Consider the following 114528-nt stretch of genomic DNA (forward strand, 5'->3'; position numbering starts at 1 on the left):
AACAACTGCTGCAATTATTTTCCAATCCAGTAAAAATGACGGCATGGGCTGCAACGGAAGCGGACAAAGCCATTACCGCCTCGTAATTGTTGACCTGCTTAGAACACCTAAATACCGCGTTGAAAGAATGGCGGTATTTAGGTGAATGAAAACCAAGCAATAGGGCAAAACAATTTTATCAATCAATCGGCTTGGGAGTGTTCGTGATGCACATCGAAGGGAATGTGATTAAAGGAGAATTTGATAAGAACCGGAATGAATTTTCACTGCAGCATGTCAAACAATTTGTTACAGTATCGACCATTAATGCAAACCAGTTCAGATCCTTATATGATTATTTGAAGAAGCACCGGGATGACCATGAAGGCCAAATCTTGACCTTATATGATCAAATGCCGGTTCATTTATCCGCTGAAGATATTCATCTGTTCATTGAAGATCTTGAAAAACTGCAACCATTGTACCACCCGGAAGGAATGTAATGCCTCTTTCTGTAAAAGCATGGATCAATTGGCCGACTATATGATCTCTTTTTACTCATTTTCATGCTTGTGCGGGTGTGGCATTGTGGATGTCTGGAAGGGAGGGATATCTGCAGCCGCGGTTCATTGTAAACAGGTGCCTGTATGTCCAAAAAAACATCTCCTGCTGGCATTTTCGGAGATGTTTTTTGCTGCGCATTTGTTATGCGGACGCATCATTTCTATTCTGTGACCGTCAATTTCACCGTACCAATTCCTTCAAATTTTCCGCTATATGTTCCAGCTTCCAGCGGCTTTGGCAGGATAAATGTGCCGGATGAGACAAACATGCCCGGTTCAAGCGCTGCCTGATGTTCGCCTAGTTTTTTCAGCAGCCATTTTACGGCATGAACTGGATGCCCCATGACAGCTGAAGATTTGCCTTCATCGAGCACCTTGCCGTTAAGGAGCAATTGGCCATGGATATTATTAATATCGCCATATGTATAATCTTTGGCTTCCCCAAAAGCTACTTTTCCGCCGACAGCCCCGTCTGCGCAAACTTGTTCTTTTGGCATTTTAGGGAACCAGTCCTTAAATCGGGAATCAGGAATTTCCAATCCCGGCGCAACTTGTGTCTTTTGGATGATTTCTGCTTCAGACGCGTCTGCCGTAAGCCGTTCTTTTACAAGAAAAACCAATTCCAATTCGATCAATGGATTAAGCGTATCTTTGCTGAGGGATATATGGTTTGTCACCTGCTGATCGGTCAACTCGCCGTACAATGGTTCACGCGCATCAAATAATGCCTGCGTTTCGGGGCTTGTCATGCTGATCTTATACCCATTTAACGTTTCATGGTTTTCTTTTTTTGCCGCAGTAAAAGCATGCTGCATCCGGTAAGCCTCATCTAAATCAATGCCTGCCGGAAAAATGTCCTTATTCAGCGCTTTTCTATTTTTGTAAGCATCATATAAGGTATGTAAAAAAGCTTCCTTTAACATTGCCAAACCACCTTCTCCAAAATTTTTATATTTATATAATTTATCTATCATTTTAACACTTTTCAGGAAGGTTGGAAAAAAATTTTTTGGAAAAGACGGCCTTTCTTCACGTAGAGGTCGTCTATGTTAAGGAAGCATGGAAAAACGACGGTCTTTCTTCACGTAGAGGTCGTCTACGTTAAGGAAGAGCGAAAAAACGAGTCTCTTCCTTAACATAGGGCGCGTTTCAAGTGCAAGCTTTTTCCTGCATTTTTATAACATACTTGCATTCAATTTTTATCAAAGCTGTCAGCATCCTTGCCAAACCTTTTGCTTATTCAGCAAACCCTAATTAGTCGAATAAATGATTTGTTTAAAATAAATTTAATTTAAAAAATGATGAGTAAATAGCCTTCCTTATTGATATCAAATTTTGTATACTCACTTAAATCATAAAATAGAATTGCACTGAATGTTCAAGTACAGATTTATTTCCATATGTGACTTTTTTAATGTCTATGTTTATTTTGTTCACCTTATTTTTTCTTTACTTCTATCACTATTTTTATCGGAAATGACGCTGCACCACTTAGTTTTATTTTACAAGCAGCTGCCTATAGGATAAGGGATCTTTTACTAAATCTTCCAGTGTATATTTGTCGAGCACGCGGAGATAAGCGATGAGGGCTTCGTTTAAAACATGCTTTAATCCGCAAACGGGGGAGATGATACAGGCGGAAGCCCCATCTTCCATACATTCGACTAATTTAAAATCATCTTCTGTTATGCGAATCAGTTTTCCGACATTAATTTCGCGGGGATGCTTGTTCAGGCATATGCCGCCTCTCCTTCCGCGCACTGTTTTGATCAGCCCGAGTTTGCTTAACTCGTATGTGATTTTCATTAAATGATTTTTTGAGATGTTGTAGGCATCCGCAATTTCTTTGATGCTGGCTAATTTTCCTTCTTCCATTGAAGCAAGATAGATTAATTCACGCAAAGCATAATCAGAGTAATGGGTTAAACGCATTTGTATCACCTGCCAACCCCATTATACCCGTTCCCATCGAAAATGGCGCTCATTTTTTCCTTTTCGGAAAATGTGACAACTTTATTAAAGATGTATTTAAAATATTGCTTTAAAAACAAAGGAGCACTATCTTAAAGATATATTTTAAATATTACTATTTGGAGAGTGGAAATCATGTTATCGCAGAAAACCATTGAGATCGTAAAATCAACTGTGCCCGTATTAAAAACACAAGGGACGGACATTACTACATACTTTTATAAAACCATGTTTGCAGCACATCCCGAGCTGCTGAATATTTTTAATCAAACGAATCAATCACGAGGAAGGCAGCAAACAGCACTCGCCAATGCCGTACTTGCGGCGGCTTCTTATATTGACCATTTGGAAACCATCTTGCCGGTTGTGGAACAAATTTCACAAAAACACCGTGGCCTGGGCGTTAAACCGGAGCATTATCCGATTGTCGGGGAATTTTTACTAAAAGCCATTAAAGAAGTATTAGGAGATGTGGCCACGGAAGAGGTTTTACAGGCTTGGGCTGAAGCATACGGGGCCATTGCTGATGTTTTCATTCAAGTCGAGAAAAAAATGTATCAAGAAGCTGAAACCCAAAGAGGGGGATGGGACGGTTTTAAACCGTTTAGAGTTGTAAAAAAGGTAAAAGAGAGCAATGTTATTACTTCCTTTTATTTAAAACCTACGGACGGGGGCCCGGTGCCATCCTATCTTCCGGGGCAGTACCTTACACTAAGAGTGAAAATTCCAGGCGAAACATATCTGTTTAACCGCCAGTACAGCCTTTCATGCGGGCCGGGGCATGAGTATTTCCGGATTTCGGTGAAACGGGAAGCAGATCATGAACCGAACGGGAAGGTGTCAACATATTTACATGATCAAGTAAAAGTGGGAGACGAGCTGGAGATCAGCGTACCGGCCGGCGTCTTCACACTTGACGATGAGGCTGCACCGATTGCCCTAATTAGTGGCGGGGTTGGCTTGACACCAATGATGAGTATGCTGGAAGCTTTAGCGGATGCCAGCTCTAAACGTGAAGTCCATTTTATTCATGCTGCCCGCAATGAAGAATTCCATGCTTTTAAAGAGGAAGCAAAGCACCATATTGAAAAGCTTGAAAACGGGCATTATTATTTTGGGTACGGGCATCCCCTTCACGAAAACAGCGGCTGCGATTTCACAGGCCATCTTTCCACAGCATTTTTGGAAAAGATTGTAACCACGCAAACGGTTTGTTATATTTGCGGACCGGTTCCGTTTTTGAAAAGTGCGGTGCAAATTTTAACGGAACTTGGCGTTGCCAAAGAAAATATCCGCTATGAATTTTTTGGGCCGGCAATGGAACTGGCGCCGGCTGCAGCCGTTTAACCGAGCGGGGGAAAGAAAACTCCGTGATGAAACGCTCATTTTTTCATGCCGGCACATCGTTTGCGGCCTGAACCAGTCCCTTTTTCCCGTGATTTTAAAGCGGGAAGGGGCAGTCCCATTTTGGCTCATGCAATGAAGATCGCGAAATGCTTTTGGAAATAGTGACTTCACGATCAACCAACTGTATCGTCCTTACAAAAATAAGGGGCTCCCATCAGCCGTCTAACGACTTTTGGGACAGCCCCTTTTTCATAAAATCAGCAGCAAGCTTGCGACAATTGGAACGGCAATCATCGAAGACTTTAGCAGCGAGACGGGGGCGCGGTTTGTAAATTTGGCACCGATGTATGCGCCGGACATTGTGCCGATGACGACTTCCACAAGGAGCCCAAGATCGAGTGTCCCTTGCTGGAAGCTGGCGAGTCCGCCGCCTATTGCAATTGGGATAATGACCATCATGGTTGTGCCGGCAGCCTGGCGGACGGATAAGCCGAGAAGGATCATTAAGCCAAGCTGGATAAATGGTGTCGAGCCGATCCCGAACATCCCTGAGAGCGCGCCGGTTACGATGCCGAGCAACAGCGAGCGGGTCACAAAACGGGGCCCGAACGGAAGGGTTTTTGCCTGGATGGATTGCTTTTGCAGCAAAAACATTCTGAGCCAGAGCAGAAAGGCTGAAAACATGAGCATGCCGGCTGTGAGCCATTTTAGTTCGCTACTCGCAATATGCGCGGAGACATGGGATCCGGCCCAGGCTCCGGCAGCGCCTATGATGCCGGTTGTAATGCCTGCTTTAATGGAGACATTGCCTTCCCGGTAATGGCTTACCGCCCCGGAAAATGAAGAAAAGATCATGGCTGTTAAAGCAGTCGCAAGCGCGGTATGGATCGAAACCCCGAATAAAATCGTCAGCAGGGAAATGATAAAGCCCGCGCCGCCTGCCCCGATAAAGCCTAAAATAAGTCCTGTTAAAAACATCGTAATCAAGATGGAAACATGCATGATGGAAAATCCTTCTTTCGCATTGTACTTCTTCCATTTTATCCGGAACCGCAGGCCTTGTCACGCTGCCGGTATTTGTGGCTCCATCTTAAAGAGGTGTGCCTGAGTTTCGCCCGCTGAATGCTTCTGATATGCAGCGTGAGAAGCGGCATGTGCGATGTAAAATGGCATGGTACGCGGTATGGAATGTCCTTTTGGGGGGGCAAAAGGAAAAAAGAGGCGACAACCATTTTGAAAATGTCTAATTAGGGTTTGCTAAATAAGCAAAATTCCTGGATTTGGCAAGGATGCTGACAGCTTTGGCATAAATGTAATGCAAGGGTTTTATAAAAAATGCAGGGAAAAGCTTGCACTTGAAACGCGCTCTATGTGAAGGAAGGTCATCGTTTTTGCTTGCTTTCTTAACGTAGACGAGTCAAGTCCAGGTTATTGTGTAAATTTATGGGCAAATGTTTTCAACCACCCTTTCATTTTTTCGGCTTAACTTCCATGGATTTTTTTCTTCATCTCCGGGAAGGGATGTCAAATGCCTTTCAATTTGACATCCCTTCCCGGAGATGAAATCATCCATGATGGAAGTTAAGCTGAAAATGCTGCTAACTATTCTTTCCCATAAGTGACTTCCTCTTCGAGTATTCTGTATCTTGATACTGCATTAAAACGGCACCAACCAAACGAAAAGCAGATTGGGTATTAGGAAAAATGCGAATGACCCTTTCCCTTCTACGAACCTCTTGGTTAAGCCGCTCGAGGGAATTAGTACTCCGTATGTGCATACGGATATTCTCAGGAAAGTTCATGTATTGGATAGTATCTTCAAAACCTTCATCTAAAATGGCCAGGGCTTTTTCAAATCTTGCTTCTGTACCAAATTTGTTTATTAATTCATCTTTAAACTTGCGTATGTCCTCAATCGTAACGGCCTCAAACACGCGCTTAATCATCACCCGGATTTCTGCAGTATCTTTTTTGGGCAGTTTTTCAATGATATTGCGTTTAAAATGAACATTGCACCTTTGCCAAGCAGTGCCAATGAATTCCCGTTGTATTGCTTTCTGAAGGCCCATGTGAGCATCGGAAATAACGAGTTTTGGTGATTGGAGTCCACGTGATTTAAGTTGTTTAAAAAATGAACTCCAACTCTCCAAACTTTCTGCATGGTCAACGCTTAAACCCAGTATTTCACGTGTATTCTTCTCTGTAATGGCAGTCGCAATATAAACAGCCTTTGATATGACCTTATGGTGCTCCCGTACTTTTATATACATGGCGTCCACAAACACATAAGGGTAGTAGGTTGTATTCAACGGTCTCTCGGCCCAAGCATTCACAATGGGATCCAGTTTTTGCGTAAGGGAAGAGACAAACGACTTGGATACATTCTTACCGCAAAGCTGTTCTACGACATTTGTGACCTTACGGGTAGAGACGCCATTGATGACCATCTCCAACATAGAAAGGACGAAAGCTTGGTCACATCTGGCATACTTTTCAAATAAGGTAGTTGAGAATTCGCCATTACGTGTCCGGGGAACTTTTAATGTAACATTGCCGATGCTCATCAACAGCTCGCGTTCATAGTAACCGTTCCGGTAATCCCGGCGTTCAACAGCGCGTTCATAAGGGCTCGTTTTTAAATAGTCATCCCTTTCCTTTTCCATAAACTCGTTTAACACGAGGACAACCGCTGATTTAATTACCGCGTCAAGATCGGAAGTCATGAGTATGTGTAAAATTTTACTCGAAGGGGCAAATGAGTGGAAAAAAATGGGAAGACGCTCTATCATCTAATTGTACACTTCAAGATGAACATCTAGAGAGAGAGGTCTTCCCATGGATATTATATCAATAATTGCTGGATTATTAAAGGATACAAAGAGTCTTATCGAATTTGAAGAACAGCTTAAACTTCTGATGCAGAAGGCTTTTACACAATGGGTTGGGGATGTATTTGAGGAGTTAGATAAAACAATTAAACAAAAGAAGTTGGAGGAAGGCTGGGAGTACTGCCGTAGTGATAACAGAAGCGTTCAGTTTCTATTTGGAAGTGTGACTTTTAAACGTTCATTAATGCGTGATAAGAGAGGGAACTCACATTATCCCTTGGATGAATGCTTGGGGCTGGTACCCCACCGGAGATATAGCCCGTTAGTGGAATTAAAGGTGGCAGAGTTGGCAAGTGAGAACACCTATCGGGAGGTGGCGAATATTTTAAAAGAATGGACAGCCGTGAGTCTTAGTCATACAACTGTAGGGGAAATGGTGAAACGCGTAGGAAAAACGCAGGTGGAAGCCGACAAGGCCCTTGTAGAAGAGATGGAAATAGCTGCTTCACTGCCTGATGGGAAGAAGGTAGACTACCTGTTTTCCGAAGCAGATGGCGTATTCATCCGGGGACTGGAAAAGAAACAGGGTATGGAAGTCCGCCATGCCATTCTCTATGAAGGTTGGGAAACCAATGGAAAAAGGGTCTCCCTGCGTCAGCCCACAGTCATCATGACGACGGAAGACATTCAGACATTTTGGGATGAAGTCCAAGCCACAGCTGCCAACACCTATTCCCTCGAAAAAGCGCAAGTCATTACAAACAGTGATGGAGGTGCTGGGTACACAGCTGAACGGTTTCAAACAGCATTCTCACAGTCGGAATTTCCGGTGCTCAACCAGCTGGATACCTACCACGTTGCACAAGCCATCATAAGGACATTTGGGGGCGGAAAGAGCGAGATCAAGGAGCAAATTAGAAAAGCGATTAGAACGCATGACCTGGACCAATTCACGTTATATTTGGATACGCACGAAAGCACCTTGACGGATAAAAAGGCTCTCAAGAAAATCAAGGAATTCCGTTCGTATATCTTGAAAAACTGGGACCGCATTTTTGACTGGAGGGACAGGGTGAAAAACGTGCCGGAAGGTGCGAGAGGCCTAGGAGCGATGGAATCGAATCAAAGGCATATCTCCTTCAGGATGAAAAAAAGGGGCATGCATTGGAGTGAACTTGGCGCAGAAGCCATGGTGAAAATCAAACAAGGCATACTCAATGGGACATTGAGAGAAGCCTATCTGAAACACCGTTCAAGAAGCGAGAGAAAGCAACGGAACTTGAAACAATCCATCAGGATGTCTCAACTACTCAAGCAGCCTGTACGCCCGTCAGTGGGCGTAAAGCACGGATCAGTTGCCCTGCATTCAAGCAGTTCATCGGCAATGGGACATTTAAGCAAAATATTAGAGCTTTCGTTTTAAGCCTGGCTCAGTGGGGACTGATCGTTGAGGCGCGCGAAATTTACGAGACTCCTGCGGGAAAAGCGAGCCAGGAGAGACCCCGCAGCGAGGTACGAGCGAGGAGGCTCGCCGGCCGCCCGCGGAAAGCGAGTGAATTTCGCGCGCCTCAACATCCCCGTTATCCATCTTTATACGGAAATATTACATCTTTTCCGAAAATTACACCGAGCAAGTAAAGCACGGTAGCCGAAAGTGTACAAAAAGAGTGTCTTGGAATACCCGATATTTAAACCTTGTCGAGAAAAACTTGACACATACAAGTCATGATGGCTTCTTTTAAAACATCCAAATTTAAGTTAAACTGTAAGTGAGTCATTTTATCTCCTCTTTTCATTAGTTTATCGTCGTTGAAAACAGTGTTGCCAAGAGTTGATAAAATGACTCCTTCTTTTTACACAATTATACGGACTTAATCCGTAGACGGGCTCTATGTGAAGAAAGGCCATCGTTTTTCCGCGCTTTCTTAACGTAGACGTACTCTATGTGAAGGAAGGCCGTCAATTTTCCGCGCTTTCTTAACGTAGACGGGCTCTATGTGAAGGAAGGCCGTCAATTTTCCAGGCTTCCTTCACATAGGGCTTGCTAAAATAACCAAAATTCCTAGATTTGGCAAGGATTATGAAAGGATTATTCAGTTGGTTTTTGCACTTTCTTAATCTTGGTTTTATTTAAAGGTTGAGCCGGGGTCAAATCGGACTGTTGATGAATCAAGACGTAAAAAAGCGGCGCCTGTTTTGCAGCATGAAAAAAACGGCTCCATTCTTTTAGAACGGGGCCGTTTTGGCAGTTTATTGCGTAACCGGTACAGCGAGTAGCGCGCTCAGCATCCAGATGGTTTTTTCAACGCTTTCCACAAGCGTTGTTGCCATGTCAGCCGTGCCATAATCATGATTGTCTTCAGCAAGTGCGATCAATTTTTTCAGTTCGCCGGCGATTTGTTTGTAGTCTTTTACAAGGGATTCCACCATTTGTTCAGCGGTTAAGCCGGATTTTGCTTCTTCAATGGTTGCAATTTCGAGGTATTCTTTGAAAGAAGCAGCCGGTTTTCCGCCGATCGCAAGGATGCGTTCTGCAAAATCATCGACCACCGTGGCAGCTTCGTTGTACAGTTCTTCAAATTTTACGTGCAGCGTGAAGAACAGCGGGCCTTTTACATACCAGTGGTAGTGGTGCAATTTTGTGTATAGGACGCTCCAGTTTGCAACTTGTACGTTTAACGCTGTTTCAATATACATTTTCATTCCTCCCCGGGTTTTGGTCTTGCTATATTTTTATTATAATATATATCACTTAAAAGTCAATATTAAATTATAATAATTATAAACAAGGTGGGAATGTTGATAATTTGTCCGTCTCTATCTGGTTTAATAACAATACGCCCCAAATCATCATCCCCCAGCCGTCCCGGTTTTCTCTGGTATTAAACGCAAAGGCAGGGGACAAGCGAATGCGTTTATTGCACAATATGCTCCAATTAGCACTCCCCCGGCCGCTTCACCTTTCGCTGGTTTTAAAACGCAAAGGTAGGGCAAAGAAGCTCCGCTTGCCCTCGCTTTCTACACGGTACGCTTCTGAATAGGCATCCCCCGGCCGTCCCGGTTTTCTCTGGTATTAAACGCAAAGGCAGGGGACAAGGAAATCCCGCTTGCCCCCGTTTTCAAATGCAGGGACAAGGGATTCCCTTATTGCCCTTGCCATCCGTTTTCAAATTTCCCCCGGCCTGTTGCCCGGTTTTTGCGCTTAAACTGCACGGTACGATCCGGAATCAGATTTTCTCCTGGAACGGTTTTTAGTTTCTGTCGGTTTTAAAGACAATCCCGTTTTGTTTCCGCGATTTTTCAATAACCGAAAGGACTTCATAACTGGACTGGCGCAAGGTTTCATACGTTTTCCTGTCATTTTGCGCGATGATATCGGCGAAATCATTGATTTCATACATCATATTTTGCGCTTCCTGCTCCCGCGAGAAGAGGACCGGCTCCTTTGTCCGCACATCGGCAAATTTCATCTTTTCCAATTCTGAGATGCCTTCAATGATAATGCTGCCTTTTTCGCCGTGGATTTCGCTCGGAATATAAGAATGGGAAATTTTTGAGCAGATCACGGTAATATTGAACCCTTCGTATTGCAGGACAAGGGTGCCAGCCCCGTCAATGCCGTTCCGCAAAAGGACCGGGAAGTACCGGCTGTCTTTCGGTGCGCCGAATAACCAGACCGCAAGCGAAAGCGGATAGACGCCAAGATCCATTAATGCCCCACCGGAGAAGTTCCGCGAGAATACGTTTGGCTCTTCGCCGGCAAGGAATTTATCGTAGCGGGAAGAGTATTGCACATATTGGAAAATTCCGGTTCTGATCTGGCCAACATCCTTTAATTTTTCTTTTAAAAGGGCAGTATTCGGATAATGGATATTCCGGATTGCCTCAAATAAAAATACACCGTTCTGATCGGCAACACGAAAAGCTTCCTTAAATTCTTCCGTATTCGAAAAAATCGGTTTTTCGCAAATGACGTGTTTTTTGTTTTTCAGAAAAACGAGCACTTGTTCAAAATGGAGCGCATTTGGCGACGCGATATAAACAGCATCAATGTTCTCGTTTTTTGCCATTTCTTCAAGATCCGTAAACATATTCGGTGCGCCATGTTTTTCCGCCATTTGTTCAGCGCTTTCTTTTTTGCGCGAGTAAACGGCTTCAAGGGTTAATTTTCCGGATAATTTTGCTGCTTCAATAAAAGCAGAGGTAATCCAGCTTGTTCCAACGGTTGCAAAACGCATAGCATCGCTTCCTTTTCTCATTTTATCTTGATACGTTCATTGTATCACATGTCGAAACGGTTGATAAACAGTGAGGATTCGACATAAAATTTTATAAATAAATGGATATTTTTGTTGAAAAAGATATATAGTTGAAATATATATACATAATCACAGGAATGCCCGGTCTTCATCAGACATATATTGAGCATGAAAGTTCATTTCAAAAAAGCTTGAAATACGGATTGATAGAAAGATAGGCAGGTGCAAAAATATGGGTGTCGGAAAAATACATTATGAATTTATGGATCTCCCGCTCCGCTTTCATCTTTTTTCTGCTGTTGTCGGAATGGACGGTATTTTAAAAAGCATTTCCTCTGATATGCAGACGGTAACGGGTTTTGATGCCGGCGACTGGGTAGGAAGGCCTTTTTCTGCTTTGATGCACCACGATGACCACAACAAATGGGCAGGCATTCTAAATGGAGAGAAAGAAGAAATGGGCCTTTTCATGTACAGGATGAAATCGAAAAACGGTGATTACAAATGGGTGGAGTCCACTTATGCGGTCTTTAAAGATCTAAAATATGGCGAAAAGCCCCATATCCATTTGCTGACGAAGGATATGACGGTGGTCAAGGAATTATACGATTATCTTGTATCATCTGAACAGCTGTCCATGGTCGGGCAGCTTGCCGCGGGCATTGCGCATGAAATCCGGAATCCGCTCACCTCGATTAAAGGTTTTTTGCAGCTGATGCAGGCGGGCGTGATTGATACTGGCCATTACCTTGATATTATGCAAAATGAAATTGAACGGATTGAAATGATTTCAAGCGAGCTGCTTTTTCTCGGCAGGCCGAAAGCATCGGATATGAAAGTTTGCTGCCTGCAAACATTGCTTGATGAAGTGCTTGTTTTAATGGAGACGCAATCGTACGGAAAAAACATCCAAATTGAGACGGTTTTTCCGTCGCAGCCCATTTTTATTTCTTGTGACGATTCAAAAATGAAGCAGGTATTTGTGAATTTAATCAAAAACGGCCTGGAGGCGATGGAAGAGGGGGGAACGCTGACCGTTGAACTTTCGGTGGCCGGGGAACGTGCAGCCGTTGCGATCCGGGATGAGGGAATCGGGATCCCACCGGAAAAATTGGAAAAAATCGGCCAGCCTTTTTATACGACAAAAGAGCGCGGCAACGGGCTTGGTTTAATGGTTTGTTACCAGATTGTAAGAGAGCATAACGGAGACATTTCCATTGATAGCAAACCCGGGGAAGGCACTGTTTTCACCGTGGTACTGCCTTGGGCGGGGCCGGACGGGGAGCAGAATGCATCCGGCAGTTTTTGATGCGCGCCTGAAGGCATCCGGCAATCCATGAAGGCAAGAAGAACCCGGCCGTTTCCGGCAGATTTCTTCCATTGAGAATAAGGAAAAACTGTTGTATGCTTATGTACAGTCTCCAATGGCCGGATGATTTGTGCATTGTTTAACTGTTCATTAGAAAGGTGAGGGCCGATGTAAAAAAACGATGCAAAAATAAACCTACTCTACAATGATTGAAAGGAACTGACATATGGCAGGATTTAAAGATGAAGTGTTATCAAGAAGGACTTTTGCGATTATTTCCCACCCGGACGCCGGGAAAACAACATTGACAGAGAAGCTGCTTCTGTTTGGCGGGGCCATCCGCGCTGCCGGGACGGTCAAAGGTAAAAAAACCGGGAAATTTGCGACTTCCGACTGGATGGAAATCGAGAAGCAGCGGGGCATTTCCGTTACTTCTTCCGTTATGCAGTTTGAATATGCGGGAAAACGGATCAATATTTTGGATACGCCTGGCCACCAGGATTTCAGTGAAGACACATACCGGACACTGATGGCCGTCGACAGCGCCGTTATGATCATTGATGCTGCAAAAGGGATTGAGGCACAGACGATTAAACTGTTTAAAGTGTGCCGGATGCGGGGGATTCCGATTTTTACGTTTATCAATAAATTGGATCGCCAAGGGAGACCGCCGCTTGAGCTGTTGGCTGAACTGGAGGAAATCCTCGGCATTGAATCGTATCCGATGAACTGGCCGATCGGCATGGGGAAAGAATTTCTCGGCATTTATGACCGTTATCACCGCCGCATCGAGCAGTTCCGCGTGGAAGAAGGGGACCGGTTTCTCGCGTTAAATGAAGCGGGTGAAGTGGAAGGGGATGCCCCGATCAAAGAAAACGCGCTGTATGGCCAGGCGTTGGAAGAAATCATGCTGCTCGATGAAGCGGGCAATGAATTTTCGGAGAAGCGGATTGCAAACGGCACGCTGACGCCGGTCTTTTTCGGCAGTGCCCTGACAAATTTCGGCGTGCAGACATTTCTGGAAACGTATCTTCAATTTGCGCCGCCCCCTCAAGGAAGAAAGACGGACGAAGGGGTGGTGGATCCGTTAAGCGAACAATTTTCGGGTTTTGTGTTCAAAATCCAGGCGAATATGAATCCCGCCCACCGCGATCGGATTGCGTTTATCCGTATTTGTTCTGGAAAATTTGAACGCGGCATGTCCGTCACGCTTGCAAGAACCGGAAAACAAATGAAACTGTCCCAGTCAACCCAGTTTCTTGCGGATGACAGGAGCACGGTTGAAGAAGCGGTTAGCGGCGATATTCTCGGCCTGTATGATACCGGCACATACCAGATTGGCGACACAATCTTCTCCGGGAAACAGCCGGTCCAATTTGAAAAGCTGCCGCAATTTACACCGGAACTGTTTGTAAAAGTATCGGCGAAAAACGTGATGAAACAAAAAAGTTTCCATAAAGGGATCAACCAGCTCGTTCAGGAAGGCGCGATCCAGCTGTACCGCACATGGCATACGGAAGATTATATTTTAGGGGCGGTCGGGCAGCTGCAGTTTGAAGTGTTCGAACATCGCATGAAAAATGAGTATAACTCCGATGTCGTAATGGAATCGATCGGTTCCAAAATTCCGCGCTGGGTTGAGGGGGATACGGTGGACGAATCCCTTTCCAGTTCGCGCAGTCTGCTTGTGAAAGACCGTTTCGGAAAACCGTTGTTTTTATTTGAAAATGATTTTGCATTGCGCTGGTTCACGGACAAGCATCCCGACATTAAACTGTATAATCCGATGAATTAAAAAACACTGTGCGGCTTTGCCGTACAGTGTTTTTTGCATTTTTCCGGGGCATGATAAGAACACGTAAAAACGGGAGGATTATGACTAGCCAACTTCAGCTTTAAAGGGGCATGTGCATGAAAAAATTAGCACCGCTTGAGGCGATTGTTTGGAACATTGCCTTGCCAGGGTTTGCCCAGCTTTTGGCGGGCCGTTATGTGAAGGGCATCATGTTTCTTTTTATGGAGTTTCTGATTAATGTGAACAGCCGTTTTAATGAAGCGATCATGCTCAGTTTTCTCGGAAGAACAAGGGAAGCCGGCAACATTGTCGATTACGGATGGCTGATGTTTTATCCTTGTCTATACTTTTTTGCCATGTGGGATGCATATAAAATGGCCCGCGGCAATCTTCAGCCGTATAGTTATCTGCCTTTTGTGTTTGCTGCTTACTTTGTAACGCTCGGATTAATGCTCTCCCCTGCGGTTATCGTCCGGCAAAAGATGCCCGGGCCTGTTTTTTTCCCGATGCTTTGCACCATCCCTGGACTTTTGGCCGGCGGGCTGCTCCGCATAATTTTAACGCGAAAATCGCATAAAAATAGTTGACGGAAATGGATGGATCCCATATAATCAAAATAACAGAATACTTTTGACAATTGTCAAAGGGGAGTAGCGTTAAGTGTGCATGGCACACTTAAAACAAAGTCGTCATTACATGATCCGTTTCGGCGGTCATCGGCTTTGTTGGCACCATTTGGATGTCTAGCAAGACCTTTGCCTGTACTGGCAAAGGTCTTGCTTTTTGTCTTTACAGGAAATTGTCAAAAGTGGCACTTCACTGATCACGCCGGTACGCGTCTTGGACCGGAATGCCGCTTTTGATCTGTAAGGGCAATGGTTCCGGGTGCCGGCAAAGGAGGACTTTGTGGAATGGATTTATCAATGCTATTCGAATATGCATGGGTGTTATGCGTATTGGTCGGACTGGAAGGAATTTTAGCTGCGGATAATGCGGTCGTGATGGCGGTGATGGTCAAACATCTGCCGCACGCGCAGCAAAAAAAAGCGCTCTTTTACGGGCTTCTGGGCGCATTTGTATTCCGGTTCACCGCCCTGTTTCTCATTTCGTTTCTTGCAAACATATGGCAGATTCAGGCTGTCGGGGCCGCTTACTTGTTTTTTATTATGATCCACCATTTTGTAAAAAAGCACCGGGAAAATGGCCCAAAACTTGCCGAAGCCGCATCGAAGCCGGTTTCTTTCTGGATGACCGTTTTTAAAGTGGAACTCGCCGACATTGCGTTTGCCATTGATTCTATGCTTGCAGCTGTGGCCATGGCTGTGACGCTGTCCCCGGCCGGCTCGTTTCAAATTGGGGGAATTAACGGCGGACAGTTCAGCGTTATGTTTTTAGGCGGGGTGATCGGACTGGTGCTAATCCGCTTTGCTGCCAACCGGTTTGTCCGCCTGCTGGAAAAATATCCGGGCCTTGAAGATGCCGCTTTTCTGATTGTCGGCTGGGTCGGGGTGAAATTGCTCGTTTTTACGCTTTCACACCCGGGCGTCGGGCTGATTGATGAACATTTCCCGGAGTCTGCTTTGTGGAAACTGATTTTCTGGGCGGTGATGCTTGCGATCGCAGCGGGCGGCTATTTTTTCTCCGTCCGCAAAAAAAATCGCAATAAAGAGGCGCAATCCGCCGGGAAATCGGGTAAAAAGCAGCAACAGATGTAAAAAAACCGGCAAAGCAGGCGAATCCCGCTTTGCCGGTTTTTCTTTTATTCCGGATTTTGCCCCAAAAGGCGGGACTGGGCCTCGCGCACGAGCCGTTTTGTCATTTCTCCGCCTACCGATCCGTTTGCCCGAGATACGGTATCCGATCCGAGCTGCACGCCAAATTCTTGCGCTATTTCATACTTTACTTGGTCCATGTATGCCTCAATCCCCGGTACCAACAATTTATTGCTGTTTCTCGCCATCATCATTCTCCTTTTTTTAAAAAATTGGCTCCTCTTTCTGCCGCCCGTATTGCGGCTTCAGCCTTTATGAATAGTATCGGCTTGCAGGAAAGAATTATGTTTGGAAACAGTTGTATTTGCATGCACCCTGAGCCGGTTTTGACAGATATTGCAGCCATAAGGGCGGTGGTGCGCGGGCATGCTAATGATGCAGGCAACCTGAAATGGAGGGGACGGCATGGCGAAACGAAAAGCGGAATTTGATGCAGCCGCGAAAAATAACAAAACCCCGAAAGAGAATCTGGCTGAAACAGCTTTCTCCACGGAATTTGCCCGCGGGGAAGAAGCGGTGAAAGGGGCAAACCGGAATTCAAAAAAAGGCAGGAAAGGGCGTTCATGAACCGCAGGAAACAAAATGTCCGGGAAGAAGCGGGGCTGGAATTCGGGGACATCAATGCCGTGAAGATATATGAAATCATGGCTGAAAGCGGAACCGGCAAAAAAAGAAAAAATGCAAAAAAAAATAAAAAATGAGGATGGCAGCCGCCATCCTTTTTTGCGGAAATGGCAGCAGGAATTCCCCCGTTGGACCACGAATTATCACCATATCATCCATCTTGCCAATTTCATTTGACATATCTTCTCAAAAAGAATATGTTCTTAAATAGCAGCTGGAAACCCTTATGCAGCAGACTTTTCCAGACATTTGTTGTGAACAGAAATATCATAAATTCAGGGGCATGCTTCTTATGAAGAAGGGGAGAACAAATTTGGGAACAGATCAGTTTATGAGCCAAAAGAAAAGGGGACTTGTATTAAGAGATCATGAGCAGCTTTACCGAACCCTTTTTTTGGAAGCAATGGATGCAATTGTATTTTGGGATCAAAACGGCCAGATCCTGTTGGCGAACGAAGCCGCTTTAAAAATTTTCGAGTGTACAATGGAAGAGTTTGTCGGGAAAAAGCTGAGCGATTTTGTTTATGTCGAAAACGGTGGGAATTGCCGGAAGTTCGACAGGCTAAACCAAATCCCGGCGGCCCGCGAAGAACTGCTGTTTAAAATGCCGAACGGGCAGCTGAAGCATCTCGAGTTTACATCCCGGTATATTAGCGCGGAAAATTACCATATGACCATTTTTCGCAACGTGAGCAGCCGTTACAAGATGGAACAGACGCTGCGGGACAGCGAGGAACGGTTCCGGAAAGTGTTCGAAGGATCGATCGACGGGATGGTCTTATGGAACTGGGATTTGAAAATTGTCGATATCAACCCTGCAGCTGCAAACTATTTCGACTGCAGCCGGGAAGATGCGATCGGGAAGAGAATCCAGAATTTATTGCTTACCAATGACGAAAAAATGCAAAAAGATTTTCTCCGCCATCTTTTTCAGTTAAAAGAGAACGGGACGGCAGATTATTTGTTTACTGCTTCAAAAGCCAATGAAACGAAATATTATGAGATTACGTCAAAAGGGAACCTGACGTCAAATATGAATTTAACGGTCATCCGGGATATTACTGAAAGAAGGGCGATGCAGGAGCAGCTTCGCAAATCGGATACCCTGAATATTGTCGGGGAGCTCGCGGCCGGCATTGCCCACGAAATCCGCAATCCGATGACGGCTTTAAAAGGTTTTATCCAATTGCTGCAAAACAGCATGAAAGAGGAAGAGCATTCATTATATTTTAATGTGATTACATCAGAACTGGCGCGGATTGAAGCGATTATTACCGACTTTCTGGTGCTGGCAAAGCCGCAGGCCATCCAGTTCCAAAATCACGATGTCCGAAAAATCATGCGCGATACAATTGGTTTGCTGAACGCCCAGGCGCTGATGCACAATATCCAGATTTCCTGCCACTTTGACGAGGGACTTCCGGATGTTTATTGCGAAGGCAACCAGATCAAGCAGGTCTTTATCAATATTATTAAGAATGCAATAGAAGTCATGCCGGATGGGGGAAAAATAGATATCGCGATTTGTTACGAAAAGGAAAAAGGGCTTGTCCATACGAGCATCCGCGATGAAGGGGAAGGTATCCCGGACGATAAAATAGAAAAGCTGGGCGAGCCGTTCTATACGACAAAAGAAAGAGGAACCGGACTTGGTTTGATGATCAGTTATAAAATTATAAAGGAGCATAAAGGCTTCATTCAAGTTCAAAGCAAAGTGCGGGAAGGCACAACTTTTCATATCTTTCTTCCCGTGCACCAGGAAGCAGGTGATGAAAATGGCTTTTATTTGGCTGGAAAGCCCAATCGGACCTTTAACAGTAAGGGCGAATGAAAGAGGCATTACGGCCGTTTCTTTCGGCAAAACAGATGAAGAGGGCATGCCGGAACCCCGCCACCCGCTGCTTCTGCACGCAGCCAGTGAACTGGAAGCGTATTTTGCAAAGAAAAGAACCCATTTTGATGTGCCGGTTTTTGTCTCCGGCACTCCCTTTCAAATGGCGGTTTGGAAAGCGCTGAAACAAATTCCGTATGGAGAAACGTGCTCGTATCAAGACATCGCCGAGGCGGTCGGGAACCCGAAAGCCGTGCGGGCCGTCGGGCAGGCGAACCGGAAAAATCCTGTTCCGATCCTGATCCCCTGCCACCGCGTGATCGGAAAAGACAAGTCGTTAACAGGCTATGCCGGGAGCCGCATCGATCAAAAAGCATTCCTGCTCCGTCTTGAAGGGGCGATTGTCTAAAAGGGGTATCGTTTTTCAAAGTCCCGCGCGGCCTTAAAGTTCAACTTTTCTCTCTTTTGTTTTTCCATTGCAAAAATTTTTCCAAATCCGGGGTCACTTGCGTCAGAAGAAAAGCGAGCACGGCGGTATCGTCAACAAGGCCCGCACCGGCAAGAAAATCAGGGATGATGTCAATGGGAGATACGAAATAAATAAGGCCGATTACAATCATGAGAATCGTCCGGTACGGAACAGTGCGGTATTCGCCTTTTGCCCATGCCCTGATCAGCTGGAAAAGGATGCGGATTTTACTCCACATATTGGCGAGCGTGATTTTGTTGGAGAGCGCTTTTTTCTCCGCACGGTTAACCAGATCGCCGGTTTTTCCCCGGTCATTTAAATACTGTTTTGCTTTTGAACGAAATAACCACCCGGCTGCTTTTGCCAGCAGAAAATTTTTAGCCATCTGCTTCACTTCTTTCATGTCTTTTTCTCTTTTATTTTTCCACTGCATGACCAAAAAAAACATAGAGCTGTAAAAAACGGGTGGTTTTTTCGGGAGATGTGAAAATTTTTGGTGAAAATTTTGTCTAATATTGCGATTGTATTTACATTTCCGTCAAGACCTGCGATACTACTTTAGTAATGGTAAAATAAGCAGGATGGGGGCAGGGCTTTTGCGCCTTTCCGGCTTGCAGCGCAACTTTTGTCACGATGCCATCAAGCGGAAAACCGGCAGTATCATCCGCCATTTTCCATGTGTAACACCTCACATTTTTGAAGCATAATCGGGGGATAACAATCATTCAATAGAAAAAGAGAACTAAAGGAGAATTTTGAAGTGGACACGCACATGTTAGAGGAGAACAAGTATCTGTACAGGATTCAGAAAAAACGCCAGGAAATGATGGAACTTGGGAAAAAACTGGGCCTGACGCATGAGAAAACGGTTCAGTGCAGTCAGCAGCTGGATTCGCTCATGAATGAGTATGAAGCCTATCGGAAGCAGTACAATACCCGGTCATCCGAAATGGTGATTATTCGGGAAATGTCATTCATATTGTATGAAAAAGTGCAGCGGCTCAATTTGGCTGAAGCGAGAAAAACGTATAAAGCCATGCAGATTGTTTAACGAACAGGGGAACTGCTTCCAACCTTTTGCATCTTGATTTTGCTCCTTTGAGTGCGGATGAATCCCTGATCAATATTCCGGATGAATATGTTTCCCGCCTTTTTGTTTGGACTGGTTTTGTGCCGGGGAATAGAACCCGACCTTCTTCCGATTGATTACAACAATCAGGTTTGGACTGCGTTCGATCTATTTACAGGCATAAAAAAATCCGGCAGACGGCCCGTGTTGTCCATCTGCCGGAATGCATAAAACCGGCATGGGCTGTGTCCGCATGCCGGTTTTTGCTTTATTTTTCCGCGATGACAATGTCGCCTTCGCGAACTTCCGCTTTTAAGTTTTTGCTTTCCGGATGGTCGAGGATAAAGTCGGCGATCCGGTCTTCGATTTTTTCCTGGATGACGCGGCGGATCGGGCGTGCCCCAAATGCCGGGTCATAACCGAGTTCGGCGATTTTTTCTTTCGCTTCTGCTGTCACGTCAAGTGTAATCGCTTGTTCGTTCAGCGTTTCATCCAGTTCACCGAGCATCAGGTCAACAATTTTAACCAAATGTTCTTTTTCAAGTGGTTTAAATTCGACAATATTATCGAAACGGTTCAGAAACTCCGGTTTGAAGAAGTCGCCGAGCGAATCGAGAATATTCGATTCTTTGATCGCTTCGCTTTTAGCAAATCCGACTGTTTTATGCTTAAATTGGGTGCCGGCGTTGCTCGTCATAATGATGACGGTATCTTTGAAGCTGACCGTCCGCCCTTGGGCATCGGTTAAGCGCCCGTCATCGAGAATTTGCAGGAACATGTTCAAAACATCCGGGTGCGCTTTTTCAATTTCGTCGAGCAAAATAATGCTGTACGGGTTGTGGCGCACTTTTTCCGTCAGTTGTCCGGCATCTTCATAACCGACATAGCCGGCAGGTGCCCCGATCAGTTTCGAGACGCTGTGTTTTTCCATATATTCGCTCATGTCAAGCCGGATCATTGCATCTTTCGTGCCAAACAGTTCTTCTGCGAGCCGTTTCGTCAGTTCCGTTTTTCCGACACCGGTCGGGCCGACGAACAGGAACGAACCGATCGGGCGACTTTGCGCTTTCAGGCCGGCACGCGAACGGCGGATTGCTTTCGCTACTTTCCGGACGGCTTCTTCCTGGCCGATCACCTTTTTAGCAAGGTTTTCTTCCAGATGCTGCAGTTTTTTCGCTTCATCCGCTTCGAGTTTGCCGACCGGAATACCCGTTTTCTTTTCGACAATTTCCTGAATTTGCGTGACATCGACAACCGGTTTGGCTTCAACTTGGCCGGAAGTAGCCAACTCGTTCAGTTTTTGTTCTTCTTTTTTCAATTCGGCTGCTTTTTCATAGTTTTCTGTTGCAAGCGCAGTTTGTTTTTCCTGTGCAATTTCAGCAAGCCGTTTTTGGATATCTTCTTTGCTCGGAACCGCAATCGTCAGGTTCAATTTCGAACCGGCTTCATCCATCAGGTCGATTGCTTTATCCGGCAGGAAGCGGTCCTGGATGTAGCGGTGCGACAATTTCGCACAAGCTTCAAGCGCTTCATCGGTATAGGCAACGTGATGGTAGTTTTCATACCGGTCTTTTAAGCCGCGCAAAATCATGACGGTTTCTTCAAGGGTCGGTTCATTGACTTGTACCGGTTGAAAACGCCGTTCAAGTGCGGCATCTTTTTCAATTTGCCGGTATTCTTTCAAAGTTGTCGCGCCGATCACCTGGATTTCGCCGCGGGCAAGCGCCGGTTTCAAAATGTTGCCAGCGTCCATCGAACCTTCTGCAGAACCTGCGCCGACAAGCAGGTGAATTTCGTCAATAAACAGAAGTACGTTTTTCCGTTGTTCGAGTTCGGCAATCAATTTTTTCATCCGTTCTTCAAATTGACCACGGATGCCCGTGTTTGCAACAAGTGAAGCCACATCGAGCAAGTAAACTTCTTTATGCCGCAGTTTTGCCGGAACTTGTTTTTCGGTAATTTTTAAAGCGAGCCCTTCCGCAATGGCGGTTTTCCCGACGCCAGGTTCGCCGATTAACACCGGGTTGTTTTTATTGCGCCGGTTTAAAATTTCAATGACGCGGGCGATTTCTTCATCACGGCCTATGACAGGGTCGATTTGCCCGGCCCGTGCAGCGGCGGTCAGGTTGCGGCCGAACTGGTCAAGTAGTCCGTTGCCACCGCCTTGTGTTTGCGTTTGTACGGTTTGTTTCGCGCCGTTCGGCTGGAACCCGTTGGCATTCATTTGGTTAAAGAGGTCGTTGAATCCTCCGAATCCGAAGTTTCCAAATCCGTTATTCATAAACATGCCTCCCCAGTTGTTTTCGAATTTTGCCCGTTCTTTTTGGTAGCAGGACTGGCATAGGTTCAATGTTTTTTGGTTTCCGTTCACATTTATATGCATTCCGATCGTCGCTTCGTTTTGATGGCATTTGTCACATAACATCAAACATTCCTCCTTTGATCGGTTTGATTTTGACTATCTTTGACTAATGAGATTGAAAAACAATCAAAGCGTTTTGATTTGCTTTGACCTTGATTGGGAATGAGTATAGCTCAAAATTTCACAAGATGCAAATCTTTTGCATGCACCTCTTTGATGCATTTTGGCCTTTCCAGCACAATGGCAAATTTGTCTTATGCTGAAAACAACTAAATGGATCTGCGTATCACCTTTTGACTATCTTTGACCTTTCTAATATCAGTATACAACAGCGCGGTCCGAAAATCAAAAGATTTGCATTTGCCATTAACGCTTATCAGCCAATGGTGTCATCTTTTCTTTGACCAACTTTGATCTTTGCCTATAGTATAGGACAACTTTTTTTGCTTGTAAAGGGGTTTTTGACTTTTTTTGACCAATTTTTTACCGGCGGAAATGAACCGGCCGGGCTATTTTAAGAAAGCGGGACATAGGATAGTAACGGATGACAGGTTGTCTTATTTTTTCTTAAAGGGGTGCAGGCGTTGAATAAGTGGGGCGGTGCTGTCCAAATCGCAGCCGTTTATATTGGAACGGTCATCGGAGCGGGGTTTGCAACAGGGAAAGAAATTACCGTTTTTTTTACACAGTTTGGGCTGTATGGATTGCTTACCATCTGCCTTTCAGGGTTTTTGTTTATTTTCTTTGGTACGAAAATGATGGAAAAAGCGATCGATTTGCATGCGGATTCCTATGAAACTTTAAACCGGTATTTATTTGGCAAAAAAGCGGCCGGTTTCGTGAATGTGATGATGATGGCCATGCTTTTCGGGGTTTGCGGCGTTATGCTGTCCGGTGCGGGTGCTGTTTTCGAGGAGCAGCTTCATATTGGCAGGGAAATAGGGATTTTATTGACGGTGCTTCTTGCTTTTCTTGTCATGTGTTTTGGCATCAAGGGGCTGCTTGGCGTCAACACGTTTGTTGTGCCTTTGATGCTTTTCTTTAATTTTCTCCTTTTGTCGCAGTCCGTCCAGTCACCCGGATTTTTTCAAGCGCTTATGGCCCGGCCGGAAAGTGTTGATATGCCCCGTGCCCTTCTCCGCGCCCTTTCCTATGCGGCTTTGAATTTGGCGCTCGCGCAGGCGGTGCTTGTCCCGGTTGCGGCGGAAGTGAAAGATAAGGAAGTCGTCCGTGCCGGCGGGATACTGGGCGGGCTGTTTTTAACGCTCATCCTGATTTCCAGCCATTTGTCACTGGTCACGCTGCCGGACGTTGCCCAAGTGGAGATTCCGATGGCGCATATTGTGAAAGCGAGTTTTCCGGGCATTTATTTTATTTATGTTCTGCTGATTTTCGGGGAAATTTTCACTTCTATTATCGGGGATGCCTACGGGCTTGAGCGGCAAATGCAAAAATATATCCCGATGAAAAGCGGTTTGCTGTACGGGTTGATTTTTTCCGCCATTCTGCTGATCAGCAGCTTGCATTACGGCCCGCTATTATCGGTTTTATATCCCCTGTTCGGCTATTTCAGCCTTGTTTTTATGATGGCACTCGGAATAAAGACGATCCGGGGGTGACCGGTAAGGCATTCAAAACAGCTTTGCGCGGTTGTTATGCATTTGTGGCGGGCAAATGCCGAAAAAAAGCCGTCCCCATGCTTAAAAAATCGGCAGGAAGACGACAAGCAGCAAATCAAAGGTAAGATGCGACAAAATTTGTGCAGACAGGCTCCGTTTTTTTGCATACAGCAGCCCCCAGAAAATCGAACCGGCAAAAGCGGCAATGACCATGATTTTTAATCCGCAGTAAAAATAAACGGATGCGTTCAATACGGCGGAAATCAAAATCGCATATTTCGCTTCCATCATTTTCATGAGTCGGGCCTGGACAAATGAACGCCAAAAAATTTCTTCTCCGGGGATGAGAATCAGGACAAGCGCTAAGTAATGCCAGAAAGATTCGGGTGAAAAACGCCTGTATGCGCGGGCGACTTCATTGTCAAGCCCGCCCGGCAAAAAACCGAGTACTGTATTGCCAATTCTGAAAATAATATAGAGGAGAAAACCCGAAAAGATGCCATACAACAGCAATTGAAGGTACGGAAGCTTTTCGTGTTTTTCTGATTTTCCAAGAAAAACCGTGTAACTGATCAAAAACAGCATTGCGCCGGAATATAAATACCAAAAAACGGAGGTATCCCGAAACGTAATATATAGCAGAAGGTGGGCGATTAAGATACTTCCGAGAAGCTTTGTATCCACCATGTTTTTTGCCACCGCCAATGCGCTCCTTTCTTAAGTTCGCAAACCGCCGGCAAAAAAACCGGGAAGGGCCAAAAAAAGAGATCCGGCCCCGCAGTCCGGCCTTCGCGGCATTGGGTCAAACAAAAATACATTGAATATTTTAGCAGAGAAATAGGGAAAAAGGTATCCGGGAAAATAATGTTAAAAAATTCACAATCATAGAAACGGCAGTAAAAAACCGGCATGTGCCGGTTTTTTACTGCGCGGTAAGCGTTTGAATTAATGTAAAGCCGAATGGATAACCTGATAGTTTTTATGATTGACCACTGTTTTTTCATCAAGCTCCAGTTCCTGATAGTTTTCCATATAGGTTAAATCCACGATGACCGAGTTCTCGTTCACCTTTTCGACAATTCCTTGAAGCCCGTCTTTAAATTCAATAATGTCACCAATTTGTGCTTTTTTCATTGCGGTCCTCCCGTAAGAAAGTATTGTAACCAGTTTGCACTATTTTTCTGAAAAATTCAAGGCGAAAGGAACAGAAAAATACAAATCGGGCCGGTTTTAAAAAATCGCGAAAGCAAACAAGTAGGCGGCAGGAAGAATGTGGTACAATACCGGGTGGGGTGGTCGTATGTCGGAAGAAGAAATCAGACAGGAAATCAACCGGCTTCGCAACAGGGAAATCGAAGAATTATTCGTCAGCCGTGAAGATTTTATGGACTTCCGGAAAGTGCTTATTGCCGAGGAAGACTTTAAACATTTTAAGGGCATTGCCTTGCGCGGCGGGAATGTCCGCTATATTTATTTGGACGAGCCGGAAATCTGACCGGGGCATGCATAATTTTGTGCATTTTTAAGCAAAATGAAGTCAACTCTGATGATTGTTTTATTTGGAAAGGCATGTTATTCTATTACGGGGATTTTGTTTTTCCCGCACTGTGCAATATTTGTCATTTTTTTGATCCGGCCGGGGACATGCGTGTTCCCGGTTTCGGGCGAGGCGTGTTTTTGGCACGGATGGGCCGCGCGGACTTTGAGGGAGCAGCCTGCTGAATAACCGGGGATGAACGGTGTTTGCAGGTACCCGGCATCGCTGCGGTTTTTTTCAACCCCCGTTTGCAAAATTTGTCATTTGTATGAAGATGGTTGATAAATATTGACGAAAAATGTACAGTGCATTATTTTTAGAACTATATTATAGAAAAGGAGTCGTTCTACCCATGGCTGAAAAACAATTTAAAGTAACAGCAGATACAGGAATCCACGCACGTCCTGCTACATTGCTCGTACAAACGGCAAGCAAATTCGATTCAGATATCCAATTGCAGTATAAGGATAAGAAAGTGAACCTGAAATCGATCATGGGGGTTATGTCCCTTGGAATCGGCAAAGGCGCCGACATTACCATTTCTGCAGAAGGCAACGATGCACAAGATGCATTGAACGCTTTGGCTGAATTAATGAAAAAAGAGGGTCTGGGCGAATAATGTCAACCATTTTAAAAGGTATAGCAGCATCCAACGGGATTGCCATCGCAAAAGCATATCGTCTGGTAGAACCGGATTTGTCTTTTGAAAAAAGGCCTGTCCAGAATGTTTCAGATGAAATGAAACGCTTTAATGCTGCTGTGTCTGAATCCAAGTCTGAACTGCAGGCGATCAGGGAGCATGCAATGAAGGCGCTGGGGGCGGACAAAGCAGCGATCTTTGATGCCCATTTGCTCGTTTTGGAAGATCCGGAACTGTTGATGCCGGTCCAGGATAAAATCAGGGATGACCAGGTCAATGCGGAATACGCATTGAAAGAAGTTGCTGATATGTTCGTGACCATGTTCGAACAAATGGATAACGAATATATGCGCGAACGTGCGGCGGATATCCGCGACGTGACAAAACGGATTCTGGCCCATCTGCTGAAGGTGGAAATTCCGAATCCGAGCATGATCTCGGAAGAAGTCATTGTCATTGCTGAAGACTTGACCCCTTCTGATACGGCGCAGTTGAACCGCCAGTATGTAAAAGGGTTTGCAACAAATGTCGGTGGGCGTACGTCCCACTCTGCGATTATGGCGCGTTCTTTGGAAATTCCGGCAGTCGTCGGGACGAAAACGGCGATCCAGGATATCCAAAATGGCGACCTTGTCATCGTGGACGGCAACAGCGGCGATGTCTATGTCAATCCGACACCTGAAATTGTCGATGAATACAAACAAAAGCAGGAACAGTTTGAACGGCAAAAAGCCGAATGGGCGAAGCTGGTCAATGAAAAATCCGTTTCGAAAGACGGCCATACGGTTGAACTGGTTGCCAATATCGGCACCCCGAACGATCTCGACGGCGTGATCCGGAACGGCGGGGAAGGCGTCGGCCTGTACCGTACAGAGTTCCTCTATATGGGCAGGGACGAGCTTCCGTCAGAAGAAGTGCAGTTTGAAGCCTATAAAGCGGTGCTTGAAGGCTTAAAAGGCAAGCCGGTTGTGGTCCGTACGCTTGATATCGGCGGCGACAAAAAACTGCCGTACTTGCCGCTTCCGGAAGAAATGAACCCGTTCCTCGGCTTCCGTGCGATCCGCTTGTGCCTGGACAGACAGGATATTTTCCGCACCCAGCTGCGTGCGTTGCTCCGCGCGAGCGCATACGGCAACCTGAAAATTATGTTCCCGATGATTTCCAATCTGGATGAATTCCGAAAAGCAAAAGCGATTCTTTTGGAAGAAAAAGAAAAGCTTATCCAGGAAGGCGTGCAGGTTGCAGATCATATCGAAGTCGGCATTATGGTTGAAATTCCTTCCACTGCCGTAATGGCTGATTTGTTTGCAAAAGAAGTCGATTTCTTCAGTGTCGGCACAAACGATCTGATCCAGTACACGATGGCTGCAGACCGTATGAACGAACATATTTCGTATTTGTACCAGCCGTATAACCCGGCCATATTGCGCCTTGTGAAACGCGTCATTGATGCGGCGCACAAAGAAGGCAAATGGGCCGGCATGTGCGGCGAAATGGCCGGAGACGAAATCGCCATTCCGATTCTGCTCGGCCTCGGCCTTGATGAATTTTCAATGAGCGCTTCTTCAATTTTAAGGGCCCGTTCCCAAATCAGGAACCTGAATAAGGCGGATATGGAAAAACTGGCAGAAGACGTTTTGAACTTCACAACGAATGAAGAAGTAAAGGAACACGTGAAAAAAGTTCTTTCAAAAGCATAAAAAATTTTTTCAAAAACAGGTTTAGGTGTGAAGGAAGCGGGTATATATAAACCAGCCCAAGCATTAAGGGTAGTATTGGTATCCAGTATTGTCACAATACCGGATGTATATCGTTTCTTTCTCATTTTTCCCCCTATTTTTGCCGAGTGGCTTTTGCCATTCGGCTTTTTTTGAATTGGGCTTTGGCGGACCGCACATCAAAACGCCGGATGTTCTTTTTTGCGGGAAAATGAAGGGGAACCCGGTTTGAAGCTTTATCGTGCATGGACGGGGAAAAATCGTTTATAATGAAGACAGGCTTTTGTGAACATAAAGATACAGGGAGGGATTTTGAATGGATTTAGGGTTGAAAGGCAAAGCCGCCCTTGTTGTCGCTTCCAGCCAGGGGCTCGGGAAAGCGGTGGCCAAACAACTTGTAATGGAAGGCGCAGATGTCCTCATTACAAGCCGGAATGAAGAAAAACTGCAGGCGGCAAAAGAAGAATTATCCGCTTGCGGCACCGGGAAAGTGGCGTATATCCGGGCAGATATTACCCATCCGGAAGATATCCGCGCCATGGTGCAAAAAGCACGGGATACATTCGGCAGGCTGGATATACTGGTCAACAATGCAGGGGGACCGCCGGCCGGAAGTTTTGAAGATATGGCGGATGAAGACTGGCAAAAATCATTCGAACTGAATCTGCTTTCGTACATACGCATCATCAGGGAAGCATTGCCGCTTTTAAAGAAAAACGGCGGCCGGATTATCAACATTGCCTCTTCATCCATTAAGGAGCCGATCCCGGGGCTGATTTTGTCGAATACGTTCCGGACGGGCATTGTGGGACTTTCGAAAACGCTGGCGGAAGAATTTGCCCCGTACCAAATCCTTGTGAATACGGTCGGCCCGGGCAGAATTGCAACGGACCGGATCGTCCATCTTGACAAAGTGACAGCGGAGAAAACCGGAAAATCGATGGAAGAAGTCCAGGCAAAGGAACTGGAGTCGATTCCGCTCGGCAGATACGGCGAACCGGACGAATTCGGGAAGTTTGTTGCGTTTCTGGCTTCTGAAGCCAATTCCTATGTTACCGGAAGCAGCTTCCTGATCGACGGCGGAAAAGTCAAATCGATTTAATTTGCCAGGTTTAAAGCAGGCTGTGCGGGGTATAAAATAGAGGAAAGATTGTTTTCTTCCTTGTACCCCCATGTTTGCTTTTGGCCTGCTGTGATGCAGGCTTTTTTGTTTATTTGCGAAAAGGGGGACCCATGATGAAAAAGATCGGATTTATCGGGTTAGGCGTAATGGGCCGGAGCATGGCGCAAAATTTGCGAAACGCAGGATATCCGCTTTTTGTCTATAACCGGACAAAAGAAAAAGCGGAGCCGCTTCTCAAAGCAGGAGCCGAATGGTGCAGCACGCCGGCAGAAACGGCTGCAAAATCAGATATCGTCATTACGATGGTCGGCTATCCGCACGATGTGGAAGAAGTGTATTTCGGGGAAAACGGGCTGCTTGGCGCGGCGAAAGAAGGAACGATCCTGATCGATATGACCACTTCCACGCCGACCCTTGCCAAAAAGATTGATGAAGCGGCTAAAGCGAAACAGGTGAAGGCGCTTGATGCACCGGTTTCCGGTGGCGATATCGGGGCGCAAAAAGGCAATTTGACGATTATGGTAGGCGGCGACGAATCGGTATTTGAAGAAGTAAAACCGGTTTTTTCCGTACTCGGGGAAAATATCGTGCTGCAGGGCGGCCCGGGATCCGGCCAGCATACCAAAATGTGCAACCAGATCGCCATTGCCTCCAATATGATCGGCGTGACAGAGTCGGTTGTGTATGCGAAAAAAGCAGGACTCGATCCGGAAAAAGTGCTCAAATCTATCAGCGCCGGGGCAGCCGGGAGCTGGTCAATGTCCAATCTTGTTCCGCGCATGCTTGCGGGCGATTATTCCCCGGGCTTTTTTATCAAGCATTTTATTAAAGACATGAAAATCGCCCTTGATGAAGCGGAAAAAATGGGGCTCAACCTGCCGGGGCTTGCGCTCAGCAAAAAATTATATGAAGAACTGGCCGCAAAAGGTGAAGAAAATAGCGGCACACAAGCATTGATTAAATATTGGTCCAAGTAAAGTTTGCCCGCCGGCATATGCCGGCGGGCTTATTTTTTATGCTGGCGGGATCATCCTGGCCGGGTCATATGCCCATGTTCCAGCAAATTTTGTTAACACGGGAAGCCGTTATGGTTTAACGCAGGCTTCTCTCTTTATGGCGAACGCGGCGCCAGCAAGCCAGCAAGGAATGAAAATATATTTCATTTTCAGCATAACACCCATTGCCCATGGAATGCGGTACCGGCGGAAAAATGAAAATCAGCCGGCGCATATTTCAGGATAGATTTGCAACAAACTTTTCCATGCGCGCAAGCCCTTTTTCAAGTTGATCCATGCTGCATGCGTAAGACATCCGGAACCAGCCTTCGCCGTACTTCGAAAAAGCGCTGCCCGGGACAACCGCGACTTTTTGCTGTTTTGCCAGATCGAGCGCAAAATCGAAAGAGGACCGCTTCAACGCTTCCGGCACCTTTGCGAATACGTAAAAAGCCCCGTCCGGTTTCACATACCCGATGCCGATCTCATCCAGCCTCCTGCATACATAGTCTCTCCGCTTTTCATATTCCTTTTTCATGGCGTGCGCGTCATCGATGCCGGCTGTCAGCGCTTCAAGCGCCGCCATCTGGGAAATAGAAGGCGCGCACGACACATTATATTGGTGGACTTTTAAAATATGCTTTGTGAGCCATTCTGGCGCAAACACGAAGCCGATCCGCCAGCCGGTCATCGAGTGGGACTTTGAGACGCCGTTAATGACGATGGTCTGCTCCGGCAAAAACGAAGCAATCGAGACGTGCTGCAGATTGTACGTTAGCTCGCTGTAAATTTCATCGGCCAGAATGAAAATATCACGGCCGCGGAGCAGGTCTGCAATTTCCTGCAATTCCGCCTTTTCGAGCGTAACCCCTGTCGGATTGGAAGGGTACGGCAAAATGATGCATTTCGTTTTTGCTGTGATAGCCTGGCGGATGAGATCCGCGGTTAGCTTAAACCGGTTTGCCCTTGTGTCCACGTGCACCGGAACGGCTCCCAACAGGCGGATGGCCGGTTCATACCCCGGGTAAACGGGCCCGGGCAGGATGACTTCGGAACCGGGTGTCAATACGGTTCTGAGCGTAATATCGATCGCCTCGCTGGCGCCGATCGTGACAATGACTTCCGTTTCCGGTTTATAAGACAGATTGTATTTCGTTTTTACAAATTGTGCTGCAGCCTTGCGTAAAGCAAGGTCGCCGGCATTGTGGGTATACGTTGTCTTATTTTCTTCAATGGCGCGGATCCCTGCTTGTTTGACATGTTCCGGCGTTTTAAAATCGGGCTGGCCGATTGTAAATGAGACCATGTCTTCGATTCCGGCAACCATGTTTGAAAACTTGCGGATGCCGGATATTTCAATCTCCCGCACATGCGGGTTCAGTAAATGTTCCAAAACCGGTTTCCTCCTCTTTCACGAATTGCTTTTCATTAAATATGTATGTCCTGTTCTTCTTCATCTTACCACGCTTGCACATTTGTGAAAAAGCAATCTTTTCCGTTTGCCCTTTTAGAGGTGAAACATTCTGGTCCATCTGCCGATATAATTCATGTGGGCAAATATTGAGAATCGGGCAGTCTACAAAATGCTCCGCGCCGGATTTTCATACGTTTTAGAACGAGGGGGTGAGAAAGATGAGTCTAGAGCACGAGATTTTACTGGAAAGTGGCACAAACGAAGTAGAGATTGTAGAATTTTCTGTTGCACAAAATCATTATGGCATCAATGTCATTAAAGTAAAGGAAATTATCATGCCGGCTGCGGTCACCACCATTCCGCACGCCCATCCAAATGTTGAAGGCATTATCCAGCTGCGCGGGGAAATACTGCCGGTTGTTAATTTGCGCAAAGTGCTCGGTTATCCGCCTGAAACGGGCGAGGATGACAAATTTATCGTGACGGAGTTCAACCAGCAAAAAATTGTCTTTCATGTGGACAATGTTTCAAAAATCCACCGGTTCTCCTGGGATCAAATTGAAAAACCGTCTGGGATGTATGCGGGCACCGATACACAGGTGATCGGCGTGATCAAGAAAGAAGACATGATGATTTTGCTGCTTGATTTTGAAAAAATGATTGCGGAAATCAACCCGGAAGCCACGATCCGGGTGGAAGAAGTCAAAAAGCTTGGAAAGCGGGAGCGGAACAATAAACGGATTGTGATCGCGGAAGATTCCGGCCTGCTCAGGGAATTGCTCCGCGATACGCTGCTTGAAGCCGGGTATGAACAAATTGCGTTTTTTGAAAACGGGAAAGAAGCATTCGAATATTTATCCGGGATTGCAGAAAGCGGAAAAGAGATTAAAGATGAAGTCCAGCTTGTGATTACGGACATTGAAATGCCGCAAATGGATGGACACCATTTAACGAAAAAAATAAAAGAAGATCCTGCATTAAAAGTGCTGCCGGTTATCATCTTTTCGTCGCTGATCACGGACGCATTGAGGCATAAAGGGGAAATGGTCGGCGCCGATGCCCAAATCAGTAAACCTGAAATCAACCAGCTTATCCTTGCGATGGACGAAAAAGTGCTGTAAACGCAGAAAAGCCCCCGGCTAATCGCGGAGGGCTTTCCTGTATGGTTGCGTATCGTGATTCATCTGGAAGGGGTCTTTTACCCGGTTTTGCAAACGGATTTTCCCGTTATTTGGTTTGCGCTTATTGCGGCTTAGAAAAAGGAGTCACCCAATTTTTTAAAAACCGGTTTGCAATTTTTTCTGCCGGTGCGGGGCTGCCCCGGATGCTGTTGTTTTTCCGTGAGCCCAGTATACTGCTCGAGCAACTGCTTAGCCTGGCTTAAAGGCATGCGGCATTTCGGGTTCCTTGTTTTATGGTCCAGGTATCCGAGATGGGGGAGGTTTTTAAAATCGTCTTTTGACGGCGGAATATGGAATGTATAATCACCGCACTTTACAAGCACATCAGACTGCTGCTGGCTGTACTTTGGATGCTCGGAAAAGTGTAGCCCGACTTTCAGTGCTTTCCCTTCCCGGATCATTTTTTCAAGCGCTTTTTTCTTTAAAAGGTAAAGAAATTTTGGATTGGTTGCGGTTTTCGCATGGCGATTGACCGTGAATACAGCATAAGAGAGGTTTTCGATTGTAGGTTGTAATGGAGCAGGTTTATGCGAATTCAAATAGAGAACTCCTTTCATTTTTAATCATATTATTTTTTAGTCAATTATACTACTTTTCGTTTATTTTGGAAAGAAAGCAACATGAAAATGTCCATTTTTTTACATACTTCTGCGGCCGTTTGTTTTATAATGGTTCAAGAGTGACGTGATCACAAGCTTGGGAGGAAACCAGTTCATGAAGCGATTGGTGCAGTTGAAATGGATTGTTGTTTTAGTATGGGCATTGATCAGCATTTTATTGGCATGGAAAGCGCCGGCAATGGAACCATTAGTCAGGGAAAAAGGCCAGATTAAGGTTCCGGAAGGTTATGCCTCGCAACGGGCGGCTGAAATCAAAAGCCGGCACCAGCAGACAGAAAACCACGGTACAAGCGTCATCATCGTGTTCCATGACCGGGTAAAAATATCCGGCCATGAGATGGGGCATATCCGGAGCACACTTGAACGGCTGGAAAAAAATAAAAAGCAATATGCGATTACGGGCTTAACAACCCATTTTCGCGAGCCGGCCCTTAAAAGTGAGCTTGTCTCCAAAGACGGAAAAACGGTGATGGCCATTGCCAGCGTGGATCCGGGCAAGAAGTCTTTTAAAACAGTGCGCGCGGCTTTGCAGAAAGCGGTAAAAACGCCGGGCGTCGAGGTGATGATGACCGGCAACAGGCTGATCAATGAAGATGTCACGGACAGATCACAGGCGGGCTTGAAAAAAACAGAAGCGATTACGATTGTTTTCATCCTGGCCGTCCTTGTGCTCGTGTACCGTTCAATCGTCGCGCCGCTCATCCCGCTATTAACGGTCGGGCTTTCTTATCTTGTCAGCCAGTTTATCGTTGCGATACTCGTCGACAAGCTTGATTTTCCGGTTTCAAATTTTACGCAAATTTTTCTCGTTGCTGTTTTGTTCGGGATTGGTACGGATTATTGTATTTTGCTGCTCAGCCGCTTTAAGGAAGAACTGGCGGATGGCAAAGAAACATTGCCGGCCATTCTTGCGACTTACCGTTCGGCCGGGAAAACGGTGCTGTTCAGCGGCATTGCCGTCCTGATCGGTTTTGCCTCGATCGGGCTTGCCAGTTTTAAGCTGTACCAATCCGCTTCTGCCGTTGCGGTCGGGGTAGCCGTTTTGCTGTTTGCCCTGTTTTCGATTGTGCCGTTTTTTATGGCTGTGTTAAAGAAAGGGCTGTTCTGGCCTGTGCGCGGGGACATTTCCCACCATGAAAGCAAAATTTGGGAACGGGCCGGCCTTTTTGCGCTGGCAAGGCCGTTTCTTTCCCTTGCGATTGTGGCGGTGATCATGGTTCCGCTATTGATCAGCTATAACGGAAAGCTGTCTTTCAATTCTCTCGATGAACTCGGGGACAACTACGATTCCGTAAAAGCGTTCAACATCATTGCCGAAAGTTTCGGCGCCGGGAAAGCAATGCCGGCCGAAGTCGTCCTCGAGAATGATGAGCCTGTTAAATCAAAAGACTATCTCGCTTTAATCGAGAAAATCAGCGCTGATCTGGATAAAGTCCCGCATGTTGCACAAATTCAAAGCGCGACAAGGCCGGACGGTTCGGTAATGAAAGAAATTTATGTCAAAAACCAGGCCAAAACATTGGGTGAGGGGCTGGAAAAAAGCCATAACGGCATTCAGAAAATCAAATCAGGATTAACGGGGGCATCCGGTTCCCTGGAAAACGCCAAATCAAAGTTTAAAGAAGCAACCGACGGGATCGGAGAGCTGGAGGCCGGTTCAGAGAAAATCTCAGCCGGCATGGGGAATCTGTCAAACTCGCTCAGCCGGATTGAAGAAGGCATCCAGAGCGGTTCGGCGGGCGCGGACGAACTGAAAAGCGGGGTAAAAAATGCCCAGCAGCAGGCAAAGGAACTGCAGTCCGGTTTTAACCAGCTGTATGGAAAATACCAGCTCGTCCAGTCTGGCATCCGCCAGTTTATCAGCCAAACGGACCAGTTGCCGGCTGATATTCCGAAGCAGGTCAGCTCCCTGCAAGCGGCTTACCAGGCGTTTTTAAAAGATAATCCGGAAGCAGCGAATGACCCGCAATTCCAAAAAGTGCAGCAGGCGATGAATGAGCTTGGGCTCGGCACCGGTAATGACAATGATACCATTGTCAGCCTGTACCGCCAGATTGATGCCGTCACAGCAACATTGGAAAGCGTGGACGCAAAACTTTCAGCGATTTCCGCCGGGCTTGGCCGCTTTGCCGATGGGTTTACGCCGATCATCAACGGGCTTGATCAGCTTGAAAACGGTTTGAACCAGACCGCAGCAGGCCAAAACGAAGTGATCCGGAAAATCCCGGCGCTGCAAAAAGGGCTTCAGGGGATCGCGGACGGCCAGGCACAGCTGAAAACCGGCCTCACGACGTTTGGAACCCATATGAATCAGCTTTCCGATGGTCTTGATAAAAGCGCAGCAGGACTCGGGAAAATCGAATCCGGGTTGTACGATGCCGGTTCTTATCTGAATGATTTGGCGGATGAAACAAGTATGGAACAGTCCGGCATTTATATTCCGGATGCCCTGCTTTCAAATGCGGATTATCAGAAAGCGCTTGGCCATTATATTTCGAAAGACGGAAAAATGGTGACTTTTCATCTGATATTAAATGAAAACCCGTATTCCAACAGGGCAATGGCTGATATTAGTCATATCAACCGGGCATTAAAAGACGCCGTAAAGGGGACAAAATTGGAAAATGCCCACATCGGGATCGGCGGCGTGTCAAGCATCAACCGCGATTTGGATAAGATGTCGAAAGCGGATTACACGCGTACCGTTACTTTTATGCTGATCGGGGTGGCCGCCGCACTTTTGATTTTCTTGCGGTCGATCGTCATGCCGCTCTATTTGCTGGCGTCCCTTCTTATCACTTATTTTGCATCTGCCGGTTTAACGGAAATCATTTTTGTCCATCTGCTCGGCTATCCGGGTATCAGCTGGGCGGTGCCGTTCTTCGGTTTTGTCATTTTAATCGCGCTCGGTACCGACTATTCCATCTTTTTAATGGAACGGTTCAATGAATACCAGCATTTGCCTGCAAAAGAGGCGATTTTGCTTGCCATGAAAAAGATGGGGACCGTTATTCTTTCTGCAGCCATCATTCTTTCCGGCACTTTTGCGGCTATGATGCCGTCCGGCGTTTTATCATTGCTGCAAATCGCCACCCTGACACTTACCGGGCTTCTGTTTTATGCCTTGATCATGCTGCCCTTGTTTGTGCCGGTGCTTGTAAAAATGCTTGGGAAGGCAAATTGGTGGCCCTTTATCGCAAATCAGAAGTAAAAAAGGGGCAACAAGTGAGCGACGGGCGGATCACTACCGACGGAAAAAGACAAAAACCGGGAGTGGCGGGACCCGGCAAATGGATGGCCGGCCTAGAAGGAAAGCAACGGCCGCGGATTTCCCGGCCGCACTTTCCGCCCCGGTTTTTTGTATTTTAACTATGCTTTTCGTACATTTCTCTGTAAAATAGAAATATACTTTCACCTGAGTTTTTCAGCGTCAGCAAGCATTTTCTTGATCAGAAAAAGGATGATATTATGGACAAATCGAAAGCTGAAGGACAAACAAAGAAATTCCAGGAACTGCCAATCGATGTTTTTTTCAGCCGCGATTTTCTTTCCAAGCTTTCCGAGACGGTCAGTGTTTTGAAAGTGGAGAACGGGCCGGCGTTTAAGTTTGTTTATGTGAACAAAGAAGAGCAGATGGAAAAGACCGGAAAATTTCTACAGGATGTCCTCGGGGAAGAGGAAGCCGCCCGGTTTGCATATTTTTGCCAAACTGCGCTGGAAGATAACAAAGCTGTCGACTTCATTCATCATTCGGATGCAAGGCGCATCCTCCATACTTCTTTGGCCGGCATGAACGGCGGAGAGTGGGTGATTGCCATTACAAGGGATGTGACAGCACTGCTGGATGGCGAACGGATGCTTCCGGATGCACGTACATATCAGCTTGACCCTTTAACAGGCCTTTGGAACAGGCACGCTTTGCTGGATCGGTTGAACAGGAAAACGGCGGAAGCAAAAAAAGGCGCGCCCCATCCGGCTGTATTATATATCGATCTTGACCGTTTTAAATTTTTTAACGATATTCTTGGCCAGCATGTCGGCGATGAAATTTTAAAACGGATAGCCATCCGCCTGAAGCAGCTCCCCTTTTCGGATTACGAAGTGTACCGCCAAGGCGGGGATGAGTTTATCGTGCTTACGGCCGGGCGCTCACGGGAAGAAGTGAAGCAAATGGCGGAACAGATCCTGGCGCTCTTTTATGACCCGTTTAAAATTGAAGGGGAAGATTATTTTTTGACGCCGTCCGTTGGCATCAGCCTGTTTCCGGAAGACGGCGAAGACGGGGAAACGTTAATCAAACATGCGGACACGGCTCTTTTTAAAGTGAAGGAACGGGGGAAAGGGCATTTCCTTTTTTACAGCAAAAAAATGGATGCCGACTTCCATAATTATATTTTGATGGAAGCCCATCTCCGCCGCGCCATTGAAAAAAACGAGCTGGCCGTCCATTATCAGCCGCAAGTGCAGCTCGATACGGGCAAAATTAAAAGTTTTGAAGCCTTGTTGAGATGGCGCAACCCGAAATTCGGTAATGTCCCGCCTTTGAAGTTCATTCCGCTTGCAGAAGAAACAGGGCTGATCACTTCAATCGGCGCGTGGGTGATCGATCACGTATGCGCGCAAATTGCACAGTGGCGGCAAAAAGGGTGGGCCGGTTTCCGGGTCGCTGTGAATATATCCCCGAAGCAGTTTCTTGATCCCGGCCTGGCCGGACTTATCGGAAGAACGCTTGAAAAATACAAGCTGCCTGCGTCCGTGCTTGAAATTGAAATTACGGAAGGCGCAATGGAAGATAAAGGCCATATTTTAAAAGTGCTTAGTAGCCTGAAAGAAATGGGGCTGACGATATCGGTCGATGATTTCGGAACCGGGTATTCTTCTTTGAACTATCTTAAAAAATTTCCGGTTGACATTTTAAAAATTGACCAGTCTTTTGTCCGGGAACTGGAAAACAGCCAAAAAGATGCGGCCATTACAAAAACGATCATTCACCTTGCCCACCAGCTCGGGCTTGAAGTCGTCGCGGAAGGGGTCGAGGAACAAGGACAGGTGGAGTTTTTGCAATCGGCCCGCTGCCAGAAAGCACAAGGTTACTTCTTCAGCCGGCCTGTCCCCGCCGAAGAAGTGGAAAAGCAGCTGTTTGTGTAAAATCCGTCCGGTTAAATTGCAAAAACGTATTTTCTTTTCCCCTGACTAATGGTACATTGTATGGTATGGTATAGAAAAAAGAATTTCACCAAGACGGCTCTTTCTATCGTTTTCGGTGCCAGCCGGAATCCGGGCCGCATTTTTGGACACGGAAGGAGCGTTCAAAATGAGCGAAAGAATGGACATGATTTTTATCCCGGCTGAGGCTGGATATATTAAAGTTTACGTTTTCGGTTTTTTGCGTGACAGTGCCTGGGGGCAGGCGTATGCGGAATATAACGGCCTGACGGTTGTGGTAAAAGGCTATAACCGTAAGAAAACGATCATCCGGGCATTAACGAAGCTGCATGAGTCCTTATTAAAAATAAAAAAAGATTCTTAGTTTCATACGCCCTGGAAGCACTTGGGCCGGGGCACTGGGATCGTTTGCGACGGTATCCGGCAGCTTGCCGAATCCGTTGATTTTTTATATATAATGAATGGCTGTTCATTCATGAAAGGGGAGAAGGTTGATGAAAGAAAAAGTTGTCATCGTAACAGGCGGTTCAAGCGGAATGGGGAAGGCAATGGCGGCCAAATTTGCGCAGTCAGAAGCAAAAGTGGTCATTACAGGAAGGGATGAGGAAAAATTAAAGGCAACAAAAGCGGAACTGCTCCGTTACCATTCTGATATTCTCACGGTGCAAATGGATGTCCGGAATCCGGAAGACGTCCAGCGAATGGTGGAAGAGACAGACAAAAAATTCGGACGCATTGATTTCCTTGTCAATAATGCCGCCGGAAATTTTATCTGCCCGGCGGAAAAATTATCGGTAAACGGCTGGAATGCGGTCATCAATATTGTCTTAAACGGGACATTCTATTGTTCACGGGCGGTTGGAAACTACTGGATAGAAAAAAAGATCAAAGGGAGCATCCTCAATATGGTCGCCACCTATGCCTGGGGGGCAGGAGCCGGCGTTGTCCATTCTGCAGCGGCAAAAGCGGGTGTGTTATCCTTAACACGTACACTTGCGGTGGAATGGGGCAAAAAATACGGCATCCGCGTCAATGCGATCGCGCCCGGCCCGATTGAAAGAACAGGCGGTGCGGGCAAGCTGTGGGAATCGGAAGAAGCGGCAAAAAGGACATTAGACAGTGTCCCGCTCGGACGGCTCGGAACGCCGGAAGAAATTGCCGAACTTGCTTTTTTCCTGTTCTCGTCCCATGCTGCCTATATCAATGGAGAAGTGATTACAATGGACGGCGGCCAGTGGCTGAATCAGCATCCTTTTTAAACGGCCGCGAAAGGAGCGGATCATGCAGCAACTGAAAAAAGAACATTTTATCACCCATTTTTCAGCGGAAAACAAGCCGGCTTACAAAGTCCGGCTGAACGAAACGTTTGCCGTGGAGACGTTTGATTGCTACGGCGGAAAAATCACATTGGAAACCCAGCTTAGGACGGAAGTGGACATTCCCTTTATCAACCCGGCGACAGGCCCGATTGAGATTGAAGGGGTTAAAAAAGGCGACATCCTTTGTATCAACATTCAAAATATCGAGCTGGATGAAGCCGGTGTCATGGTGCTTTACCCTGGGATGGGGGTGCTCGGCGAGGATGTAAAAGAAACCGATACGCGCATCATCCGTGTGAAAGACGGTCACATCCAGTTTAACAGCCAGCTTCAATTTCCGGCTGCCCCGATGATCGGCGTTATCGGCGTTGCCCCGGAAAAAGGCGCGGTGCTTTGTGAAACACCCGGGGACCATGGCGGCAATATGGATACGAGATGGATCACAACGGGGTCGACATTGTACCTTCCCGTTTTCCATGATGGTGCCCTGCTTGCGCTCGGCGATCTTCACGCCGCAATGGGGGACGGGGAACTGGACGGTTCCGGCGTGGAGATTGGCGGAAAAGTCACCCTGCAATGCACGAAACTGGCCGGCGCGCCCGCTATCGGCATGCCGGCCGTTGAAACCGACCGCGCATGGTTTTTGATTTCATCGGCAGAAACCGTGGAAGCGGCGACGAAAAAAGGGATGCGAGCGGCTGCAAACAGGTTCCGGGCTGCTTTCGGGCTTGGGTTTAATGACGCCTACAGGCTGTTGAGTGCCACATGCTCCCTAGAAATCAGTCAGATTGTAAATCCGCTTGTGACGGTCAGAATAGCTGTGCCGAAAGCTGTTTTGCCCGATTTGTTCGCGCCGGGCCCTCTGCTTTAAAAGCAGGACACTGAAAAAGTATTCAAGAAACGGTGAGACACTCTGGATGAGCGGTGTCTCGCCGTTTTTATGTTTTCTTTTCAATTTTTTGGAGCGGCTTCTTTTAAAACAGGAGTTTTTTCTCCGGGACAAATCGCAAAAATGTTACAAGGTCTTCCCCGATTTCGGATAAAATAAGGACAGAAACGGCACAAAATGAAAAAATTTGCCGCCGCTCCCTTTTCTAAGCGAAGGTTTTACTGTAAAATTCGAATGGGACAGGTTATCATTTGTGTGAATAAAAGGGTGAATGCCGGCATCCAAAACCGGTACTCACGTTCGTTGAAAGGAGTCCATTATGTCTCAATTATTAGGTATTATCCAAAGACTGCAGGCGATGCAGGAAGCAAAAGATACAGGGGAAGTCCAGCAACGGCGTTTTGAAGTGAACGGCAAGGCGCTCTGCCAGGTGAAATTTTTCCCGCAGACCGGAACGTTTGAACTGGAAGTATTCGATGGGCAAAAACACGCCAGCAAGTACCAGTTTGACGATCTGGATATTGCCGCCATCGAAATCTTTGATATCGTCCAGGAAGGCTCTGACAGTTAAAAAATTTTTTCGCCCGGCACAAAGCCGGGCGTTTTTCTTTCGTCAATCAAGTCCTGTTTATGATAAAATAGTAGTGATCCATCATGCATCAACGGCAAACGAAATAAGCATCTCCTCTTGAAGGTTTTTGTACCTGAAAATACGGAAGAAAAGGAGATTTTTGCAAGATGATTTCATTGCAGAGCCAGGAATTTCTTGAACCGAAAATCATGGATTTTATGATCCCGTCTGAAAAAGTGGCCCATGTGCAGGTTGGGAACAGCCTGGAACATGCTTTGCTCGTGCTGACGAAAAGTGGGTATGCCGCTGTTCCGGTTTTGGACGCCAGCTACCGACTGCACGGCCTGATCAGTTCCGCGATGATCACCGATTCCATTTTGGGGTTGGAACGGATTGAGTTTGAAAAACTAGGCGAGATTAAGGTGGAACAGGTCATGAAGGCGGACATTCCACGGCTGAATGTGCATGACAATTTTGAAAAAGCGTTGCGCTGGCTTGTTGACCACAATTTTTTATGTGTTGAAGACGATGAAGGATTTTTTGCCGGCATTTTTACACGGCGTTCGCTTCTGAAGGAATTGAACCATCATATTCATAAATTGAATCATTTTTAGCGGTGGCACCGCGCAAATGGCTGCGCGGTCCTTTTTTCCATAAACCAAAGAAAACGGATTGGGGTTAACATGAATTTTTCGGAGTGTCAGTTACTGTCTGTTTTAGCACAGGAGTTAAATATGCGGAAGGCGGCTGAACGGCTGTTTGTGTCGCAGCCCGCCTTGTCGCAAAGGCTGCAGTCGATTGAAAAGCAGTGGGGAGCGCAATTGTTTCTCCGCACGCAAAAAGGGTTGATCATAACGCCTGAAGGGGAACTGGTCATCCAGCTCGCCAACGAAATGCTCGAAAGGGAAGAAAATGTGCGGGAAGCCATCCGCACGCTCGACTCAAAAGTGTACGGAACATTAAAAATCGCCTGCGCCACGATCGTCGGCCAAAACTGGCTGCCGAAAGTACTGAAAACATTCGTTGAAAAATATCCGGAGGCAAAAATCTCGCTTGTTACGGGCTGGAGCAGTGAAATTTTGCGGTCCATTTACGAAGATGAAGTCCATATCGGCATTGTCCGCGGCTTGAATGAATGGAAAAGTACGAAAATCCATTTGTTTGAAGATCCGCTCTTTCTTGTAGACCAGGAAATTGACACCCTTGAAAAGCTGCCGGCTGCCGACCGGCCGTTTATCCAGTTTAAAAGCGATTCGAATTATTATCAGGAAATGATGGACTGGTGGCACCGCGAGTTTCAAACTTCCCCGAAACAAACAATCGTAGTAGACCAGATCGAAACGTGCAAGCAAATGGTTTTTAACGGTATTGGCTATGCGATTTTGCCTGCGATCACGCTGGACGGGGCGGAAATCCGCCATCTGCACAAAATTCCGCTCGAAGGGGAAGGCGGGGAGCCGCTGAAACGCGACACATGGCTGCTCGGTTATGACGCCGCGTTTCAATTGAAGCAGGTCCGTGCTTTTGTAAAAGTGGTGCGTGAATTTATTGCGGCGCAGCCCCATATCCTTTAAAATGAAACATATGCGCAAATGATCACATTTACGTGCGAATCTGCTGTCAGGAGGCATACATATGGACATGATGGATGCAAATGAAATCATTTCATTCATAGCAAACAGCAAAAAATCAACACCTGTAAAAGTATATGTGAAAGGAAATGTCGAAGGCCTTGATTTCGGTGAATCAGCCCGTGTTTTTGCAGGCGGCGGCATGGCTGTCGTCTTTGGTGAATGGGAAGAGATTTCGGCCGTGCTGGAAGCAAACCGTGGCAAAATCGCGGATTATGTTGTGGAAAATGACCGCCGCAACTCGGCCATTCCGCTTCTCGATTTAAAAGGAATCAACGCCCGCATTGAACCTGGCGTCACGATCCGTGACCGTGTGGAAATCGGCAATAACGCCGTCATTATGATGGGGGCCGTAATCAATATTGGCGCCGTCATTGGAGAAGGCACGATGATCGACATGAACGCCGTTTTAGGCGGCCGTGCAACAGTCGGGAAAAACTGCCATATCGGAGCGGGCACCGTGCTTGCCGGGGTCATTGAACCGCCTTCTGCGAACCCGGTTGTCATTGAGGATGATGTATTAATCGGGGCGAATGCTGTGATTCTGGAAGGCGTACGCGTCGGAAAAGGGGCGGTTGTGGCAGCTGGTGCGGTCGTCACGCAAGATGTGCCGCCACATACCGTTGTTGCGGGCATTCCGGCAAAAGTGATCAAAGAAATTGACGAAAAAACAAAATCCAAAACCGAAATCATGAAAGACCTCAGAAATTTGTAAGCCGGGGACGGGTGCCAAAAAAACGGTGCCCGGCCTTTTTTGCCATACCGGAAAGGAAGGACTGGATATGGAAACGAATTTGATTGCCATCAGGCGGGATCTGCACCGGATTCCCGAACTCGGATACAAGGAGCATAAAACACAGCGGTACATCCTTGATTTTATTTCGCGTTTGCCAAAAGGCCATCTTGAAGTGAAAACATGGAAAACCGGGGTGCTTGTAAAAGTAAAGGGGACCTGCCCCGAAAAAAAGATTGGTTACCGGACGGATATAGACGGCCTGCCGATCAAAGAAGAGACAGGGTTCCCGTTTCAATCGGAACACGAAGGAAACATGCATGCGTGCGGTCACGATTTTCATATGACGATTGCACTCGGGATTTTATCGCATTTTGCAAGCCGGCCCGTTAAGGATGATCTGATCTTTATTTTTCAGCCGGCAGAAGAAGGGCCTGGCGGGGCGAAAGCGATGCTGGAAGAAGTGCTGCACGATGAATGGCAGCCGGACCTTGTGATGGCACTCCATGTTGCGCCGGAATACCCGGCTGGTACGGTGGCGGTAAAAAAAGGGCTGCTGTTTGCCAATACATCTGAACTGTATATTGACCTGGAAGGAAAGGGCGGGCATGCGGCCTATCCGCAGCATACAAAGGATATGGTGGTGGCGGCGGCCCATCTGGTGACCCAGCTCCAGTCTATTATCTCACGCAATATCGACCCGCTCGACAGCGCAGTGGTGACCATCGGGAAAATCACCGGCGGCACGGTTCAAAATGCAATCGCGGAACATGCACGCCTTGAAGGGACGATCCGCACGTTATCGAGCGAAGCGATGGAAAAAGTGAAGCACAGGATTGAAGCACTCACAAACGGGCTTTCGGCCGGTTTTGAGTGCCGGGCGGAAATTGATTACGGCTGTAATTATTACCAGGTGTTCAATCATCCGGAAGAGACCGCCCGCTTTATGGATTTTGTCCGAAGCTACGAGGGGGCGCACCTGCATGAATGCAGGGAGGCTTTAACAGGGGAGGATTTCGGCTATATGTTGAAAGAAATCCCTGGCTTTATGTTCTGGCTCGGTGTCGGGTCACCATACGGGCTGCACCATGCCAAATTTGCGCCGGACGAACGAGCGCTCGAGACAGCTGCCGATTTGATGATAGCCTATATTTTATCGTTGCAATAAAAAAGAAGGGGATTTCCCCTTCTTTTTTATTACGGCGTTATTCTTCTTTTTTGGAAAGGCAATGGTCGCATTCCAGCATGTATGATTCTGCTTGTTCTTCAATCGGCTGACCGCATTCAGGGCATTGTTTCGCAGGCAATGTTTTAAAAAATTCAACTGGGCTCATCATCATTTTTCATCCATCTCCTTTTTCGTGTTTGGATTTTTAGGTTGTTATAAAACCATTCAATGATGCTGCGACAGCCGGGCCCGGGCTGGTGTCAGCAAAAGCATGTTTTATAACAACAAATCATTTATCCTTCTGTTATAATACAGTATATACCCTGAAATTTGTTTTGTACAGTACTTTTTGCAAAAAAAAATAAAAAATTCTTTTCAAGCGGATGGATAAAATTGGAAACGTTTCCTCTGCAAAACGCCGGCCGGATCGGGTACACCGGTTTGGCGCGCCTTTTTCAAACAGACATACAAAAAAGCACTATGCTAACGGGGAGGACACTGAAAAAATGTGTTTTAAATTTATTTATACAATGCAAAAAAACGGCGAGACACGATGAATGGTGGTGTCTCGCCGTTTTTCGTTTTCTTTTGGACTTTTCAAGTGGGCTTCCTGACGGGATCCCCTTTTTTAAACTTCCATAATAATCGGCATAATCATCGGCCGGCGTTTCGTTTTTTCGTATAAAAACGGCGCCAGCGTATCCGTAATTTCATTTTTGATTTCGGCCCATTGCGTCGTTTTCCGTTCCATCACTTTATTCAAGTGCTTTGTGATGATCGTTTGCGCTTCGTTGATCAAATCGCCGGATTCACGCATGTACACAAAGCCCCTTGAAATAATGTCAGGGCCGGATGCAATTTTAAACTCGTTCATATTGATGGCCACAACGACAATGACGAGCCCTTCTTCAGAAAGGATGCGGCGGTCGCGCAAAACAATATTGCCGATATCGCCAATGCCGCTCCCGTCAATATAGACAGAGCCGGATGGGATTTTGCCAGCAACTTCTGCGGTGTCATGACCGAGCGCCAGCACTTCCCCGTTATCCATGATAAAGCAGTTTTCTTCCGGGACGCCACAGTCGTTGGCAAGCTTGGCATGCATCCTGAGCATCCGGTATTCACCGTGGATTGGCATAAAATATTTCGGTTTGATCAGCCGCAGCATCAATTTCTGTTCTTCCTGACCGCCATGGCCTGATGTGTGCACATTGTTCAAAGACCCGCTGATCACATCGGCGCCGGCGCGGTACAGCAAATTAATCGTCCGGTTGATGCTCGTCGTATTACCCGGAATCGGGGAGGAAGAAAAAACGACGGTGTCGCCCGGTTGGATCTGGATCTGCCGGTGCGTGCCATTTGCAATTCTGGACAGTGCCGCCATCGGTTCGCCCTGGGTACCGGTACAAAGAATGGTAACCCGGTTGGCCGGCAGACGGTTCAATTGTTGTGTGTCAATAAACGTATCTTTCGGGGCACGGATATAGCCGAGATCACGGCCGATTTCAATCGCCGCTTCCATACTACGCCCGAACACGGCAATTTTCCGACCCGCCAAAACAGCCGCTTCCGTCATCTGCTGCAGGCGGTGGATATTGGAGGCAAAGGTTGCAAAAATAATCCGTCCGTCCACTTTCCGGAAAATATCCTGAATGCTTTCCCCGACACGTCGTTCAGACATCGTAAAATGCGGCACTTCGCTGTTTGTGCTGTCGGACAAAAGGCAAAGCACGCCTTCTTTTCCGATTTCGGCCATTTTCGTTAAGTTGGCCGGCTCACCCACTGGTGTAAAGTCAAACTTAAAGTCGCCGGTGTGCACGATATTGCCCGGCGGCGTTTTGACGACGATGCCGTAAGAATCCGGAATGCTGTGCGTCGTCCGGAAAAACGTAACAGATGTTTTCCGGAATTTAATCACATCGTCTTCTTTAATTTCAATCAGCTTTGTCTGCCGGAGAAGGCCGTGCTCTTCCAGCTTGTTCCGGATAAGGCCGAGTGCAAGCTTCCCGCCGTAAATCGGGACATTGATCTGGCGCAGCAAATACGGAATGCCGCCGATATGGTCTTCATGCCCGTGCGTAATAAACAGGCCCTTAATTTTGTCCGCGTTTTTCACGAGGTAGGTATAATCCGGGATGACATAGTCGATTCCGAGCAGTTCATCTTCCGGAAATTTGATGCCTGCATCAATTAAAATGATTTCATCTTGAAATTGTACGCCATAAGTATTTTTTCCGATTTCGCCTAATCCGCCGAGGGCGAAAACCGCTGTCTGGTCATTTTTAACAAATTTCATACAGTTACTCCGTTAATTTAAAATTTTCCTGCTGCTTTTCGTATTCAAGATATTTTCCCTCAAGCAGCTGAATGTATTCAATGTTGATTCGGCGGTCTTTCAACTTTTGGCGTACTTCCCTTTCCGATCCGGCTTCAATATAGAACGTCTTCGTGTTTTCCCGGACAGGAATCTCTTCAGGATTTTCCTGGTAATACACTTTGTAAATCATGATTAATCTCTCCTTGCTCCGTTTTCAATGTAACTTTTTCTATTATATATAAATCATGGTACATATCACAACTTTTTCATGGCCTTTTTTTCATAAAGAAAAGAATAATCCCTCTGGAAAAGAGGGATTCAAAAGTTCAGGCGATTAACTTTTTGCGCAGCATATCTTTCCACTGTTTTAAAAGCTTCTTCCTCAGCTTTTTTAACATTGTGGATCAACTCCCTACTTCTATTGTAATATTTATTTGGATATTGTAAAGGCGTGCGGCTCATCTTGTCCTTTATTATATGTAGGGAAAATGCGGAACCATCACGCCAAAATATGACAATTTCCGGCATGCCGGGAAAGATTGCTGCAAAAAATGGCAGCGTTTGCAACAACAGGCCGGGCCCGCGGAACCGGTTTTCCTGAAAACCTTCTCTCGCAACGTTTCCGCTTTTATAGTACAGTTTAAATTGCATATTGATACAGTTTTCCCGGGGAGAATGATTCGGTATATTAAAAAAATATCGGATAGAAAAAGCGTTTATAATTGACGCTTTTTTATTTTTCATGTACTCTATATATGTTGAATATAGTGTTGTATTAGTCACATCCGCTTTTTTATTGATACAGCGCTTTTTTGGCAGGCCAAAAATGATTGCGGTTACTTGAAAGAATTGTCGGTTTCTGCAGTAAACACACATTTTTTAAAATCGGCGAAATTGTATATCCATATATGCGGATAAAGAAAGGATTGGTGAACGGGATGGCTTCACGCACAAACCTTGATGAAGTAAAGACGCTTCATGATATTGAAGAAAAGTTTGAAACAGTCCAAATCTTAAATGAAGAAGGGAAAATTGTAAACGATTCCCTCATGCCGGATTTAACGGATGAACAGCTTCAGGAAATGATGCGGAGAATGGTGTATACGCGCATTCTTGATCAGCGGTCCATTTCCTTGAACCGCCAAGGCCGCCTCGGGTTTTACGCGCCGACTGCCGGCCAGGAAGCTTCCCAAATTGCTTCCCATTTTGCACTTGAAAAAGAGGACTTCATTCTCCCGGGATACCGCGATGTGCCGCAGCTGATCTGGCATGGCCTTCCGCTTGAACAGGCATTTTTATGGTCGCGTGGACATGTGGACGGGATGAAGGGCATTGAAAAATTGAACATTCTCCCGCCGCAAATCATTATCGGCGCTCAGTATGTGCAGACTGCCGGCGTTGCGCTCGGCATTAAAAAACGCGGCAAAAAGGCCGTTGCCGTGACATATACAGGGGACGGCGGCAGTTCACAAGGGGACTTTTACGAAGGCATCAACTTTGCGGGTGCTTTTAAAGCCCCAGCTGTTTTTATTGTTCAAAACAACCAGTTCGCGATTTCAACGCCGCGTTCCGTGCAAACTGCGGCCAAAACACTGGCGCAAAAAGCGGTGGCTGCAGGCATCCCGGGCATTGTAGTGGACGGCATGGACCCGTTTAGTGTATATGCGGCGGTAAAACGCGCGCGCGAACGGGCGCTCGCCGGAGAAGGTCCTTCTCTGATTGAAACGATCTGCTACCGTTTCGGCCCGCATACGATGAGCGGGGACGACCCGACGCGTTATCGTACGGAAGACCTTGACAATGAATGGGCGAAAAAAGATCCGCTCGTCCGTTTCCGCAAGTTCCTCGAACAGAAAAACCTGTGGAGCGAAGAGCAGGAAAATGAAACGATCGAACAGGCGAAAGAAGATATTAAAGCTGCCATTAAGAAAGCGGACAGCGCAACTAAACAGAAAGTGACGGATCTGATCTCCGTGATGTACGAAGAACTTCCGCAAACTTTAAAGGAACAATACGAATTTTACCAAGCAAAGGAGTCGAAATAAGCCATGGCCCAACTAACGATGATACAGGCAATTACGGATGCGCTCAGGACCGAGTTGAAAAATGATGAAAATGTTTTGGTATTCGGTGAAGACGTCGGCGTAAACGGCGGCGTCTTCCGGGCAACGGAAGGGCTGCAAAAAGAGTTCGGCAAAGACCGCGTCATCGATACGCCGCTCGCCGAATCCGGCATCAACGGGCTTGCCATCGGGCTTGCGCTCCAAGGGTTCCGGCCGGTTCCTGAAATCCAGTTTTTCGGCTTTGTTTTTGAAACGATGGACTCGATCCACGGCCAGATGGCGAGATACCGGTTCCGCACCGGCGGGGATTTGAAAATGCCGATTACGATCCGCGCTCCTTTCGGCGGAGGCGTGCATACGCCGGAAATGCATGCGGACAGCCTCGAAGGACTCATGGCGCAAACACCGGGCATTAAAGTTGTAATTCCGTCCACGCCTTATGATGCGAAAGGGTTGCTTATCTCCGCGATCCGGGACAATGACCCGGTCGTTTTTCTCGAACATATGAAACTGTACCGTTCTTTCCGGGAAGAAGTGCCGGAAGAAGAATATACGATTCCGCTCGGAAAAGCCGATGTAAAACGGGAAGGAAAAGATATTTCGATTATCGCTTACGGCGCAATGGTCCATGAATCATTGAAAGCAGCGGATGAACTTGAAAAAGAAGGGTACTCCGCAGAAGTGGTTGATCTCCGTACAGTCAGCCCGCTTGATGTAGAAACGATTGTGGCGTCTGTGGAAAAAACAAACCGCGCCATTGTCGTCCAGGAAGCACAGCGCCAGGCTGGTGTTGCGGCAAACGTCGTTGCGGAAATCAACGAACGCGCGATTTTGAGCCTGGAAGCACCAGTATTGCGCGTAACAGCGCCGGATACCGTTTATCCGTTCTCGCAGGCGGAAGGCGTTTGGATTCCGACCTATAAAGATATTTTGGAAAAAGCAAAAGAGACATTGACATTCTAAACCGGTTTTTGCCGTAAACGGGTGATGGCGGCGCGTTGAACCGAGATACATTCCAATCAAGTTTTTTTGCTGCACCTTGATGGGGGCGCATTTTGAAAAAAGGAGCGTGAACACCTTGTCATTTGAATTCAGGCTGCCGGATATCGGCGAAGGGATCCACGAAGGCGAGATTGTAAAATGGTTTATTAAACCGGGCGATAAAGTTTCGGAAGATGATGTGCTTTGTGAAGTGCAAAATGACAAATCGGTTGTCGAAATTCCGTCCCCTGTGGAAGGGACTGTTGAAGACATTCTTGTTGAAGAAGGGAGCGTCGCAGTTGTCGGCGACGTCCTTGTAAAATTCGATGCGCCCGGATATGAAAATCTTAAATTTAAAGGGGATCATGGGCAAGATCAGAAAGAAGAGGCGGCAGAAAGTGCAAAACCGGAACCGGCCAAACCGGAACCGGCAAAACAGGAAACAGCTGAAACTGCCAAGCCTGCTGAAAAAGAAGCAGAACACGGATCCGAATCCGCGGATCGCCGCGTGATCGCGATGCCATCCGTACGGAAATATGCCCGTGAAAAAGGCGTCGATATCCGGCTTGTGTCCGGAACCGGAAAAAACGGCCGCGTGCTCCGCGAAGATATCGATGCGTATGTGAACGGGCCGCAGCAGCCGGAAGCGGAAACCGGCAAAACCGAAGCACAGGCACCTGCTTCCCAGAATGCTATTCCTGAAGGGGAATTCCCTGAAACACGTGAACCGATGAGCGGCATCCGCAAAGTGATTGCAAAAGCGATGGTCAACTCGAAACAAACCGCACCGCATGTCACGCTGATGGATGATGTCGATGTGACGGCACTTGTCGCACACCGGAAAAAGTTCAAAGAGATCGCGGCGGAAAAAGGCGTCAAGCTGACTTTCTTGCCGTATGTCGTAAAAGCGCTCGTCAGCACACTGCGGGAATATCCGGTTTTAAATAGTTCGATTGATGATGAAACGAATGAAATCATCCATAAGCATTATTACAATATCGGGATTGCCGCTGATACGGAGCGCGGCTTGCTTGTGCCGGTCGTCAAACACGCCGACCGCAAACCGGTATTTGCGGTTTCCAAAGAAATTAATGAACTGGCTGAAAAAGCAAGAGATGGAAAGCTTGCCCCGAACGAAATGAAAGGCGCTTCCATTACGATTTCCAATATCGGTTCCGCCGGCGGGCAATGGTTTACACCGGTTATCAACCGTCCGGAAGTGGCCATTTTAGGAATCGGCCGGATTGCAGAAAAGCCGGTCGTTAAAAACGGTGAAATTGTTGCAGCGCCTGTACTGGCGTTGTCGCTCAGTTTTGACCACCGTATCATCGATGGTGCCACCGCACAAAATGCGTTAAATCATATCAAACGTTTGTTGCATGATCCAGAACTTTTATTAATGGAGGCGTAATCTGATGGTTGTAGGAGATTTTCCAATTGAAACCGACACAATTGTAATCGGCGCAGGGCCTGGCGGATATGTCGCGGCCATCCGGGCAGCCCAGCTCGGCCAAAAAGTGACGATCGTTGAAAAGCAGTTTATCGGCGGGGTTTGCTTAAATGTAGGATGCATTCCTTCAAAAGCGCTCATTTCGGCGGCGCACCGCTATGAATACGCAACGGAATCCGAGGCGCTCGGCATTGCCGTTGAAAATGCAAAAATTGATTTTGGGAAAGTGCAGGAATGGAAATCCGGCGTCGTGAAAAAACTGACCGGAGGCGTAGAAAGCCTGTTAAAAGGCAACAAAATTGACATCGTCCGCGGGGAAGCCTATTTTGTCGATGACCATACGCTTCGTGTAATGGACGAGAAATCAGCGCAAACCTATACATTTAAAAATGCGATTCTCGCAACCGGTTCGCGACCGATTGAAATCCCTTCCTTCAAATTTTCAGAACGCGTCATTGATTCAACCGGCGCGCTGAGTTTGAAGGAAATTCCGGAAAAACTCGTCATTATCGGCGGCGGCGTCATCGGAATGGAACTCGGGACAGCCTATGCAAAATTCGGGACGAAAGTAACGATTTTGGAAGGGGCAAAAGACATTATCGGCGGCGCGTTTGAAAAACAAATGACTTCCCTCGTTGTCCGCAAGCTGAAAAAACGGGGTGTCGAAATTATCACGGAAGCGATGGCAAAAGGCGTGGAAGAGAAGGAAAACGGCGTAGTTGTCACGTATGAAGCAAAAGGCCAGGAACAAAAAGTGGAAGGCGATTATGTGCTGGTTACGGTCGGGCGCCGTCCAAACACAGATGAACTCGGCCTTGAACAGTTGAATATCAAGATGACGGACAGGGGCATTATCGAAGTGGATAAACAGTGCCGGACAAGCGTGCCGAATATTTATGCCATCGGCGATATTGTCCCGGGCCCGCAGCTTGCCCACAAAGCCTCCTATGAAGGGAAGATTGCGGCCGAAGCCATTTCCGGGCAGCCGGCCGAAGTGGATTACCTCGGCATTCCGGTCATTGTCTTTTCTGATCCGGAACTTGCAACGGTCGGCTATACAGAACAGCAGGCAAAAGAAGAGGGCATTGATTATGCAGTCGGCAAATTTCCGTACGGCGCGAACGGGCGGGCACTTGCCCTTGAAGCCGGCGAAGGTTTCGTCAAACTGATTACACGCAAAGAAGACGGGCTGTTGATCGGTGGCCAAATCGTCGGGATCAGCGCTTCCGATATTATTTCGGAAATCGGCCTCGCAATCGAGGCGGGCATGACAGCGGAAGATATCGCGCTGACGATCCATGCCCACCCGACATTAGGGGAAATTACGATGGAAGCGGCCGAAGCGGCACTCGGCACCCCAGTCCATATTTTAAAATAATGATTCAAAGGCTTCACACCGGGAAGGCTGCCCCGGCGTGAAGCCTTTTTCCGTTTAAAGGCGCCGCTATAAGGCTATAACAGTAACAACTGCATATGGGACAGATTTTTTCGTGCTGGCAGGCAAGGTTATAACAACGAAACTGCGTGCATATTTTGAATTATGATGAAAGGTGCAGGTGGGACAATGAAATGTACGGTGGCATTTTTATTCCAGATCATGATATGGAGCGGTTTTAAACTGGCAGAGTGGTTGTCCGATCACGATCCAGTTATTTTTACCGCCGCCCTGTTCATTATTTTTTTATTCATTGCCTTTGCCCTGGCAAAATCAATTGTGCATTCGCTCCGGGCTGCATCTGTGGTAACGGTGCTGAGTCTCGCTGTATACGGGCTTGTGGAAGTGTCATTTTCAAAACTGATTTTCTAAAACAACCGCAAAATGATTTCGCTTTCAATTGTATAACATAATTTAAAATATGTTATACAAAATCCTTGATTTTTTCTCCAGTATGACATATTATAATATTACAAGCGATTACAAAAAGCGCAAAGGGGAGGAAAATCGGATGGGAATCATTGTTTGCCAATCATGCGATGCCACGATTGACCACGTTGAGGAAGAAAAAGTATCCGTGCTTTACTCAACGTGTGACCAATGTAAACACGAAGAAGAATAGTCCTGAACTGTAGCACTTGATTTTTCCAATGCATGCGTCCATTTTCTCTCGGCCGGCTTGTTGCCCGGCTTTTTTTGCGTGATGGGACAAAAAAGCAGGCGGGAAGGCCCCAGCCTGCTTTTTCAAACTTATTGAATGGCATGATGTTCTTTAATGACGCGGATCGTTTGCAATGTTTCGTCTTCAGGCCCCTGTACGGGAAGGCCGGCTTCGATGTTTTTCCGGATATAAGCAATGTTTTCTTCCGTAATAATTTCCCCCGGGATAAAAATCGGAATGCCCGGCGGATAGACCATGACAAACTCGGCAATGATCCTGCCAGCAGAACCGGAAAACGGAATGGATTCCGTCTCGGCATAAAAGGCATCACGCGGCGAGAGGGCAAGCGATGGAATTTCGGGAAGCATCACTTTCACCCCTACCTTGCCGGACAAATGCGAGAACGTGTCGGACAAGCTGTGTAAAGCCTCAACGAGCAAATCCAGTTCCGTTTCTGTATCTCCGGGCGTCACAATGCAAAGAATATTATACAAATCAGAGAGTTCCACTTCTATATGGTAGGTTTCACGCAGCCATTTTTCCGCATCGTGGCCGGTGATCCCCAAATCTTTTACAGAGATGATCAGCTTCGCCGGATCGTAATCATAAGTCGCTTTCGTTTGGAGAATCTCGCTTCCGGCGCAATACAAATGATCGATTTCGTTTATACGCTCCCGTGTTTTTTGCGCAAGGCGGGTTGTTTCCTTGATGATCGTGCTTCCCTCTGTTGCAAGCCTTTTTCGGGCGACATCGAGCGAAGCCAGTAAAATGTAGGAAGTGGACGTGGTCGTCAGCATGCTGAAAATGCTTTGAACACGTTTCTTCGATACAAGCCCTTCTTTCAGATTCAAGATCGAACTTTGTGTCAGCGAGCCGCCAAGCTTGTGGACGCTCGTTGCGGCCATATCCGCGCCGGCCTGCATGGCGGAAACCGGCAGTTCATCGTCAAAATGAATATGGACACCGTGTGCCTCGTCCACCAGTACCGGGACATGGAAGGCATGGGATATATCCACAATGCTTTTCAAATCAGCGGAAATGCCGTAATAGGTCGGATTAATGACCAGGACGGCTTTTGCATCGGGATGCTGCTTGAGCGCTTTAGAAACGGATGCCGGTGTAATGCCGTGTGAAATGCCAAGCACCTGATCCACTTCCGGGTGGATAAAAACGGGCACGGCGCCGGAAAACACAATCGCAGACATCACTGATTTATGGACATTGCGCGGCACAATGATTTTATCGCCCGGCCCGCAGACGCTCATCACCATGGCCATAATTGCGCCGCTCGTCCCTTGTACGGAAAAAAACGTAGCATCCGCCCCGAATGCTTCCGCGGAAAGCTTCTGCGCCTCCTCGATCATGCCGTGGGGCTGGTGAAGATCATCGAGCGGCTCGATATTAATTAAATCCAGTTTTAATACATTGTCGCCGATGAATTTGCGAAAATCAGGATCCATCCCGCGCCCGGTTTTATGGCCGGGAATATGGAATTGGACGGGATTTCGTTCAATATGCCGGAGAAGCCCGGTGTATAACGGCGTGTGATACTGTGACAATCATTCCACCTCTTTATCTCATTACTGGCTTTTGAAGAAAAACAAGATGAATTATAGCATTCCAGCCGCGGTTTTTAAATAGTTTTTCTTTGCACAGGGAAAAAACAAGCCGGAAGCGGGCAATGGAAAAAGATAAAGCGCATAAAGCATGGAGAAATGAGGGGAAGCTAGACGGTGAATGTACAGGTGGAAGGGAGCCGGAGCAAACCGTACCTTTAAAATGGATGGCAGCCCTTTGTATTCCGGTGGATTGCGGCATGATTGGCCAGGCGGAAGCGATTCAGGTAAAATAGAACGGGTATACAGAAGAAAAGCGAGGTGGTGATTGGATGGAATATCCATATCCGATTTCAGCTGACTGGTCGACACAGGAAGTCATCGACGCCGTCCAATTTTTCGAAGCGGTGGAAGAAGCATATGAAAAAGGGGTCAACCGGGACGTGCTGCTTGCCAGGTACCGCCGTTTTAAAGAAATCGTCCCCGGGAAAGCCGATGAGCGGAATATATGCAATGAATTTGAAGAAGCGAGCGGCTACTCCCCGTACCGGGCCGTCAAGAAAATGAAGGAAGAACAGGGCCCGGTCATTAAAATGCATGAAACCGGATCGCGCGGTTAGCGGGACGGAAAGAAAGCAGCATCACCTGCTGATGCTGCTTTTAAGTTGCCTGCAAATTGAGAATGGGTACAGGAGAAAAAGCGCACCGGAACACGGTGCGCTTTTTTCCCCTCTGCATTCTGTTTAGGCCATTTTGTAGATGGGTAATACATGTACAAAGACGTCCTCGATCGTTTTGGCCAGTTCATCCGGGGACATGCCGGCTGCTTCTTCCCGCGGGATCTCGAGCCCGCAAAGCAATTCGGCTTTTTTTACAACCTGCATCCGTCTGAAAAACTCCTTTAGCGTATGGTGATTCATACGGTCAGTGCGGATGCCACCCGGTTTTGTATGATCATCCGACCAAATGTAATGGCCGGGTATATTTTCTAAAATCGGATCAATTTTCTTTTCGAGTTTTTTTCCGATGGACGCTTTTTGCGGGCACTCATTCATGACGGCCGTGACAATGAAGAGCCGGTCTTCCCACAGCCCGATTTGAAAATGAGGAAGCATTTTGTAGCCGCGCTTGCCAGGGGAAAAGGCCACCCACGTATCTTTCGGCGGATTGACGGTACGGCGGGCGTGTTTGGCAACATGATAAAATATTTCTTCACCGGTCAAAACCGACAAAACCGGCGAAAAATACTCCCCCAATACTTCAAGTTTCGGACGGACGGTTGATTTCAGCTGTTCCATCCGCTGATCGAGGCCTTCGATCCGGAAAACGTCAAAATCCTGTCCAGTAAAAGCGGTGATGCCCATTTGTTCACCTCCGTTCTGTATGAACCATGGGGATATTCCTATTTTATCATCCATCAGGGAGGTTTAACAAATAAAAGCCGGTGGGTAAAAATAGGTATACACACAATTTTGTTACATCAATCGAGATTACACATAATATATATAAAGATAATATCAGAAAATTCATATCATTACCCCAGGAGGATGTGAAGAAAAATGAAACAAGTAATCTCTTCGGTGAAAAGAAAACCTTATGAAAGAAAACGGATTGCAGTATTGCGCATGGAACTGGATTACGAACTGGCTACGTTATATGAAGCGATGGAAATGAAAGATGAAGAGCAAAAAGGAAAGTCGATTAAGCGTCTGGAAAAAATCCGTGAAGAACTGCTGAAAATGAAAGCCATGTAATGGAACGAAAAGGCAGGATGTCGTTGAAAGCGGACTCCCTGTATTGGATACAGATGGGGTTCGTTTTTGTGCAGGAGAGGTTCATCTTTACTGACAAAACCGCTATGGGAAAACGATTTCGGACGCATTCTCAAAACTTGATAATTGTCTTTATTTCCTTTACGCTTAAGGGAAATGATTTGCATAGATGGAGGGTCCGACTATGGACAGATGGGAAGAAATCAATACATATGCCGTCCGGTGGATCAGGGAAGCGGGCGAGCGGATTCTTGCTTCGCAAAAACCGCTGCAAATTGAAACAAAATCGGACCGCAATGATCTGGTTACCAATATTGACAAGGAAACAGAACAATTTTTAATCGGCAAAATCCGGACAACCTTTCCGGATCACCACATTTTGGGTGAAGAAGGCTTCGGTGAAGACATCCAGGATACAGAAGGCATCGTCTGGATTGTGGATCCGATTGACGGGACGGTCAATTTTGTCCACCAAAAAGTCAATTTCATGATTTCCATTGGGGTCTACGAGAACGGAGAAGGCAAACTGGGCTATATTTATGATGTCGTCCGGAAAGAATTGTATTTTGCAGAAAAGGGCAAAGGGGCTTATTTTAACGGGGAACGGATTCCGCCGCTTGCGCAAAACAGGCTCGAGGATACGATCCTTGCGCTGAACCCGTATTGCATGGTGGAAAACAGGGGTATCGACCCGGCCCGTCTGGCAGCGCTTGTCAGGGATGTGCGCGGCACAAGGAGTTACGGGTCGGCAGCGCTTGAGCTTGCTTATGTCGCAATGGGGAGGCTTGATGCTTATATTACGATGCGTCTGTCGCCGTGGGATTTTGCCGCCGGGAAAGTGATCGTGGAAGAAGTGGGCGGCGTTGTGACGGATGTTTTCGGGCGCCCGCTCGATATGCTCGGGAACAGTTCCGTGTTTGCCGGCAAGCCCGGGCTGCATGAGGAAATTTTAAAGCGGTATTTAAACGGGCATGCATAAGAAAAGAGGGGCTCACAGTTTCCCCTCTTCACGCATTTTTTTCTTTGTTTTAAAGCCGAATCCCATAATGACAATGAGAAGCGCGGTGCAACCGAGAATGCCGGCAACGCTTTGGGCGCCGATCGCAACGCCGATACCGCACATGGAAAGGAATGCAGCCAGTGAAAAGAACACAAATATCCATTTGATTTCCCGCATATGATGAACCTCCCTCTCCCCTTATTTTAGCGAAAATGTTTTAATAAAGCCAGCATTGTGTTATAATATTTTAGTTAAAGGTACAGACTAACATAGATTTGCGTTTAGGCAGGAGGAAATGTTTTTGAAAAGAAGAGAAGATTTACGCAACATTGCCATTATCGCGCACGTAGACCATGGGAAGACGACACTTGTGGACCAGCTGTTGAAGCAGTCCGGTACTTTCCGTGCCAATGAGCATGTTGAAGAACGTGCAATGGATTCCAATGATCTGGAACGGGAAAGAGGCATTACGATCCTTGCCAAAAATACGGCAGTTCATTATAAAGATAAGAAAATCAATATTTTGGATACTCCGGGACATGCTGACTTTGGCGGCGAAGTCGAACGGATTATGAAAATGGTGGACGGGGTCTTGCTTGTGGTGGATGCCTATGAAGGCTGCATGCCGCAGACGCGTTTCGTGCTGAAAAAAGCACTGGAACAAAACTTGACGCCGATTGTGGTCGTAAACAAAATTGACCGCGATTTTGCACGCCCTGAAGAAGTGGTTGATGAAGTGCTTGAATTATTTATTGAGCTGGATGCTAATGATGAACAGCTGGAATTTCCGGTTGTGTATGCTTCCGCCATTAACGGGACGGCAAGCCTCGATCCGGATCCGGCCAAACAGGAAGAAAATATGAAAGTGCTGTTTGATACGATTATCGAACATATTCCGGCACCTATCGACAACCGCGAAGAACCGCTCCAGTTCCAGGTTGCCCTGCTTGATTACAACGATTATGTCGGGCGGATCGGCATCGGCCGCATTTTCCGCGGAAAAATGCATGTCGGCCAGCAGGTGGCATTGATGAAGCTGGACGGCAGCGTCAAGCAGTTCCGTGTCACCAAAATGTTCGGTTTCTTCGGGCTGAAGCGGGAAGAAATTGAGGAAGCATATGCCGGGGATTTAATTGCGGTATCCGGAATGGAAGACATCAATGTCGGGGAAACGGTCTGCCCGGTTGAACACCAGGAAGCACTGACGCCGCTCCGCATTGATGAGCCGACTTTGCAAATGACTTTCCTTGTCAACAACAGCCCGTTTGCCGGCCGTGAAGGAAAATTTGTGACGGCGCGGAAAATTGAAGAACGGCTCCGTTCGCAGCTGCAGACGGATGTCAGCTTGCGTGTTGAAAACACTGACTCTCCGGATGCATGGGTTGTATCTGGACGGGGGGAACTGCATTTATCCATTTTAATTGAAAATATGCGCCGTGAAGGGTTTGAACTGCAGGTTTCAAAACCGAAAGTGATCATTAAAGAAATCGACGGCGTCAAATGCGAACCGGTGGAACGTGTCCAAATCGATACACCGGAAGAACACACCGGTGCGATTATTGAGTCGCTCGGTTCCCGGAAAGGCGAAATGCTCGATATGATCAATAACGGAAATGGACAAGTCCGCCTGATTTTCAATGTCCCGGCCCGCGGATTGATCGGCTATACGACCGAATTTATGACGCTCACGAGGGGTTACGGCATTTTAAACCATACGTTTGATTCCTACCAGCCAATGCAGTCTGGTCGTGTCGGCGGCCGCAGAAACGGCGTTCTCGTCTCCATGGAAACGGGCAAAGCCACGACATACGGCATGATGCAGGTGGAAGACCGTGGCACGCTGTTTGTCGAGCCAGGCACGGACATTTATGAAGGCATGATCGTCGGGGAAAACTCCCGTGAAAATGATATTGCTGTCAATATTACGAAAGCAAAACACGCGACAAACGTCCGCTCGGCAACAAAAGATCAGACGGCGGTCATCAAAAAGCCGCGCATAATGTCGTTAGAACAGGCGCTCGAATACCTGAACGACGACGAATATTGCGAAGTGACGCCAGAATCAATCCGGCTGCGCAAAAAAATCCTGAATAAGAGCGAGCGCGAAAAAGCGCAGAAACGGGCAAAAGCAGCAGAGAATGCATAAGCAAAGAATAGGGCCGGCATGACCCTGTTCTTTCATATATTCAAAGGGGAAAAGGGGAGATAGGATGACAAGCGAGGCGGTTCACCACCAATTGTCATTTTTTGCGGCGTTGTACAAAGTGGATGAAAACCCGGAACCGGGGATGTGGGCCTTGTATCTGACCATCGTCGTTCTTTCGGTCATTGTCTACCGGCTCGGATTTGCGAGAAAGTTGCCAGTTCTGAAATCTGCTGTTATTTATGTACTGCTCCTTTTGGGATGCACGCTGCTCACGTTTTTTGCCATCTTTTTGCCCGTGGGGGAGTCGCTCTGTTTAGCGGCTGTTGTGCTCGGCGTTTACAAAATCCGCCTGTATCAGCATAAAAAAACTGAAAAAAAGGAACGTTTTCCAATGTAGCACGCTTCCGGTTCCGGAAGCTTTTTTTGTGCCGCAAAAGAACTGGACGCGCGCAATGATTCTAACCGGACTTGCCCGTACATATACTTTAGCAGTGCCTGGTCCTTTGTCCAATCCCAGCGATGAACAGGTCACACCGCGCTCACATAAACTAACATAATCCATATGAAGCAGGGGGCATCGATTTGAAGAAAATATACGTCTTGGATACCAATGTATTGCTCCAGGATCCATATGCCATCTTTTCTTTTGAAGATAATGAAATTGTCATACCGGCTGTTGTACTGGAAGAAGTGGATTCTAAAAAACGAAATATGGACGAAATCGGCAGAAATGCGCGCCAGGTATCCAAATTAATGGACGGTTTCCGGCAAGCCGGAAAACTGCATGAGAAAATCCCGCTTGAAAACGGGGGTGTGCTCAGAATTGAGCTGAATCACCGCTCCTTTCACCAGCTGCAGGATATTTTCGTGGAAAAAACAAATGACAACCGGATCCTCGCGGTTGCGAAAAATTTATCGCTGGAAGAAGAGAGAAAAGAAAATGGCCGCCCGGTGATTCTTGTCAGCAAAGATGCGCTCGTCCGGGTAAAAGCGGACGCGCTCGGCCTGTTGGCGGAAGATTTTTTAAACGACCGTGTCGTAAGCCTCGATCATCTTTATACCGGGCAAATGGAAATGTATATCAGCCCCGATTTATTGAAACGGTTTTATGAAAAGCAGGAACTGTCGCTGAGCGAAATTGCCAACCACCCGTTCTACCCGAACCAATTTCTGATTTTGAAAGATGCGCTCGGCAGCTCGGCTTCCGCAATTGCCATTGTGGATCAGGCTGGAAAAACGGCGAAAAAGCTCTTTCATGTGCAGGATGCTGTCTGGGGAATTAAGCCGAGAAACGCCCAGCAGTGGATGGCAATGGAACTTTTGCTGCGCCCCGATATTCCGCTCGTCACCCTGACCGGAAAAGCGGGAACGGGCAAAACATTGCTTGCCCTTGCTGCAGGCCTGATGCAGACGGAAGATTTGCATGATTATAAAAAGCTTTTGGTCGCTCGTCCGATTGTTCCGTTTGGCAAAGATATCGGCTATTTGCCGGGAGAAAAAGAGGAAAAGCTGCGGCCGTGGATGCAGCCCATCTACGATAATCTTGAGTTTTTGTTTAATACGAAAAAAGCGGGAGAAATTGATGGCATATTGTCCGGCATGAGTTCGATTGAGGTGGAGGCGCTGACGTATATCCGCGGGCGCAGCATCCCGGAGCAATATATCATTATTGATGAGGCGCAAAATTTATCCAAGCATGAAGTGAAGACGATTTTAACAAGGGTAGGGGAACAGAGTAAGATCGTGTTAATGGGGGATCCGGAACAAATTGACCACCCGTATTTGGATGCTTACAATAACGGGCTGACGTACGTCGTTGAGAAATTTAAAGATGTGCCGCTCGCCGGGCATGTGCAGCTGCTTAAGGGCGAGCGCTCAAAACTCGCGCAAATCGCGGCAGACCTTTTGTAAGACCACTATATGAAAAAACCGGGAGCAGCTGTCTTAAAACGTTTATGCTGCCCCCGGCATCCGGGATTATTCAATGCGCATACCGGTTACATATTTGACCGGGTTTTCCCGGTTTGAACCGTCATCCAATAAAATGTGAAGCGGGCCGTCTTCTTTCAGCGCCCTTCCTTTAATAGAAAAGGCAGCAATTAAATGGCCAGCCATTTCAAGCGGATAAGCGACAGGCCCGTTCTTTGTTTCAAACACGATTTTTTCCGCATCTTCCAGCGGCTCCGCATTTTGAATGAACAGGCCGACCGGGATGCCAAATGTCCCAGTTTTCAAATGGTGCCGTTTAAACTTTGACTTTGTCCTTACAGCAGCCTGCGGATCGGCCCCTTCTGCCATGGCTTTGTCAAAATATTTGCCGGTTTTCTTTAAGTAGGCTTCTTCCTGGCTGGTTTCCTGCTTTTCTTCGTCGAAATATGTATCAAGATCGACTTTCCGGTCATCAAATATCCAAGTGCCGATATCTAGCGTAATCGGAAACTTCACTTTTCCCTTTATTTGCATAATCATGATTGTGGCCCCTTTCTGTCCGTCTATACAGCATTATACCTTTCACGGCTGCCCGTGTCACTTGAAAGCGTATAAAAACAGTCCGGAAAGCGTTCGGGGTCGGGGAATTGCGGAATTTCAAATTCTGTCTCCCCCGCTTGTTTACGGGATTCCGGGCGTTTATTGATTTCGTATAACTTGCAAAATCACGGTTTTAAAGGTACAATTTTTAATTAGATTGATATGTGAACGGGGGGATCAATTTGGCGTCTGAAACAAAGGTGAACCACCGGGAGAAAGCATACAGCCTGCTCAAGGCGGACGCAGAAAAGATATTAAAATTAATTCAGGTTCAAATGGATAACTTAACGATGCCCCAATGCCCTTTATACGAGGAAGTATTGGATACACAAATGTTTGGTTTATCCCGTGAAATAGATTTTGCGGTCCGGCTCGGCTTAGTGGATGCCGGTGACGGAAAGCGGCTTCTTGATTCGCTTGAACAGGAACTGTCCCTTTTGCATGATGCATATATAAAAAAATAATGTTGAAAACTCAAACGATGTTCCGGTTGTTTGAGTTTTTTATTTTTTGAATAAGGGTCAGGCAATGGCGGCCGGCGAAAAAGATGTTATAATTTAAAAATAACGGCAGGAGTTTTTTTAAAACGGTAGAATATTTTTTATCATGAATGTTGCAGTTTTTACGGATTGGAAGGTTCCTATGCTGAAAAAAATCTTAAAATCATTCGACTACTCGGTCATCGTTGTCTACCTGCTTCTTTGCTTATTCGGTTTGGTAATGATTTACAGTTCCAGCATGGTGATTGCAGTGCAGCGTTACGGGCTGGACAGCGCCTATTTTTACAACAAGCAGAAAATCAATTTGGCCCTTGCACTCCTTGCGTTTACCGTTACGGCTTTTCTCCCGTATAAACTATACGCGAGCAAAAAATTCCTTGCAGTGCTGATGTGCGGGTCGATGTTCGGGCTTTTGGCACTGTTTATTTTCGGCCATACGTCGAATAACGCGCAAAGCTGGTTCCGGCTCGGTTCCAGTTCCGTACAGCCGTCGGAATTTGTGAAAGTTGCGATTATTATTTATCTGTCCGCCGTTTATGCCAAGAAACAGGCATACATTGACATCTTTAACAAAGGGGTTGTCCCGCCGCTTATCTTTCTTATCGTTGTTTGTTTCCTGGTTGCGATCCAGCCGGATATCGGGACGGCGACCATCATTTTTGGGATTGGCTGCACGATCATCGTTGCATCCGGCATGCGCCTGAAAACCATGCTGAAGCTGGCAGGGCTCGGGCTTCTATTTGCCGTTCTGTTGTCGCCGTTTCTTTTTCTGGAAAAGGACAAAATCTTTACGCCGGTTAAGATCGCACGGTTTACAGGCTATTTGAATCCTTTTCAGAACGAAGGCGGGGAAGGTCTTCAGCTCGTAAACTCCTATATTGCGATCGGGTCAGGCGGGCTGAAAGGGCAGGGGCTCGGGGAAAGCATTCAAAAGCTCGGTTATCTTCCAGAGCCCCACACCGACTTTATTATGGCCATTATTGCTGAAGAACTCGGGGCTTTTGGCGTTTTGTTTGTGATCGGCGGGCTTTGCTACATTGTGCTGCGCGGCATATATATCGGCATCCATTCAAAAGACCAGTTCGGGAGCCTGCTTGCGATCGGAATTTCCGGCATGATTGCCATCCAGACATTTATCAATCTGGGCGGCGTCTGCGGCCTGATTCCAATTACGGGGGTGACGCTACCGTTTATCAGCTACGGCGGTTCATCGCTTCTGATTTTGTCCCTTTCCCTCGGCATTCTGGTCAATGTGGGCATGTTTACAAAGTATGAGGAAAAGTATAAACACAAACAGGAAAAGCCGCAGGAAGCGGGCGGAGCAAACCGGAGGCCGTATCAGGTCTACTCAAGGCCGTAACGTTTAAAAACGGGTGCGCGGCAGAGTGAAAGCAGAGGATAAAATAAAAAGGCGCAAGGTTTTATGCCTTGCGCCTTTTTCCGCCTATCTTTCGTAAGCCCTTTGCTGCCTTGTTTTGCACTACAGCCGCAACAGGTGGTACCACTGGTTTTTCCAAACTCAGCGAACCCGGGCTTTTTTTAGCGGGAGGCTGTCTTTGCTTTTGGCAAACTGTTTCACTCGCCCGACAACGAGGTTCAAATAACACAACAGGCCGAACAGGCAGGAAATGAAAAATGCGTGCAGGAGGGTGAAAGTAAGATTCATCCTCGAAAAAACGACCATGGCGCCTGAAATAGCCTGCAGGCAGACAAGCACGAACGCAATGATCCATCCCCAGTAAATAACGCGCTGGTTTTGATAATGTCTTACGGCTCTAAAGGTGATATAAGCAATCCAGACAAAGATAAGGAGTGCCGCCGTCCGGTGCCCCATCTGCACCCATTCGAACCGGTTTGCGGGCAGGGAAGGGTCGCTGTTCACACAAAGCGGGAAATCCCGGCAAACAAGGCTTGCATTCATATGGCGGACAAGCGCGCCCGTATAGACGACGATAAAGCTGTAAACGGTCACGCCGATCGTATGCCATTTCATGCTTTTTTCAAGGACAAGCCGGCCTGCGTCAAATTTCTGGTCCCATTCAAAAACCATCAGCGTTAGCATCAGCACGGACGCAAACGAAATGAGCGAAACGCCGAAATGAAGCGCCATCACAAGATCGGATGAACCCCAGACGACTGCCGCCATACCGAGAAATGCCTGCAGAAGCAGAAAAATGACGGAAATAATGGATAAAAATTTCGTTTCTCTTTTATGGCCGATTGCAAACCATGACCAAATGGCAAGCGCAAAGACAAGAAACGATGCGATGCCCGTGCAAAACCTGTGCAGCCACTCGATCAGCGACTCGACAGTGAGTGGATCGGGGAAAATTTTGCCGTTACAAAGCGGCCATTGGCGGCCGCAGCCAAGGCTTGAACCGGTATTGGTGACAAGTGCCCCGCCGATTAAAACCACCATCATCGATAAAGTTGTCACTACTCCGAGCCATTTTAAAGTTGTGCGCAATTGTTCCACCTTCTTTAATCTCATTTGTAAACATGTATCACAAGCCACGAATGCAACATACAGTCCCGCATCATTGCAACCGTTCATATAGTAGAAAATCCGTTCGGAAAGGTGCTTCCAACTATCATCTTATCGTAAAACAGTCTGAAGGAAAAATATTTATTTCCCATGACACAAATTTGCCATAAAAATGTGTCGAAAATATCACACCTTCGCGGTAATTTATGATTAAATATAATATAGGCAGGTATATTTCGGAATTCCGCATATTTACATGTTGGGAAACTTATAAATGATCTTAGTATGACGATATTGTTACATACAGTTTTGATTAATAGCCAAAAAGGAAAAGATGGATTATAGTTGTAGTATACCGTTTTCCTTATTGGCAGTGTAAAAACATTTACAAAAGGAATCCGCCGACAACGTGTCAGGCCATTTTTTTTGAACGGTTTTGAAAAATTGGAAGGAGGGACTATCGTGGCAGATAGTCGGACGATGGATACAACAACAAGGGTAAAAGCAGCAGACGCTTCTGCGTTGAAAGATTTCTTATCCTTGATTAAAATTGGAATTGTAAACTCAAATTTAATTACGGCATTTACCGGAATGTGGCTTGCTTTGGAATTGACAAACAGGCATTTTTTGCAGTCACTGGACATTATGGTTCTTGCGATGGCGGGAACTGCGCTGATTGTCGCCGGGTCGTGCAGCCTGAACAACTGGTATGACCGGGATATTGATGTCATTATGAAAAGCAAAAACTTCAGGCCAACGGTTACAGGCAGATTTTCAAACGCGAAAGTGCTTACAATTGGCCTGGGATTTGTGGCACTCGGCACACTGCTATTGTTTATGACCACTCCAATGGCGGGGTTGATCGGGCTGTTTGGCGTATTCAGCTATGTCGTGCTGTATACAATGTGGTCAAAACGAACCCTTGTCAGCAATACCGTGATCGGCAGTTTTGCCGGCGCTGTTCCCCCGCTGATCGGCTGGGCGGCTGTTGACCCGCATCTCGGGATTGTGCCGTGGATGCTGTTTTTGCTGATGTTTATCTGGCAACCGCCGCATTTTTATGCGATTGCGATGAGAAAATGCGAAGAATACAAGGCAGCGGGCATTCCGATGCTTCCGGTTGTCAAGGGGTTTCAAATCACGAAATGGCATATGCTCATATGGGTGGCATTGCTTATTCCGGTGCCGTTTTTCTTGAAACCGCTCGGCATTGGTTTTATCATCCTTGCGACATTGTTTAATCTGGGCTGGCTGGCATTAAGCCTGTCCGGTTTTAAAATGAAGAATGATTTAAAATGGGCGAAATGGATGTTCATTTATTCGCTGAACTATTTAACGATCTTGTTTGTGGCAATGGTAATCGCTACGCTTTTCTAAAGGGAGTTCTTTCTTGCAAAAGAAATCCAATAGATTGCATCCTTGTTCTGACAGAAAGATACAGGAAAGAGGGGATTGGTAGAGCGATGAAACAGCGGCTGCAAAAGGGGAGTTTGCTTTTTATTGTCACTTTGTTTATGGCCGCGCTTTCGGGCTGTGGCAAGCCATATTTGTCGGCGCTTGATCCTGCCGGCGAAGTGGCCCGGAAGCAGTATGATTTGATGATGTGGAGCGTTTGGATTATGGTGTTCGTCATGGTTGTCGTATTCGCTGTTTTCCTTACCGTTCTCATACGGTTCAGGCGGAAAAAAGGGGACGAATCCATTCCAAAACAGGTGCCGGGGAATCATAAGCTTGAAATCTTATGGACCATTATTCCGATTGTTTTATTGATTTTAATTGCCATTCCGACCATCAGCCAGGTCTTCAGCCTCGGAGATACGAAAGCGATGGATAAGAAAAAGGATGCCAAGCAAGGGGCGCTTATCGTTAAAGTTCGCGCCAGCCTTTATTGGTGGGAATTTGAATACCCGGGTTACGGTGTGGTGACAAGCCAGGAACTCGTTGTCCCAACAAACCAGAAAGTCTACTTCCAAGTTAAAGCCTCAGATGTGAAACACTCATTTTGGATACCGTCCGTTGGCGGGAAAATGGATGCCAACACAGATAATATCAACAAGTTCTGGCTTGAAATTGATGATCAGAAGGCAGAGGATGCCGGAAATGTGTTTTATGGAAAATGCGCCGAATTATGCGGCCCTTCCCATGCCTTAATGGACTTCCGCGTGAAAGCGGTGCCACAGGATGAGTTTAAGGCGTGGATCAGCAATATGAAAAATGCAAAAGAAACAAAACCGGCGTCCGCTCTCGCACAGGAAGGGCAGGATGTATTCAAAAAAAGCTGCATCAGCTGCCACGCGGTCACGCCGAATGATACACGGCCGGAACAGGCACGGACAGCTCCCAATCTGGCAACCTTTGGCGAAAGGGAAAAAGTCGCCGGCATTTTGGATCATGATGAGGCCAATCTCAAAAACTGGATAAAAGATCCGGAGAAATACAAACCGGGGACAAAAATGCCAGCCTTCGGGGATAAGCTTTCCGACCGGCAAATCGATGCGCTTGCGGCTTATTTGATGCAATTGAAAGCTGGTGAATAAAACAAAGGGGATATTCGAAAGCAAAGGGGAGGTTAAAGTGAGCGTAGGAACAAAAAAGGCAGGTTTTGGCGCCACTGTCTATGAATATCTCACAACAGTGGATCATAAAAAAATCGGCATTTTGTATTTGATTACAGGGGGATTGTTTTTTGTCATCGGCGGGATTGAAGCGCTGATGATCCGCATACAGCTGGCGGTGCCGAACAATCATTTTGTCGGCGCGGATACGTACAATCAAGTCATGACAATGCACGGCACGACCATGATCTTTCTTGCGGCCATGCCGCTCTTGTTTGGTTTTATGAATGCGATTGTCCCGCTTCAGATCGGTGCCCGTGATGTGGCTTTTCCGTTTTTAAATGCATTGGGGTTCTGGTTGTTTTTCTTTGGCGGTATTTTCTTGAATTTATCCTGGTTTCTTGGGGGCGCGCCCGATGCGGGGTGGACTTCCTATGCTTCACTGTCCCTCGCATCTGGCGGACACGGGATTGATTTTTATTCACTCGGGTTGCAAGTTTCAGGTTTCGGTACGCTCATTGCTGGGGTGAATTTCCTTGTGACGATTATGAACATGCGGGCGCCGGGAATGACGTACATGCGCATGCCGATGTTCACATGGACGACTTTCGTTGTGTCCGCCCTTATTCTGTTTGCGTTTCCACCACTTACAGCCGGTTTGTTCTTGCTAACATTTGATCGGATGTTCGGTGCGAAATTTTTTGACGTGGCCTTCGGAGGAAATACCATCATTTGGGAACATCTTTTCTGGATTTTCGGGCATCCGGAAGTCTACATTTTAATTTTGCCGGCATTTGGCATTTTCTCTGAAATTTTTGCACATTTTTCTAAAAAGCGATTATTCGGATACTCTTCCATGGTATTCGCCGTTATTTTAATTGGGTTTTTAGGCTTTATGGTGTGGGCCCACCATATGTTTACAACCGGCCTGGGCAATGTAGCCAACGCCATTTTTGCCGTGTCTACAATGACCATTGCGGTGCCGACGGGCATTAAAATTTTCAACTGGCTGCTTACGATGTGGGGCGGGAGCATCCGGTTTACAACGCCGATGCTTTATGCGGCTGCTTTCATCCCGTCCTTTACATTGGGCGGTGTTACCGGGGTGATGCTCGCGGCTGCACCTGCTGACTACCAATATCATGACAGCTATTTTGTTGTAGCCCACTTCCACTATGTTATTGTCGGCGGTGTTGTTTTCGGGTTGCTTGCGGCACTGCATTATTACTGGCCGAAAATGTTCGGCACGATGCTGAATGAGACAATGGGGAAAATCACATTCTGGCTATTTTTCATTGGTTTCCATTTAACCTTTATGATCCAGCACTGGCTCGGATTGCTCGGGATGCCGAGAAGGCAGTGGACATATCTGCCGAATCAAGGCTGGGATACGGATAACCTCGTCAGTTCATCCGGCGCGGTGTTGATGGCGGCAGGTGTGCTAATCCTCGTGGCCAATATTGTTGTCACGGCCGTCCAGAACCGGAAAGTCGGAAACGATCCGTGGGAGTTTGGCAGGACGCTCGAATGGTCGATTTCCTCTCCGCCGCCGGAATACAACTTTGCACAAACACCGCTTGTCAGAGGAATTGACACCTGGTGGCTCGAAAAAATGGAAGGGAAAAAACAGGTGACACCAGCAGAGCCGATCAAAGACATCCATATGCCGAACTCGTCCATCTTGCCGTTTTTTATGGCATTCGGTTTATTTATTGCCGCGTTCGGCGCAATGTATCATGCAAACCATACCAAAGCCGGCATTGCGATCCTTGTCATCGGCTTGGCGATTACCCTTGGATCGATGCTGATCCGGTCGGTAAAAGATGATACGGGATACCATATTAGGAAGGAAGCCTTAATGGAACGCGAAGAAAGGGGGGCCGGGGCGTAATGGAAATAGAACAAAATTTTACGGCGAAAACATGGCCAGAGTCCCCGGAGCGGGCGACGCTTGAAGGCAGGAATAAATTTCTCGGTTTTTGGCTGTTTTTAGGCGGCGAGACGGTCCTTTTTGCTTCCTTGTTTGCAACCTACCTGGCGCTGAAAGACAAGGGCCCGGCATCAATGGTGCATGCAAAAGACTTATTTGAACTGCCGCTAACCTTTTTGGCCACGGTTTTTCTGTTAACGAGTTCCATTACAAGTGTGTATGCCATTTATCATATGAAAAATTTTGCTTTTAAAAAAATGCAGGCCTGGTTTTTGATTACCGTTTTGCTTGGTGCTTGTTTTCTTGGGCTTGAAGTCTATGAATTCCATCATTATGTGACGGAATACCATCATACATTTACAAGCAGCGCATTCGGTTCCGCGTTTTATACGCTTGTCGGGTTCCACGGCGGCCACGTGGCGTTCGGGCTGTTATGGATTACGACACTGATGGTGCGGAACGCGAAACGGGGATTGAATTTGTACAATGCGCCGAAATTTTACGTGGCAAGCCTGTATTGGCACTTTATTGATGTCGTCTGGGTGTTTATCTTTACGGTTGTATATTTGATGGGGATGGTGGGATAAGATGGAACACAATGCACAAATGGACAGACGCCATGTTGAATACGAATACAGGCGCCGCAAAAGCGCGGAGGAAATGAAGTACCAGGTCGTCAGTTTTATTTTGATGATGTTTTTGACTATTGTTGCATTCTGGGCCGTCCATGCCCATTTGTCCAAATGGTTTACCATTCCGGTTATCCTGCTTTTGGCTGCGATCCAGGTCGTATTTCAGCTGTTTTATTTCATGCATATGAACCATAAGCACCATGAAGGCCCGAAACTTTTCATCTTTGGCGGCACACTCGTCGCATTTGTCACAGTACTGGCATTCCTCACCATCATCTGGTGGTGAAAAGAAAAGCGGAGGGCGTTTGATTATCGGCTGTTAGGAGCCAGAGCTAAAAGTAAAGCGGAGGGCGCTTCTTGGGCGCCCCCGCTTTAAATCGATTTGCAATGGTGCGGAAAGGAGTGGTAATGGTGCCGCTTGAAATATTCGGATTTCGTGCACTGTGGAGCCCTTATTTTTTTATCACGATCTTACTGTTTGTTTTTCTTTATTTTCTGCTTGCGTCCTTATGCAAAAGGTCTTATTTGAACGCAATGCCGCCGAGTCCGGTGCAGTCTGTTTCTTTTTGTACAGCGATGGTATTGCTTTACATCGTCAAAGGCTCTCCTGTCGATCTTATCGGGCATATCCTGTTTTCCGTCCATATGCTGCAAATGTCTATCCTTTTTTTCATTGTCGCACCGCTGTTTTTGCGTGGGATGCCGGTGTGGATATTGGAAAAGGGGATGCAGCTTCCGGTTGTCGCGCCCGTTGTCCGGTTCTTTACAAATCCGGTGCTTGCCGTTATCACCTTTAATATCATTTTTTCCCTGTACCACATTCCGGCCGTTTTCGATCAGGTCAAGGTCACGCCGTTTCTCCACAGCATCTACACCATTGTGCTGTTTCTTTTAGCCATAGCGATGTGGTGGCCGATTTTGTCGCCATTGCCCGGGCAATATGCGCTGAGTGGCCTGAAAAAAATCGCTTATTTATTTGCAAGCGCCATGCTTTTAACCCCTGCATGCGCCTTAATCATGTTCGCCAATCATCCGGTTTACAGGAGCTTTTCCGACGGAACGATGTGGCTTTCGTCCATGCATTTATGTGTGCCTGCTGACATGCTCTCCGGAGTGGCGCGTTACGGCTCCCCGGCGCTTTTCTCACCGCTTCCTGTACTGCAGGACCAGCAGCTTGGCGGTGTGGTGATGAAAATTATGCAGGAAATCGTCTACGGCATCATGCTTGCCCGCATCTTTTTCCAATGGGCAAGGACAGAACAGGAAGATGGCAGCACGGAAAAGAATCCGGTTGCCGGAGAACAGCGGAGGCTGATCGAACAGCATTAAAAAAGGCCGCTCTCTATGGCCCGCCGTTTTAAGGGGCCACAGGAGCGGCGCATTTTATTCAGCAAATACAACCAAGTCTTCTTTAAGCGCTTCCAAAATTTTTCTGCAATACATGACGAGATCATGCGGAAAATACTCGTCATCGCCGTACTCCACACCATGCGGATAATAATATTTTCCTAAAATAGGCGCCTTTAACTGAATCACGGCATCAAACGAATCCACATCCCCCTCGGTTGCAACTCCCTGCACGCGAAGATAATAGGTGCCTTCTTGAATCGTAAATTTTCTATCATATGTGACGCGTTCATAATCCCATTGCCCGGCACGTACCATCTTGTGCCGCTCCATTACATCATCCAACCGCGTCAGATCCACTTTCATATTTTCCAAACCCGTGTCATCAAACCGCAAAAATACCCCTCCCGTCCGCACAATTAAAATCTTTCAATTTTATCTTATCTGAATACAAACATTTATGCAATGCAAATGTTCATACCCGCAAAAAAACCGGCCGCACCGGCTGCCCTTCGAGGAGGTGATTGAAAAAATTGGTGCTTTTCTGCTTAAAACTGTAAAATATATAATAAAATGAATTAAAGGAGAAAAAATTTACGGAACATCAAGAGAGGTGAAGTCACCTGCGTACCTTTTTAAAAACAGCCGCGATCCTTGTGATCATATTTCTGATCGGACTTTATGTCCAGCTTCGTCCTGAAAACGGCGTACTGCAAAACCATTCCTCTAACAAGAAAATGGATAACAGTTCTGACATTCATGACCACAGCAAGGATCAAACGTACAGCCGTCCGGATCATGGCATGTCGGTATATATCGGGAAACCTGTGAAAACGTTGACCACACATTTCGGAAAACCACAAAGGGTGGATGTGTCTCCATATGGTTATGATTGGTGGATTTATAAGAAAAAATCGACCGGTTATTTTCAGGCCGGCGTGAAAAATGGCAAGGTTACGACCATTTACGCTGTCGGAACCCGTTTAGACGTAGCCCCGTTTGAGATTGGAGAAAATGTAGAAAAAATTTACAGTTCCATTTTAATGGATACGGATATGACGGTGCAAACAAATGAAGGCACATACCGCTTTGAATTGTCGGAAGAAGATTTGAATATCCGCCCGCTTGTCCGTCTTGGGGATATCTATGCCCAGCTGGCGCTTGATAAGTTCAGCGGCAAATTGCTGTTTATCCGTTTTATGGATAAAAACACACTGACGATGCTGCATCCATATGAAATGGTGTACCACGGAGAACTGCCCGAATCCGTTCCGGAGGATGATCCGAAATGGGTTGACGTAGAAAAGGCGAACGCCAGGCAAATTTTTGACCTTACAAACATTGTCAGGGCACGATTCGGTTTAAAAAAACTGGCCTGGAATACAGCTCTTTCCGAAGTGGCGTACAATCACAGCAAAGACATGGCTGACGACCATTATTTTTCGCATGTCTCCCCCAAATATGGAGACTTAAAAGAAAGATTAAAGAATGGGCATGTTTCTTATGCTGCGGCTGGGGAAAATATTGCCGCCCACTATACGGATGGTCCGGCTGCTGTGGAGGGATGGCTTAATTCAGAAGGCCACCGGAAAACATTGCTGGAGAAAGATTTCACCCATCTTGGCGTCGGGGTGTACCAGAAATACTATACCCAGGATTTCATGAAGGCACCATAGCCGGATACCGTTCCAGCCTAAGCTGGAGAGGGGTCCGGCTGATGTATGCATATAAGGCAGGCGGGCTGCCCGGGGCTTTTGAAAGGGTATTTCCGGCTTCTCATTTCAAAATGAAAAAAGAACCCGTGCAATGGGCGATCTTTGTCCCGTCATCCCGAAAGGCAGTTCCTTCCAGCACCATCGTTTGCGTGCCGCGGTGGATTACCTTTGCCTTCGCTTTTAAGCGGCTTCCCGTCCCCGGGGCAATATAATGAATGGTGAGATTGGATGTAACAGCCTGCTGACCCGCCGGCAACAGGCGATTTGCCATCACGCCCATTGCTGTATCAAGCAGGGTTGCCGTTACACCGCCGTGAACGATGGAAAAGTTATTGTAGAGTAACGGCGTAACTGGAATGGTCACCTCGCATTCTTCCCCATCGAAGTCCGCTTCCATCAAAAAGAGATCCTTGAAATATGTACGTTCGTTCCCGGCTTGTTTATTGGAAAGTCCATTTAACATTTGCTGCAATACGATTAAGTCTTCTTCCGTTGCCGCTTGGACCACTTTTTCAAAAGTATGGTGTATTTCTTCTTTCATCTCCTGATACCTCTTTTAACGCGTTTTTTTAAAAGCATACCCATATCGTATCAAAATTCACGGGAAATGAAAACCTTCACACCTGCTTACTGCCGGCATATGCTGGATATGAGGAAGGTATGTGAACGTAACAGAAAGCCAACGTTCGAAAAAAATGTTTTCTCGCGGGGTGAGCGGAAATGGGAACGAAAAAATTGCATCCTTCCGTAGAAAAGTTTAAAGCTTTTACAAAAACCCATCCTTTGATTTTAAAAGAAGTCCGGGGCGGAAAAAAGTCTTTACAGGATTTCTTTGAAGAATGGTATATACTGGGCGAAGACGACCCGGTCTGGGAAAAATACGCGGCAGAAGGCAGTGAAACGAAGGAAAAAACGGGCGGGAGAAGCAGCTGGCTGAACCAGCTCGGCGCGATGCTCGAGAACCTGGACCCAGCACAGGTCCAAGGCCACCTGCAGCATTTGACGGAAGCGATTGCCGCCGTCCAAAATGTGATCACGCAGTTTACAGGGGGGCAGACGCCACAATCCCAGGCTCCCCAGCCGAAGGGCCCGTTTTCATTCAGAAAAGACTAGAGAGGGGCTGCACATATGCGGAACGAAGTAATGGAAGTCATCCGGCAGTCGAACGAATGGAAAACTTTTTTAAGGGAGCAGCCGGCGTGGTACCGGAAATTGTCAAGGCATCCCGAGGAACTGGAGCAATTTCAAATTGCCGCGCTCCATTATTACCAGAAAACGATCCCGCAGCGGGTTGAAAAGTTTGCAAACGGGTTGCAAATGGCACAAATGATGATGCATATGGTGCAGTCCATCTATGAACAAGGATGATTTCCGAAAAAATTTGCCTTTTTTGAGTAAATCAGCGCTTTCTTGCGGAAAATAACCGCAAGGAGTGATCGAAATGAAGATGGCTGCAGGATTCCTTGCTGTATGTTTGCTGTTTGCCGGCTGCAGCGGGCATATGCCGCGTAAAGAGCAGCGGGAAGCGGATGCTGCTGCTTCCGCGGCGGAAAATCAGGCATCAGTCCGGTATTTTGTAAAAGACCGGGATTTGTTCGTGGAATGTATGATTCCAAGCGTCACCTTTTCAGGCAGCCGGCATGCCAAACCGGCAAAAATCAAAGTCTATGTGGATGGTGTATGGAAAGACGAGTACAATACGGCTGCATTTGTTGTAAAAGGGCTTGATAAAGGGGTACATACAGTGCAGCTGGAAGTAGTGGACAAAAACACAGGCGCCCGCCTAGGCATTCACAGACAGTTTTATATTTCTGTCAGCTGATCGTATGGATACACGCGGAAGCAGATGACGGATGCAAAGAGCCTCAAGAAATTCCGTTCGTATATGTGGAAAAACTGGGCTGTATTTTTTGACTGAAGAGAATGCTGATGATGAAGATGAAAAAGCATATTGCTTATTGGGATTGCAAAGTAGAAATTATTTTATTAAAGAGTAACAGAACAGGAGTAGCTTTAAAGCTACTCCTGTTTTTTTAATGCATCTACAAGTTGCTTGGCATCCAACATTGACATACCTTTTTCTTCTCTTAAAAATTTCACAGTTTTAATGGCACCGAGAAGTTTTAGTTTTTCCTGTGCTAGAGCAATTAATTCATCGTTGCTTTCACTAGGTTTTGTATTTTCTTTTCTTAAAGCATTAACCTTGTTCGTTAAAACAACAATATAAATTAAAAACGCAACATTGAGAATTAGTGATGTGATTAAACCCCAGTTCATAATGACACTCCAATCATTTTAGAACCCACACTCATTCCTTACGTTTGTAAAGCCTGTTAGTTCTGCCATCAGGGCTGAAAGAGCTGCTATTTTTTCACCTGCGGTGGTAGCACCTACTAATAATTTAGCAGTTTCCCATGCCCCGCCTAATGCTTTAACATATTTCTTGATTTTAGTTAATTTTGCAATCGGAATTGCATTGGTAACAAGTAATTCTCCAATTGCTAAGCTACAACTCCACACGCTTTTTGTTTGGATTTTAGGTAAAGTATCTTTGAAATATTTTTGGATTTCATCTTGGTTTCCTTGTTCTAACAATTCATCAGGAATATGTTCAATAGCATCTAGTACCGGTAAAAGTTCATCTGCAGTTGCTCTACTCATTGGTGGGTTTTTTAGATTAACATTGTTTTCTGAAGACATAATTATACCACCTTTCAGTAATTTTTTCTAAACATGGAGAAATGACTTCTCTCTTATAATTCCATTTCCCTTTTTGTATAAGTTAAAACATATGGAGAGAGCTGATCGGGCAAATTCGCAAAGCTTGCGGAAACATGGTAAAATCATCATGTGGAGGTGAGCTTTTTGCTTGCAACATTGGAAAGCGCGGAAATTTTGTCTGAAGCTGAAGCACTGGCGAAAATGGTCATTGCCTCGGATATTGCCGAAAATTACCGGGACTGCTATAACAGGATGTATCATGATCCAGCCACACAGCAGAAAATCCGGAAATTTGCACGCCTGAAAGAACAGTTTGAGGAAGTCCAGCGCTTTGGCAGGTATCACCCTGATTATAAACGCATCAACAAAGAAACAAGGGAAGCCAAGAGGGAAATGGATCTGGATGAGAACGTCGCAAGATTCAGGCGGGCGGAAAATGCCCTCCAGGATCTGCTCGACCAAATCAGCCTGATGATTGGCAAATCTGTTTCTGAACATATAAAAGTGCCGACCGGAAATCCGTTTTTTGATGCCTCTTGTTCCGGCGGCTGCGGAACCGGCGGCAGCTGCAGCTGTTCCGCATAAATCGTGATAAGGCCGCAATCCGCGGCCTTTCCTTATTGTTCCGTGAAAAAAGGTATGGTACACTCATTAAAAAAAGCACGAAGGGGAAACGCTATGTTATCAGATCGGCAGGGCCTCATCATTTGGCTGTATCAGATGAAGCATACGAAACATTTACGAAGATTTGGCAATGTCCATTATGCGTCAAAAAGGATGAAGTATGCCGTCCTTTATTGTGACCGCAAAGAGATAGAGCAGGTAAAAGCGAAAATTGAAAATCTTCCGTTTGTAAGGAAAGTGGATTATTCCATGAAGCCGTTTTTAAAAACGGAATATGAAAACGCAAAACCGGACAAAGCAAAAGAATACGATTATAAAATAGGGCTATAAAGGCGCCGGGTTTGCATGCTAGCATTTCCTGCGTGTGCATCACCGCAAATCCGCCGTGCCCAAAAAAGCGTTGCTGCCCGGAAGCTCCGTCCCGCGCATTTTAAATCAAGCACATCCGGCTGCACTCTGGCCGAAATATTTATTGCAGCGGCGGAATCAGCCGGTTCATTCTTAATATGCCGATTAAATATTGATAAAAAAGGTTTTTGTCGGAAAAAGACGAAGATGGCCGGACTTCGAGTTCCACAATGTCCGCTCCTAAAGCAGCTGCGGTTTCGGCAAACAGGCTGTACCGTTTGTTTGGCTGCACCCTCGGATCCGGAATCCCTTCAAGGCAAACGTATAACGCCTGAAATTCCCCCGGATCGGTCGGTTTTAAAATGAGCACGGGCGAAGTGACAGCTTGATCCGCAACGATGGTATGAAGGGCAAGCATGCCGTGCAGCCGGTGCCGGTTTGCTTTTGCCAGTTCGATCAGTTCAAATAAATCTGTATATCCGTTTCCTAGTTCAATAAATCTTTGTTGCATCTTCATTCCTCGCTTACAAACAAATTTGCTGCTTCTATTCTACTGCACTTCTTTTTATTCGGAAAGTATTTCTGCAAAATAAACCGGGGGAGATGCCGGCCGGCTTTTTGAAACGACGTGCCCGGCCAAGAATGCGGAAAATAAAAAACCCTGCAGCCAATACTGCAGGGCCCTTCTATATCCTTATTCCGGACAGAAGGCAAAGGGAGAGGAGAAACCGGAGGAAGAACTTATGGGGAAACGTAAGTCTTCTCCGCGGTTGGCAGCAACATCTTTTGATGCTGCTGGTATCATTATGGCCAACTTTTCCTGAATTATACTTTTGCTTTAAATTTTGGTGAAAAACTTTTCCACCCGGCCGGAAAATATGGTAGGATAAGATGGAAATCTGATGATACGTGGTGACCAGCATGAGAGTCATTTCAGGCAGCCAAAAGGGCACTGTTTTAAAAGCCGTTCCGGGAATGGGAACGAGGCCTACGACAGATAAAGTAAAAGAAGCGATTTTTAATATGATCGGCCCGTATTTTGAAAAAGGCCTGGGCCTCGATTTATATGCAGGGAGCGGCGGGCTCGGGATCGAAGCCTTGAGCAGGGGTATGGAGAAAGTGATTTTCGTTGATAAGGAGATCCAGGCGCTGCAAACCGTCCGGGCCAACCTGGAAAAATGCGAATTTTTAGGCCGGAGTGAAGTATACCGGAACGATGCCGGCCGTGCATTGAAAGTGCTGGCGAAACGGGGGCTTGCCTTTGATACGGTATTTCTCGACCCGCCTTACAAAAAGCAAAAACTAACCGCGATGCTGAAATTTATCTCGGCAAACGGCCTTCTCCGTGAAAACGGTTACGCTGTTTGCGAGCACGACGCCGGACTGACCTTACCGGAAAAAGCGGGCAATCTTTTTACATATAAAACAGCACAGTACGGCATCACCGGCATCACGATTTACACGAAAAAGGGGGATGAAACCCGTGGGGAAGACCGCGATCTGCCCGGGCAGCTTTGATCCGATTACAAACGGGCATCTGGATATTATTAAAAGAGGGGCAAAAGTATTTGACAAAGTCTATGTGGCAGTGCTGAACAATATTTCAAAACAACCGCTTTTCGATATTGAAGAAAGAAAAGCGTTGATCCGGGAAGTGACAAAAGACATCCCGAATGTGGAAGTCGATTCTTTCCAGGGGCTTTTAATGGAATATGCAGAATCAAAAAAAGCGGATGTGATTATCCGGGGCTTACGGGCTGTTTCGGATTTTGAATATGAATTGCAGCTGACATCCATGAACCGTGTGCTGAATGACAGAATTGAAACCTTTTTTATCATGACAAACAACCAGTATTCTTTTCTCAGCTCAAGCATTGTGAAAGAAATCGCCAAATACCACGGCAATATTGCGGAACTGGTACCACCGGTTGTGCATGAGGCATTGAAAAAGAAATTTCAGGGGCAATAGAAAAGCGGGCGGAACCGGACATTCCGGAAGAGCTGGACGAACACAGAAGTGTTGATACAATAGAAAAAGCAATGGGAACCGGACATACCGGCCGTACATAAAGTGCCGGAAAATCCCGGGCTGGGCCGGATGTACATTTTAAACCGGCTCCCCAAAACCGGACATGCCGTTTATACACCGCACTAAAAACTTTAAAAACAGGCCCAGTTTATTTATTGAAAAATTTGCAAAGGCATCAGAAAAAGCGGGAATGCTCCCCGCTTTTTTGCGCTTTTTTCAGGCCCGGTCTGCCCGGCAGGATCGGTAATAAAGGAAAATGTACAGCACAAGACAGGACAGGGTAAATAACGGCCCGTAAATTCCAAGCCAATCCGTGACGCGCGCGTACAAGCTGCGGCCTCCACCTGGCATACCAAAAGCTTCCTGCCACGCGCTTTTTTCAGCAAAAAAGCGTAAGTAGACCGGATTCCAAACGAGCCGGATGATCACAGCCGACAGAAAACCGTGCAGCAGGCGGGCAAGAAAAAACGGCCGGAAACGGATATCTGTCTGGGCAAGAATACTGGCCACCTGCGCCTGGATGCTGAACCCGCCAAACCCGAGGATGAAGCTCGCGGCGATGACCTGCTGAAGCAGCGAGGATTCCTGCACTTCACTGATCATTTGGATTCCGAGTGTTACTTCGAAAAGGCCAGAAATGAGCGGGATGCTCAGCTTTTCCGAAAAATGCGCAAGGTGAAGCAGCTGGGAGACAAGCATGCCGAATACGGATGTGACATGCATATACAGAAGCAATTTATTAAAGACTGAAAACAGGATGATAAATCCGCCGATCATCAGAAGCGTCTGGATGGCGGACATGACAGCGTCCCCGAGCAGCTTCCCGATCGGCTTGCTGTTTTTAATTCTTGTCGCATGCAAAACGAGAAGCGCTTCTTTTAAAAGAAAGGTATGTTTCTTTTTTGGCCCTCTTATATCCTCGCCGGTTCCGTAAAAACGCATCACCAGGCCGACAATAATATTGCCCGCATAATGCGCCGCGGCAAACAGAATGCCGAGAGAAGGATTATGGAAAAAGCCGACAGCGACCGCCCCGAAAATAAAAAGAGGGCTGGAAGAACTGGTGAACGCTACAAGCCGTTCTGCTTCAACCCGGTCAATCTGTTTTTCCTGACGGAGACGGGCGGTCAGTTTCGCCCCTGAAGGATTGCCGGAAGCAAGCCCCATGGCCCAAGTAAATCCGCCAACACCTGGAACACGGAACAATGGCCGCATCAACGGCTCCAAGAGGACACCGACGAAGCGGACCACTCCGAAGCCGATCAGCAGTTCAGAAATGACAAAAAAAGGAAAAAGTGAGGGGAAAACGACTTCCCACCACATATTTAAACCTTGAATGGAGGCTTTAAAAGATTCATCCGGCAATACAATCATGGAAATCGCCATTATCGAAACGCTGAAGGCCAAAATGGCGCTTTTGAGTTTAGACTGGTACAATCTGTGTTCCTCCCCTGTCTTTCAATCCGCAGCACTTGCTCGCTTGTCCTTATAAATCAAATATACTCATAGGTCTGTAAATTAGACCATAAACTGTACGAAAGAAGGACACGAGGAGGGGGGACAATGGCGGGCCGCCCGAAAATCGGATTGGCGCTCGGCTCGGGAGGCGCCAGAGGCTTTGCGCATATCGGCGTATTGAAAGTTTTCGAAGAGGAAGGCATCCCGGTGGATATGATTTCCGGCAGCAGCATTGGGGCGCTGGTTGCGGCGCTGTACGGGGCGGGGCGGACTGTCCGCGAGATGGAGCTGCTTTCCGGTGCATTTAAACGCAAATATTATTTGGACTTTAAAATTGGCAAGATGGGCCTGATTTCGGGGAAAAGAATTGAAGATCTGATCCGTTTGCTCGTTCATGGGAAAAAACTTGAAGAATTGAACCCACCTGTTGCCGTTGTCGCCGCAAATCTTTCAAACGGCGAAAAAACGGTGTTCAAAAAAGGGCCGGTTCAAGAAGCGGTGCGCGCCAGCATTTCCATCCCTGGCATTTTTGTCCCGAAAAAAATTGGCGGCCATCTTTTTGTGGACGGCGGTGTGGTGGACCGCGTCCCGGTGTCCGTTGTAAAGGAAATGGGGGCGGAGCTTTTGATCGGGGTGGATGTTTCCGTCATGAAAAAAGAAGCGGAAATCCGCCATATTTATGATGTGATTATGCAAAGCATCGATATCATGCAGATGGAACTGGCCGAAAGCCGGAAAACGGAAGCCCATGTTTTGATCCGCCCCGATGTCTCAATGTACAGTTCAATGGCTTTTACAAATGCCGGACAAATCATTAAGATAGGGGAAGAAGCAGCAAAACAATCCGTAACTGAAATACAGCAATTGCTGGAAAAATGGAAGGAGCCCGACAAATGAAACACCGAAACATCCGGCGGCGCATATTGATTGTGGCAGTGCTGATTCTTGCCCTCCTGTCCTTTGTGCCGCTGCCTTATTATATTGAAATGCCGGGGAGTGCCATGCAGCTTGCCCCGCTGATCAAAGTAAAGGGCGGCTATCCTGAAAAAGGCCAATTGATGCTGACGACTGTCCGTATGGGCCGCGCGAATCCGTATACGTATCTTTGGGCAAAAATGAGAAAACACGAGGATGTCGTACCGGTTCGTGAAATTATGGATAAAAATATGACGGACGAGGAATACAATGTCTATCAGCTTTATTTAATGGAATCAGCAAAACATAATGCCATCCAGGCTGCTTTTAAGAAGGCAAAAAGGCCGTTCAGCTCCCATTACGAAGGGATTTATGTCCTGAATGTATATGACGGGATGCCGGCCGCAAAAGTGCTCAAAGCCGGGGACAGAATTACAAAAGTGGACGGCCATGCATTCAAGTCTTCCAAACAGTTTATGAACTATGTCGCAAAGAAAAAAGCCGGGGACAAAGTGAAATTGGACTATATGCGTCATAAAAAGGCGAAGATGGCAACCGTTGCACTTGCAAAATTCAAGGAAAACCATCATAAAACGGGAATCGGGATCAGCCTTGTCGATGACCGGACCGTCAAATCCGACCCGGCTGTGAAAATGGATACCGAAAAAATCGGTGGCCCTTCCGCCGGGCTGATGTTCACATTGGAAATCTACAACCAGCTGACCAAACAGGACATCACAAAAGGCTATAAAATTGCCGGAACCGGAACCATTTCGCCAAACGGGGAGGTCGGCCGCATCGGCGGGATTGATAAAAAAGTGATTGCAGCGGACAAAGCAGGGGCGGACATTTTCTTTGCTCCAGATGATACGATTACACCTGAAATGAAAAAAGCCGAGCCTGGCATCAAGCCGAATTACGAAGAGGCAAAAGCGGCGGCGAAAGAAATCGGGACGAACATGAAAATTGTACCGGTCAAAACACTGGATGATGCACTCGCCTATTTAAACGGCCTGAAACAAAAATAACCGGAAAGCCGCTTGTTTTAGCGGCTTTTCCCTGTAAAGAAGGGGGAAGGCTGTCACGCATCCCGGGCTTTTGCCTGCAAGTCTGAAATGTAATGTGGGTTCCGGTTTTCCGCCTGTAAAAAGCTGAAAATCATGCGTTTCATCGGTTTTTCGCTTGCAAAAAGGTGTTAGCCTGCATGCCTGCAGTTTTTTCGCTTGCAAAAAGGAGAACAGCCTAAGTATGCGGCTTTCTCGTCTGCAAAAAGCCGTTCTCATAAAATCATGCGTTTCATCCGGTTCTTCCCAGCCGCATGCCCGAAGCTTTTCCGCCTGTAAAAAGACAGCCTACGGATTCACGCGCCATCCGTTTTTTCGTCTGCAAAAAAAGGCGGCTTGCTGAATTCCCGGATCATTAAGTGTTCCCGTTCGTTTGCCGGAAGCGGGAGGGCATATATCCGCGCGGCTCTTATGTCCGGTGCAAGCAACGGGGCAGTTTGCAGCGAAAATTTTGAAATAATAGGAACCGGTACCGTTTTTTTCACGCTGTTCAAATAGCGCCTTCCCGTTTCGTTCATGGCGAGCAGCCGGATATACGACGGTTTTGCCGCATGTTTTTTGATTTCTGCTTTTTTGGCATTGGTTAACAAATGGGTGCAAATTCGCTGCAGTCTTGTCCACGTGTATCGTTTTGTTTTCACTTTTTCCATGAAGTCGGGAAAACTGTTGGCAGATGCCGCGGCTTTTTTTAAACGGTATTCAATGCCTTCTTCCACTTCATAAATGGCGCGTAATTCTTCTTCAGATGAGGAAAGCAGCCGGTAGTGCAAAAAAGGCCAGTAAAGCGCCCAATGCAGGAAGTGCCCGTTGTTGTTGCGGTGCCGGCTCAGTACATGAAATGCTGGTTCCGGCAGCACCGGGCGGGCAGCGTGCAGATCTTCGGTTTGCAAGATGGTTTTTCTGATGGCGCTTGCACTTGCAATTTCACCGGTTATCGCGACGTCATGGTGCCCAGCCGCTTTTCTCTGGACGGTAAAAGCCTCCATCGCCGGGTTTTGCCTTGCTGCCGCGAGCATATAATGGAAGCCGAGAATATTATTGGGTGAGCTTAAATCGAGCGTACTGTCGCCTGGTGCGAGCTTCTGAAAGCTGTTTGATAGCGCTGCCGGATAGCTGATCCCTTTTTTGACCTCGCGCTTGACGGATGCGTTAAATGCCGCTTCGTTTTGAAGCAGGACGGCAGCCGCCTGGCGGAATGCTTCGATGTCGCCGGATTCGCTGCCGAAGCAGAAGCTTTTGCACTGCAAAGCGTCCAAAATGGCAATCCCGCCTGCCGCAAATTTTTCGGCGGGCTGGACGGCAAATGCATACGGCAGTTCGACAACGAGATCCGCGCCCGATAATACGGCCATCTCCGCCCGCGTCCATTTTGAAACAAGCGCCGGCTCGCCCCGCTGCATAAAATAGCCGCTCATTACGGCAATGATACACTCTGCGCCTGTCATCCGCCGCGTCTCGCGAAGATGGTGCAAATGGCCATTATGAAAAGGATTGTACTCCACAATGATGCCGGTACTTTTCAATTGTGATTCCCCTTTCCGGAAGATTTGGATGTTTAAAAGCACCCGTTTGGGATAAGTTATTTTTAACATAACCGGCAAAAAAAGCAATCCTGCCTGCTGCAAAATTTTTTTGAAAAAACGGGGAGTCTTGAAGATGAAAGCGTAAAAAGGACGCGTCTTAAACAAGCCCGGGCCGGTTTCTGGTTTGAAGAAAAATTTTCGTTGTGGACATCATGGTTGTAAAGCAAAAAATATTGACAAAAGGTATGAGGGAAGCTATAATTACCTTTGTTGTCTTGGGGTGATGAAAGTGAAATGGTCTGCCATTCAATTGCAAAAATTTCGGGACAAGCGCTTTGAGATAGATGAATCGGTTGATATTACAAAAGATTTAATGGAAACTGATTCCGAGATCCGCGGGGCTTCGCCTTTTCACGTAACGGGAACGGGGAGTGCTCAGCAGGGCAGGGTGACGTTTGACCTTCACATTGAAGGAACGCTTGTGCTGCCTTGTGCCCGGACGCTTGTTGATGTACATTACCCGGTAGACTTGAAATCGACAGAAACGTTTCTTCTCGAGCCTTCCGATTATGAAGGCACTGAAGATGAAGAAGTGCATGTTGCCGAAAATGAGGTCATTGATTTGATCCCGGTTATGAAAGAATTGATTTTGCTCGATATTCCCATGCAGGTTTTCAGTGAGGAAGCCAAAAAAGGCGAACTGCCGCATACGGACAACTGGCAGGTGCTGACGGAGGACGAGTATCTGGAAATGGAGCAGAAGGCGGAAAAAGCGGTAGACCCGCGTATGGCCGACCTTGCGAAATTTTTTGACCAGGATTCTGAATAACCGCCATCTTCGGCTAAATGATATGCTGATCTCTTATAAGGAGGTGGGAAGAATGGCTGTACCTTTTAGAAGAACTTCTAAAACGGCAAAAAGAAAACGCCGCACACATTTTAAATTGCAAGTTCCCGGCATGATTGAATGCCCGCGATGCGGTGAAATGAAAATGGCACACCGCGTATGCCCATCTTGCGGTTATTACAAAAACAAAGTTGTGGTAAATAAATAATAAAAGAGCACGGCGCAAACCCGTGCTTTTTTATTTGCCTTCAAAACGCCATCCCTTTCCGCCAAAAGCTTCTCCCCGTTCCTCCTTTTTTTCTCGAAATTTCGTCTATCTTTTCTATCAACGGCATATGAATAGTATTAAAAAGGATGGGGGGAAAGATATGCCGGCAGTCAGACAGGATGCCTGGACACAGGAAGAAGATTTGCTGCTATCGGACATTGTGTTGCGCCATATTCGCGAAGGCAGCACGCAGCTCCGGGCGTTTGAAGAGGCAGGGAAGCGGATGAACCGGACCGCAGCGGCATGCGGGTTCAGGTGGAATTCTTATGTGAGAAAGCAGTACGCCTCAGAAATTGAAGCCGCAAAAAAAGAAAGAAAGGAAAAAAAGCAGCTCGTCCGAGATTCCGGGAGAGCACCGGCTGAAGAAGGGCAGCAGACAGAAGCAACGCTGTTTGATGCCATCCGTATCCTTCAGCAGCTTGCGGAAAAAAGCAGGCACGAGAGTGGGCAGTTGTCCGCATCCCGGCGCGGTACAGAGGAATGGAAAAGCAAATATGAGGCGCTGCTTCAAAAGTATCTTGAAGAAAAGGAAAAGCATGAGCAGCTGCAAAAAGAATACAGTGCGCTCCTTTCCATTATGGAAAAAGCACGGCAGTTGTCTGAACAAGATTAAAGCGGCGGCACATCCCCTGGACCTTAAAAGGCAGGGGACATTTTTTGTTCGTAAAAGGCAAAAAAAGAACCGGAATCCGGTTCTTTAAGAAGAGGTCGTTTTTTTGTCCTGTTTTGCGTCTTTCAGCTTCACGCCGTGCGGCAACCAGACAAACGGGTTTTCACTCAAATCGCGTTCGACATTATAAGGAACAGGTTTGAACCCCATTTTTTCCCAAAATCCTCGCGACTTCAGGCGGGCGTTTGTTTTAATCGGCAGCCCGAAGCTTTTGGCAAAATCAACAAGCGCCCGGCCGTAATTCTTATATTGATAGTTCGGGAGCACTTCCAGCTTCCAAAGTTCCAAAAATGTTTGCGGGGGGTCAAAATAGAGATCGTATTTTGCATCCCGTTCGTAAAGGCTCATGCGCGCAACGAGTTTATCGGCAAAATAAATGCCGTAAAATGGCGAGTCGGCGTTGTCTTCAATAATATTGTCCTGCAAATCTTCAAGCATGGACAGTTCCTGCTGCCCGTACTCTTTAAACTGCTTGAATTCTTCGAGCGTTTTGTAGTTCACTTTCAGCCTTTCCACTTGATAAGCCATATCAATTCCCCCATCCCTCTTTATATGCTGTGTCGCAGCAGCATGGCGGCGATTCTTACATAAAACCGGTTGATATTATCATTATATAACAAACAATTGGAAGAATGAAAGAAATACGTGTAAACGGTCGCACACCATTTGTCTGGAATTTTCTTTTCCATTCCCTTATTGCCTGTTAAAATGGAGCAAAGAAAATGGAAAGGGGCGGGCAAAATGAAAATTGGGGTGATTGGCGCTGGTGCGATCGGTTTATTATACGGGGGTTGGCTTGGAAAGTTGCATGAAGTGACCTTGTTTCCAAATACGAAGGCGCAGGCCGTAGAGCTGAATGAAAAAGGGATTACCGTAAAAGACGGCGCATCTTCGTTCAGAACTTTCGTCAAAGCGGATGACACGTTCTCTTCGCTTTCCTCCCAGGATCTAGTCATTGTTGCCGTCAAGCAATATGACCTTCCTGCTGTGACAACCGTTTTAAAAAACGAAGATGGCGGGGTGCCGGTCTTGTTTTTGCAAAACGGCATGGGCCATCTTGTTCTTCTTGAAGAATTGCCGCAAAAAACGATCCTTGTCGGTACGGTAGAGCACGGCGCATCCCGGCTTGACGGCACAACGGTGAAGCATAATGGGCACGGCAAAACGAATATCGCCGTCTACCGCGGGAAATGGGATGAAAGCGTGCATTTGCATACGGATGCTTTCCCGTTCACGGTGCAGCCGGATTATGAGCTGATGCTTTTGCGCAAATGTTTTGCCAATGCCGTCATCAATCCGCTCACAGCCGTTTTAAAGGCAAAGAACGGGGAACTGGTCAAAAACCCGCATTATGCCCGTGTGTTCCGCGCCGTATTTGAAGAACTGGCGGCGCTTTTCCCGAAACTTTCGCGGGAAAAGATGTGGGAGGAAGTCACCGGCATTTGCAAAAATACGTGCGAAAATGAATCGTCCATGCTGAAAGATGTGAAAAAAGGAGCACGGACCGAGATTGACGCGATTCTCGGTTACATGCTGGAAACGGCTGCCCGTCAAAACAGCCAGGTTCCGCTTGCGTCCGCCCTTTATGAAATGGTGAAAGGGATGGAGGATAAGGGGTGAGGCACGTTCCGTGTGTTGCCGCCGTGCCCGCAGCGGCCGGAAACAAGGTTTCAGTTGTTGCAACGAGCAGGCAGGCTTTTTTTCTTTTTTTCACAAAAATGCTATACTCAATGAGAAAATCAATGAAAACGAGAAAGGAAGAATCATTTGATGGAACTGGAAAACTTTTCAATTCCAGCAACGAATCGGTTCGCTTCCCTCTATCTTGCGCAAAAATCTCCTGTAAAGGATTTTTTTCATTATGATATAACGGATGCTTCTGTTTTCCATAAAAGAGTGGAAGATTTAAAAAAACGGGCTTTTAACCGGGAAGGGCTGGCAGATTGTATCGGGCACTATATGGAAAAATTTGGAATCTCCCCGGAGACGGCCCATTCCTTGGAAAAATTAAGGCAGCCGAACGCTGCTGTTGTGATCGGTGGCCAGCAGGCAGGGCTATTAACAGGGCCGCTTTATACGATCCATAAACTGATTTCGATTATCCGGCTTGCCAGTGAGCAGGAAGAAGCCCTGCAAATTCCGGTTGTACCTGTTTTCTGGATCGCGGGCGAGGACCATGACTATTTGGAAGTGAACCATATTTATGCCGAACAGGAAAGGCGTTTAAAAAAATTTAGTTATGCTGAAGGGCCGCTTGAGAAAAAAATGATCTCTGATACCACACCGGATCCTGCCCATTTAAAAAAATGGATACATAAAGTTTTTGAAGCATTTGGCGAAACCGAACATACCAATGCCCTTCTTTCCAAGCTGGAGGCGTTTGCAGACAGGGCACAAAGCCTTTCTGACCTGTTTGCCTGCATGATTCACGATCTTTTCAAGGCATACGGGGTGCTGCTCATCGATTCGGCTGATGCACACTTGCGGAAGATCGAGGCGCCGTTTTTTGAACGGATGATCCAGGATTATGACAAGATTACGGAAGCGGTCCTCTGGCAGCAGCAGGAAATCGCGCAGTTTGAGTTTCCAAAAGCGATTGATATTTCCAGGCGGGCGCTGAATCTTTTTTATTATGACGGCAAGGAACGGATTTTGCTGGAGTACAGTCCGGAGCAAGGCGGATTTACCGGAAAAGGCGGCAGCCCCTTTTTTACAGAGGAAGCGTTGTGCGCGCTTTGTGCGAAAAGCCCTGAACGGCTGAGCAATAATGTTGTCACAAGGCCGCTTATGCAGGAATGGCTCTTCCCAACCCTTGCGTTTATCGGCGGGCCGGGCGAAATTGCGTACTGGGCCGAGCTGAAGCGGGTGTTTGAAGAAATGGGGATTCTGATGCCGCCTCTTGTGCCGCGACTCAATATCACGTTGCTTGAGAGAGCGGTCCAAAGGGATATCGAGGAACTGGAACTCGATATCGGGCATGTATTAAAATACGGGACCCGGAAAGAGCGGGAAAAATATTGGAATGACGCAAAAGATGAGAATATGGACGCGCTCATTGCAGAAACGGAAAACATGCTGAAAATGCAATACGATAAAATTTTTGCCGCAATTGGAAAGGGGTTGGAACCGCTTGCCCGCAAAAATCTCGATTTTCACCTGGGGCAGCTTGCGTTTTTGCAGCGGAAAGTGGATGAAGAGATTGCGGGAAAACATGAAAACATCCTTGAAAAATACGCGCGGGTCGAACGTGCCTTGCGCCCGGACGGCAATCCCCAGGAAAGGGTCTGGAACCTTTTTTATTTCCTTAACAAATATGGGGCGGACTTTATCCACACCCTTGCCGCCCTGCCGTTCACATTTGACGGCACACATAAACTCGTTAAAATTTAACCGGCTGACAGCGGCCGGCTTTTTTTATGCAAAAAAACAGGGGGTTTTGGTTCACGATGCTTTGTTGGAAAAATGAATTGTAAAGACGCTTCCCGCACGATACCGACGTGGTTTTGGTTCATGATGCTTTTTTGAAAAAATAATTGCAAAGCGAAAAAGCGGGTTGCCGGGACTCACCATGTTGGAACAAGGCTTTACGGCAGGCAAGTTTTAAATTGATTTTTTCTTGCAAAAAGCAGGAAAACGGAGCTGCGAGGAGAATATAAAAATTAAAGTGGTGAAAGGTGGGGGATTGTGGTAAATTATTAATATGAAGTGGGAAGCGGGGGGCACGCGCCAATGTTCATGGGAGAATACCGGCACAATATCGATGTAAAAGGCCGTTTGATTGTACCGGCCAAATTCCGTGAACAGCTTGGCGATACGTTTGTCATTACCCGCGGGCTTGACCGTTGCATTTTCGGTTACCCTGCGGATGAATGGAAACAGGTGGAAGAAAAACTGAAGTCCCTTCCGTTAACGAAAAAAGATGCCCGCGCATTCACACGATTTTTCTTTTCGGGGGCGACCGAATGCGAGTGGGACAAGCAAGGGCGCATTCTTATTCCCGCACCGCTCCTTTCCTATGCGAAACTCGAAAAAGAATGCGTGGTGCTCGGCGTTTCCAATCGAATTGAGATTTGGAGCAAAGATTTATGGGAAGAATATTTTCAGGAATCGGAGGCTTCTTTTGCTGATATTGCGGAAAACCTCATCGATTTTGACCTTTAACATGTTCGATTGGATAGGAGATTCAGTATGTTTCAACACAAGACCGTTTTGCTGAAAGAAACCGTTGACGGGCTACATATTAAACCGGACGGGATTTATGTTGACTGCACGCTCGGTGGCGGGGGCCACAGCGCCTATTTGCTTCAGCAGCTTACCGGCGGGCATTTATACGCTTTTGACCAGGATGAAACGGCGATTCAGCATGCCAAAGAAAAGTTTGCCCATGACCAAAACAGGATCACTTTTATTAAAAGCAATTTCCGGTATTTAAAATCAGAATTGAACGCGCGCGGTGTGCAGGCTGTCGACGGCATCTTGTATGATTTGGGCGTTTCCTCTCCCCAGCTTGATACACCGGAACGGGGATTCAGCTATCAGCATGATGCACCGCTCGATATGCGGATGGACCTCGATGCGCCGCTTACCGCTTATGAAGTCGTCAATGAATGGCCGTATGAAAAACTGGTCCGGATCTTTTTCCGGTACGGGGAAGAAAAATTTTCAAAACAAATTGCCCGCAAAATCGAGGCGTCCCGTGCCAAAAAACCGATCGAAACAACCGGTGAACTGGCCGATTTAATTAAAGAAGCGATTCCTGCACCCGCACGAAGAAAAGGCGGGCATCCGGCAAAAAGGGTCTTTCAGGCGATCCGGATTGCCGTGAACGATGAATTATCTGCTTTTGAAACGTCTTTAACGGATGCCATTTCGCTTTTAAAACCAGGCGGGCGGGTCTCTGTCATTACATTTCATTCCCTGGAAGACCGCATTTGTAAAAATATATTGAAAGAATACAGCAGTGCAGGAGATTTGCCGCATGGGCTGCCTGTCATCCCAAAAGAATACGAGCCCGTATTAAAACTCATTACGAGGAAACCCATTGTCCCGAATGATGAGGAAGTGGGCGAGAACAACCGGTCAAGGTCGGCTAAACTGCGCATTGCGGAAAAACGCTAAGAAAATAGAGGAGGGAGTTTTTTGAGTAATTTAGCAAGGCAGCCGAAACGTGCGCTGGAACAGCAACAACAGATTGAAAAAAGAGTAGCACCGGCCACAAGACGCGCGCAGATCACTTTAGGGGAAAAAATCATCGCAAGCCTTTTTGCTTTGTTCGTGTTGATTATGGCCGTGAAGATCGTATCGACGGAAGCTGCAATTTATAATGTCAACCGGTCGATTGAAGATACAAAAACCACGATCCAGAACAAAAACAAGGTGACCGATGATTTGAAAATGCAAGTAAGCGAATTGAGCCGCTACGACCGTATTTACGAAAAGGCAAAAAAACTCGGCTTGAAATTGGACGAGAATAATGTCAAGGTTGTTGAAAATAAATGAAGTCCAGAAAACTGAATACAAACAGGGGGGCAGCGATATTATTTATCATATTCGGTCTGTCCTTTTTTATTATCGCCGTAAGGTTTTTGACGATTGAAATCACAGGGCAGGCAGACGGGAAAGTGCTCGCGGCAAAAGCGGCGAAAAAATATTTGCGGACAAGCGCCATTCCCGCTTCCCGCGGCAATATTTACGATGCAAGCGGGGAAGTGATCGCCGAAAATGTTGTTTCGTACAATCTGGTCGCCGTTTTGGACCCGAAAGTCACGATTGATCCGGAACATCCGAAACATGTTGTCAACCCTCGAAAAACCGCCCAGGCCCTTGCGAAATATATTGACATGCCCGAATCAAAAATTTATTCGCTCCTGACACAAAAAGGGCGGTTTCAAGTGGAGTTCGGGAAGGCGGGGCAGGATATTCCGTATAACGTAAAAAATGAAATTCAAAAACAGAACTTGCCGGGCATCCAGTTCGAAGCCGTGCCGAAACGCACGTATCCGAACGGTTCGTTTGCCTCCCATCTGGTCGGCTATGCGCAGAAAAATGAGACAGGCGGCCAAATGGCAGGTGTAATGGGAATCGAAAAAAGCATGAATGCCGCTTTGGAAGGCAAAGACGGAAAAATCAGTTATGAAGGCGACTTTTGGGGATATATTTTGCCAAACGCGCATAAAAAAGTCACCAAACCGAAAAACGGGGAAAATGTCTATTTAACGATTGACAAGAAAATCCAGTCTTTCGTTGAAGATGCGCTTGGCAAAGTCCAGAAACAATACAATCCGAAAAAAGCGTTTGTTGTCGTGGCCGATCCGAAAACGGGTAAGATACTGGCAATGGGGCAGCGGCCGACATTTGATCCGGAAACGCGGAAAGGTTTGAGCGATGCTTGGCAGGACGATCCAGTCGAAACCGCTTATGAACCGGGCTCAACGATGAAAATTTTTACCTTGGCGGCGGCCGTCCAGGAAGGCGTTTTTCACCCGAATGCGACCTATAAGTCAGGAGAATTCCGGGTGAAAAATGTGCCAAACCCGATTAAAGACCATAATGGCGGGGTCGGCTGGGGCAGGATCACCTTTTTAGAAGGGCTGCAGCGTTCTTCTAATGTTGCATTTGCCACATTGCTGGATTATATTAAGCAGGATAAATTTAAGCAGTATTTGGAAGCGTTCGGGTTCGGGAAACAGACGAAAGTCGGCTTGCCGAATGAAGCTTCCGGCAAAATTTTATACGATTATCCGATTGAACGGTATACGTCGACATTCGGGCAGGGTACAACCGTTACCGCGATGCAGATGATTCAGGCGGCAACAGCTATTGCCAATGACGGGAAAATGATGAAACCGTATGTAGTCGAGAAAGTGGTCAATCCCGCAACCGGAAAAACGGAAAAAACAAAACCAACCGTTGCCGGCAACCCGATCAGCGCGGATACCGCGAAAAAAGTCCGGGATTATTTGCGGACGGTTGTGACGAATAAAAAAACCGGAACCGGCACGGCCTATAACATTCCGGGCTACGAGGTGACCGGCAAAACCGGTACCGCCCAGATCCCGAATCCGAACGGCGGCGGATATTTAACCGGTACCGATAATTATATCTTTTCTTTTCTCGGTATGGCGCCGAAAGACAATCCGAAATTAATCGTTTACGCCGTTGTCCAGCAGCCGCATTTAAAAGCCGGCGAGCTTGGCGGCGAACCGGTTAAAGCGCTGTTTAACCCGATTATGAAGAACAGCCTGCAATATTTAAACATTAAACCGGCAAAAGGAAAGACCGTACGCCTTGCCAAGCTTCCTGATTTTACGGGTGACAGCCGGTCAGAAGCGTCATCTGCCGTAAAAGCATTGGGCCTTACCCCTGTTGTGCTCGGCGATGGCGATGCCGTAACGGCCCAGGAACCCAGGGCACAGGGACAACTGCTGCCGGGCGCAAAAGTATTTTTGAAAACAAATGGCAATAAAGTAATGCCGGATATACGCGGCTTTTCGAAACGCGACGTGGCGGGCGCTGCCAAACTGCTCGGCCTCCGCCTGACCATAAGCGGGGAAGGTTATGCCGTATCCCAAAGCATTCCGGCAAAATCAAAAGTGAAATCCGGACAGGCCCTTACTGTAAAATTTAAAAACCCTTAGGCGGCCGGTAGAAGGAATACCGAAAAAAAGCAAGCACAAGGCTTGCTTTTTTTCATGCGTGTGAAAAGGTACTAGCCGGATGCGTACAAGCATATAAATGGGTATAAAGGCAACAAAGGGCATTTTATGCGCCCGGAGCGGATTTTTCAGGGTTAAAGGAAACCAAGAGAAGGCTGAAATCTTTCATCTTTCCTACCCAGGAATCTGCTGCTTTGAGATTTAAATGAAGGAGGCGCGCTCGTGAAACGTGTATCCAATGTTACGGTGAGAAAGCGGCTTGTTTTTATATTGCTTTGCGGGATTGTCATTTTCAGCATTATAGATGTGCGGCTCGGCTATGTCCAGTTCGGGCTCGGGGATATGCTGACGAACAGGGCAAAAGCGCTATGGAGCAGAAGCATCCCTTTTGAAGGGGAGCGGGGAAAAATCGAAGACAGAAACGGTGTGCCGATCGCCTCCAACCAAAGTGCCCCGACGATTTTTATCATTCCGAGGCAGGTCAAGGATCCGGCAAAAACGGCTGAAAAACTGGGGGACGCCCTTGATGCAGACAAAGAAAAGCTTTATAAAGAAATTACACAGGTCAGATCGATTGTCAGAATAAAAGAAGGGCGGAAAATCAGCAATGAAAAGGCAAATGCCGTACGCCGCCTTGGGCTTTCAGGGGTCTATATCGCGGAAGATTCCAAGCGGTATTATCCGTTCGGCCGTTACCTTTCGCATGTACTCGGATTCACTGGTGCCGACAATCAGGGGCTGACCGGGCTCGAACTGTATTATGATGATGCGCTGAGCGGAAAAAAAGGGGCAGTCGAGTTTTATACGGACGCAAAAGGGAAGAAAAAGATGAAGGATATGGCAGATGAATATGAACCGCCAAAAAACGGGCTTGACCTGAAACTAACGGTTGATACAAAAGTCCAGACGGTTATTGAACGTGAACTCGATAATGCTGAAAAAAAATATCATCCGGACGGGCTGATTGCGATCGCCATGGACCCGGGCACCGGGGAAATTCTCGGGATGTCCAGCAGGCCGAGCTATACGCCTGACAATTATAGAAATGTGCCACAGGAAGTGTATAACCGGAACCTGCCGATCTGGAGCACATACGAACCGGGCTCGACATTTAAAATTATCACACTTGCCGCCGCCCTTGAAGAAAAGAAAGTGAATTTGACAAAAGACAAATTTTACGATTCCGGCGCGGTTGAAGTCGGAGGCTCGACGCTGCACTGCTGGAAAAGGGGCGGGCACGGCAGCGAAACGTTCCTTGAAGTCGTCCAAAATTCATGCAACCCGGGCTTTGTCGAACTTGGCGAAAGGCTCGGAAAAAATACATTATTCAAATACATCCGCAATTTCGGGTTTGGCACAAAAACCGGTGTGGATCTATCCGGCGAAGCTTCCGGCATTTTGTTCAACCTTGACCGCGTCGGGCCGGTTGAACTGGCGACAACGGCTTTCGGGCAGGGGGTTTCTGTTACGCCGATCCAGCAGGTGGCAGCGGTCTCGGCTGCCGTAAACGGCGGGATTCTTTACAAACCGTATATTGCAAAGGAACTCGTTGACCCTAAAACAGGGGAAACGGTCATGCGGAAAAACCCGGTTGCCAAAAGAAGGGTGATCTCGGAAAACACATCGAAACAAATCCGCCATGCGCTTGAAACAGTTGTCACACAAGGGAGCGGAAAAAATGCTTATGTGGACGGTTATCCGGTCGGCGGGAAAACCGGGACGGCGCAAAAAGCCAAAAACGGCCGCTATCTCGAAAACAATTATGTTTTATCCTTTATCGGTTTCGCCCCGGCCAATGATCCGAAAATCGTCGTCTACTTGGCGGTCGATAATCCGAAAAATACGATCCAATTCGGCGGCCAGGTGGCAGCCCCGATCGCGGGCACGATCATCGGCGACAGCCTGCGTGCCATGGGCGTCAAGCCGGTGAAAAACCAGGCGGAAAAAGAAAAAAGTTATTTTGAAACGCCAACGGTAAAAGTGCCGAATTTAATCGGAGAGACGAAAAAAGAGATGATGAACGATCAATATAATCTCAAACTTGATGTCAGCGGATCCGGAAACAAGGTGATCCGGCAGTCCCCTGAAGCAGGCGTGAAAGTGGAAGAGGGCTCAACGATCCGGGTTTACATGCAGTAAAATAGATTCACCAATTCCGGAATGGGCCCCGCTAGGCTCAACAATCCGGATTTGCATGCAGAAAAACAGGGCGGCGCCGTATGTCCGGCCGCCCGTGTTTTTGTTTCAAGAGGCATAAACAAGCTCTTTCGGCGTACATTTTAAAAATCAACAGGACTTCATAGCTTAATGGCCGTTTTTTTTGTACAATAGAAAAGGACTGTATTACATGTATACACAAAGAAGATGCAGCAACAAGGGTTTGGAACAGGAAGGGTTGGAAGCAAAATGAAGTTACATACATTGTTAGAGGCATTACCATTTGTGAAAATGCCTGCAGTGAATCCGGAAATTACGGAACTTGTCCAGGATAACCGGCTTGTCACGAAAAACAGTCTGTTTATTTGTATCAAGGGCTATACGGTTGACGGGCATAAGTTTGCCGTTGATGCGGCCAAACGGGGTGCAGCAGCCATTTTAGCCGAAAAGCCGGTCGATGTGGATATACCAGTTATTATCGTCCGCAATACAAAACGGGCAATGGCGCTCCTTGCAGACCGGTTTTACGGGCAGCCGTCCCGCAAGTTTCGCCTTGTCGGAATTACCGGCACAAACGGAAAAACAACTACGAGCCATATTATCGAAAAAATATACCGGGATGCAGGCAGAACGACCGGCCTGATTGGCACGATGTATATGAAAATCGGCGATGAAACACTGGAAACGAAAAACACAACGCCGGACAGTCTGACATTGCAAAAAACATTCCATGAAATGAACGCGCGCGGTGTCACCGATTGTGTGATGGAAGTTTCTTCGCATTCGCTTGTTGAAGGCCGGGTGCACGGCTGCGACTATGATATTGCCGTTTTCACAAATCTCACGCAGGATCATCTCGATTATCATAAAACGATGGCGGAATACCGGCGCGCCAAAAGTTTATTGTTTTCGCAGCTCGGGAACTCCTGCCCGCAAGATAAGCCGAAATATGCCATCTTAAATGCAGATGACGCCGCATCAAAGGAATTTGAACAAGTAACCGCGGTGCCTGTCATTACGTACGGGATCGACCATGATGCGGATTTTATGGCCGAAAACATTGACATGCACGCCCGCGGGACAACATTCACGCTTGTGACGCCTTTTGAGAAACGGGAAGTTCGGCTCAAGCTCGCCGGGAAGTTCAGCGTCTATAATATGCTTGCAGCGATCGCAGCCGGGGTTATATCCGGGGTGCCGCTTGATTCAGTCATTAAAACGGCGGAAGCGATGGAAGGCGTACGCGGCCGGTTTGAACTCGTAAACGGCGGCCAGGATTTTTCCGTGATTGTCGATTACGCGCACACGCCCGACAGTCTGGAAAATGTCCTGAAAACGATCCGGCAGTTTGCCCGCAAAAAAATCTTTGTCGTTGTCGGCTGCGGCGGCGACCGCGACAAAACAAAGCGGCCGGTGATGGCGCAAATTGCTTGCAAATATGCGGATTATCCGATTTTTACATCGGATAATCCGCGCAGTGAAGATCCGCTTGCCATTTTGCGCGAGATGGAAAAAGGGGTAGAAGGTGAGCAATATGAATGCATCCCCGACCGGAGGGAAGCAATCAAAACAGCCATTTTCCGTGCAGAGGCGGGGGATGTTGTCCTGATTGCCGGAAAAGGCCATGAAACGTATCAAATCATTGGAAATGAAGTGCATCATTTTGATGACAGGGAAGTTGCACTGGAAATGATAAAGGAGCGGTGAAGCATATGTTATCATTCGGGGATACAGCCCGCCTTTTCAGTTTGGGCCGCGGCATGGAGATGGCGCTCGAATTTGCCACAGTCAGCGTGTTTGCGGATGTAAACCAGCCAAAGGGATTATACGTCCCTTTTTCTGAACCGGACATTAACCGGGCAATTGCACACGGGGCAATCGCGGCGCTTTGGAAAAACGATGCACCCGTGCCCCGCTATATACCGAATGATTTTCCGCTGTTTATGGCAGAGGATGTTTCTGTTGCTTTTACACAACTGGTACAGTTTTATCTAAAAAAAATGGAAAGCAAGGATTTGGATATGAAGACAACTTTTATTTTTTACGGACCGGAATTGCGGGAAAAAAACCCTCATACATATGATTTGGCGGATGCGGAAAACAGGAAGCGGCTGCTTTGTGCATGCAGGCGCCACGGGAGGGAAAAAGCATGATCGAGCAAGTGATTTTTTTTACAACGCTGATGGCTTTTTTGATTTCCGTGCTGCTTTCGCCCGTTTTTATCCCTTTTTTAAGGAGATTGAAATTCGGCCAGAGCATCCGGGAAGAAGGCCCGAAATCGCACCAGAAAAAATCCGGGACGCCGACAATGGGCGGCTTGATTATTTTGGTATCGATCATTGCATCCACACTGATCATGGCCGGTAAATTCGCAGAACCGACTGTAAGAATTTACCTTTTGCTGCTTGTGACGATCGGATTCGGGCTGCTCGGATTTTTGGACGACTTTATTAAAGTGGTGATGAAGCGGAATCTTGGCCTTACATCAAAGCAGAAACTGCTCGGCCAGATTCTCGTTGCCATCATTTTTTATGTCGTTTTCCGCCACTTCCATTTATCTTCGGAAGTCTCGATTCCGTTTACGGACAAATCGGTCGATTTCGGCTGGTTTTACTTTGTTATCATTCTTCTCTGGCTTGTCGGGTTTTCCAATGCGGTCAATCTGACGGATGGGCTTGACGGCCTTGTATCCGGGACGGCAGCGATTGCTTTCGGGGCATTCGCCGTTTTGGCATGGAACCAGTCACAGGCGGATGTCGCCCTGTTTTCGGTTGCCGTTGTCGGGGCCGTGCTCGGTTTTCTCGTCTTTAATGCCCATCCGGCAAAAGTTTTCATGGGGGACACCGGCTCACTTGCATTGGGCGGAGCGATTGCCGCCATTTCAATTCTGACCAATCTTGAGATTCTTTTAATTGTGATTGGCGGCGTTTTTGTCATTGAGACTTTGTCTGTCATTCTCCAAGTGATATCATTTAAGACAACAGGAAAAAGAATTTTTAGGATGAGCCCGCTGCACCACCATTATGAGCTTTCGGGCTGGTCGGAATGGCGTGTTGTCGTGACGTTCTGGGCGGTAGGCCTTTTGTGTGCGATTTTAGGAATTTATATCGAGGTGTGGATGTAACATGAAAAATATCACGGAATATGAACATAAAAAAGTATTGGTACTCGGGCTGGCGAAAAGCGGGGTGAGCGCGGCCTCCCTGTTGCACCGGCTCGGGGCGTTTGTGACGGTGAATGATTATAAACCGCTTGAAGAGAACCCGGAGGCGCAGGGGCTTTTGGAACAGGGGATTAAAGTCATTTGTGGCAGCCATCCAATTGAACTATTGGATGAAGGCTTTGAACTGATTGTGAAAAATCCGGGCATCCCTTATTCGAACCCGCTTGTTGCGGGGGCGATTGAAAAAGGGATCCCGGTCATTACCGAAATCGAGCTGGCTTATAAAATTGCAGAATGCCCGATGGTCGGCATTACGGGAACGAACGGGAAAACGACGACTACCACGTTGATTTATGAAATTTTCCAGGCGGATCCGCATCTTGATCCGTTAATTGCCGGAAATATTGGCAAAGTGGCCTCCACGGTGGCGCAAAGAGCACGCGCGGACCAGCAGATGGTGGTGGAGTTGTCTTCTTTCCAGCTGATGGGCGTGCAAACATTCAGGCCGCATATTGCCATCATCACGAATATTTATGAAGCCCATCTCGACTATCACGGGACAAAAGAAGCTTATGCAAAAGCAAAATCAAATATTACCCGAAACCAGACAGAGGATGATTTCCTGATTCTGAACCATGCCCAGCCGGAACTGTGGGATCTGGTCTCCTTCACGAAAGCAAAAATTATTCCTTTTTCAACGAAGGAATATGTTGAAGACGGCGCATCGGTAAAAGACGGCAGCATCATGTGGAAAGGCGAAAAAATCATGGACCGCGCTGAAATTGTGCTGCCGGGAGACCATAACCTGGAAAATATTTTAGCCGCTGTCGCCGCTGCCAAGCTGATGGGAGCAAGTAATGATGCCATCCGCGGGGTGCTCGGAACGTTTAAAGGCGTGAAGCACCGGACGCAATATATCGGCGAAATCAAAGGACGGAAATTTTACAACGATTCAAAAGCGACCAATATCCTGGCCTGCAAAGCCGCACTCGCCGCTTTCCATCAGCCGGTCATTCTGCTTGCCGGCGGGCTTGACCGTGGCAACGGCTTTGATGAACTGATCCCGGCTTTGAAATATGTCAAAGCATTGATTACTTTCGGGGAAACAGCGCCGAAACTGGAAAGCACCGCGAAAAAAGCAGGCATTCCGGTCATCCGCACGGTGGAAAACGTGGAAGAAGCAGTCCCGGCCGCATGGGCATTATCCGAACCGGGCGATTGCATTTTGCTGTCGCCGGCATGCGCCAGCTGGGACCAGTACAAATCTTTTGAAATTCGTGGTGATATTTTCATCGACGCCGTGCATAAGTTAAGATAAGGGCTTGGACCGTTTTTGGCCGGCGCGGGTTGCCGGTTTTTGCGGGAAGCTCTAAATCTTTTCTGGGGTGGGCGCGGATGCCGTCGAAAAAAACGAATCCCGACTTTTTATTAATCATTGTGACCCTGGCGCTGCTTGCAACCGGGCTTCTGATGGTGTTCAGCGCGAGCGAGATCGTGGCGGAATACAAATTTAACGATGCATTTTATTTTTTGAAGCGGCAGCTGCTTTTTGCCGGGCTCGGCGTGGCAGCGATGTTTTTCGTGATGCGCATTGATTACTGGACGTGGCGGGCATGGGCGAAAACGATCCTGATCATCTGTTTTGTGCTGCTCGTTCTTGTTTTGATTCCCGGCATCGGGCTTGAACGGAACGGGTCGCGGAGCTGGATCGGGGTCGGCGCATTTTCCATCCAGCCTTCCGAATTCATTAAAATGGCGCTGATCGCGTATTTGGCAAAATTTTTATCGGAGAACCAGAAATACATTACGACTTTTAAAAAAGGCATGCTCCCGGCGCTGGCGCTCGTTTTTGTTGCTTTCGGGATGATTATGCTGCAGCCGGACCTTGGAACGGGAACGGTGATGCTTGGGACATGCATCATCATGATTTTTGTTTCCGGCGCCCGCATTGCCCATTTTGTCATGCTCGGGCTCCTTGGTGTGGGCGGTTTTGTCGCTCTTGTTTTATCGGCTCCATACCGGATCGCACGGATCACCTCTTTCCTTGATCCATGGTCCGATCCGCAGGGGAAAGGATTTCAAATTATCCAGTCGCTCCTTGCGATCGGTCCAGGCGGCCTGTTCGGCATGGGGCTTGGGGAGAGCAAACAAAAATTCCACTATCTGCCGGAACCGCAAAATGATTTTATCTTTGCCATTCTTTCCGAGGAGCTCGGTTTTATCGGCGGGACTTTTGTCCTGATTTTGTTTGCGCTATTGCTCTGGCGCGGCATCCGGATCGCACTTGGCGCACCCGATCTGTACGGAAGCCTGCTCGCAGTCGGCATTATTTCCATGATCGCGATCCAGGTGATGATCAATATCAGCGTTGTCATCGGCCTGATCCCGGTTACAGGCATTACGCTTCCGTTCATCAGTTACGGCGGCTCTTCTTTGACGTTGATGCTTGTCGCAGTCGGCGTGCTCTTAAACATCAGCCGCCATTCCCGGCTGTAACGGAAGGAGAACCTCATAAAGGGGTTCTTTTTTCGTTTGACAACAAGTTAACATTTTGGTAATAATCGTTTTACTGTGCACCCATTGTCGTTTAAAATATAGTAATATAGAAAAATGAATGTTTCAAACATCATATATTGATACCCGTGCAACCCAGCACGGCGTCCTGAGGTGGAAAAACATGAAAATCATTGTCAGCGGGGGCGGAACAGGCGGGCATATTTATCCGGCCCTGGCATTGATCAGAACGATCAAACAGAAACATCCTGACACGGAATGTTTGTATATTGGCACGGAAAAAGGGCTCGAATCCCGGCTTGTGCCGCGGGAAAACATTCCGTTCAAATCGATTCATATTACGGGGTTTAAACGCTCCCTTTCGTTTGAAAATGTCAAAACGGTTGTCCGCTTTCTAAAAGGGGTAAGCCGGTGCAAAAAAATCATCCGCGAATTCAAGCCGGATGTGGTCATCGGAACAGGCGGGTATGTATGCGGTCCGGTTGTCTACGCTGCCGCCAAACTGCACATCCCGACCATCATTCACGAACAAAACAGCGTGCCGGGGCTGACGAATAAATTTTTAAGCCGGTACGTTGACAAAGTGGCCATTTGCTTTGAATCTGCAAAATCTTTTTTTGATGAGAAAAAAGTGGTGCTGACCGGCAATCCGCGCGCATCGGAAGTGATCGGGGACAAAAGGCGCGGCGTCCTTTCCGGTTTCAACCTGAAAACAACGCTTCCAACCGTTCTCATTTTCGGCGGGAGCCGCGGGGCACGCCCGATTAATGAAGCGGTTGTGAAATCTTTTTCCAATTTTGCACAAAAAAATTACCAGGTCATTTATGCGACAGGGGATGTGCATTATGAGGCCGTCAAAAAAGAAATTGCATTGATCGGCGAAAAAGGAAATATCAAGGTGGTACCGTTTATCCACAATATGCCGGAAGTGTTGCGAGCGGTGGATCTTGTCGTCTCAAGGGCAGGGGCAACCACATTGGCCGAACTGACGGCGCTCGGTTTGCCAAGTATCTTAATCCCGAGCCCTTATGTGACAAACAATCACCAGGAAAAAAACGCGAAAACACTCGTGGAAAACGGCGCAGCTTTTATGCTGCTTGAAAAAGATTTATCTTCCGCAAAGCTCGTATCCTTGATTGATAAAATTTTGCTGGATCGGGAACAGATGGAGAAAATGCAGGCGGCCGCCCGCAAGCTCGGTATTCGTGACGCTTCATGGCGGCTTTATGAAGTGATGGAAAATCTGGCCGCAAAAGCCAAATCGTGATGCGGCAAATAAAAAAGGGAGGAACAAAATGGCGCGGTCTGACAAAAACATCGTTTCGCTGGAAGACCGGATCCCGAAATTAAAGCAGCAGCGCCGCCGAAAAACGAACCGGCGGCTCATCATGCTGCTGACGGTTTTTTTTATGCTGGTGATGCTGATCATCTACCTCGAGTCCCCGCTGAGCCGCGTCCACCGCATTCAGATAGAGGGAAATGAGGCGGTCAGCAAGCCGTACATTTTGAAAAAAAGCGGCATTGCCACGGGTGAGAATATATGGAATATCCGTAAAGACGCAGTCCGGAAAAGAATCGCATCCATCCCTGAAGTTGATTCGGTGAAAGTGGGCATTTCCTTGCCGAATACGCTTTACATAAAAGTGAAAGAGCATCAAAAAATCGGGTATTTACAGCAGAAAGGCGGTTTTTTGCCGGTTTTGGATAACGGTTCGGTCGTCAAAAGAACGGTGAAAGAAATTCCGGCCGCAAGCCTGATATTTACCGGTTTCAAACAGGATACGCATTTGCATGAAATGATCCGCCAGATGCAAAAATTGCCGGATTCGATCACAAATGCCATTTCGGAAGTCCGCTATACCCCTTCAAACGTTGACCGTGACCTTGTCACCCTGTACATGAATAACGGTTTTGAAGTGCGCGCAAGCATTCCGTCGTTCGCAGAAAAGATGGCGCATTACCCTTCGATCATCAGTCAGCTTGACCCGAAGAAAAAAGGTGTGATTGACCTCGAAGTCGGTTCGTATTTTAAAGCTTACGATTCGAAGTAGACATGAAAAAATTTCGCTTTTCTCCGTGTCCATCTTAGTGTAGACTTATGATGAAACCAAATTTTAGGAATTGCTATATTTTGAGACTGGAAATATTTTGATCACCAAAAGAAAATGAAAAAAGTCCGATTGAAAAAAAGGGAATTTGATTATGACGCAGAATACTTTGTTTATAATCACCTTTTTGAATGGAGGCTTCTGGCGGACTCACGGACGGAACGGCAAAAAGAGCCCGCCTCAGAAGAGACGAATTGGGAAAAATGGCGCTTTAACATAGGCGGATTGCGTTTGATCGAAAGGCAAAGGGAGGTGCCGCAGTATGAACAGCAGTGAAATATATGTGAGTCTTGACATCGGTACATCTGCCACGAAAGTCATCATTGCCGAAATGGGCAATGATTCATTAAATATTATTGGGGTTGGCAATGTCAGGTCCGAAGGCATTAAAAAAGGATCGATTGTAGATATAGATGAAACCGTCCTGTCCATCAGGCGGGCAATTGAACAAGCGGAAAGAATGGTCGGCATGAAAATTGACCACGTGATCGTCGGCATTGCCAGCAATCATGTGATGCTGCAGCCGTGCCACGGGGTGGTGGCGGTCCAGAGCGAGAACCGGGAAATTACGGACGTGGATGTACAAAGAGTGATGGATGCGGCGCAAGTGCTTTCTATTCCTCCCGAAAGAGAGATTGTGAATGTCATTCCGAAACAATTCATTGTGGACGGTTTGGATGAAATACATGATCCTCGCGGGATGATCGGTGTCAGATTGGAAATGGAAGGCATCATTGTCACGACTTCCAAAACGATCTTACATAATACATTGCGCTGTGTTGAAAAGGCCGGCCTGACCATCGCGGAAATTGTTCTCATGCCGCTTGCAGCCGGTGCCATTGCGCTGTCAAAAGATGAAATGGAACTCGGGACGGCACTCGTTGACATCGGCGGCGGGTCGACGACGCTGGCTGTTTTTGAAAACGGCCATATCCGGACAACGAGCGTGCTGCCCGTCGGCGGGGACCATATCACAAAAGATTTGTCCATCTGTCTAAGGGCTTCAACGGAAGATGCGGAAAAAATCAAACTGAAGCACGGGCACGCGTTCAGCCAGGATGCGCTCGAAGACGATGTTTTTGATGTACAGATCATCGGCAGTGAACAAAAAGAACAATTTAACCAATTACAAATTTCTGATATTATAGAAGCTAGATTAGAAGAAATCTTTTTGTTTATCCAGCAGGAACTGAGGAAGATCGGCGTCCATGATTTGCCGGGCGGGATTGTGCTGACAGGGGGCACTGCAAATATGCCCGGTGTACCGGAGCTTGCAGAAACGGTCTTTCAAAACCGCGTAAGAGTTGCCATTCCGGATTATATCGGTGTCCGTGAGCCGCAATATACGACGGCGGTCGGCCTGATCCAGTACGCTGCGAAAAATGCGCGGCTGGAAGGGAAAAATGTCAGCTCCCGCCTGGTGGCAGCCGGAATGGAGTATGCGGAACCGAAACCGGCGAAAAAGCCGCAGTCCAAACCAAAACAAGCTTCCGGTCAGGAAGAAAAAATGTCATCGAAAATGAAAAAATTCTTTGGTTTGTTTTTCGAATAGCCTGCCGGCATCATGTGCGAAAAAACCGGAGCCCGTCCGGCAGCAGGACCGGGATAAGATACGCAATACGAATTAGGAGGATTAGTGAATGTTAGAGTTCGATACCAATGTAGACGCTTTGGCAACGATAAAAGTTATCGGCGTTGGCGGCGGCGGAAACAATGCCGTGAACCGTATGATTGAACATGATCTGCAGGGCGTTGAATTTATTGCCGTAAACACGGATGCCCAGGCATTAAACCTTTCCAAAGCTGAAATTAAAATGCAAATTGGCGCAAAATTAACGCGTGGCCTCGGTGCCGGCGCAAATCCGGAAGTCGGGCGGAAAGCGGCCGAAGAAAGCAAAGAACAAATTGAAGAAGCGTTAAAGGGTGCGGATATGGTGTTCGTGACAGCCGGGATGGGCGGCGGCACCGGAACAGGGGCGGCGCCGGTCATTGCCCATATCGCAAAGGAACTCGGGGCGCTGACGGTCGGTGTGGTTACAAGGCCGTTCACATTCGAAGGCCGCAAACGGGCAAACCAGGCGGCCGGCGGCATCAGTGCCATGAAAGAAGCGGTCGATACGCTGATCGTGATCCCGAATGACCGCCTGCTGGAAATTGTCGATAAAAGCACACCGATGCTAGAAGCATTCCGGGAAGCGGATAATGTGCTGCGCCAGGGCGTACAAGGGATTTCCGACCTGATCGCGGTACCGGGCCTGATCAACCTGGATTTTGCGGATGTCAAAACAATTATGACCAATAAAGGTTCAGCATTGATGGGAATCGGGATCGCTTCCGGGGAAAATCGTGCGACAGAGGCGGCAAAAAAAGCCATTTCGTCGCCGCTGCTTGAAACGTCTATTGACGGTGCACAAGGCGTGCTGATGAACATTACCGGCAGCGCAAATTTAAGTTTGTATGAAGTGCAGGAAGCGGCCGATATTGTCGCCTCCGCATCAGACCAGGAAGTCAATATGATTTTCGGGTCCGTTATCAATGAAAGCCTGAAGGACGAAATCGTGGTTACGGTCATTGCAACCGGCTTTAATGAAGAAGCGCAGACCCAGAGCAAGCAGCGCCCGTCGCTCGGACAATCAAGGCCGGCCTTGAACCAACAGGCAAAACGCGAAACAAAGCGTGAAGAACCCCAGTCTGAACCGCAACGCGCCGTTCAGTACAGTGAAGATACACTTGATATTCCGACTTTTTTGCGAAACCGGAACAGAAGAAAATAATGAAAGAGCCCGTCTCTGCTTTCCAGGCCATTGCCTGAAAGCAAAGATGGGCTCTTTTGCGTTTGAAAATTTTTTAAACCCGTTTTGGATTTGCAGATGTTGTCTGCTTATCCAGCCGGGTTTTTTCTTTTCGGTGAATACCGGTGTGACAGCGGGACTATCCGGCAAGCACGCTTGACACTTTTCGGCTAAAAAAATGAAAAGTTCTGTTTTTTTGCCAGCAGAAACTGACACACTTTAATACTCCGGGTGCGTTATACTAGCCATAAATCAAATCAAGAAGGACAGATGCAGCAATCGAGCAAAGCGGTCCGCCTGGAAACCGGAACATGCCGGAACTGCGCGGACCGGTTTGCGCCATGATTCATTCACCGGATTGGCGTTCTTAAAGCCGCAGCAGATGCACCTTTCAGCAACAATCACCGGGTAAAGCCTTAGTCGATGTACCTTTCAACAACGTTACCGGGTTAGTATACGAAAACCGGCACAGGATGCATTGCGGCAAGCATTCCGCAGCCTCGGGCACGCGGCCCGGGCAAAAGCGGCCGTTTTGGCGGGACGGCTGCGGATTCATTTGAGGCGGAGACAGGGGGGATGCGTTTGGTTGTATATATGGATGCCATCTGGCTTTTGAATTTTCTTGCCGACAGCCTGCTGTTGTGGCTGACAAGCATTGCCTTAAAACGGCCGGCCCGCCTGCTCCGGATTCTTGCAGGCGGGCTCATCGGTTCAGCGATCATCATCATGGGCTTTATGCCGCAGCTTTCTTATTATGCCGGTAACCCGGTTGTAAAGCTGCTTTTTTCCGGCATCATGGTGTTTGTAGTTTTCGGCTATAAGCGGTGGCGCTATTTTTTTTCAAATCTCCTAACCTTTTATTTTGCCACGTTTCTGATGGGCGGCATTTTAATGGGGGCCCACTACTTTTTAAGCTTTCACTTCGACATGCAGGTGAAAATGCTTAAAGCTGCGGCGGGGGGATTTGGCGACCCGGTCAGCTGGGCGTTTGTTGCGCTCGGTCTTCCGGCGGCATGGCTGTTTTCAAAGAACCGGATTCAGGGGCTTGAAATGGCGAAAATCAAGTATGACCAGCTTGTCGATGTTTATATCCGCATCGGGGAAAGTGATTTTACAGTAAAAGGGCTGGTGGATAGCGGCAACCAGTTATATGATCCGCTGACAAAGCTGCCGGTTATGATCCTTTCCATCCTGCCCGTCCGTGAGCATCTCCCCGAAGAAATTGCGGTGCTTGCGGAAGATGCGACCCGTCTTTTGGACGGAAGTGCTACACTTCCTGACGAATGGGCCGGCCGCGTCCGGTTCATCCCGGCAAAAACAGTCGGGAAACAATCGCTTCTTTTAGCGTACAAGCCGGATGAGGTACAACTGACGAGCGGAAACCGGACATGGCCTGTAAAAAAAGTGCTGATTTCTTTTTCGGCACAACGTTTATCCGGGGATGATGCATTCAGCTGCATTGTTCACCCGCAAATGATGGCAGAAGCTGCGCAATCCGCCTGATGGTGACTTTAAAGGAGGATGAATATGAAACATTTACGGTTAAAACTCGCTTATTTTTGGTACAAACTCCTATTCAAGCTCGGGCTGAAAGCGGATGAAATTTATTATATCGGCGGGAATGAAGCCCTGCCGCCCCCGCTTTCCAAAGAAGAAGAAGAAATGCTGTTAAAAAAACTGCCGGCAGGGGATAAGGCAGCACGTTCGATCCTTATCGAACGCAACTTGCGCCTTGTCGTTTACATTGCGCGCAAATTTGAAAACACCGGCATCAATATCGAAGACTTAATCAGCATCGGCACAATCGGCCTCATTAAAGCCGTGAATACGTTTAATCCGGAAAAGAAGATCAAACTGGCGACTTACGCTTCCCGCTGTATTGAAAATGAAATTTTGATGTATTTAAGGCGGAACAATAAGCTCCGGTCCGAAGTTTCGTTTGATGAACCGCTAAATATCGATTGGGACGGCAATGAACTGCTGCTTTCGGATGTGCTCGGCACGGATGATGATATCATTACAAGGGATCTTGAAGCGAACGTCGATAAAAAATTACTTTACAGCGCCCTGCACCGTTTGTCGGATCGGGAAAAGCAGATTATGGAATTGCGTTTCGGCCTTAAAGGGCAGGAAGAGAAAACACAAAAAGATGTTGCCGATATGCTTGGTATTTCCCAGTCCTATATTTCGCGGCTTGAGAAAAGAATTATTAAAAGATTGCGTAAAGAATTCAATAAAATGGTATAGCAGGAAAATTTGCAGGCGGGCGGGAAGCAGGAACGGCAATGTCCGGGCATCTTCCGCAGGCAATTCCCGCTTTTTGCGCAGTGCATAAATTTCCCACCCGGGGAGATACTGTTTTTTGAACAGCAGCTCCTGAAGTCCTGAAGGGGGGAAAAGATTTGAAGCGCAACAAAGTGGAAATTTGCGGGGTGGATACCTCCAAGCTTCCCGTTTTGAAAAATGAGGAAATGAGGGATCTTTTAAAGAAAATGCATGCCGGCGATGCGTCTGCAAGAGAAAAGCTGGTCAATGGCAATTTACGCCTTGTGCTGAGCGTCATTCAGCGCTTTAACAACCGTGGCGAATATGTGGACGACCTGTTTCAAGTCGGCTGTATCGGACTCATGAAATCCATTGATAATTTTGATCTGAATCAAAATGTCCGCTTTTCAACGTACGCCGTGCCGATGATTATCGGCGAAATCCGGCGTTATTTACGGGATAATAATCCGATCCGCGTATCGCGCTCCTTGAGGGATATTGCTTATAAAGCCCTGCAAGTAAGGGAAAAGCTGATGAGCGCCACTTCGAAAGAACCGACAACAGAAGAAATCGCCAGAGAGCTGGATGTTCCGCACGAAGACATTGTATTTGCACTTGATGCCATTCAGGATCCCGTATCACTGTTTGAACCGATTTATAACGACGGAGGGGATCCGATTTATGTCATGGACCAGGTGAGTGACGAAAAAAACAAAGATTCGCAATGGATTGAAGAAATCGCCTTGCAAGAAGGAATGCGGCGTCTGAACGAACGGGAGAAAATGATCATCCGCAAACGGTTTTTCCAAGGAAAAACACAGATGGAAGTCGCAGAAGAAATCGGCATCTCCCAAGCCCAAGTCTCCCGCCTCGAAAAAGCAGCCATCAAACAAATGAACAAAAATATACAGTAGTAAGAAAAGCGGAGGGCGCTTGCTCGTCGGCGTATGAATTTCATAGTCCCCGAACTGAGATAAAGGAAACACGGCGAGGAACGAGCCGATGTTGACTTATCGTAGGGGAGGGGACTGGAAATTCACTAGCCGACAGCGCCCGCAGCTGGACAAAGAAAAGCGGAGGCGACTGTACAGCGGCGTACGGATTTTGTAGTCTTCGACCGAGATAAAGGAAACACGATGAGCCGACAGGCGAATCGATGCCCGCTTATCGAAAGGAGAAGACGCAAAAATCCGCTAGCCGCTAGGAGCCGGAGCTGGACAATAAGAAAAGCGGAGGGCGCTTGCCCGTCGGCGTATGGATTTCCGCCCCTTTATTAAAGGGGGCTTTGAAATCCTTGTCCGGCAACGCCTCCGCTTTTCTATTCGTAAAAACCTCCCCCCGTGCATAAACTTGTATTACATGGCGGAAAGACAGCAGGGGGGAGAGCAGATGGTCCGAATTTCGGATTTTCAAGTGAAAGATGTTGTCAGCATATCGGACGGCAGAAAACTCGGAAACGTGGAAGATATTGATATCAATCTGGATAATGGCACAATTGAAAGCATCATTGTCGGCGGCTCATCGGGGAAAATGTTCGGCTTATTTGGAAAAGAGGACGAAGTGGTCATCCCGTGGAGCAACATCGTCAAAATCGGCGCCGATGTGATCCTCGTCAGGTTTAAAGAGTCGGCCTATACACAGCAGCAACTGCAGGAACCAAGAAAATAAGCGCGGCCTGACAAAGAAAAAAACGGCCGCGCAGCCGTTTTTTTACTTATACACTTTAATTGTCACCGTTTTGCGGCCCCACTGGAGGGCTTTCTTTTTACTTGAAATAAAGACATCAATTTTTTTCCCTTTGATAGCCCCGCCGGTATCACTGGCAACAGCCATCCCGTAACCCGGAACGTACACTTTCGAACCGAGCCGGATCACCTTTGGATCGACCGCAATCACTTTTGCGGAAGGATGTTTTTTTAAGTTGAAGCCGGTCGCCGTAATCCCGCCGCCGGAACCCGCTGTATAAGCTGTTGCTTTCACCGTTATCGTGCGGTAAGAAGAAGACGAAGATGAAACTTTTTTTGCAGGCGTTTTCGTCTGGATTTTCAGCTTCTGCTTCACCCGGATCACATTTGACCTCAAGTGGTTCCAGCTTTTCAACTGCGCCACGGTCACATGATATTTACTGGCGATTTTATATAATGAATCTCCCGGCTTCACCGTATATGTCGTTGTTGCTGCAAATGCATGGCCCGTCCCAATAGACAACATACAAACAGTCAGTAGTGATACTAAAGTTTTCTTCAAATTCATTACCTCTGTTATGTAAGTGATTTGTTATTGATAGAATAGCAGTCTAATATAACAGAAAGGTAACATCTGTTTATTAGTTGCGTTACAAACCTGTTACATCCGGGGGATTTCCGGATGATCCCCGTTTTCAAGCTAAAAAGTAGAGAATTTTGATGAAATTCGCTATAAATAAAATCAGTACGGAAAAAAACGTATTGAATGCTAAAATCTATAGAAGACATATGGATAAAAAGGTATAATAGTACAAAAGAGAACCGGGTGAGGGTGAGATGAGAGAACCGTTTATAAAAACACAGGCCGTGTATTATACTGTCGGCGCTTGGCAAAAAAACGGGATATGTGCCGGATTTACAGTGAAAAACGGCGGCGCAAGCACAAATTTTCCCGGCAGTTTAAACCTTGCTTTCCATGTGAACGACGATCCTGAATCGGTCAGGAAAAACCGGGAGATCATTGCAAGTGCGGCCGGATTCCCTTTATCAAACTGGATCGGCGCCGAACAAACGCATGAAGACCATGTGCAACGGGTCACGCGCAAAGACGCCGGCAAGGGGGCGGCTGATTACCGTTCCTCTTTTCCGCATACGGACGGATTGTACACCGATGAAAAAGAAATATTGCTTGTGCTGGCGTTTGCGGACTGTGTGCCGGTTTTCTTTTTCGCACCGAAGTACGGGCGCGTCGGGATCGCACATGCCGGGTGGAAAGGAACCACCCGCGGGATTGCGGCTAAAATGGTTGAAAAATGGGTAAAGGATGGCGTGCCGCTTGATGAAATAGAAGTCGCCATCGGGCCGTCCATTTGCGGCGAATGCTATCTTGTTGATGACCGTGTCATCCAGGCTGTCCGCCCTTGGACTGGCAAAGAAGAAAAATTACCGTACGTGGAAAAATCACCCGGCCAGTATGCACTTGATTTAAAGCAGTTAAACAAAATCATATTACAGCAGGCAGGCATTCCGGAAAGCCGGATCGCAATCAGCAGCCTGTGCACAAGCAGTTGTGAAGAAGACTTTTTTTCGCACCGGCGCGATCACGGCGCTACCGGGAGAATGCTTGGCTTTATTGGGATAAAAGGAGCACCGGAGAAATGAAAGTATCGGAAAACCTCGCGCGCATCAACGAAAAAATTGAAAAAGCGTGCCAAAGGGCAGGAAGAAGCCGCGGGGATGTGGAAATCATTGCAGTAACGAAATATGTCACAACAGAAAGAGCAAAAGAGGCACTGGAAGCAGGCATTCAGCATTTAGGCGAGAACCGCGATGACGGTCTTCTAAAAAAATACGAGGCGCTCGGAAACCGTCCCGTCTGGCATTTTATCGGGACGCTGCAGACAAGGAAAGTCAAAAACATTATTGATAAAGTCAGCTACATACACTCTTTGGACCGTCTGAGCCTTGCAGAGGAAATCGAAAAAAGGGCGGCAAAATTGGATAAAGAAATCAATTGCTTTATTCAGGTGAATGTTTCCGGGGAAGAATCGAAACACGGGATGGCGCCCGGGCAAGTGGTGGATTTTGTCCGCAAACTGAAGGATTTTCCGCATATTCGCGTTGCGGGTCTGATGACGATGGCGCCGCTTACGGAAGATGAGGACGTCATCCGGCGCACATTCCGCGGGCTGAAACAACTGCAGCAGGACATTGAATCACTGCATTTGGATTACGCTCCGTGCCGCGAATTGTCGATGGGGATGTCCAACGACTTTGAAATTGCAGTAGAAGAAGGGGCGACTTTTGTCAGAATCGGCACTGCGCTTGTCGGATAAGGGAAAACAAACGGAGGTGTAATGGAATGGGACTGAAAACGAAATTTAAGTCATTCTTTTTGCTTGATGATGAATACGAAGACCAGGAAGAAGAAATGATGGAAAAAGAGTATGAAGAACCCGAGCAGCCCGCTGAGAAACCGGTCCGGCATGCGCGGCAAAATGTGGTCAGCCTGCAAAGCGTCCAAAAGTCTTCAAAAGTCATTCTGGTGGAACCGCGGGTATATGCCGATGCACAGGAAATTGCCGACCATTTGAAAAACAGGCGCGCGGTGGTCGTCAATTTGCAAAGCATGCCGCATGACCAGGCGAAGCGGATTGTCGATTTTCTGAGCGGAACGGTGTATGCCATTGCAGGCGATATCCAGAGAGTCGGCAGCAATATTTTTCTTTGTACGCCGGATAACGTAGAAGTTTCCGGAAAAATTTCTGAATTCCTGCAGGGACAGGAATATGACGATACGAGGTGGCCATAAACCGGATGGATCCAATTTTATTTTCAATTTTAAAGATCATTCTGCTTCTCATGAGAATTTACTCTTACATTCTCCTGATTTATATCTTTATGTCGTGGTTTAATCTCAGGGACACCGACATCGGGCGTTTGTTTGCGCGCGTTTCGGAACCTTATCTCGACCCTTTCCGCAGAATCATTCCACCGATCGGCATGATTGATATTTCTCCGATCGTCGCTTTTTTTGTCCTGGATTTGGCAAGAGCCGGCATTGCGGAAATTTTTTCATGGTTCATGTAAAAAGAGCCATTTTCAGAAAAAGGGACTGTGCAGTTCCTTTTTTTAAAAGGAGTCAGACAAATGGAATCGATTTACCAGCATTTCCGGCCGGATGAAAAGGAATTTATTGACCAGGTGCTGACCTGGAAACAATACGTGGAAGATGCGTATGCCCCTGAACTGACGGATTTTTTGGATCCGCGCATGCAGAGAATTGTCAACACGGTGATCGGAAACCACGGCGCAGTCTCTGTCCGGGCTTTTGGCGGATACAGAGAGAGTGAGCGGAAAAGAATGCTGCTTTTTCCTGACTATTTTTCTCCGGATGAGGACGACTTCCATCTTGCCTTATTCGAAGTCCATTACCCTGCCAAATTTGTTTCCTTTGAACATAAACATGTGCTTGGTTCGCTGATGGCGCTCGGCCTGAAACGCGAAAAATTCGGGGATATTTTAATCGGGGAAGGGCGCATTCAGTTTTTCGTGGCAGCGGAACTTTCGGACTTTATTCAAATGGAATTCCGGCAAATTGGAAAAACGCCGGTTACCCTTACGAAAATGCAGTTGGATCAGGCCATCCGGCAGCAACAACACTGGCTTGAAAAACAAGCCACCGTCAGTTCGCTCCGCCTTGACGCGATTTTGTCCGCCGTTTATAACATTTCAAGGCAGAAAACGCGGATGCTGATTGAGCACGGGCTTGTGAAAGTGAACTGGAAAACAGTGGAAGACCCGGCGTTCCAGTGCGGGGAAGGCGATACTTTTTCAACCAGGGGATACGGGAGAAGTCGGCTCATCCGGGTGGAAGGCAAAACGAAGAAAGAAAAATGGCGAATGGTGGCAGGGATTTTAAAATAATTTGATTGATTAGCAGGATTTTCCCAAAAAATCGTCGAATTCCATTATAATATATAAAAGAAGGGAATCTTGCAATCGAAAGGCAAATTGAACAGGAGGTGGCCACATGCCTTTAACGCCTTTAGATATACATAATAAGGAGTTCAGCAAAGGGTTTCGCGGCTATGATGAAGATGAAGTAAATGAATTCCTTGACCAGCTGATAAAAGATTACGAAAT

The 114528-nt window shown here is 47.2% G+C and carries 120 protein-coding genes and 1 riboswitch (1 of these 121 cut by a window edge); of the genes, 89 read left to right on the top strand and 31 right to left on the bottom strand.

Annotated elements, in window-relative coordinates:
* Nucleotides 1–206 precede the first annotated feature (206 nt).
* The gene (locus NSS95_RS04910; RefSeq protein ID WP_014095655.1) at nucleotides 207–482 is read left to right on the top strand and encodes a hypothetical protein; all 276 of its coding nucleotides are present in this window, start codon (nucleotides 207–209) and stop codon (nucleotides 480–482) included.
* A gap of 221 nt (nucleotides 483–703) precedes the next feature.
* Here the strand turns inward: NSS95_RS04910 and NSS95_RS04915 are convergent, their stop codons facing one another.
* Both NSS95_RS04915 and NSS95_RS04920 read right to left on the bottom strand, forming a co-directional pair.
* Nucleotides 704–1465 carry a 2-keto-4-pentenoate hydratase gene (locus NSS95_RS04915; RefSeq protein WP_340713821.1) on the bottom strand — a complete coding sequence of 254 codons (762 nt, stop codon included), beginning with the start codon at nucleotides 1463–1465 and terminating at the stop codon, nucleotides 704–706.
* A gap of 574 nt (nucleotides 1466–2039) precedes the next feature.
* Entirely contained in the window at nucleotides 2040–2474 is a 435-nt protein-coding gene (locus tag NSS95_RS04920; protein WP_035189572.1) for an Rrf2 family transcriptional regulator, read from the bottom strand.
* 174 nt (nucleotides 2475–2648) lie between these two features.
* Here NSS95_RS04920 and hmpA point away from each other — a divergent pair, with 174 nt between their 5' ends.
* Nucleotides 2649–3860 (top strand): NO-inducible flavohemoprotein, encoded by a 1212-nt coding sequence (hmpA, locus tag NSS95_RS04925; protein ID WP_276211086.1) that lies wholly within the window; start codon nucleotides 2649–2651, stop codon nucleotides 3858–3860.
* 249 nt (nucleotides 3861–4109) lie between these two features.
* Here the strand turns inward: hmpA and NSS95_RS04930 are convergent, their stop codons facing one another.
* A complete protein-coding gene (locus NSS95_RS04930) occupies nucleotides 4110–4862 on the bottom strand; it encodes a sulfite exporter TauE/SafE family protein (RefSeq protein WP_017552138.1) in 753 nt (250 codons plus the stop codon).
* 596 nt (nucleotides 4863–5458) lie between these two features.
* Nucleotides 5459–6583, bottom strand: a complete 1125-nt coding sequence (locus tag NSS95_RS04935; protein WP_052472246.1) for an IS256 family transposase — start codon at nucleotides 6581–6583, stop codon at nucleotides 5459–5461.
* A 112-nt stretch (nucleotides 6584–6695) separates the two neighbouring features.
* On the opposite strand from NSS95_RS04935, the gene NSS95_RS04940 reads away from it, so the two are divergent.
* Nucleotides 6696–8111 carry an ISLre2 family transposase gene (locus NSS95_RS04940; RefSeq protein ID WP_340713822.1) on the top strand — a complete coding sequence of 472 codons (1416 nt, stop codon included), beginning with the start codon at nucleotides 6696–6698 and terminating at the stop codon, nucleotides 8109–8111.
* Nucleotides 8112–8938: 827 nt separating this feature from the next.
* Here NSS95_RS04940 and NSS95_RS04945 read toward each other — a convergent pair.
* Complete coding sequence (locus tag NSS95_RS04945) at nucleotides 8939–9391, bottom strand: Dps family protein (RefSeq protein ID WP_026683814.1); 453 nt, start codon at nucleotides 9389–9391, stop codon at nucleotides 8939–8941.
* A 548-nt stretch (nucleotides 9392–9939) separates the two neighbouring features.
* Nucleotides 9940–10926, bottom strand: coding sequence for a Gfo/Idh/MocA family protein (locus NSS95_RS04950; protein WP_340713823.1), 987 nt, complete (start codon nucleotides 10924–10926; stop codon nucleotides 9940–9942).
* 253 nt (nucleotides 10927–11179) lie between these two features.
* Here NSS95_RS04950 and NSS95_RS04955 point away from each other — a divergent pair, with 253 nt between their 5' ends.
* The 4 genes from NSS95_RS04955 (at nucleotide 11180) to NSS95_RS04970 (ending at nucleotide 15766) form a co-directional block, all read left to right on the top strand.
* Nucleotides 11180–12256, top strand: a complete 1077-nt coding sequence (locus NSS95_RS04955) for an ATP-binding protein (protein ID WP_340713824.1) — start codon at nucleotides 11180–11182, stop codon at nucleotides 12254–12256.
* A 226-nt stretch (nucleotides 12257–12482) separates the two neighbouring features.
* Nucleotides 12483–14051: a peptide chain release factor 3 gene (locus NSS95_RS04960; protein ID WP_014095644.1), complete on the top strand. Its 1569-nt coding sequence runs from the start codon at nucleotides 12483–12485 to the stop codon at nucleotides 14049–14051.
* 116 nt (nucleotides 14052–14167) lie between these two features.
* Nucleotides 14168–14638 carry a hypothetical protein gene (locus NSS95_RS04965; RefSeq protein ID WP_014095643.1) on the top strand — a complete coding sequence of 157 codons (471 nt, stop codon included), beginning with the start codon at nucleotides 14168–14170 and terminating at the stop codon, nucleotides 14636–14638.
* Between the two features lie 46 nt (nucleotides 14639–14684).
* A riboswitch (yybP-ykoY riboswitch) is annotated at nucleotides 14685–14854 on the top strand.
* Nucleotides 14855–14962: 108 nt separating this feature from the next.
* Entirely contained in the window at nucleotides 14963–15766 is an 804-nt protein-coding gene (locus NSS95_RS04970; RefSeq protein WP_014095642.1) for a TerC family protein, read from the top strand.
* 44 nt (nucleotides 15767–15810) lie between these two features.
* Here NSS95_RS04970 and NSS95_RS04975 read toward each other — a convergent pair whose 3' ends face one another.
* The gene (locus NSS95_RS04975; RefSeq protein WP_014095641.1) at nucleotides 15811–16011 is read right to left on the bottom strand and encodes an alpha/beta-type small acid-soluble spore protein; all 201 of its coding nucleotides are present in this window, start codon (nucleotides 16009–16011) and stop codon (nucleotides 15811–15813) included.
* A 217-nt stretch (nucleotides 16012–16228) separates the two neighbouring features.
* On the opposite strand from NSS95_RS04975, the gene NSS95_RS04980 reads away from it, so the two are divergent.
* The 4 genes from NSS95_RS04980 to NSS95_RS04995 all read left to right on the top strand — a co-directional run bounded on the left by NSS95_RS04980 (nucleotide 16229) and on the right by NSS95_RS04995 (nucleotide 18687).
* Nucleotides 16229–16390 (top strand): hypothetical protein, encoded by a 162-nt coding sequence (locus NSS95_RS04980; RefSeq protein ID WP_014095640.1) that lies wholly within the window; start codon nucleotides 16229–16231, stop codon nucleotides 16388–16390.
* Complete coding sequence (locus NSS95_RS04985; RefSeq protein ID WP_328229067.1) at nucleotides 16387–16524, top strand: hypothetical protein; 138 nt, start codon at nucleotides 16387–16389, stop codon at nucleotides 16522–16524. The genes NSS95_RS04980 and NSS95_RS04985 overlap by 4 nt, the downstream gene beginning before the upstream one ends.
* A gap of 236 nt (nucleotides 16525–16760) precedes the next feature.
* Nucleotides 16761–18278: a PAS domain-containing sensor histidine kinase gene (locus NSS95_RS04990; RefSeq protein WP_014095638.1), complete on the top strand. Its 1518-nt coding sequence runs from the start codon at nucleotides 16761–16763 to the stop codon at nucleotides 18276–18278.
* Nucleotides 18217–18687: a methylated-DNA--[protein]-cysteine S-methyltransferase gene (locus NSS95_RS04995; RefSeq protein WP_026683817.1), complete on the top strand. Its 471-nt coding sequence runs from the start codon at nucleotides 18217–18219 to the stop codon at nucleotides 18685–18687. Before NSS95_RS04990 ends, NSS95_RS04995 begins: the two co-directional genes overlap by 62 nt.
* Before the next feature lie 40 nt (nucleotides 18688–18727).
* Here the strand turns inward: NSS95_RS04995 and NSS95_RS05000 are convergent, their stop codons facing one another.
* Nucleotides 18728–19150 (bottom strand): YkvA family protein, encoded by a 423-nt coding sequence (locus tag NSS95_RS05000; RefSeq protein WP_014095636.1) that lies wholly within the window; start codon nucleotides 19148–19150, stop codon nucleotides 18728–18730.
* Between the two features lie 357 nt (nucleotides 19151–19507).
* Between NSS95_RS05000 and NSS95_RS05005 the strand changes: the two genes are divergently transcribed.
* Nucleotides 19508–19798, top strand: coding sequence for an aspartyl-phosphate phosphatase Spo0E family protein (locus NSS95_RS05005; protein ID WP_035189548.1), 291 nt, complete (start codon nucleotides 19508–19510; stop codon nucleotides 19796–19798).
* Nucleotides 19799–20084: 286 nt separating this feature from the next.
* On the opposite strand, the gene NSS95_RS05010 is transcribed toward NSS95_RS05005, so the two are convergent.
* Entirely contained in the window at nucleotides 20085–22241 is a 2157-nt protein-coding gene (locus NSS95_RS05010; protein ID WP_014095634.1) for an ATP-dependent Clp protease ATP-binding subunit, read from the bottom strand.
* Nucleotides 22242–22762: 521 nt separating this feature from the next.
* On the opposite strand from NSS95_RS05010, the gene NSS95_RS05015 reads away from it, so the two are divergent.
* Nucleotides 22763–23797: a YkvI family membrane protein gene (locus tag NSS95_RS05015; protein ID WP_061087204.1), complete on the top strand. Its 1035-nt coding sequence runs from the start codon at nucleotides 22763–22765 to the stop codon at nucleotides 23795–23797.
* An 81-nt stretch (nucleotides 23798–23878) separates the two neighbouring features.
* On the opposite strand, the gene NSS95_RS05020 is transcribed toward NSS95_RS05015, so the two are convergent.
* Together NSS95_RS05020 and NSS95_RS05025 are read right to left on the bottom strand one after the other, a co-directional pair.
* Nucleotides 23879–24496 (bottom strand): CPBP family intramembrane glutamic endopeptidase, encoded by a 618-nt coding sequence (locus NSS95_RS05020; protein ID WP_014095632.1) that lies wholly within the window; start codon nucleotides 24494–24496, stop codon nucleotides 23879–23881.
* 246 nt (nucleotides 24497–24742) lie between these two features.
* Nucleotides 24743–24931: a YkvS family protein gene (locus NSS95_RS05025; RefSeq protein ID WP_014095631.1), complete on the bottom strand. Its 189-nt coding sequence runs from the start codon at nucleotides 24929–24931 to the stop codon at nucleotides 24743–24745.
* A gap of 166 nt (nucleotides 24932–25097) precedes the next feature.
* Between NSS95_RS05025 and NSS95_RS05030 the strand changes: the two genes are divergently transcribed.
* The 5 genes from NSS95_RS05030 (at nucleotide 25098) to NSS95_RS05050 (ending at nucleotide 29792) form a co-directional block, all read left to right on the top strand.
* Nucleotides 25098–25292 carry a hypothetical protein gene (locus NSS95_RS05030; RefSeq protein ID WP_026104678.1) on the top strand — a complete coding sequence of 65 codons (195 nt, stop codon included), beginning with the start codon at nucleotides 25098–25100 and terminating at the stop codon, nucleotides 25290–25292.
* A gap of 394 nt (nucleotides 25293–25686) precedes the next feature.
* Entirely contained in the window at nucleotides 25687–25953 is a 267-nt protein-coding gene (locus tag NSS95_RS05035) for a phosphocarrier protein HPr (RefSeq protein WP_013858895.1), read from the top strand.
* Entirely contained in the window at nucleotides 25953–27674 is a 1722-nt protein-coding gene (ptsP, locus tag NSS95_RS05040; RefSeq protein ID WP_285957970.1) for a phosphoenolpyruvate--protein phosphotransferase, read from the top strand. Before NSS95_RS05035 ends, ptsP begins: the two co-directional genes overlap by 1 nt.
* Before the next feature lie 334 nt (nucleotides 27675–28008).
* Nucleotides 28009–28794, top strand: coding sequence for an SDR family oxidoreductase (locus tag NSS95_RS05045; protein ID WP_340713825.1), 786 nt, complete (start codon nucleotides 28009–28011; stop codon nucleotides 28792–28794).
* Nucleotides 28795–28928: 134 nt separating this feature from the next.
* Entirely contained in the window at nucleotides 28929–29792 is an 864-nt protein-coding gene (locus tag NSS95_RS05050; protein WP_014095627.1) for an NAD(P)-dependent oxidoreductase, read from the top strand.
* Nucleotides 29793–30048: 256 nt separating this feature from the next.
* Here NSS95_RS05050 and NSS95_RS05055 read toward each other — a convergent pair whose 3' ends face one another.
* Nucleotides 30049–31203 carry an aminotransferase A gene (locus tag NSS95_RS05055; RefSeq protein ID WP_026683822.1) on the bottom strand — a complete coding sequence of 385 codons (1155 nt, stop codon included), beginning with the start codon at nucleotides 31201–31203 and terminating at the stop codon, nucleotides 30049–30051.
* A 239-nt stretch (nucleotides 31204–31442) separates the two neighbouring features.
* On the opposite strand from NSS95_RS05055, the gene NSS95_RS05060 reads away from it, so the two are divergent.
* Nucleotides 31443–32345, top strand: a complete 903-nt coding sequence (locus NSS95_RS05060) for a chemotaxis protein (RefSeq protein ID WP_017552157.1) — start codon at nucleotides 31443–31445, stop codon at nucleotides 32343–32345.
* A 131-nt stretch (nucleotides 32346–32476) separates the two neighbouring features.
* On the opposite strand, the gene NSS95_RS05065 is transcribed toward NSS95_RS05060, so the two are convergent.
* A complete protein-coding gene (locus tag NSS95_RS05065; protein ID WP_017552159.1) occupies nucleotides 32477–32944 on the bottom strand; it encodes a YkyB family protein in 468 nt (155 codons plus the stop codon).
* Between the two features lie 175 nt (nucleotides 32945–33119).
* Between NSS95_RS05065 and NSS95_RS05070 the strand changes: the two genes are divergently transcribed.
* The 10 genes from NSS95_RS05070 to NSS95_RS05115 all read left to right on the top strand — a co-directional run bounded on the left by NSS95_RS05070 (nucleotide 33120) and on the right by NSS95_RS05115 (nucleotide 44502).
* On the top strand, nucleotides 33120–36236 hold the full coding sequence (locus tag NSS95_RS05070) for an MMPL family transporter (RefSeq protein ID WP_035181945.1): 3117 nt from the start codon (nucleotides 33120–33122) through the stop codon (nucleotides 36234–36236).
* A 257-nt stretch (nucleotides 36237–36493) separates the two neighbouring features.
* Nucleotides 36494–38173 carry a putative bifunctional diguanylate cyclase/phosphodiesterase gene (locus NSS95_RS05075; protein WP_260832546.1) on the top strand — a complete coding sequence of 560 codons (1680 nt, stop codon included), beginning with the start codon at nucleotides 36494–36496 and terminating at the stop codon, nucleotides 38171–38173.
* 166 nt (nucleotides 38174–38339) lie between these two features.
* Nucleotides 38340–38555: a hypothetical protein gene (locus NSS95_RS05080; RefSeq protein ID WP_014095621.1), complete on the top strand. Its 216-nt coding sequence runs from the start codon at nucleotides 38340–38342 to the stop codon at nucleotides 38553–38555.
* 130 nt (nucleotides 38556–38685) lie between these two features.
* Complete coding sequence (gene fadH, locus NSS95_RS05085) at nucleotides 38686–39450, top strand: 2,4-dienoyl-CoA reductase (RefSeq protein WP_026683825.1); 765 nt, start codon at nucleotides 38686–38688, stop codon at nucleotides 39448–39450.
* A 22-nt stretch (nucleotides 39451–39472) separates the two neighbouring features.
* Complete coding sequence (locus tag NSS95_RS05090) at nucleotides 39473–40381, top strand: acetamidase/formamidase family protein (RefSeq protein ID WP_026683826.1); 909 nt, start codon at nucleotides 39473–39475, stop codon at nucleotides 40379–40381.
* A 337-nt stretch (nucleotides 40382–40718) separates the two neighbouring features.
* The gene (locus NSS95_RS05095; RefSeq protein WP_013858910.1) at nucleotides 40719–40970 is read left to right on the top strand and encodes a YkuJ family protein; all 252 of its coding nucleotides are present in this window, start codon (nucleotides 40719–40721) and stop codon (nucleotides 40968–40970) included.
* A gap of 167 nt (nucleotides 40971–41137) precedes the next feature.
* On the top strand, nucleotides 41138–41584 hold the full coding sequence (cbpB, locus tag NSS95_RS05100) for a cyclic-di-AMP-binding protein CbpB (protein ID WP_013858911.1): 447 nt from the start codon (nucleotides 41138–41140) through the stop codon (nucleotides 41582–41584).
* Nucleotides 41585–41653: 69 nt separating this feature from the next.
* Nucleotides 41654–42544 carry a LysR family transcriptional regulator gene (locus tag NSS95_RS05105; protein ID WP_071646891.1) on the top strand — a complete coding sequence of 297 codons (891 nt, stop codon included), beginning with the start codon at nucleotides 41654–41656 and terminating at the stop codon, nucleotides 42542–42544.
* A gap of 61 nt (nucleotides 42545–42605) precedes the next feature.
* The gene (dapD, locus tag NSS95_RS05110; RefSeq protein WP_014095617.1) at nucleotides 42606–43316 is read left to right on the top strand and encodes a 2,3,4,5-tetrahydropyridine-2,6-dicarboxylate N-acetyltransferase; all 711 of its coding nucleotides are present in this window, start codon (nucleotides 42606–42608) and stop codon (nucleotides 43314–43316) included.
* A gap of 67 nt (nucleotides 43317–43383) precedes the next feature.
* Nucleotides 43384–44502 carry an N-acetyldiaminopimelate deacetylase gene (locus tag NSS95_RS05115; RefSeq protein ID WP_014095616.1) on the top strand — a complete coding sequence of 373 codons (1119 nt, stop codon included), beginning with the start codon at nucleotides 43384–43386 and terminating at the stop codon, nucleotides 44500–44502.
* A 37-nt stretch (nucleotides 44503–44539) separates the two neighbouring features.
* Here NSS95_RS05115 and yhfH read toward each other — a convergent pair whose 3' ends face one another.
* The 4 genes from yhfH to NSS95_RS05135 form a co-directional block, all read right to left on the bottom strand.
* A complete protein-coding gene (yhfH, locus tag NSS95_RS05120) occupies nucleotides 44540–44674 on the bottom strand; it encodes a protein YhfH (RefSeq protein ID WP_013858915.1) in 135 nt (44 codons plus the stop codon).
* Nucleotides 44675–45130: 456 nt separating this feature from the next.
* The gene (rnjA, locus tag NSS95_RS05125; protein ID WP_014095615.1) at nucleotides 45131–46798 is read right to left on the bottom strand and encodes a ribonuclease J1; all 1668 of its coding nucleotides are present in this window, start codon (nucleotides 46796–46798) and stop codon (nucleotides 45131–45133) included.
* Between the two features lie 4 nt (nucleotides 46799–46802).
* Nucleotides 46803–47009, bottom strand: a complete 207-nt coding sequence (locus NSS95_RS05130) for a DNA-dependent RNA polymerase subunit epsilon (RefSeq protein WP_013858917.1) — start codon at nucleotides 47007–47009, stop codon at nucleotides 46803–46805.
* A gap of 128 nt (nucleotides 47010–47137) precedes the next feature.
* Complete coding sequence (locus NSS95_RS05135) at nucleotides 47138–47563, bottom strand: hypothetical protein (RefSeq protein ID WP_179234352.1); 426 nt, start codon at nucleotides 47561–47563, stop codon at nucleotides 47138–47140.
* A gap of 194 nt (nucleotides 47564–47757) precedes the next feature.
* On the opposite strand from NSS95_RS05135, the gene pdhA reads away from it, so the two are divergent.
* The 6 genes from pdhA (at nucleotide 47758) to NSS95_RS05165 (ending at nucleotide 53370) form a co-directional block, all read left to right on the top strand.
* Nucleotides 47758–48864 carry a pyruvate dehydrogenase (acetyl-transferring) E1 component subunit alpha gene (pdhA, locus tag NSS95_RS05140; RefSeq protein ID WP_179234353.1) on the top strand — a complete coding sequence of 369 codons (1107 nt, stop codon included), beginning with the start codon at nucleotides 47758–47760 and terminating at the stop codon, nucleotides 48862–48864.
* 3 nt (nucleotides 48865–48867) lie between these two features.
* Nucleotides 48868–49845, top strand: coding sequence for an alpha-ketoacid dehydrogenase subunit beta (locus NSS95_RS05145; protein ID WP_014095613.1), 978 nt, complete (start codon nucleotides 48868–48870; stop codon nucleotides 49843–49845).
* A 115-nt stretch (nucleotides 49846–49960) separates the two neighbouring features.
* Nucleotides 49961–51274, top strand: a complete 1314-nt coding sequence (locus NSS95_RS05150; protein ID WP_340713826.1) for a dihydrolipoamide acetyltransferase family protein — start codon at nucleotides 49961–49963, stop codon at nucleotides 51272–51274.
* Nucleotides 51275–51278: 4 nt separating this feature from the next.
* A complete protein-coding gene (lpdA, locus tag NSS95_RS05155; RefSeq protein ID WP_046721196.1) occupies nucleotides 51279–52691 on the top strand; it encodes a dihydrolipoyl dehydrogenase in 1413 nt (470 codons plus the stop codon).
* Between the two features lie 186 nt (nucleotides 52692–52877).
* A complete protein-coding gene (locus tag NSS95_RS05160) occupies nucleotides 52878–53120 on the top strand; it encodes a hypothetical protein (RefSeq protein WP_014095610.1) in 243 nt (80 codons plus the stop codon).
* Nucleotides 53121–53259: 139 nt separating this feature from the next.
* The gene (locus NSS95_RS05165) at nucleotides 53260–53370 is read left to right on the top strand and encodes a GapA-binding peptide SR1P (protein ID WP_014095609.1); all 111 of its coding nucleotides are present in this window, start codon (nucleotides 53260–53262) and stop codon (nucleotides 53368–53370) included.
* 128 nt (nucleotides 53371–53498) lie between these two features.
* On the opposite strand, the gene NSS95_RS05170 is transcribed toward NSS95_RS05165, so the two are convergent.
* Nucleotides 53499–54968: an aminotransferase class I/II-fold pyridoxal phosphate-dependent enzyme gene (locus NSS95_RS05170; RefSeq protein WP_340713827.1), complete on the bottom strand. Its 1470-nt coding sequence runs from the start codon at nucleotides 54966–54968 to the stop codon at nucleotides 53499–53501.
* Between the two features lie 122 nt (nucleotides 54969–55090).
* On the opposite strand from NSS95_RS05170, the gene NSS95_RS05175 reads away from it, so the two are divergent.
* Together NSS95_RS05175 and NSS95_RS05180 are read left to right on the top strand one after the other, a co-directional pair.
* Nucleotides 55091–55261, top strand: a complete 171-nt coding sequence (locus tag NSS95_RS05175; protein ID WP_315958227.1) for a hypothetical protein — start codon at nucleotides 55091–55093, stop codon at nucleotides 55259–55261.
* A gap of 36 nt (nucleotides 55262–55297) precedes the next feature.
* Nucleotides 55298–55585 (top strand): UPF0223 family protein, encoded by a 288-nt coding sequence (locus NSS95_RS05180; RefSeq protein ID WP_013858925.1) that lies wholly within the window; start codon nucleotides 55298–55300, stop codon nucleotides 55583–55585.
* A 123-nt stretch (nucleotides 55586–55708) separates the two neighbouring features.
* Here the strand turns inward: NSS95_RS05180 and NSS95_RS05185 are convergent, their stop codons facing one another.
* Nucleotides 55709–56329 (bottom strand): DUF1054 domain-containing protein, encoded by a 621-nt coding sequence (locus tag NSS95_RS05185; RefSeq protein ID WP_340713828.1) that lies wholly within the window; start codon nucleotides 56327–56329, stop codon nucleotides 55709–55711.
* 195 nt (nucleotides 56330–56524) lie between these two features.
* On the opposite strand from NSS95_RS05185, the gene NSS95_RS05190 reads away from it, so the two are divergent.
* Both NSS95_RS05190 and NSS95_RS05195 read left to right on the top strand, forming a co-directional pair.
* Entirely contained in the window at nucleotides 56525–56719 is a 195-nt protein-coding gene (locus NSS95_RS05190) for a hypothetical protein (RefSeq protein ID WP_014095604.1), read from the top strand.
* A 202-nt stretch (nucleotides 56720–56921) separates the two neighbouring features.
* On the top strand, nucleotides 56922–57716 hold the full coding sequence (locus tag NSS95_RS05195; protein WP_017552171.1) for an inositol monophosphatase family protein: 795 nt from the start codon (nucleotides 56922–56924) through the stop codon (nucleotides 57714–57716).
* Between the two features lie 12 nt (nucleotides 57717–57728).
* Here NSS95_RS05195 and NSS95_RS05200 read toward each other — a convergent pair whose 3' ends face one another.
* Nucleotides 57729–57914: a YlaF family protein gene (locus tag NSS95_RS05200; RefSeq protein WP_017552172.1), complete on the bottom strand. Its 186-nt coding sequence runs from the start codon at nucleotides 57912–57914 to the stop codon at nucleotides 57729–57731.
* A gap of 124 nt (nucleotides 57915–58038) precedes the next feature.
* On the opposite strand from NSS95_RS05200, the gene typA reads away from it, so the two are divergent.
* From typA to NSS95_RS05215, 3 genes are all read left to right on the top strand, one after another.
* Nucleotides 58039–59883, top strand: a complete 1845-nt coding sequence (gene typA, locus NSS95_RS05205; protein WP_014095601.1) for a translational GTPase TypA — start codon at nucleotides 58039–58041, stop codon at nucleotides 59881–59883.
* 64 nt (nucleotides 59884–59947) lie between these two features.
* The gene (locus NSS95_RS05210; protein ID WP_014095600.1) at nucleotides 59948–60280 is read left to right on the top strand and encodes a YlaH-like family protein; all 333 of its coding nucleotides are present in this window, start codon (nucleotides 59948–59950) and stop codon (nucleotides 60278–60280) included.
* A 185-nt stretch (nucleotides 60281–60465) separates the two neighbouring features.
* Nucleotides 60466–61794: a PhoH family protein gene (locus tag NSS95_RS05215; RefSeq protein WP_014095599.1), complete on the top strand. Its 1329-nt coding sequence runs from the start codon at nucleotides 60466–60468 to the stop codon at nucleotides 61792–61794.
* Between the two features lie 66 nt (nucleotides 61795–61860).
* Here NSS95_RS05215 and NSS95_RS05220 read toward each other — a convergent pair whose 3' ends face one another.
* Nucleotides 61861–62352: a peptidyl-prolyl cis-trans isomerase gene (locus tag NSS95_RS05220; protein WP_017552174.1), complete on the bottom strand. Its 492-nt coding sequence runs from the start codon at nucleotides 62350–62352 to the stop codon at nucleotides 61861–61863.
* Nucleotides 62353–62594: 242 nt separating this feature from the next.
* Here NSS95_RS05220 and NSS95_RS05225 point away from each other — a divergent pair, with 242 nt between their 5' ends.
* Nucleotides 62595–62876, top strand: coding sequence for a YlaN family protein (locus NSS95_RS05225; RefSeq protein ID WP_013858935.1), 282 nt, complete (start codon nucleotides 62595–62597; stop codon nucleotides 62874–62876).
* Between the two features lie 178 nt (nucleotides 62877–63054).
* Nucleotides 63055–64272 carry an FtsW/RodA/SpoVE family cell cycle protein gene (locus tag NSS95_RS05230; protein ID WP_014095597.1) on the top strand — a complete coding sequence of 406 codons (1218 nt, stop codon included), beginning with the start codon at nucleotides 63055–63057 and terminating at the stop codon, nucleotides 64270–64272.
* A gap of 159 nt (nucleotides 64273–64431) precedes the next feature.
* On the opposite strand, the gene NSS95_RS05235 is transcribed toward NSS95_RS05230, so the two are convergent.
* Nucleotides 64432–65379, bottom strand: coding sequence for a COX15/CtaA family protein (locus NSS95_RS05235; protein WP_017552176.1), 948 nt, complete (start codon nucleotides 65377–65379; stop codon nucleotides 64432–64434).
* A gap of 480 nt (nucleotides 65380–65859) precedes the next feature.
* Here NSS95_RS05235 and cyoE point away from each other — a divergent pair, with 480 nt between their 5' ends.
* From cyoE to ctaG, 6 genes are all read left to right on the top strand, one after another.
* A complete protein-coding gene (gene cyoE, locus NSS95_RS05240) occupies nucleotides 65860–66774 on the top strand; it encodes a heme o synthase (RefSeq protein WP_328228406.1) in 915 nt (304 codons plus the stop codon).
* Nucleotides 66775–66860: 86 nt separating this feature from the next.
* Complete coding sequence (coxB, locus tag NSS95_RS05245; protein WP_035190124.1) at nucleotides 66861–67934, top strand: cytochrome c oxidase subunit II; 1074 nt, start codon at nucleotides 66861–66863, stop codon at nucleotides 67932–67934.
* Nucleotides 67935–67971: 37 nt separating this feature from the next.
* The gene (gene ctaD, locus NSS95_RS05250; protein WP_340713829.1) at nucleotides 67972–69843 is read left to right on the top strand and encodes a cytochrome c oxidase subunit I; all 1872 of its coding nucleotides are present in this window, start codon (nucleotides 67972–67974) and stop codon (nucleotides 69841–69843) included.
* A complete protein-coding gene (locus tag NSS95_RS05255) occupies nucleotides 69843–70469 on the top strand; it encodes a cytochrome (ubi)quinol oxidase subunit III (RefSeq protein ID WP_014095592.1) in 627 nt (208 codons plus the stop codon). Before ctaD ends, NSS95_RS05255 begins: the two co-directional genes overlap by 1 nt.
* Before the next feature lies 1 nt (nucleotide 70470).
* Nucleotides 70471–70800, top strand: a complete 330-nt coding sequence (ctaF, locus tag NSS95_RS05260) for a cytochrome c oxidase subunit IVB (protein WP_017552180.1) — start codon at nucleotides 70471–70473, stop codon at nucleotides 70798–70800.
* 71 nt (nucleotides 70801–70871) lie between these two features.
* Nucleotides 70872–71843, top strand: a complete 972-nt coding sequence (gene ctaG, locus NSS95_RS05265) for a cytochrome c oxidase assembly factor CtaG (protein WP_080746286.1) — start codon at nucleotides 70872–70874, stop codon at nucleotides 71841–71843.
* Nucleotides 71844–71897: 54 nt separating this feature from the next.
* Here ctaG and NSS95_RS05270 read toward each other — a convergent pair whose 3' ends face one another.
* The gene (locus NSS95_RS05270; RefSeq protein WP_014095589.1) at nucleotides 71898–72257 is read right to left on the bottom strand and encodes a YugN family protein; all 360 of its coding nucleotides are present in this window, start codon (nucleotides 72255–72257) and stop codon (nucleotides 71898–71900) included.
* 260 nt (nucleotides 72258–72517) lie between these two features.
* On the opposite strand from NSS95_RS05270, the gene NSS95_RS05275 reads away from it, so the two are divergent.
* Entirely contained in the window at nucleotides 72518–73537 is a 1020-nt protein-coding gene (locus NSS95_RS05275) for a CAP domain-containing protein (protein ID WP_340713830.1), read from the top strand.
* Nucleotides 73538–73637: 100 nt separating this feature from the next.
* Here NSS95_RS05275 and NSS95_RS05280 read toward each other — a convergent pair whose 3' ends face one another.
* On the bottom strand, nucleotides 73638–74117 hold the full coding sequence (locus tag NSS95_RS05280) for a PaaI family thioesterase (protein WP_014095587.1): 480 nt from the start codon (nucleotides 74115–74117) through the stop codon (nucleotides 73638–73640).
* A gap of 179 nt (nucleotides 74118–74296) precedes the next feature.
* Between NSS95_RS05280 and NSS95_RS05285 the strand changes: the two genes are divergently transcribed.
* The 3 genes from NSS95_RS05285 to NSS95_RS05295 all read left to right on the top strand — a co-directional run bounded on the left by NSS95_RS05285 (nucleotide 74297) and on the right by NSS95_RS05295 (nucleotide 75398).
* Nucleotides 74297–74689, top strand: coding sequence for a YlbD family protein (locus tag NSS95_RS05285; RefSeq protein ID WP_014095586.1), 393 nt, complete (start codon nucleotides 74297–74299; stop codon nucleotides 74687–74689).
* Between the two features lie 15 nt (nucleotides 74690–74704).
* Entirely contained in the window at nucleotides 74705–74944 is a 240-nt protein-coding gene (locus NSS95_RS05290) for a YlbE-like family protein (protein WP_014095585.1), read from the top strand.
* Between the two features lie 73 nt (nucleotides 74945–75017).
* Entirely contained in the window at nucleotides 75018–75398 is a 381-nt protein-coding gene (locus NSS95_RS05295) for a hypothetical protein (RefSeq protein WP_035189223.1), read from the top strand.
* A gap of 197 nt (nucleotides 75399–75595) precedes the next feature.
* Here NSS95_RS05295 and NSS95_RS05300 read toward each other — a convergent pair whose 3' ends face one another.
* Together NSS95_RS05300 and NSS95_RS05305 are read right to left on the bottom strand one after the other, a co-directional pair.
* Nucleotides 75596–75853, bottom strand: a complete 258-nt coding sequence (locus NSS95_RS05300; protein ID WP_035189225.1) for a hypothetical protein — start codon at nucleotides 75851–75853, stop codon at nucleotides 75596–75598.
* 18 nt (nucleotides 75854–75871) lie between these two features.
* Nucleotides 75872–76276, bottom strand: a complete 405-nt coding sequence (locus NSS95_RS05305) for a hypothetical protein (RefSeq protein ID WP_052123299.1) — start codon at nucleotides 76274–76276, stop codon at nucleotides 75872–75874.
* 165 nt (nucleotides 76277–76441) lie between these two features.
* Here NSS95_RS05305 and NSS95_RS05310 point away from each other — a divergent pair, with 165 nt between their 5' ends.
* A complete protein-coding gene (locus NSS95_RS05310) occupies nucleotides 76442–76882 on the top strand; it encodes a YlbF family regulator (RefSeq protein ID WP_014095583.1) in 441 nt (146 codons plus the stop codon).
* A gap of 93 nt (nucleotides 76883–76975) precedes the next feature.
* Complete coding sequence (locus NSS95_RS05315; protein ID WP_014095582.1) at nucleotides 76976–77251, top strand: YlbG family protein; 276 nt, start codon at nucleotides 76976–76978, stop codon at nucleotides 77249–77251.
* A gap of 139 nt (nucleotides 77252–77390) precedes the next feature.
* Here NSS95_RS05315 and NSS95_RS05320 read toward each other — a convergent pair whose 3' ends face one another.
* Nucleotides 77391–77780, bottom strand: coding sequence for a DUF7147 family protein (locus NSS95_RS05320; RefSeq protein ID WP_014095581.1), 390 nt, complete (start codon nucleotides 77778–77780; stop codon nucleotides 77391–77393).
* 410 nt (nucleotides 77781–78190) lie between these two features.
* Here NSS95_RS05320 and rsmD point away from each other — a divergent pair, with 410 nt between their 5' ends.
* Complete coding sequence (rsmD, locus tag NSS95_RS05325; protein ID WP_017552186.1) at nucleotides 78191–78787, top strand: 16S rRNA (guanine(966)-N(2))-methyltransferase RsmD; 597 nt, start codon at nucleotides 78191–78193, stop codon at nucleotides 78785–78787.
* Nucleotides 78744–79238, top strand: a complete 495-nt coding sequence (coaD, locus tag NSS95_RS05330; RefSeq protein ID WP_035189195.1) for a pantetheine-phosphate adenylyltransferase — start codon at nucleotides 78744–78746, stop codon at nucleotides 79236–79238. Before rsmD ends, coaD begins: the two co-directional genes overlap by 44 nt.
* Before the next feature lie 276 nt (nucleotides 79239–79514).
* Here the strand turns inward: coaD and ylbJ are convergent, their stop codons facing one another.
* Nucleotides 79515–80735 (bottom strand): sporulation integral membrane protein YlbJ, encoded by a 1221-nt coding sequence (ylbJ, locus tag NSS95_RS05335; RefSeq protein ID WP_035189197.1) that lies wholly within the window; start codon nucleotides 80733–80735, stop codon nucleotides 79515–79517.
* 126 nt (nucleotides 80736–80861) lie between these two features.
* Between ylbJ and NSS95_RS05340 the strand changes: the two genes are divergently transcribed.
* On the top strand, nucleotides 80862–81653 hold the full coding sequence (locus tag NSS95_RS05340) for a patatin-like phospholipase family protein (protein WP_014095577.1): 792 nt from the start codon (nucleotides 80862–80864) through the stop codon (nucleotides 81651–81653).
* Nucleotides 81650–82699, top strand: coding sequence for a SepM family pheromone-processing serine protease (locus NSS95_RS05345; protein ID WP_017552189.1), 1050 nt, complete (start codon nucleotides 81650–81652; stop codon nucleotides 82697–82699). Before NSS95_RS05340 ends, NSS95_RS05345 begins: the two co-directional genes overlap by 4 nt.
* 332 nt (nucleotides 82700–83031) lie before the next feature.
* On the opposite strand, the gene NSS95_RS05350 is transcribed toward NSS95_RS05345, so the two are convergent.
* Nucleotides 83032–84258 carry a nucleotidyltransferase gene (locus tag NSS95_RS05350; RefSeq protein WP_035189218.1) on the bottom strand — a complete coding sequence of 409 codons (1227 nt, stop codon included), beginning with the start codon at nucleotides 84256–84258 and terminating at the stop codon, nucleotides 83032–83034.
* Nucleotides 84259–84541: 283 nt separating this feature from the next.
* Here NSS95_RS05350 and NSS95_RS05355 point away from each other — a divergent pair, with 283 nt between their 5' ends.
* From NSS95_RS05355 to NSS95_RS05365, 3 genes are all read left to right on the top strand, one after another.
* Nucleotides 84542–85087: a YceD family protein gene (locus tag NSS95_RS05355; protein WP_014095574.1), complete on the top strand. Its 546-nt coding sequence runs from the start codon at nucleotides 84542–84544 to the stop codon at nucleotides 85085–85087.
* A gap of 52 nt (nucleotides 85088–85139) precedes the next feature.
* Complete coding sequence (rpmF, locus tag NSS95_RS05360; protein ID WP_014095573.1) at nucleotides 85140–85313, top strand: 50S ribosomal protein L32; 174 nt, start codon at nucleotides 85140–85142, stop codon at nucleotides 85311–85313.
* Nucleotides 85314–85473: 160 nt separating this feature from the next.
* Entirely contained in the window at nucleotides 85474–85986 is a 513-nt protein-coding gene (locus tag NSS95_RS05365; RefSeq protein WP_014095572.1) for an RsfA family transcriptional regulator, read from the top strand.
* Between the two features lie 84 nt (nucleotides 85987–86070).
* On the opposite strand, the gene NSS95_RS05370 is transcribed toward NSS95_RS05365, so the two are convergent.
* Nucleotides 86071–86571, bottom strand: coding sequence for an N-acetyltransferase (locus tag NSS95_RS05370; protein ID WP_013858962.1), 501 nt, complete (start codon nucleotides 86569–86571; stop codon nucleotides 86071–86073).
* A 213-nt stretch (nucleotides 86572–86784) separates the two neighbouring features.
* Between NSS95_RS05370 and NSS95_RS05375 the strand changes: the two genes are divergently transcribed.
* From NSS95_RS05375 to NSS95_RS05470, 20 genes are all read left to right on the top strand, one after another.
* A complete protein-coding gene (locus NSS95_RS05375) occupies nucleotides 86785–87663 on the top strand; it encodes a 2-dehydropantoate 2-reductase (RefSeq protein ID WP_035181923.1) in 879 nt (292 codons plus the stop codon).
* Between the two features lie 150 nt (nucleotides 87664–87813).
* Nucleotides 87814–89433 carry a bacillithiol biosynthesis cysteine-adding enzyme BshC gene (gene bshC, locus NSS95_RS05380; RefSeq protein ID WP_014095570.1) on the top strand — a complete coding sequence of 540 codons (1620 nt, stop codon included), beginning with the start codon at nucleotides 87814–87816 and terminating at the stop codon, nucleotides 89431–89433.
* Nucleotides 89434–89772: 339 nt separating this feature from the next.
* On the top strand, nucleotides 89773–90204 hold the full coding sequence (gene mraZ, locus NSS95_RS05385; protein ID WP_013858966.1) for a division/cell wall cluster transcriptional repressor MraZ: 432 nt from the start codon (nucleotides 89773–89775) through the stop codon (nucleotides 90202–90204).
* Between the two features lie 27 nt (nucleotides 90205–90231).
* Nucleotides 90232–91161, top strand: a complete 930-nt coding sequence (gene rsmH, locus NSS95_RS05390; protein WP_035181920.1) for a 16S rRNA (cytosine(1402)-N(4))-methyltransferase RsmH — start codon at nucleotides 90232–90234, stop codon at nucleotides 91159–91161.
* Between the two features lie 21 nt (nucleotides 91162–91182).
* Nucleotides 91183–91542, top strand: coding sequence for a cell division protein FtsL (gene ftsL, locus NSS95_RS05395; RefSeq protein WP_014095568.1), 360 nt, complete (start codon nucleotides 91183–91185; stop codon nucleotides 91540–91542).
* A complete protein-coding gene (locus NSS95_RS05400) occupies nucleotides 91539–93680 on the top strand; it encodes a penicillin-binding protein (protein WP_035181919.1) in 2142 nt (713 codons plus the stop codon). Before ftsL ends, NSS95_RS05400 begins: the two co-directional genes overlap by 4 nt.
* A 240-nt stretch (nucleotides 93681–93920) precedes the next feature.
* Nucleotides 93921–95837: a stage V sporulation protein D gene (locus NSS95_RS05405; RefSeq protein ID WP_061565573.1), complete on the top strand. Its 1917-nt coding sequence runs from the start codon at nucleotides 93921–93923 to the stop codon at nucleotides 95835–95837.
* A gap of 267 nt (nucleotides 95838–96104) precedes the next feature.
* A complete protein-coding gene (locus NSS95_RS05410) occupies nucleotides 96105–97562 on the top strand; it encodes a UDP-N-acetylmuramoyl-L-alanyl-D-glutamate--2,6-diaminopimelate ligase (protein ID WP_211062181.1) in 1458 nt (485 codons plus the stop codon).
* Nucleotides 97563–97567: 5 nt separating this feature from the next.
* Complete coding sequence (locus NSS95_RS05415) at nucleotides 97568–98008, top strand: hypothetical protein (protein ID WP_014095564.1); 441 nt, start codon at nucleotides 97568–97570, stop codon at nucleotides 98006–98008.
* The gene (gene mraY, locus NSS95_RS05420; RefSeq protein WP_014095563.1) at nucleotides 98005–98979 is read left to right on the top strand and encodes a phospho-N-acetylmuramoyl-pentapeptide-transferase; all 975 of its coding nucleotides are present in this window, start codon (nucleotides 98005–98007) and stop codon (nucleotides 98977–98979) included. Before NSS95_RS05415 ends, mraY begins: the two co-directional genes overlap by 4 nt.
* Nucleotide 98980: 1 nt before the next feature.
* On the top strand, nucleotides 98981–100336 hold the full coding sequence (gene murD, locus NSS95_RS05425) for a UDP-N-acetylmuramoyl-L-alanine--D-glutamate ligase (RefSeq protein ID WP_035181914.1): 1356 nt from the start codon (nucleotides 98981–98983) through the stop codon (nucleotides 100334–100336).
* A 77-nt stretch (nucleotides 100337–100413) separates the two neighbouring features.
* Nucleotides 100414–101514 carry a stage V sporulation protein E gene (gene spoVE, locus NSS95_RS05430; protein ID WP_026684687.1) on the top strand — a complete coding sequence of 367 codons (1101 nt, stop codon included), beginning with the start codon at nucleotides 100414–100416 and terminating at the stop codon, nucleotides 101512–101514.
* Between the two features lie 181 nt (nucleotides 101515–101695).
* The gene (gene murG / locus NSS95_RS05435; protein ID WP_014095560.1) at nucleotides 101696–102799 is read left to right on the top strand and encodes an undecaprenyldiphospho-muramoylpentapeptide beta-N-acetylglucosaminyltransferase; all 1104 of its coding nucleotides are present in this window, start codon (nucleotides 101696–101698) and stop codon (nucleotides 102797–102799) included.
* Nucleotides 102800–102827: 28 nt separating this feature from the next.
* Nucleotides 102828–103583 (top strand): cell division protein FtsQ/DivIB, encoded by a 756-nt coding sequence (locus tag NSS95_RS05440; RefSeq protein WP_014095559.1) that lies wholly within the window; start codon nucleotides 102828–102830, stop codon nucleotides 103581–103583.
* Between the two features lie 319 nt (nucleotides 103584–103902).
* On the top strand, nucleotides 103903–105192 hold the full coding sequence (gene ftsA, locus NSS95_RS05445; RefSeq protein WP_035189211.1) for a cell division protein FtsA: 1290 nt from the start codon (nucleotides 103903–103905) through the stop codon (nucleotides 105190–105192).
* Nucleotides 105193–105280: 88 nt separating this feature from the next.
* A complete protein-coding gene (ftsZ, locus tag NSS95_RS05450; protein WP_014095557.1) occupies nucleotides 105281–106414 on the top strand; it encodes a cell division protein FtsZ in 1134 nt (377 codons plus the stop codon).
* Between the two features lie 594 nt (nucleotides 106415–107008).
* On the top strand, nucleotides 107009–107935 hold the full coding sequence (gene spoIIGA / locus NSS95_RS05455; protein ID WP_207368405.1) for a sigma-E processing peptidase SpoIIGA: 927 nt from the start codon (nucleotides 107009–107011) through the stop codon (nucleotides 107933–107935).
* A gap of 24 nt (nucleotides 107936–107959) precedes the next feature.
* Nucleotides 107960–108679 (top strand): RNA polymerase sporulation sigma factor SigE, encoded by a 720-nt coding sequence (gene sigE / locus NSS95_RS05460; RefSeq protein WP_014095554.1) that lies wholly within the window; start codon nucleotides 107960–107962, stop codon nucleotides 108677–108679.
* A 155-nt stretch (nucleotides 108680–108834) separates the two neighbouring features.
* Nucleotides 108835–109611 (top strand): RNA polymerase sporulation sigma factor SigG, encoded by a 777-nt coding sequence (sigG, locus tag NSS95_RS05465; protein ID WP_014095553.1) that lies wholly within the window; start codon nucleotides 108835–108837, stop codon nucleotides 109609–109611.
* A gap of 475 nt (nucleotides 109612–110086) precedes the next feature.
* Entirely contained in the window at nucleotides 110087–110365 is a 279-nt protein-coding gene (locus tag NSS95_RS05470; RefSeq protein ID WP_014095552.1) for a YlmC/YmxH family sporulation protein, read from the top strand.
* Between the two features lie 42 nt (nucleotides 110366–110407).
* Here NSS95_RS05470 and NSS95_RS05475 read toward each other — a convergent pair whose 3' ends face one another.
* Complete coding sequence (locus NSS95_RS05475; RefSeq protein WP_017552200.1) at nucleotides 110408–110944, bottom strand: 3D domain-containing protein; 537 nt, start codon at nucleotides 110942–110944, stop codon at nucleotides 110408–110410.
* Between the two features lie 275 nt (nucleotides 110945–111219).
* Between NSS95_RS05475 and pgeF the strand changes: the two genes are divergently transcribed.
* The 6 genes from pgeF to NSS95_RS05505 all read left to right on the top strand — a co-directional run.
* A complete protein-coding gene (pgeF, locus tag NSS95_RS05480) occupies nucleotides 111220–112044 on the top strand; it encodes a peptidoglycan editing factor PgeF (RefSeq protein ID WP_046721299.1) in 825 nt (274 codons plus the stop codon).
* Nucleotides 112041–112718, top strand: a complete 678-nt coding sequence (locus NSS95_RS05485; RefSeq protein WP_014095549.1) for a YggS family pyridoxal phosphate-dependent enzyme — start codon at nucleotides 112041–112043, stop codon at nucleotides 112716–112718. The genes pgeF and NSS95_RS05485 overlap by 4 nt, the downstream gene beginning before the upstream one ends.
* Before the next feature lie 26 nt (nucleotides 112719–112744).
* Nucleotides 112745–113194: a cell division protein SepF gene (locus NSS95_RS05490; RefSeq protein ID WP_013858990.1), complete on the top strand. Its 450-nt coding sequence runs from the start codon at nucleotides 112745–112747 to the stop codon at nucleotides 113192–113194.
* 5 nt (nucleotides 113195–113199) lie between these two features.
* Nucleotides 113200–113472, top strand: a complete 273-nt coding sequence (locus tag NSS95_RS05495; RefSeq protein ID WP_014095548.1) for a YggT family protein — start codon at nucleotides 113200–113202, stop codon at nucleotides 113470–113472.
* Between the two features lie 60 nt (nucleotides 113473–113532).
* Nucleotides 113533–114309 (top strand): YlmH family RNA-binding protein, encoded by a 777-nt coding sequence (locus NSS95_RS05500; RefSeq protein WP_340713831.1) that lies wholly within the window; start codon nucleotides 113533–113535, stop codon nucleotides 114307–114309.
* 106 nt (nucleotides 114310–114415) lie between these two features.
* Nucleotides 114416–114528, top strand: partial view of a DivIVA domain-containing protein gene (locus NSS95_RS05505; protein ID WP_013858993.1) — the 5' end (the start) only. It continues 403 nt past the right edge of the window; 113 of the gene's 516 nt are visible here — the first part of the coding sequence; the start codon lies at nucleotides 114416–114418; the stop codon falls past the right edge of the window.

Origin of the sequence: Weizmannia sp. FSL K6-3076 (assembly GCF_038007245.1) — a bacterium.
Classification (GTDB): Bacteria; Bacillota; Bacilli; order Bacillales; family Bacillaceae_C; genus Weizmannia; species Weizmannia faecalis.

Coding starts and splice junctions, on each gene's coding strand:
- murD (WP_035181914.1), top strand. CDS start 98,981: ATGAAAAATATCACGGAATATGAACATAAAAAAGTATTGGTACTCGGG.
- pdhA (WP_179234353.1), top strand. CDS start 47,758: ATGGCTTCACGCACAAACCTTGATGAAGTAAAGACGCTTCATGATATT.
- NSS95_RS04965 (WP_014095643.1), top strand. CDS start 14,168: ATGAAAAAATTAGCACCGCTTGAGGCGATTGTTTGGAACATTGCCTTG.
- ctaF (WP_017552180.1), top strand. CDS start 70,471: ATGGAACACAATGCACAAATGGACAGACGCCATGTTGAATACGAATAC.
- NSS95_RS05025 (WP_014095631.1), bottom strand. CDS start 24,931: ATGAAAAAAGCACAAATTGGTGACATTATTGAATTTAAAGACGGGCTT.
- NSS95_RS04930 (WP_017552138.1), bottom strand. CDS start 4,862: ATGCATGTTTCCATCTTGATTACGATGTTTTTAACAGGACTTATTTTA.
- NSS95_RS05045 (WP_340713825.1), top strand. CDS start 28,009: ATGGATTTAGGGTTGAAAGGCAAAGCCGCCCTTGTTGTCGCTTCCAGC.
- NSS95_RS05070 (WP_035181945.1), top strand. CDS start 33,120: ATGAAGCGATTGGTGCAGTTGAAATGGATTGTTGTTTTAGTATGGGCA.
- mraZ (WP_013858966.1), top strand. CDS start 89,773: ATGTTCATGGGAGAATACCGGCACAATATCGATGTAAAAGGCCGTTTG.
- NSS95_RS05200 (WP_017552172.1), bottom strand. CDS start 57,914: ATGCGGGAAATCAAATGGATATTTGTGTTCTTTTCACTGGCTGCATTC.
- NSS95_RS05440 (WP_014095559.1), top strand. CDS start 102,828: ATGGCGCGGTCTGACAAAAACATCGTTTCGCTGGAAGACCGGATCCCG.
- NSS95_RS05340 (WP_014095577.1), top strand. CDS start 80,862: ATGGCGGGCCGCCCGAAAATCGGATTGGCGCTCGGCTCGGGAGGCGCC.
- rsmH (WP_035181920.1), top strand. CDS start 90,232: ATGTTTCAACACAAGACCGTTTTGCTGAAAGAAACCGTTGACGGGCTA.
- NSS95_RS05135 (WP_179234352.1), bottom strand. CDS start 47,563: ATGAAAAATAAAAAAGCGTCAATTATAAACGCTTTTTCTATCCGATAT.
- pgeF (WP_046721299.1), top strand. CDS start 111,220: ATGAGAGAACCGTTTATAAAAACACAGGCCGTGTATTATACTGTCGGC.
- NSS95_RS05195 (WP_017552171.1), top strand. CDS start 56,922: ATGGACAGATGGGAAGAAATCAATACATATGCCGTCCGGTGGATCAGG.
- NSS95_RS04985 (WP_328229067.1), top strand. CDS start 16,387: ATGAACCGCAGGAAACAAAATGTCCGGGAAGAAGCGGGGCTGGAATTC.
- yhfH (WP_013858915.1), bottom strand. CDS start 44,674: ATGATGATGAGCCCAGTTGAATTTTTTAAAACATTGCCTGCGAAACAA.
- NSS95_RS05255 (WP_014095592.1), top strand. CDS start 69,843: ATGGAAATAGAACAAAATTTTACGGCGAAAACATGGCCAGAGTCCCCG.
- NSS95_RS05180 (WP_013858925.1), top strand. CDS start 55,298: ATGGAATATCCATATCCGATTTCAGCTGACTGGTCGACACAGGAAGTC.
- NSS95_RS05400 (WP_035181919.1), top strand. CDS start 91,539: ATGAAGTCCAGAAAACTGAATACAAACAGGGGGGCAGCGATATTATTT.
- sigE (WP_014095554.1), top strand. CDS start 107,960: ATGAAACATTTACGGTTAAAACTCGCTTATTTTTGGTACAAACTCCTA.
- NSS95_RS04955 (WP_340713824.1), top strand. CDS start 11,180: ATGGGTGTCGGAAAAATACATTATGAATTTATGGATCTCCCGCTCCGC.
- rpmF (WP_014095573.1), top strand. CDS start 85,140: ATGGCTGTACCTTTTAGAAGAACTTCTAAAACGGCAAAAAGAAAACGC.
- NSS95_RS04910 (WP_014095655.1), top strand. CDS start 207: ATGCACATCGAAGGGAATGTGATTAAAGGAGAATTTGATAAGAACCGG.
- fadH (WP_026683825.1), top strand. CDS start 38,686: ATGAAAGAAAAAGTTGTCATCGTAACAGGCGGTTCAAGCGGAATGGGG.
- NSS95_RS05035 (WP_013858895.1), top strand. CDS start 25,687: ATGGCTGAAAAACAATTTAAAGTAACAGCAGATACAGGAATCCACGCA.
- NSS95_RS05095 (WP_013858910.1), top strand. CDS start 40,719: ATGTCTCAATTATTAGGTATTATCCAAAGACTGCAGGCGATGCAGGAA.
- cbpB (WP_013858911.1), top strand. CDS start 41,138: ATGATTTCATTGCAGAGCCAGGAATTTCTTGAACCGAAAATCATGGAT.
- NSS95_RS05145 (WP_014095613.1), top strand. CDS start 48,868: ATGGCCCAACTAACGATGATACAGGCAATTACGGATGCGCTCAGGACC.
- NSS95_RS04945 (WP_026683814.1), bottom strand. CDS start 9,391: ATGAAAATGTATATTGAAACAGCGTTAAACGTACAAGTTGCAAACTGG.
- NSS95_RS05080 (WP_014095621.1), top strand. CDS start 38,340: ATGAGCGAAAGAATGGACATGATTTTTATCCCGGCTGAGGCTGGATAT.
- NSS95_RS05075 (WP_260832546.1), top strand. CDS start 36,494: ATGGACAAATCGAAAGCTGAAGGACAAACAAAGAAATTCCAGGAACTG.
- NSS95_RS05415 (WP_014095564.1), top strand. CDS start 97,568: ATGTTATCATTCGGGGATACAGCCCGCCTTTTCAGTTTGGGCCGCGGC.
- spoIIGA (WP_207368405.1), top strand. CDS start 107,009: ATGCGTTTGGTTGTATATATGGATGCCATCTGGCTTTTGAATTTTCTT.
- NSS95_RS05210 (WP_014095600.1), top strand. CDS start 59,948: ATGACAAGCGAGGCGGTTCACCACCAATTGTCATTTTTTGCGGCGTTG.
- NSS95_RS05320 (WP_014095581.1), bottom strand. CDS start 77,780: ATGCAACAAAGATTTATTGAACTAGGAAACGGATATACAGATTTATTT.
- NSS95_RS04960 (WP_014095644.1), top strand. CDS start 12,483: ATGGCAGGATTTAAAGATGAAGTGTTATCAAGAAGGACTTTTGCGATT.
- NSS95_RS05315 (WP_014095582.1), top strand. CDS start 76,976: ATGTTATCAGATCGGCAGGGCCTCATCATTTGGCTGTATCAGATGAAG.
- lpdA (WP_046721196.1), top strand. CDS start 51,279: ATGGTTGTAGGAGATTTTCCAATTGAAACCGACACAATTGTAATCGGC.
- NSS95_RS04920 (WP_035189572.1), bottom strand. CDS start 2,474: ATGCGTTTAACCCATTACTCTGATTATGCTTTGCGTGAATTAATCTAT.
- NSS95_RS05290 (WP_014095585.1), top strand. CDS start 74,705: ATGCGGAACGAAGTAATGGAAGTCATCCGGCAGTCGAACGAATGGAAA.
- NSS95_RS05010 (WP_014095634.1), bottom strand. CDS start 22,241: ATGTTATGTGACAAATGCCATCAAAACGAAGCGACGATCGGAATGCAT.
- NSS95_RS05000 (WP_014095636.1), bottom strand. CDS start 19,150: ATGAAAGAAGTGAAGCAGATGGCTAAAAATTTTCTGCTGGCAAAAGCA.
- coxB (WP_035190124.1), top strand. CDS start 66,861: ATGAAACAGCGGCTGCAAAAGGGGAGTTTGCTTTTTATTGTCACTTTG.
- NSS95_RS05030 (WP_026104678.1), top strand. CDS start 25,098: ATGTCGGAAGAAGAAATCAGACAGGAAATCAACCGGCTTCGCAACAGG.
- hmpA (WP_276211086.1), top strand. CDS start 2,649: ATGTTATCGCAGAAAACCATTGAGATCGTAAAATCAACTGTGCCCGTA.
- bshC (WP_014095570.1), top strand. CDS start 87,814: ATGGAACTGGAAAACTTTTCAATTCCAGCAACGAATCGGTTCGCTTCC.
- coaD (WP_035189195.1), top strand. CDS start 78,744: ATGAAACCCGTGGGGAAGACCGCGATCTGCCCGGGCAGCTTTGATCCG.
- NSS95_RS05050 (WP_014095627.1), top strand. CDS start 28,929: ATGAAAAAGATCGGATTTATCGGGTTAGGCGTAATGGGCCGGAGCATG.
- NSS95_RS05220 (WP_017552174.1), bottom strand. CDS start 62,352: ATGATTATGCAAATAAAGGGAAAAGTGAAGTTTCCGATTACGCTAGAT.
- NSS95_RS05355 (WP_014095574.1), top strand. CDS start 84,542: ATGAAAGTGAAATGGTCTGCCATTCAATTGCAAAAATTTCGGGACAAG.
- NSS95_RS04970 (WP_014095642.1), top strand. CDS start 14,963: ATGGATTTATCAATGCTATTCGAATATGCATGGGTGTTATGCGTATTG.
- NSS95_RS05500 (WP_340713831.1), top strand. CDS start 113,533: ATGGAATCGATTTACCAGCATTTCCGGCCGGATGAAAAGGAATTTATT.
- ftsZ (WP_014095557.1), top strand. CDS start 105,281: ATGTTAGAGTTCGATACCAATGTAGACGCTTTGGCAACGATAAAAGTT.
- NSS95_RS05160 (WP_014095610.1), top strand. CDS start 52,878: ATGAAATGTACGGTGGCATTTTTATTCCAGATCATGATATGGAGCGGT.
- NSS95_RS04975 (WP_014095641.1), bottom strand. CDS start 16,011: ATGGCGAGAAACAGCAATAAATTGTTGGTACCGGGGATTGAGGCATAC.
- NSS95_RS05280 (WP_014095587.1), bottom strand. CDS start 74,117: ATGAAAGAAGAAATACACCATACTTTTGAAAAAGTGGTCCAAGCGGCA.
- NSS95_RS05130 (WP_013858917.1), bottom strand. CDS start 47,009: ATGATTTACAAAGTGTATTACCAGGAAAATCCTGAAGAGATTCCTGTC.
- NSS95_RS05365 (WP_014095572.1), top strand. CDS start 85,474: ATGCCGGCAGTCAGACAGGATGCCTGGACACAGGAAGAAGATTTGCTG.
- NSS95_RS05090 (WP_026683826.1), top strand. CDS start 39,473: ATGCAGCAACTGAAAAAAGAACATTTTATCACCCATTTTTCAGCGGAA.
- NSS95_RS05190 (WP_014095604.1), top strand. CDS start 56,525: ATGAAACAAGTAATCTCTTCGGTGAAAAGAAAACCTTATGAAAGAAAA.
- ftsA (WP_035189211.1), top strand. CDS start 103,903: ATGAACAGCAGTGAAATATATGTGAGTCTTGACATCGGTACATCTGCC.
- NSS95_RS05185 (WP_340713828.1), bottom strand. CDS start 56,329: ATGGGCATCACCGCTTTTACTGGACAGGATTTTGACGTTTTCCGGATC.
- NSS95_RS04940 (WP_340713822.1), top strand. CDS start 6,696: ATGGATATTATATCAATAATTGCTGGATTATTAAAGGATACAAAGAGT.
- NSS95_RS04915 (WP_340713821.1), bottom strand. CDS start 1,465: ATGTTAAAGGAAGCTTTTTTACATACCTTATATGATGCTTACAAAAAT.
- NSS95_RS05285 (WP_014095586.1), top strand. CDS start 74,297: ATGGGAACGAAAAAATTGCATCCTTCCGTAGAAAAGTTTAAAGCTTTT.
- NSS95_RS04980 (WP_014095640.1), top strand. CDS start 16,229: ATGGCGAAACGAAAAGCGGAATTTGATGCAGCCGCGAAAAATAACAAA.
- mraY (WP_014095563.1), top strand. CDS start 98,005: ATGATCGAGCAAGTGATTTTTTTTACAACGCTGATGGCTTTTTTGATT.
- NSS95_RS04995 (WP_026683817.1), top strand. CDS start 18,217: ATGAAAATGGCTTTTATTTGGCTGGAAAGCCCAATCGGACCTTTAACA.
- NSS95_RS05490 (WP_013858990.1), top strand. CDS start 112,745: ATGGGACTGAAAACGAAATTTAAGTCATTCTTTTTGCTTGATGATGAA.
- NSS95_RS04935 (WP_052472246.1), bottom strand. CDS start 6,583: ATGACTTCCGATCTTGACGCGGTAATTAAATCAGCGGTTGTCCTCGTG.
- NSS95_RS05300 (WP_035189225.1), bottom strand. CDS start 75,853: ATGAACTGGGGTTTAATCACATCACTAATTCTCAATGTTGCGTTTTTA.
- NSS95_RS05295 (WP_035189223.1), top strand. CDS start 75,018: ATGAAGATGGCTGCAGGATTCCTTGCTGTATGTTTGCTGTTTGCCGGC.
- NSS95_RS05165 (WP_014095609.1), top strand. CDS start 53,260: ATGGGAATCATTGTTTGCCAATCATGCGATGCCACGATTGACCACGTT.
- NSS95_RS05470 (WP_014095552.1), top strand. CDS start 110,087: ATGGTCCGAATTTCGGATTTTCAAGTGAAAGATGTTGTCAGCATATCG.
- murG (WP_014095560.1), top strand. CDS start 101,696: ATGAAAATCATTGTCAGCGGGGGCGGAACAGGCGGGCATATTTATCCG.
- NSS95_RS05370 (WP_013858962.1), bottom strand. CDS start 86,571: ATGGCTTATCAAGTGGAAAGGCTGAAAGTGAACTACAAAACGCTCGAA.
- NSS95_RS05485 (WP_014095549.1), top strand. CDS start 112,041: ATGAAAGTATCGGAAAACCTCGCGCGCATCAACGAAAAAATTGAAAAA.
- dapD (WP_014095617.1), top strand. CDS start 42,606: ATGGACATGATGGATGCAAATGAAATCATTTCATTCATAGCAAACAGC.
- NSS95_RS05345 (WP_017552189.1), top strand. CDS start 81,650: ATGAAACACCGAAACATCCGGCGGCGCATATTGATTGTGGCAGTGCTG.
- NSS95_RS05175 (WP_315958227.1), top strand. CDS start 55,091: ATGGAAAAAGATAAAGCGCATAAAGCATGGAGAAATGAGGGGAAGCTA.
- NSS95_RS05410 (WP_211062181.1), top strand. CDS start 96,105: ATGAAGTTACATACATTGTTAGAGGCATTACCATTTGTGAAAATGCCT.
- rnjA (WP_014095615.1), bottom strand. CDS start 46,798: ATGAAATTTGTTAAAAATGACCAGACAGCGGTTTTCGCCCTCGGCGGA.
- NSS95_RS04950 (WP_340713823.1), bottom strand. CDS start 10,926: ATGCGTTTTGCAACCGTTGGAACAAGCTGGATTACCTCTGCTTTTATT.
- ptsP (WP_285957970.1), top strand. CDS start 25,953: ATGTCAACCATTTTAAAAGGTATAGCAGCATCCAACGGGATTGCCATC.
- NSS95_RS05495 (WP_014095548.1), top strand. CDS start 113,200: ATGGATCCAATTTTATTTTCAATTTTAAAGATCATTCTGCTTCTCATG.
- NSS95_RS05305 (WP_052123299.1), bottom strand. CDS start 76,276: ATGTCTTCAGAAAACAATGTTAATCTAAAAAACCCACCAATGAGTAGA.
- NSS95_RS05115 (WP_014095616.1), top strand. CDS start 43,384: ATGGAAACGAATTTGATTGCCATCAGGCGGGATCTGCACCGGATTCCC.
- NSS95_RS05060 (WP_017552157.1), top strand. CDS start 31,443: ATGAGTCTAGAGCACGAGATTTTACTGGAAAGTGGCACAAACGAAGTA.
- NSS95_RS05105 (WP_071646891.1), top strand. CDS start 41,654: ATGAATTTTTCGGAGTGTCAGTTACTGTCTGTTTTAGCACAGGAGTTA.
- NSS95_RS05375 (WP_035181923.1), top strand. CDS start 86,785: ATGAAAATTGGGGTGATTGGCGCTGGTGCGATCGGTTTATTATACGGG.
- rsmD (WP_017552186.1), top strand. CDS start 78,191: ATGAGAGTCATTTCAGGCAGCCAAAAGGGCACTGTTTTAAAAGCCGTT.
- NSS95_RS05230 (WP_014095597.1), top strand. CDS start 63,055: ATGCTGAAAAAAATCTTAAAATCATTCGACTACTCGGTCATCGTTGTC.
- spoVE (WP_026684687.1), top strand. CDS start 100,414: ATGCCGTCGAAAAAAACGAATCCCGACTTTTTATTAATCATTGTGACC.